The organism is Streptomyces diacarni, assembly GCF_003323715.1.
GTDB lineage: Bacteria > Actinomycetota > Actinomycetes > Streptomycetales > Streptomycetaceae > Streptomyces > Streptomyces diacarni.
Window position 1 is genome coordinate 1 of sequence record NZ_QOIN01000036.1, and the last position, 115,343, is coordinate 115,343.

The window sequence follows — 115,343 nt, forward strand, 5'->3', positions numbered from 1 at the left end:
GCCAGTAGGTGTGGTGGGTGAAGGGGTAGGTGGGGAGGGGGGTGGAGGTGTGTGGGTTGGGGTGGTGCCAGGTGAGGGGGTGGGTGGTGGTGTGGGTGTGGGCGAGGGTGTTGGTGAGGGCGTGGGTGTCGTGGTGGTCGGGGTGGAGGGTGGTGAGGACGGTGGGGGTGTCCGCGTCGCCGTCGCCGTCGGTGAGGGTGTGGTGGGCGAGTGGGGCGAGGGTGGGGGTCGGCCCGATGTCGAGGTAGCTGCGTGTGCCGGTGTTGGCGAGGGTGGTGAGCATGTCCGCGAACCGGACGGGTTGGCGGATGTGTGCGGTCCAGTAGGCGGGGGTGGTGAGTTGATCGGTTTCAGCGGGTCGGCCGGTGAGGTTGGAGAGCAGCGGGGTGTGGGGTGGGTGGTAGGTGACCTGCTCGGCCGCCTCCCGGAACGCGTCCAGGATGGTGTCGGTGTGAGGAGAGTGGAAGGCATGCTCGGTCGCGAGCGTCTTCACCCTCCGCCCCTCGGCGGTGAACGTCTCGACGATGGCTGCGACGGCGTCGGGGTCGCCGGAGATGACGGTGTGGCGGGGTGTGTTGTAGGCCGCGACACACACTTGGTCGTTGAGGTGGGGGGTGAGTTCGTCTGCGGTGGCTTGGATGCTGGCCATCGCGCCGGGCGGCAGCTGGCCCATCAGCTCCGCCCGCTTGACGATCAGGCGTGCGGCGTCGGGGAGAGAGAAGACTCCCGCGCAGTGGGCAGCGCTGATCTCCCCGACCGAGTGTCCGGCCAGGTAGTCGGGTTTGAGGCCGTGGTGTTCGAGGAGTCGGTGGAGGCCGAGGTGGAGGGCGAAGAGTGCGGGTTGGGTGTAGCGGGTGTGGTCCAGCAGGCGGGCCGGTTCACTGCCCGGCTCGGCGAACATGATCTCCGTCAGCGACCGGCCCAACAGCGGGTCCAGGTGCCGGCAGGCTTCATCGACCGCCGCCTGGAACACCGGCTCGACGGCATACAGCCCAGCACCGGCTCCGGCGCGCTGGGAGCCCTGCCCGGAGAACAGGAACGCCGTCCGCCCCGAAGCATCCGCAGCCTTCCCCGGACACACCACCCCCGGGTGGGTCTCGTCTCGGGCCAGTGCACGCAGGCCCTCGACCAGCTCACCACGATCCGCTCCGGTGACAACAGCGCGGTGGTCGAAGACGGTACGGGTGGTGGCCAACGCACCCGCAACAGCCGACGCCCCCAGCTCAGCATGGGCCTGTAGATGCTCCTCCAGCCGGGCGGCCTGGGCACGCAACGCCACCTGCGACTTCGCCGACAACGCGAACACCACCCGCCCGGCGGGCTCCGCAAAAGCGGGCGCATCCTCAGCCACGGCATCCGGGGCAGGCGGAGCCTCAAGCACCACATGCGCGTTCGTTCCGCTGATGCCGAACGAGGAGACCGCAGCCCGACGCGGACGCCCCGTCTCCGGCCACTCCGTCGCCTCCGTCAGCAGCCGCACCCCACCCGCCGACCAGTCCACATGCGGGGTGGGCTCATCCACATGCAGCGTGCGCGGCAGCACCCCGTGCCGCATCGCCTCCACCATCTTGATCACACCCGCCACACCCGCGGCAGCCTGCGTATGACCGATGTTCGACTTCACGGAGCCAAGCCACAGAGGCTGATCGCCGGACCGATCCTGCCCATACGTCGCCAGCAGCGCCTGCGCCTCGATCGGATCACCCAACGTGGTGCCCGTACCGTGCGCCTCCACCACATCCACACCACTCGCAGGCAGATCGGCATCCGCCAGCGCCGCACGAATCACCCGCTCCTGCGACGGACCATTCGGCGCCGTCAGCTGACTGCTCGTACCGTCCTGGTTGACCGCGCTGCCCCGGATGACGGCCAGCACCGGATGGCCGTTGCGCCGCGCGTCCGACAGACGTTCCAGCAGGAGCAGGCCGACGCCCTCGCCCCAGCCGACGCCGTCCGCCGAGGCGGCGAACGCGCGGCAGCGTCCGTCCGGAGACAGCCCGCGCTGGCGGCTGAACTCCACGAAGACGCCGGGTGTGGACATCACCGTGACGCCGCCCGCCAGGGCCAGCTCGCACTCGCCGTTGCGCAGGGCCTGGCCCGCCAGGTGCATGGCGGTCAGCGACGACGAGCACGCCGTGTCGATCGTGACGGCCGGGCCCTCGAACCCGAAGGTGTGGGAGATGCGTCCCGAGGCGACGCTGGGCGAGCTGCCCATGCCGATGAAGCCTTCGAATCCGTCCGGTGCGGGCTGCAGGCGTGCGCCGTAGTCGTTGTACATGACGCCGGTGAAGACGCCCGTGCGGCTTCCGCGGAGGGATGCGGGCGTCAGAGCCGCACGTTCGATCGTCTCCCAGGCCGTCTCCAGCAACAACCGCTGTTGCGGGTCGATCGCCAGTGCCTCGCGCGGACTGATGCCGAAGAACTCCGCGTCGAATCCGCTCGCGTCGTCGAGGAATCCTCCCGAGCGGGTCACGGTCTTTCCGACGCATTCCGGGTCGGGGTCGTACAGTCTGTTGACATCCCAGCCGCGGTCCGTGGGAAAATCGCCGACGGCATCTCCGTTTTCGGTGACCAGCCGCCACAGGTCTTCGGGGGAGCGTACTCCGCCGGGGTAGCGGCAGGCCGTGCCCACGATGGCGATCGGTTCGCCGGCTTCTTCCGTGAGTTGCTGCACGCGCTGCCGAAGTCGTCCGTTCTCCAGCAATGACGCCCGAAGCGCCTCGGCGACCTTGTCGGAGGAGATAGCCGTCATCAGTTCCCTGCTCCCAGAGATCTTCGGGGGCCGGCACACCGTACTCAGCACCGAGATTGCATTCCGCCGGGTATTCCCGGGGGCGGGTATTTTCGGCGGGGTCCATGCGGAGTCCGTGCGGTTCCATGCGTGGCCCATTGCGCTACGGGCATCCTTCACCGCGCGACTAAAGCGGCGCTAACTCTGCTCCTGTACTCGGCTGCGACCCGGGTGCGCCGCCTGCGCGGTAATCCGTGCGACTGGTCGCAGAAGCCCGGGATTAGCGCAGCTTTAGTGAATGCTCCGATGCTTGCCGGGGTTTTGAATACACGGATAAACGCCCGGGACAGGGCGGTCCGCCGTGAATGCGCCACCGCGTGGCGCGCGGCGACGCCTCGGACGCGGACGAGGGCTCGGAGGAGGGCTCGGACGCGGGTGACGTGTTCGGCAGCGAGCGGCGTGTCCGACGGCGGGCGTGAGCCCGATGACGAGTCTGGAGCCGGAGATGAACTACTACGCAACGAGGGATCGGGATTCGGGTGAGGACGCGAACCCGGGCGGCCCGGTGTCCGAGCGTGCGCTCAACGCCGGCACGCTCGCGTTCCAGGGCGACCTGGGGACGTCCAGCGAGTTGGAGCCCGGCCGGCTCGCCGTCGCGGCAGCGGTCGCCGGTGGGTTGTACAAGGCCCAGGACGGTCCGCTGGGGCAGGTCCTCGACGACGTCCTCGTCGTCGAGGGTCTGACGGAGCGGATCGAGAAGCTCGCGACGGTCGACGATGCCGCAGCCGGCGGCGTCGACTACGCGGAGTACGAGGACGGCTTCTACGACGAGGCCGGGGAGCGCGTGGGCACGGTGGAGGGCACCGCCGTGGTGCTCACGTACACCCCCCACATGTGGCAGTACCACAGCAGCGTCACCACCTTCGACGACGGCACCTTCGAGACCCGCGGTGTCATCGACTGCACGGCGATCCTCAGCGGCATGACGCAGGTGCTCCAGGTCCGCGGGACGTCGGGACGTTACGCGGGCAAGCAGGGCTTCATGACGTTGACGCTGCACGACCACGAACAGCGCCCGCCGTTGTACCGGACGACGTTCGTCATGGCCTGACCCGTACTCGCTCCGGTTCACCGATCGACAAGGACTCTTGACCATGGCCGAGGACTCCGGCGTCTCCACCGCGGAGCCGTACGTACTGCCCACCGCACGTCCCCGCCCCTTCGACCTGCCGCCGGACCTGGCGCGGGTGCGGGCCGAGCAGCCGCTCCAGCGGCTCGCCTACCCCGACGGCCACGTCGGATGGCTGGTCACCAGCTACGCCCTGGCCCGGACCGTGCTGGACGAGCCGCGGTTCAGCGCCCGGCTGGATCTCAAGCGCTCTCCCGTGGAACGCCCCGGCTCCACGGCGTTCATGGGGCGGACGGCCCCTCCGGGGATGTTCATCGGCATGGACCCGCCGGAGCACACCCGCTACCGCAGTCTGCTCACGCGGGTGTTCAGCGCGCGGCGGATGAAGGAGCTGAGCCCGCGGATCGAGCAGATCGTCGACCAGCGCCTCGACGCGATGGAGGCCGCGGGCCCTCCGGCCGACCTGGTCCCGGCGTTCTCGCTGCCGGTTCCCGTCGAGGTGATCAGCGAGTTGATGGGGGCGCCCGAGGTGCAGCGTGAGGCGCTGGAGCGCAACGCGGCCACCTTTGTCAGCCTCAACGCGACCCCCGAGCAGGTGGGAGCGGCCATCGGGGAGATCTCCGGATCGCTGATGGAGCTCGTGCGGCAGAAGCGCAAGGCGCCGGGGAACGATGTGCTGAGCGACCTGACCGAGAGCGACCTCACCGACGAGGAACTCGTCGGTATCGCGATGCTGCTGCTGGCCGCGGGCCACGAGACCACGGCGAACATGCTCGCGCTGGGCACCTATGCGCTGCTCAGGGAGGAGGACCAGCGCGCGGCGCTCACCGCCGATCCCTCGCTGCTGGACAACGCCGTCGAGGAGTTGATGCGCTACCTGACCGTCGTCCAGTACAGCCCGACGCGGGCGCCGCTGGAGGACACGGAGCTGGACGGGCAGCTCATCAAAGCCGGCGAGACCATCACGGTATCGCTGCCCGCGGCCAACAGGGACCCGGAGCGGTTCGACAACCCGGAGAAGCTGGATGTCACCGCGCCGCCGACGGCGCACCTGGCGTTCGGCCACGGACTGCACCTGTGCCTGGGCCAGCAGCTCGCACGCATCGAGATGCGCATCGGCTTCCAGAAGCTCTTCGCGCGCTTCCCCGGGCTGCGCCTCGCGGCCGCGCCGGAGGAGATCCCGATGCGGGAGGACATGAACACCTACGGCGTCCACCGGCTGCCCGTCGCCTGGTAGCGGACGGCGCCCTCACTACTGCGAAAGGCGAGCCAGCATGGTTTCCACCGGTGCGCTGCGGGACCCCCGGGTGCTCGAGGTCCTCGAAAGGCTCGACGCCGGCAACTCCGCGTCGTTCGAGACCGTCAACGACATGGGCAAGTCGACGGAGACGTGGAGCGACGACCCGTTGGACTTCGCGGAGCTGCCGCTGTCGGTCAGCTCCGAGATCGGCCAGCTCATCTATCTGACGGCGCGGGCCGCGAAGGTCACCCGCGCCGTCGACTTCGCCACCTCGGTCGGCACCTCGCTGATCTACCTGGCGGCGGCGGTGCGGGACAACGGGGGCGGGCTGGTGATCGGTTCCGAGGTCGTGCCCGCCAAGGTGAAGGCCGCTCAGCGCAACGTCGACGACGCCGGGCTCACCGACTACGTGGAGATCCGCGAGGGCGACGCGCGCGAGACACTGAAGGACCTGGGCGGCCCGGTGGGGTACGCCATCGTGGACGGGTTCCAGGAGTCGCGCGACGGCTGGGCGGGCGAGCGGGGTTCGTCGCTCGCGCTGGACGTGCTGAGGCTGCTCACCCCGCAGCTGGCTCCGGGTGCCGTCCTCGTCAACGACAACGCGGAGCCCGACTACCTGGAGCACGTGCGCAACCCCGCGAACGGCTTCCGCTCCAGCTGGATCCCGGTGACGCCTCAGCTCTCGGAAGCCGAGCGGCGCAGGCTCGGGGCGGCCATGAAGAGCCTGACCCCGCAGTCTCCGCTGGTGACGCTGATGCCCAGCGCCCCCGGGCTGGAGTTCTCGGTGCGCGACTGAACCGCGTCCCCCACTCCGCCGGCCGGAACCCGTCCGGCCCCGCCGTCCCCCGTCGGCCACTTCCCGGGGACGCGTCCAGTCATCCGAGAGAGGAGACGGCCGTGCAGACGCACGACATGTTCATCACGGGGGTCGGGTCCTACCTGCCCCAGACGGTCACCGTCGAGCAGGCCGTGGAGCAGGGGCTGTATCCGCCGGACGCCGTGGAGGAGCACCAGCTGGGCGGGGCCGCCGTCGCCGGGGACGTCTCGGCGCCGGAGATGGCGCTGATGGCGGCCGAGGAGGCGGTCAAACGCAGTGGCGGATCTCCGGAGGAGATCGATCTGCTGCTGTACGCGGACACCTGGCACCAGGGCCCCGACGGCTGGCAGCCGCAGTACTACGTGCAGCGCCACCTGCTGGGCGACAAGGCGCTCGGGCTGGAGATCCGCCAAGGCTGCAACGGCATGTTCAGCGCCATGGAGCTGGCGGCCGGGCACCTGCGTGCCGTGCCTGAGCGCCGCAGGGCCCTGCTGGTGGCCTCGGACAACTACGGGACTCCGCTGATGGACCGGTGGCGCTCGGGTCCCGGGTTCATCATCGGGGACGCCGCCAGCGCGCTCGTCCTCGACAAGGAGCACGGGTTCGCCCAGCTGCTCTCGGTGACCTCGGGCATCGTCTCCGAGTCCGAGGAGGTCCACAGGTACGGCGAGGAGCTGTTCCCGCCCGGCTGCACGTCCGGGCGCGAGGTGGACTTCGCGGCCCGTTCCGCCGCGTTCAACCGGCGCGCCCTGACGGAGGCCGGCGGCACCCGCGTGTGGCCGAAGGTGCACCAGCTGATCGGCGACATCGTCCGGCAGAGCCTCGACGAGGCGGGCATCGGGCTCGACGACGTCACACGGGTCGCGATGATGAACCACTCCAGGGAGATCACGGAGCAGCGCTTCCTCGCCGTGCTGGGGCTGCCGTTGTCCAGGTCGACGTGGGAGTTCGGGCGGATGGTCGGGCACATCGGGGCCAGCGACCAGATCGTCTCCCTCGACCACCTCGTGGCCACCGGAGGGCTGGGCCCCGGAGACCACATGCTGCTGTTCAGCGTCGGCCCCGGCATCACCGTCTCCAGCGCCGTCGTCAGGGTCCTGCACGACGCCCCGTGGCGGGCCTGACCGGCTATGACCGTCCACTCCTCCTCGCCGACGGGACACGCGTCCGCCGTCGGTGACCTTCCGGCGAAAGGTGAAGCGTCGATGGCCGGCGTCCCGGGATCCGAGCACAGCGAGCACCACTCCGCGGAACCCGTCGCCGTCATCGGCCTGGGATGCCGCTTCGCCGCCGACGCCACCTCGCCCGAGCGCTACTGGAACATGCTGCGCGAGGGCCGGGACGGGATCAGCGAGGTTCCCGACAAGCGCTGGGAGGTCTACCGGGGCCTGGGCTCCGAGACGACGGCCGCGCTGCGCCGGGCCACCCGCTGGGGCGGCTACCTCGCCGACATCGAGGGCTTCGACGCGGAGTTCTTCGGGCTGACCCCGCGCGAGGCGGAGTTGATGGACCCGCAGCAGCGCGTCCTGCTGGAGGTCGCGTGGGAGGCGCTGGAGGACGCGGGGCTTCCGCCGGGCCGGCTGGCCGGGACCGACGCGGGCGTGTTCGTCGGTGTCGGCTCCGACGACTACGGGCGCAGGCTGCTGGAGGATCTGCCGCGCATCGAGGCGTGGACGGGGATCGGCTCCGCGATGTGCGCGGCGGCCAACCGGATCTCCCACGCGCTGGACCTGCGCGGCCCGAGCCTCGCCGTGGACACCGCCTGCTCGGCCTCGCTGGTGGCGCTGCACCTGGCCTGCCAGAGCGTGCTGTCGGGGGAGAGCCCGGTGGCGCTGGCGGCAGGAGTCAACCTGATCATCTCGCCGGGGCTCACACTGACTCTCGACGCGGCCGGCGCGACGGCACCTGACGGGCGCTGCAAGCCCTTCGACGCCGCGGCAGACGGGTACGGCCGCGGGGAGGGCGCCGGGGTCCTCGTGCTCAAGCGGCTCAGCGACGCGCAGCGGGACGGCGACCGTGTCTGGGCGACCGTGCTGGGAAGCGCCGTCAACCAGGACGGCAGGACCAGCGGCATCATGGCCCCCGACGGCGACGCGCAGCGCCACGTCATGGAGAGGGCCTGCCGCCGGGCGGGTGTGGACCCGCTGTCGGTCGGCTACGTCGAGGCGCACGGCACCGGCACCCGCCGGGGCGACCCGCTGGAGGCCTCGGCCCTCAGCGCCGTCTACGGCGCCGGGCGCCCGGCGGACGGGCCGTGTCTCATCGGCTCGGTGAAGTCCAACATCGGCCATCTGGAGGCGGCGGCCGGGGTGGCCGGAGTGGTCAAGGCGATCCTGGCCCTGGACCGCTGCGAGATCCCGGCCAGCCTGCATCACACCACTCCCACGCCCGCGGTGGACTGGGAGAACGCCGGCCTGGAGGTCGTCACCGCACCGGCGCCGTGGCCCCGCTCCACCCGCCCCCGCCGCGCCGGTGTCTCCGGGTTCGGCTACGGGGGCACCATCGCGCACGTCGTCCTGGAGGAGGCGCCGGGTCAGGCCGAGCCGGCGGGGGAGAGCGACGAGAGCGCCGGTGCGGACGACAGCGCGGCGGGCACGTCGCTGTTCCCGGTGTCCGCGGCCTCGGCTGCGGGGCTCGGCCGGCAGGCGGACGCTCTGGCCGCGTGGCTGGAGGGCGCGGGTGCCGAGGTGCCGCTGCGGGACGTCGGGCACACGCTCGCGCACCGCCGTACGCATCTGGACCACCGCGCGGCGGTGCTCGCGGCCGACAGGGGCACGCTGATCGAGCGGCTGCGCAGGGTCGCCGCCGACGAGCAGGGCCCCGGCGTGGTCACGGGCAGGGTGCCGGGAGGGCAGGACCGCGGTCCAGTGTGGGTCCTGTCGGGGCACGGCTCGCAGTGGCCCGGAATGGGGCGTGGACTGCTGGCGGAAGAACCGGCGTTCGCCGACGTCATCGACGCGCTGGAGCCGGTGTTCGTGAAGGAGATCGGCTTCTCCCCACGGCAGGTCCTGCTGGACGGCGCTCTCGGAACGGTCGAGCGCGTCCAGACCATGATCTTCGCGATGCAGGTGGGTCTCGCCGCCGTGTGGCGGGCCCGCGGTGTCACCCCGGCCGCGGTGGTGGGACACTCCGTGGGAGAGATCGCCGCCGCCGTCGTGAGCGGCGCGCTCACCCTTCAAGACGGTGCGCGGCTGATCTGCCGCCGCTCGCGGCTGCTGCAACGCGTGGCAGGGCAGGGCGCCATGGCCCTGATCGCGCTGCCGTTCGAGGACGTGGCCGAGCGGCTGCACGGCCGTACGGACGTGGTCGCCGCGATCGCCTCGTCCCCGCTGTCCACGGTCGTCTCGGGTGAGCCGGGCGCGGTGGACGCCCTCGCCGCCGCCTGGCAGGCGGAGGACCTCACCGTGCGGCGCGTCGCCTCCGACGTGGCGTTCCACAGCCCCTCCATGGACCCGCTGCTGCCCGAACTGGCCGCCGCCGCAGCGGACCTGTCCCACCGGGAACCTCGAATCCCCATGTACAGCACGTCATCGGACGAGGTGTGTACCGACCCCGTGCTCGACGGCGCGTACTGGGCGGGAAACCTGCGCCGCCCGGTGCGGCTCGCGCAGGCGGTCGCGCGGGCCGCGCGCGACGGCCACCGCTCCTTCCTGGAGATCTCCGCGCACCCCGTGGTCGCGCACTCGATCCGGGAGACCCTCTCGGAACTGGACCAGGCGGACGTCTTCGTCGGCTCCACACTGCGGCGCGACCAGCCCGAGGCGGCCACTCTGGCGGCCGCTGTGGCGGCCGTGCACTGCCACGGCACGCCGGTCGACTGGTCCTCTCTTCAGCCGGAGGGCTCACAGGCCCCTCTGCCGACGGTGGCGTGGCAGCGCCGGCCGCTGTGGCGGGACGCGCGCAAGGGCACCGGCGACGGGCTCGAACACGACGTCGACACGCACACGCTGCTGGGTTCGCCCGTGCCGGTGGGCGGGCGCCCTCTGCGGCTGTGGCGGACCCTCCTGGACGAGACGTGCCGCCCCTACCCGGGGAGCCACACCATCAACGGCGTGGAGGTCATCCCGGCCGCGGTGCTGATCAACACGCTGCTGCGGGCCGGCTCCGACGGTGCCGAACCGCCGGTGCTGCGCGACCTGCGTCTGCTCCTGCCGCTCACCGACGCGGGACCACGCGAGGTGCAGGTCAGCCACGAGGACGGCGGCGTCCGCCTGACCTCGCGGATGCGGGACGAGGAGGGAGGCGACCGCCCGTGGCTCACCCACGCCACCGTGCTCGCGGCGCCCGCCACCCGGCCCGTGCCGCCCCAGCCGTCACCCGGCGCGGAAAGCGGGCCGCCGCTCGCCCCGGAGGACCCCGGTGCGGTGCGCGAGCTGTTGTCCTCGGTGGGCGTTCCCAGCATGGCGTTCGACTGGAGCGTCGAGGAACTGCTGCGCGGCGAGGGGCTGCTGCGCGCCCGGGTCCGCGCCGACCGGCCGCAGGCTTCCCCGTCGAGCTGGGCGCCGCTGCTGGACGCGGCCCTGTCCGTCGCCCCGGCAGGGTGCCGGGGGCCGCGCACCCTGCGCATGGTGGCCGGGCTCGACGAGTGCCACCTCACCGGTATGCCTCCGGACGGGGCCACCATCGAGGTGACCGCCGATCCCGCCCGCGAGAACACCGTCGACGTGCTGATCACCGACGACGGCGGTCACGTGCTGGCGCGCCTCGGCGGTCTGCGTTACGCCGCCATGGACGACTCGGCCTCCGGCGCGGCCGCGCCCGGCGAACTGGCCCACGCGACGGTGTGGCGCCCCTTCGAACCGCCGGCCCGGGGCACGGCTCCGGCGCCCGACGGCGACCGCCCGCTCGATCTCGTGCTGGTGTGCCCCGACCCGGCGCAGGCCAGGCTGTGGCGCAGCCGCTTCCAGCGCGCCGGCGCCGGACCCCGGGCCGTCGCGGCGCCCGGCGAGCTGGCGGCACTGGACCCCAAGCCGACCGAGGCGTCGCACGTGCTGGTGGTGCCGGGCGGCGCTCCGGGCCTCGCGGTTCCGGAGTCCTCCGCACGCGCGGCGTGGCTGCTGGCTCAGACGGCGCAACAGCTGGGAGGCGACGCCGAGGGCCCGTCGCCGCGGCTGTGGTGCCTGACGACGGGCGTGCGGGAGGCCTCGGGCGAGGCGCATCTCGCCCAGTCACCGCTGTGGGGCCTGGGCCGGGTCCTGCGTGCCGAACTGCCCGGAGTGTGGGGCGGAACGGTCGACGTCACCCCCGGCGACGACCGTGCCCCGGCGGCGGTGCTCGACGTGCTGCGCGCCGCGCCCGACGAGGACGTGGTGGCCGTGACCGCGGGCACCACCGAAGTCGCCCGGCTGGCGCCGCTGGAGCGCGCCGGGGGCGATGGACCCGTGCGGTGTCGCGCGGACTCCACGTACCTGGTCACCGGCGGCCTCGGCGTGCTCGGTCTCGAAGTGGCCCACTGGCTGGCCGAACGCGGCGCCAGGCGGCTGGTGCTCGCCGGGCGGCGCACGCTGCCGCCGCGCGGCACGTGGGACCGGCAGGACGACGAGGAGACGGCCTCCCGGATCCAGGCGGTACGTGCGCTGGAGGCGCTCGGCGTCACCGTGCGCACCGTGGCCGTGGACGTCGCCGACCCGCGGCAGGCCGCCGAGGCGCTGGCACCCGAGTCGCTGGGCATGCCCCCGATCCGCGGGGTGGTGCACGCCGCCGGCGTCCTGGACAACCGCCTGCTGCACGACGTGGACGAGGAGTCGCTGCGCTCCGTGCTGCGGCCCAAGGTGGACGGCGCGTGGACGCTGCACACGATGTTCCCCGCGGGCACGCTGGACTTCTTCGCGCTGTTCTCCTCGTGCGGCCAACTGCTCGGCCTGCCGGGACAGGTCACCTACGGGGCCGCCAACGCGTTCCTCGACGGGCTCGCCGCGCACCGGCGGGCAGCAGGGTGCGAGGGCACCGTCAGCTTCGGCTGGACCTCGTGGAAGGGCAAGGGCATGGCCGTCAACGAGGTGGTCGACCTGGAGCTGCGTGCCCGGGGGACGGCCCCCATCACTCCGGCCGAGGCCTTCGGCGCCTGGGACCTCGCGCACGGGCATCCGGCGCCGCAGGTGTCCGTCTTGCGGATACTTCCGCAGGAGCCCGGCATGGAACGGCCGGCCGTGCTCGCGGAGTTGGACGCGGCGGTGGAGGCCGACGCCCCGGACGGGACCGCCGGGCGGCAGGACGACTTCGCCGGCCTGCCGCCCGGCCTGCTCAGGGAGCGGCTGGTCGAGGAGGTCACCACTCAGGTGGCCGGGGAGATGAGGCTTTCGGCCAGGGACCTCGATCCGCGGCGCTCGCTCACCGAGCAGGGGCTCGACTCGGTCATGACGATCGTGGTCAGGCGCCGGCTGGAGAGGCGCTTCGGGCACGCCCTCCCGGCCACGCTGCTGTGGCACCAGCCCACGGTGGCGGCCATCGCCGACCACGTGGCGGAGCTGCTGGCGGCCGGCGCGGACCCCGGGGGGACCGGCGGGCCGGAGGAGCCCGGCGCCCCCGACCGGCCCGACGCACCCGACGAGGCGGGGGAGCCCCGTGAGTCCGAAGGTGCCCGTGGGTCCGAGGAGGCCCGTGAGGCGGACGAGGCCGACGGCACCGGCGGGGCGGTCCGTCCGCTCCGTCCCCGATGACAGACAAGGTGGTGGAGACATGCGCGTTCTGGTGACCGGGGCGGCCGGTTTCATCGGTTCACACTTCGTCAGGGAACTGCTGCGCGGCTCCTATCCGGCCTTCGAGGACGTCCGGCTCACCGTCCTGGACAAGCTCACCTACGCCGGTAACCGGGAGAACCTCGCCCCCGTCGCCGACGATCCGCGGTGGGAGCTCGTGCACGGCGACATCTGCGACCCGCAGCGGGTGCGGCAGGCCATGCGCGGCGCGGACCTGGTGGTGCACTTCGCCGCCGAGTCCCACGTCGACCGTTCCCTCACGGACTCCGCCACCTTCATCCGCACCAACGTGCTGGGCACGCACACCCTGTTGCAGGCCGCCGTGGCCGAGGGGGTGGGGCGCTTCGTGCACGTCTCCACGGACGAGGTGTACGGGTCGATCCCCGAGGGAGCCTGGGGTGAGGAGTGCATCCTGGCGCCCACCTCCCCGTACGCGGCGTCCAAGGCGTCCTCCGACCTGCTGGCGCTGGCCTTCCACCGCACCCACGGTCTGGACGTCCGTGTCACCCGCTGTTCCAACAACTACGGCCCGTACCAGTATCCGGAAAAGGTCATTCCACTCTTTGTCACCAACCTGCTGGACGGAGTCCCCGTACCGCTGTACGGGGACGGGATGAACAGCCGGGACTGGCTGCATGTCGACGACCACTGCCGCGCCCTCGCACTCGTCGCGACCAGGGGGAAGGCGGGCAACGTCTACAACATCGGAGGCGGCACGGAGCTGGTCAACACCGAGTTGACCAAGCGCATCCTGGACGGCTTCGGCAGGGACTGGACCGCCGTCGAGAGCGTCTCGGACCGGGTGGCGCACGATCGCCGTTACTGCGTGGACCCGCAGAAGATCACCGACGAGCTCGGGTGGGTCCCCCTCATCGCCTTCGAAGACGGTCTGGAGGAGACGATCCGCTGGTACAGGGAGAACCGGGACTGGTGGACGCCGCTGAAGGCGTGACGCGGCGCCGACTGGCGCGTTGCAAGGGAAGTCGAGGAGCGGAGAGGCACATACTTCATTTGCGGCAGTCATGTTTCAGCCAATCGTGTAGGGCGTCACATGCCGGATGTCCTGTCTTGACGGCGCGATATAATGAGGGGGACTGAGTTCCGGTTGTCGCAAGCGCCTCAGGCTGCGCGTGAAGTGGCGCAGAGGGGTCGACTTACCGGGGTTACTGATGCTCACGGGGGCTGACGATGCATAATGCAATAGTCCAAAAGGGATATGGCGCCGAGACGGGGCTCGGCGGGAGCGCAATCCGCCGGGCGCACCCCAACAGTCCGATTCCGCTCGAATGCGTCGAACGGTGTTCGGTCTAAAACCTTCGCTTAGCGGATAACCGGCTCGGTGGCACGGACCCATTGCAGCAGCGGAGCGCCCCACCATGACCGCACACCGGTAGCGCTGACGCCCGCATGCCGGCCTTCACGGGCCCGTGCGCCTCACCGTGCTGATCAACAGGATTCCCTGACGTTGACTTGTGACGGTGCCCGATGCGCTTTTCGAGCCCGCAAGCGGCTCTCAACTGCCGAAGCCCACAGCCGACAAGACTGATCGAACCGACAAGACTGATCGAACGGGACGTCGAACTGGAGACGCTCACCCGTGCCCTGTCCGACTGCGCGGCCGGAGAGGGCGGAGTGGTGGTCGTCCGCGGTGTCGTGGGCAGCGGCAAGACCACCCTGCTGCACGTGCTCACCCAGCGCGCCGAGCGATCCGGCGCTGTCGTCCTGCACGCCGCCGCCTCCCGCTCGGAACAGGACAGGCCGTTCGGCGTCATCTCACAACTCGTGCGGACGAGCGGCCTGCCCGCGGCCGACATCGACCCGCTGCTCAAGCGCGTCGAGCGCGAGACGCCCTCCGTAGGGCCGCACGCGGGGACGGCGGACCTCGACCCGGCGGTCACCATGGGCCTGGAACGGGAACTGTGGGAACTGATCCGCCGCCAGGCCGAGTCGCGCCCAGTGGTGATCGGCGTCGACGAGGTACACGACGCCGACCGCGCGTCCCTGGACAGCCTGCTCTACGTCGCACGGCGGATGCGCTCGGCGCGCGTCCTGCTGGTGCTCAACGAGGACAGCCGCGCCCACCAGACGTACCCCTGGTTCCACGCGGAGCTGTTCCGCCAGCCGAACGGCAGAAGGCTCAAGCTCCCCCTCCTGAGCGCCGACGGTGTCTCCCGGATGATCGCCGACGGCGCGGGCGCCCGCCCACCGGAGGAGTCCGCCGCCTGCCACCGCGTCAGCGGCGGCAACCCGCTGCTGCTGGCCGCCCTGCTGGAGGACGCCCGCCCGCCGGTGGGCGGGCGTCCTGCCGCCCTCGTACCCGGGGAGGCGTTTCGCCAGGCCGTCTCCAACTGCCTCTACCGCTGCGGGGAACCGCTCAGGGACTGTGCCCAGGTGAGGGCGGTCCTCGGCGACGAGCCGGCCTCTCCCGCCGTGCTCGCCGAAGTCCTCGGCCTCGACACGGACACCGCCCGGCAGGCGTCCGAGGCGCTGGTCGCCATGGGACTACTGGACAACGGCCGCTTCCGGCACGAGGCCGTCAGGGACGCCGTGCTGGACAGCATGACGCCCGACTGCCGCAGCCGGCTGCACGCCGAGGTGGCACGGGTGCTGCGCAACCACGGGCGCGGATCGATCGACCTGGCCAGACACCTGATCGCGGCGTCGCCCGTCGACGAGAGCTGGACCACGCCCGTTCTCCTGGACGCCGCCCGGCAGGCCCTTGCGGACAACGACGTGAGCCTGGCCATCGACAGCCTCCGCGCCGCCCACGAGGGCTGCTCCGACGAACGCCAGCGGATGACCGTCCTGTCCGCCCTGATGCGCGCGCAGTGGCGGGTCAACCCCGCGGCCGCCGTGCGGCACCTGCCGGAGCTGACCGCCGCGGCACGGCTGAACAAGCTGTCGGCGTACGAGGTCACCCAGCTCATCGCCCACCTGCTGTGGCACGGGAGGACCGGTGAGGCCGGGGAGGTCTTCACGGCCACCGAGGAAAGCCGCAAGCGGAACCCGCTCGGCGCGGACGGGTTCGACGACGCCCTGAACACCGCACGTCTGTGGCTGGGGTTCTCCTGCCCGGGCCCGCACAACACGCTCCCGGAGGAGTCGGCCGCCGACGCCGCCCGGCACAGCCTCCACAGGCGCGCGCTGAGCGCCATGTACGAGGCGCTGACGGGCAGCGGCTCCGGCAGCGAGTTCCTCGACGTCGACGAGGCGATCCAGCGGTTCTCCGTGGACAACGAAGGGTTCCTGCCCGCGACCGCGGCACTGGTCGTGCTCATCTACACCGACCGGCTGGACGAGGCCGCCCTCTCGTGCGACGCTCTCGTCGAGGACGCCCGCAAGTGGAACGCCCCCATGTGGTGCGCTCTTCTTCAGGCCATCCGGGCGCACATCCACCTGCGGACGGGCGACATGCGCCGGGCGGCGGACGCGGCCCGCGAGGCATTGCAGGCCCACCCGGTCAAGAGCTGGGGCATCTTCATCGGCTCGCCGCTGGCCAGCCTGGTGCTCTCCAGCGTCGCGGCGGGCCGCCACCAGGAGGCCGAGGAGTATCTGCGCGTGCCGGTCACCACCGGCATGTTCCGCACACCCTTCGGGCTGGACTACCTCCGCGCACGGGGACGCTACTTCGCGGCCAGGGGGCGCCCGCACGCCGCGCTGGGCGACTTCCGCCAGTGCGGCGAGCTGATGGGCAACTGGCGCATCGACCTGTCCGCCGTGGTGCCGTGGCGCACGGACGCGGCCGAGATGTGTCTGGCGCTGGGCCGCAAACAGGAGGCGCAGAAGTACGCCAGGGAGCAGCTGGCGCTGCTGCGCCCGGACGAGCGGTGGATCCGGGGCACCACCCTGCGCGTGCTGGCCGCCTCGGAGGAGTCCCGTGACGAACTGCCGCTGCTGCGCGAATCGCTGCGCCTGCTGGAGGGGTACGGCGACCGCTACGAGCAGGCGCGGACGCTCCTGGACCTGAGTCTGGTGCACCGGAGCCGCGGTGACGTGGAGACGGCGCACGCCGTGCGGATGTCCGCCGACCGGCTGGCCGACGCGTGCGGTTTCGAGCTCCCCGGGGACGAGCGCCGCCCCGGCAGACACCACTTCGCCGCCTCCGACCGGGTTCCCGAACCCAGGGAGTGCGAGGGCCACCTGGCGCTCAGCGACGCCGAACGCCGCGTGGCGTCCCTGGCCGTCGCGGGGCGGACCAACCGGCAGATCGCCCGGCAGCTGTTCCTCACCGTGAGTACGGTGGAGCAGCACCTGACCCGCGTCTACCGTAAGCTCCGGGTGCGCTCGCGCACCGATCTGACGGCGGAGATCCTCGACGGTGCGATCCCGCCGTCGGAGGACTGCGGGGCGGGACCGCACGCCCGCCGGAAGGCCACCGGCGACCACAACCCCACAACGGTACCGACCTGAGACGCCGGGCCGGCTCCTCAGTTTCGATCTGACGCCAACGCGAATTAAGGACAAGTATGGGCAACGGACCCGTGGAGAACGCCGGGACCGGGAACGACGCGGTGCAGACGTACCGGGAGCGAGAGCTGAAGGCCGAGCAGGAGTACGTCTCGACTCTCTACGACCGGCTCGACACACTGCGCGGTCAGGCCGATGAGCAGCTGCGGGAGGTTCACCGGCGGGGCGGCGACGGAGGTACCTACCAGTCGCGTGTGGAGCGGGAGTCGCTGGAGGAGCACTACACGGGGCGCCTGTCGCAGTTGTCGGCGGCCGAGCAGGGGCTGTGCTTCGGCCGGCTGGACATGAAGGACGGCGAGTCCCTCCACGTGGGCCGCATCAGCATGGCCGACGAGGACTACGAGCCGCTGCTCGTCGACTGGCGCGCACCCGCGGCCGAGGGCTTCTACCGCGCCACCCCCGCCACGCCGCGGGGTGTGCGGCGGCGGCGTCAGATCCGTACGAAGGACCGTACGGTGATCGGCGTCGACGACGACGTGTTCGAGCTCGACGAGCTCAGCGACGCCGAACGCAGCGCGCTGAACGGGGAGTCGGCGCTGTTCGCCGCCCTGACGGCCAGCAGGACCGGCCGCATGCACGACATTGTCTCGACCATCCAGGGCGAGCAGGACCGCATCATCCGCTCCGAGCTGTCCGGGATCCTCGTCGTCCAGGGCGGTCCCGGCACGGGCAAGACCGTCGTGGCGCTGCACCGCGCCGCGTACCTGCTCTACACGCACCGCGACCGCCTCGCCAAGCGCGGTGTCCTGGTGATCGGACCCAATCCCACGTTCATGCGCTACATCGACCAGGTGCTGCCCTCGCTCGGTGAGAACGACGTCCTGCTCAGCAGCGTCGGCCAGCTCTTCCCCGGGATCGAGGCGGCCGGGCAGGAGACGCCGGAGGCCGTCGCGGTCAAGGGCGACCCGCGCATGGCCGGCGTCCTGGCGCACGCCGTGCGGAACCTGCAGCGGCTGCCGGACGAGCCGATCACCCTGACCGTCAACCGGAACACGGTCCACCAGCAGGAGATCCGGCTGACCCGCGCGCTGTGCAGCCGTGCCCGCGACGCCGCCCGCGAGACGCGCCAGCCGCACAACCACGCGCGGCGGATCTTCATCAAGGAAATCATCGACGGCCTCACCAAGCGGCTGGCCTCCAAGCTCGGCCAGACCTTCAGGCCCGAGGACACCGAGGACCTGTCCGCCGAACTGCTCGCGGACGCCGACGTCCAGGCGGCCGTGAAGCGGCTGTGGCCCGAAGTGAGCCCGCAGCGGCTGCTCACCGCGCTGTACGCCGACCCCAAGCTGCTCGCCGACGCCTCTCCCGAGCTGACCGAGGCCGAGCGTGCGGCACTGCTGCGCCCGCAGCCGGAGAAGGACACGCCGGAGAACCTGCGGTGGACCCCCGCGGACGTGCCGCTGCTCGACGAGGCTGCCGAACAACTCGGCCACGTCAAGAGCGCCGAGGAGCGCCGCGCCGATCAGGTCGCCGCGCACGAGCGTCAGGAGGCGGTCGCCTACGCCAAGGAGGCGCTGGGCGAGATGGGCATCAAGATGGTCAGCTCGGAACAACTCGTCGCGCAGTACGAGGGCGGAACACGCTTCACGTCCACCGCCGACCGCGCGCGGGCCGACCGCACCTGGGCGTTCGGCCACGTCATCATCGACGAGGCGCAGGAGCTGTCGCCCATGGCCTGGCGGGTGCTGATGCGGTGCTGCCCCAGCAGGTCCATGACCGTCGTCGGCGACATCGCGCAGACCGGGTCGATGTCCGGCGCGCGCTCGTGGTCCCAGGTGCTCGACCCCTACGCGCGCGACCGGTGGCGCCAGGAACACCTCAGCATGAACTACCGGACACCCTCGGAGATCATGGAGGTCGCCTCCGACGTCCTGCGGGAGATCGACGAGAACCTGGTCGCGCCCACGGCCGTGCGCAGCAGCGGCGTGCCGCCGTGGAGCCTGCCGGTGGAGTCCGCCGCCCTCACGGACGTCGTGGCGCGTACCGTGCGGGAGGAGTTGGCCGGCCTCGGCGACGGAAGGCTCGCCGTCATCACGCCTCCCTCGTGTCTGGACGAGCTGAGCGCGCCCCTGCGAGCGCTGGGGTCGGTCACGTTCGCGGACGACCCCGAGGCCCTGGACACGCCGGCCGTCGTGCTGACCGTCGAGCAGGCGAAGGGCCTGGAGTTCGACTCCGTGCTGGTCGTCGAGCCGCAGGAGATCCTGTCCGTCTCGCCGAACGGCGCCAAGGACCTCTACGTCGCGCTCACCCGCGCCACCAAGCGGCTGGGCATCGTCCATACCGGGCAACTGCCGGACGCGCTGGCGCGGGCGAAGCCGCTGAGCCGCTGAGCCGCTGAGCTGCTGAGCTGCTGGGCTGCTGGGCCGCACGTGAGCGACCGCGGGGCGTGCCCGGCGCCGGCGGTGCGCGGGCACGCTTAGAGGCCCTTAAGAGGGACGGATCACGATGAGGGCGGCGGAGTGTGGGCGTGCGTGGCGCGTGGCCCCCGCGGGCGTGCGCGCCCGACCGCCCGCTCCACCCGGACACCGGCTCCGGGACAGCGCTCGTAGCAGAACCCCTGCGGAGGATGGCATGGAGTACCGCGAACTGAAGGTGAAGGGCGCGTTCGAGTTCGTACCGCGGGTGTTCCCCGACGCCCGAGGCCAGTTCACGGCCCCCTTGCAGAGGTCCGCTTTCGTCGCGGCCGTGGGCCACCCGCTGCCCGCCGTGGCGCAGACGAACTGCAGTACGTCGCGGCGCGGCACGCTGCGCGGCATCCACTTCACGCGGACGCCGCCCGGTGTGACCAAGTACGTCTCGTGCGCCTACGGGCGGGCGGTCGACCTGGTCGTCGATCTGCGCGTCGGCTCACCCACGTTCATGGAGTGGGACGCGGTCACCATGGGCGGCACGCAGCCGCGTGCCGTGTACTTCCCGATCGGGGTGGGCCATGCCTTCCTCGCGCTGGAGGACGACACGGTGATGTCCTACCTGGTCTCCGAGGAGTACGTGCCGGAGCACGAGTACTCGGTGTCCCCCTTCGACCCCGCGCTGGACCTGCCGGTGCCCGGGCGTGGGGAGGTCGTGGTCTCCGAGCGGGACGCGGGTGCTCCCACGGTCGCCGAGGCGGAGAAGGCGGGGATGCTCCCCGACTACCGCACGTGCCTGGAACTCGGCAGGGAAGCGCACCGCGAGGCGTAATATCCCGGAGTCTGCCCGCGCCCCGAAGGGGCGCGGGGGACTGCGCGGCCGGCCACTCCCCGCCCGCGGACCGCACACTACGACCAGTGGGCACCCCTCACCGGAACAGGACCCGCAGGAGCGGGCGCCGCGGCGCGCCCGGCAGCCGCACGCCCGGGAGCGGCGCGCCAGGCGCGCCGCTCCCGGGCGTGGAGGCCGGCCCGCTACCGGCCCGCGCGCTCGTTCTTGTAGATCACCTGCCAGAAGTAGCTCCATGGGAGCCCGCGCCCGTCGGCCACGCACGTCCAGCCGTCTCCGGGCGTGTAGGTGGTGATGTACCCGGGGACCGCCGCGTCGACGGCTTCACTGTCGTAGATGTCCAGCACCTGGCGGAGCGGCCCCGCCTCCAACGCCAGGTCCACGGCCTCCTGCCCCTCCGGGTGGCCGTCCAGGTTCTTGTCGAGGAACTTTCCGACCGGGTTCTTGACGAAGAACGCCGAGCATTTGGTGTCGATCAGCTTCAGATACGCGCGCACCGTTTCCTCGGGCATTTCAGCCATGGAGTGCACGTTGATGCACAGGTCGAAGTGTGCTGCGTCCATCGCGGAATACACGCTGTCCACGGAATCGTCCGCCTGTACGAAGGTGATCTTCTCGAACTGCTCCGGCGCGAGGACCGTCCTGAGGTACTTCCTGCTCAGTTGCAGGGTCTTTTCGAGATCGACGATGTAGTACGCAGCGAGGTCGTGATTGGACATGATCGTGTGGCACGTGCGCCCGTATCCCGCGCCGATCTCCATGACGCTTCCGCCCCGCAGATCGACCTCCTTCTCGATGAACCCGAGCTCCAGGACGCCCTGCAGGTAGTCCATGCACAGCATCTCGCCGTGGATGCGCACCGAGACCGGATTGCCCGTCTCCCGGTTCTCGATCTTCCTGATCCTGGCCCAGTCGTCCGGGCCCAGCTGCATGCCGTAGTTGTAGATCAGCGCTTTGAGGTACCTGACTCCGTTGACCCTCGGGTCCCACAGGGAGATCTTGTAGTTCCTCGTGTCGGACTTGAAGTCCGACAGATCGGCCGCGGCTTCCTCGCCCCAGAGGTCGTGGATGCGGTTCCACATCCGGCTGGCCGTGAAGCTCTGCGCCATCTCGTTCTCCTCTTCGTCTTTCGCCCGCGCCGAAACAGTCGGAACCGCAGGGAAATCACAGCATTCTCCCCATGCTTCCAGGCGCCCATGAGACACCCTTCCCCGCGGAAGCGCCAGACGACTTTCAGTGGACCTTCAGGAGCCCTTTAGCTGCTGAGAAAGCGCGAACCGCCCTGTACCGTACGGGAGAACCACACCAAGAGCCGCTTTAGCCGCGCGTTGGTATCGTTTCCTTCACTGGGACAGGAGGTACACGAATTGCGAGTCCTGTTCATCTCGATGGCCGCGGTGCCGCATGTGTTCCCGCTGGTGCCCCTCGCCTGGGCGCTCCGGGCCGCCGGGCACGACGTGCGGGTCGCGGGCCAGCCCCCCGCCGTCGCCACCGTCACCCGGGCAGGGCTGACCGCGGTGCCGATCGCCGGCGACTTCAACGTACGCGGTGACATCTCCGCGGGGCCCGGAGCGGCGGAAGCCGGCGACGGCACCTCCGCCCTCTCCCGTGACGAGGCGCTGCGGCGCTTCATGCGGCTCGGCCCCGACGCGATGGAGACGGCCCTCGTCCGGCTCGTCGACGCCATGGTCGGCGATCTGCGCACGGCGGTCGAGGACTGGCGGCCCGACCTCGTCCTGGCCGACCCGCTGCCCTTCGCCGCGCCGCTGATCGCCGAACTCACCGGTGCCCCCTTCGTCCGCTGCCTGTGGGGACCCGCGCTGCCGCCCGGCCGCGACCGCACCGCTGAGAGCGACCCGGCCACCGGCCGGCTCCCCGAGGCCCTGGCGGCACTGTGCGAGCGCTACGGCGTCCCGGTGCGTGAGGACTACGCAGTCCGCACGATCGACCCCTGCCCGCCCAGCATGCGGGTGCCGGACGTACCGGGCCGGCTGCCCGTGCGGTATGTGCCCTACAACGGTGCGACCGAGCTGCCGGACTGGCTGGCACGGGCCCCGAAGCGGCAGCGCGTGTGCGTCACCTGGGGCACCTCCACGACCCGCATCCTGGGCCAGGAGTCCTCTCCCGTGCCCATGGTCGTGGACGCCGTCGCCGACCTGGGCGCCGAGATCGTGGTGGCCGTCAGCAGCGCGGACCGCGGACAGCTGGCGGGCGTGCCGGACGGCGTACGGATCCTGGAGGACACCCCGCTGAGCTTGCTGCTGCCCAGCTGCGACGCGATGATCCACACGGCAGGGGCGGGAGCGCTGATGACGGCCACGGTCAACGGCGTGCCCCAGGTGACGGCGCCGAGCCACCTCGGCGAACAGCGGCTGAACGCGGAGCGCCTCGCCGCGGCGGGCGCCGGCGTCAACCTGTCGCTGGACGACTTCGACGCGCAGGCCGTGCGCAAGGCCACCACCGAGGTGCTGTCGAACCCGGGCTACCGCGAGGCGGCCGGGGCACTGCGCGAGGAGATGCTCGCCCAGCCCACCCCCGCCGAGGTGGCCGGCGTCCTCGAGAACCTGGCCCGGCAGTGACGGGCGCGCCGCGATGACGGTCCACGGGCAGGAGGCACAAGGCGCGATGCACACACCGCACGACCCGCACGGGGATCCCGGCTCCGGCGACGGTGCGAGCCTGACGGAGCTGGCACAGCTCCACGGCTCGGACAAGTGGGGCACGCACCGCTACACGACGCACTACGAAAGGCACTTCCACCCGCTGCGCCACCTGCCGCTGCGGGTGCTGGAGATCGGCGTGGGCGGGCACGACGACCCGGAGGCCGGCGGTGCGTCGCTGCGCATGTGGCGCGACTACTTCCCGCACGCGCGTGTCCACGGCATCGACGTGTTCGACAAGTCGCCGCTGGACGAGGCCCGGATCCGCACCTTCCAGGGCCACCAGGCCGACGAGGACTTCCTCGACCACGTGATCGCACAGACCGGGCCGCTGGACCTGGTGATCGACGACGGCAGCCACATCAACCGCGACGTCCTGGCGTCCTTCCGCAAACTCTTCCCCGTACTGCGGGAGGGCGGCTTCTACGTCGTGGAGGACACCCAGACCGCCTACTGGCCCGGCTACGGCGGCAGCAGCACCGAACTCGGCGACACCACGACGTCCATGGGCTTCCTCAAGACCCTCGTGGACGGCCTCAACCACGAGGAGTTCCTGCTGCCCGACTACACGCCCCGCTACACCGACAGCACCGTGGTGGCGGCGCACTTCTACCACAACCTCGCGCTCATCCAGAAGGGTGAGAACACCGAGGGCACGCTCCCGATGAGCCGCGCCCGTGTCCCCACGGTCGACCTCTCCGTGCCGCAGGCAAGGGCGCGGACACGAGAGCGGAGATCCGACGATCCGACCACGAATCACTGAGGGACCGAGCACGGGCGCCCGGCTCGCCGCCCGTGTTCTCCCGGCAGACCCAGAATGGCTCCCTCACATGGAAAAGCACGAGACAGTCCGACAGGTCGTCACGTGCCGGGTGTGCGAACGGGACGACTGGCAGGACGTCGTCTCCTTCGGCCCGGTACCGCTGGCCAACCAGTTCCTGCCGCAGGCCGACTCCTACGACGAGCGGTTCTATCCGCTGGGCGTGCGCTCCTGCCGCTCGTGCCGGCTGATGAGCCTCACGCACGTGGTCGACCCGCAGATCCTCTTCCGCGACTACCTGTACGTGACGCCCGACTCGGAGATGATCACGCGGCACATGCGCTACGTCGTCGACGTGTGCCGCGAACGCTTCGAGATGCCCCGCGACGGCCTCGTCGTGGAGTTCGGCAGCAACACCGGGCGGCAGCTCATGGCGTTCCGCGACACGGGCATGCGCACGGTGGGCGTCGACCCGGCACGGAATCTGGCCGCGGTCGCCATGGCCGACGGCATCGAGACCGTTCCCGAGTTCTTCTCCGCCGAGGCCGGCGCGTCCATCAAGGCCGATCACGGGCCCGCCAGGCTGGTGCTGGGGCGCCACGTCTTCGCGCACGTCGACGACATCGCCGAGATCGCGGCCGGCGCCAGGGAACTGCTGAGCCCCCAGGGCGTGCTCGCCATCGAGGTGCCATACGCCCTGGACCTCCTCGAGAAGACGTCGTTCGACACGATCTACCACGAGCACCTCTCGTATCTGACGGTCGGCACCCTCGTCACCTTCTTCGAGCGGCACGGGCTGCGCGTGGTGGACGTGGAGCGGCTGGCGGTGCACGGCGGCTCGATCCTGGTGTTCGTCGGACACGCGGACGGCCCGTGGCCCGTGCGCCCGATCGTCGACGAACTGCTCGAGACGGAGCAGCGCGCCGGAATGCACCTGGACGCCACCTACGAGGGCTTCGCCCGCAACGTCGCGGAGATCCGGGCGGAACTGCCCGCGCTCCTGCGCGGACTCGTCGCGCAGGGCAAGCGGATCGCCGGGTACGGCGCCCCCGCGAAGGGCAACACGATCCTCAACGTGTGCGGAATCGGCCTCGACGAGCTGGAGTTCTGCATCGACACCACCGACCTGAAGCAGGGCAAGGTGCTGCCGGGCACGCACGTACCTGTGCATCCGCCCGAGTACGCCAAGGAGCACGCCCCCGACTTCTACCTGCTCCTGGCCTGGAACTACGCCGAGGAGATCATCGGCAAGGAATCGGCGTTCCGGGACTCCGGCGGCCGGTTCATCCTGCCGATCCCCGAACCCGTGATCCTCTGAGCGCCCCTCGCCCCCGGCACGCGGAACGCCTGCCGGGGGCGCCGGGCGCCTACGCGGATCCGCGCGGCACCGCCCACAGGGGCAGCAGCTCCTCCAGCGCGCCGCCGAGCGCCCGGCGCCAGTCGCGGGGCGGATCGGCGCCGATGTCCCGCCACCGCCCGTGCCCCAGCACCGTGTACGCGGGGAGCTGTGCCGCCCTCCCGTACTCCGCGTCGCTGATCGGACGTACCAGCCCCGGATCGGCCCCGACCAGGCGGAAGACCTCGCGCGCGAGCTCGTACCAGGACGCCTCGCCTGAGTTGGTGGCGTGGAAGACCCCGTGCGCCCGGGGGGAGCGGCCCAGCGTGATCAACTGTGCCGCGACGTCCCCCGCCCAGGAGGGCTGCCCGTACTGGTCGTCGACGACATCGACGGTCTCGCCGGCCGCGGCCCGCTCGATCATCGTGCTGACGAAGCTGCGCCCCCGACGGCCGTAGAGCCAGGCCGTACGGGCCACGACCCCCGCCCCGGGCAGCCGGGCGAGGACGGCCTCCTCGCCCGCGAGCTTGCTGCGTCCGTACGCGGTGCCCGGCGCGGGCGGATGGTCCTCGTCGTACGGCGCCCGTGCGTCCCCGGGGAAGACGGCGTTGGTCGAGACGTGCACCAGCCTCGCCCCGTGCACGGCGCACGCCTCGGCCAGCCTGCGGGGCCCCTCGGCGTTGACCCGCAGCGCCCGGGCCCAGTCCGTCTCCGCGCCGTCGACGGCCGTGTACGCGGCGCAGTTGAGCACCACGTCGGGGCGGTGCTCGGCGAACACGGCGCGCAGCGCGTCCGGTTCGGCGATGTCCAGCGCCGCCCGGTCGAGGACGGCGACCTGGTCACCGCCCCGCTCGCTCTCCCGCGCCAGCGCCCCGGTCACATGGTGTCCGAGCCTCCCGCCCCCGCCGGTCACCATCCACCGCACCAACGGCCCCTTCCGCAGACACTCCGCCGTCGAAAGCGGCAGCGTACGCGGCGCCTCTAACCGTCTCCCAAAAGTCCACTTCCGTGCGGGTGAAGCCAACGAGGTGCGGCACCCCCGCCGTCGGTGCGCGGACGCAAGCGCACCCGCCGTCGCCTTGCGGGCGGGCGGCGCCCATGGGCCGGTCCGTGTACGGCGCCCTCGCGGTACGGTCTGCGCATGAAGGGGAGACGGGTGGCGGTGGGTGGTGCCGTGGCGGCGGTCGTGGCGGCCTGCGCCGGAGGGGTCCTGATCTCCCAGGCCTCGGACGACGGGGACGACGCCGGCCGCGCGGACCGGGAGTGCGCCCGGCTCCTGGACCGCGTGCAGCGCGGTGAACGCGAGTACGCCGACTACCTGGCGGCGGACACGCTACCGACCGCGTGCGTCCCCGAGGCGAAGAAGCGCGGCATCCTCGACGAGGCGCCGCGCTGAGGGACGCCGGGCCCGCGAGCCCGGCACGATCCGAACGAGCTAGTGGGAAGTCATCGCGCGCTCGGCCCGTGCGGCGGCGTCGCGGGCCGCTTCGAGGCGTGCCTGGTGCTCCACGACGGCGGTGAACGCGCTGCCCGACTCGCCGGGTATCTGGTTGCGCATCCGTACCACGGCCACGCCGGCCTGGATGGCCGTCTCCAGGTCGGGGATCTCCAGCCAGAGGGCGTGGGCGCAGTCCGCCACCGCTTCGGCCTGCTCGTCCGCCCCCTGGTAGTGCCAGCGTTCGGCGATGTCGCGGTAGAGCCGGACCGCGCCGCTGACGTCACCGGCCATGGAGGTGATGCGGGCACGGGCCTCACGGATGCGGAGGGCGTCGGGGTGGGAGAGGCCGAGCGCGTTGGCGGTCTGGTCGTCGAGCCGTGCGGCCAGCGTCAGTGCGTGGTCCACTCGGCCCGCCGCCGCGTGGGCGTTGAGGTGGGTCACGGCGTCGGCGAGGGACCCCGGCGTCACGGGCGGCCCGGCCGCCGGGGCCGGAGTCGGGGCCGGGGACGGATCCGCAGCCGGGGCGGGTGCGGGCTCGGGGGCGGGCGCCGGCTCGGGAACGGGTGTTGGCGCAGGGGCGGGCGCCGGCTCGGGCGCGGGGGTCTGCGCGGGGCGGGGCGTCGGCACCGTGCCCGCACCCGCGCCCGCGTCCGCCCCGGGGGCGGTGCTCGGAGCGGCGGGAGCGGGAGAGCCGGCGGCCCGTGCGGGGGCGCGCTTCTTCGGTGCCTTCCCCCGCTGGCCGCCGCCCGCGAGTTCACCCACCGCTCCGTCGGGAGAGATGACCAGGAGCCACACCGCGCCGTCCGGTTCGGTGGCCTGTGCCCGTACCGGTCGGCCGAGCCCGGCGGCCGCCGCGGCCACGGCGTCGATGGCCGAGGCGCGGTCGGGGTGTTCGGACGCGGGGAGGAGCGGCCCTGAGACGGTCACCCGGCCGTCGTCCGTGACGACGAAGGCGTACGCCGGCCAGGCGGGCACCTCGGCGGGCTCGTACGTGGTGGGCATGAAGCTCCTTTCTGGTCAGGTCCAAACGAAAGCCCCTAGCGCACGGTGACGTCGGCGACGTGCCACTCCGCGTCGGCCTTCTTGCGCACGAGGTGGACGAACGCCGCGGCGGTGGTGGGTTTCTGCGTCCAGCCGTCGCGCCCGTGCGGGGTGGTGGTGAGGGTCCACTGCCGCCAGGCCACGGTGTCGGTGTCGTCCGGTTTCGCCGCGTCCTCCGTCTTCGCCAGCTCCACGGTGGTGTAGGCGCGGTGCCGCTTCCACGTCGCCCACTGGGCACCGGGGGCGGAGCGGGGCCGGTGCTCGCTCAGTTGCCGTGCGTACGACGGTGTCAGCCAGCCCGCGTCCGCCGTGCGGGTGCCGGCGTCCTGCGGGCCCTGGTCGACCGTGGTGTCGAACGTCCACATCGCGGTGAGCGTTCCCTTGCCGACCGCGTCGGCGTCCGTCTGGTCGACGTCGCCGGGTTTCGGAACGCCGCCTTTGGGGGTGCCGCCCTGCGGGGCGGTCTCGGACTCGGTGGGGGAGGGGGGAGGCGTGTGCGTGTCGGGCGAGGCCGGGGCCGACGACGTGCCGGAGCCGGTCGGGTCGGGCGCCGGAGAGGAACCGGCCGCGTGTGCGCGCTGTTTGCCGCCGCCGTTGTCACCGCCGTCACCGTCACTGCCGCTGAGGCCGCATCCGGCGGCGGTGAGCGCGAGTGTGAGCGTGAGCGCGAGCGCCGTGGTGGCGGCGGTGGCGCGGGATCCGAGTGGCGTCATCCGAACCGCCTCACCTTCTGGGGCCTGCTGGTGTAGTAGCTGTCGCCGAGGTCGCTGATCTTCACCACGTCGCCTGTCTTGGGGGCGTGGATGAACTGGCCGTTTCCGAGGTAGATGCCGATGTGGTCGAAGCTGCCGTGCAGATTGAAGCCGATGACGTCACCGGGCCGCATGTCGTCGCGGGCGACCTCGCGGCCCTCGGTGACCTGCGTCTGCGAGGTGCGGGGAAGGAGGGTGCGGCCGCTGCTCGCGTGGTAGACCGCGTACTGCACGAGGCTGGAGCAGTCGAATCCGACCGTGCCCGCGCCCTGCGCGAACCCTCGTCCGGGCCCTTCGGGTCCGCCGCCGCCCCACGCGTACGGGGTGCCGAGCCACTTCTTGGCGTAGGCCACCACACGGTTGCCGAACGTGCCGCCGTCCTCGACCGCCATGTCCCCCGAGTAGTCGGCCATCGAGGTGACGATCTTCGACACGTAGTTCTGCGTCTCCGGATACGGCGGCAGGCCGCCGAACTTTTCGACCGCGCCGGGGCCCGCGTTGTAGGCGGCGAGTATCAGCCGCGTCGGGTCGCCGCCCAGCCCCAGCTTCGTGACCTTGCCCGCGAGCCAGCAGTCGTACCGTGCCTGGGTCATGATGGCGTCGCCCGGCGTGAACGGGTCGGCCTCGCCGTCCGGTTCCGAGCCGCCGTCCTTGCCCGCCGCGTCCACCCCCCACGTCTTCCAGGTACCGGGGAGGAACTGGCTGAGGCCCTGCGCCCCGGCGCCGCTCTCCGCCGACGGGTTCCAGTTCGACTCGGCCGCGATCTGTGCGGCGATCAACGGGGCGCTGACCTCCTTGCACTCCTTGCCGGCGCGCTCGATCCACTGGAGGTAATCGGGCGGTACGTGCTCGCCGTCGAGCGCGGTGACGAGTCCTCGGGGAGCGCGTGACTCCTCCTCGTCGGCGGCCGCCACCACGGACAGGCCGACCACCATGGTGAGCAGCACGGCGAGGAGACCCCCCGCCCATCTCACCGTGGTCGTGGTCATCCGCAACCCCCTTGAACCAGTTCGATCGAGAGTCCGTATGTGGGCCCGTAGTCGAAAAGCAGCGCTCGGAACGTGTGTCAACTCGTGCAGTGCGTTGCGGCGTCGTGTCCGCGTCGAAGGGAGATGCCATGGCCGGGGATGCGCCGGTTTCCAACCCCTGGCTGTCGCCGGCCCGCCCTTCGGGGGGCAACAACGGAGAGCCGCAGCGATCGGTTCAGGACGTACCCACAGCGCTGACGGGCCCCGCGGCACCCCAGGCGGGTGTGCCGCGGCCCGCGCACGTGCTGCCCGTCTCCGCACCGCAGGCGGCCGCGGGCCCCGCGTGGTGGTGGCTGGGTGTCCACGGCGGCGCGGGCGTCACCACGCTGGAGCAGGCCGTGCCCGGTGGCCGGGACGCGGGCCGCGCCTGGCCCGCGGGCGACGTGCCGCAGCCCGTGGTGCTCGTCGCGCGGTCCGGCGCGGTCGGCCTCAAGGCCGCCCAGAGCGCGGCGCAGCAGTGGGCCTCGCAGATGGTGACGGGTGTCGAACTGCTGGGTCTGGCCGTCGTCGCAGACGCCCCGGGCCGCCGCCCGCGCCCCCTGCGCGATCTGGTGCGCCTCGTCTCCGGTGCCGTGCCCCGCCTGTGGGAGATCCCGTGGGTGGAGCCGTGGCGGCTGGGCGAATCGCCGACGGCTCATGTGCCCAGCCAGTGCGCGCCGTTGGCACGCGACCTGTCCCGACTCACCCGACGCGCGTAAAGGGGAAGATCCGCATGTCCACTCTGTTGGCCGCCGTCTCGGCCGCCTCGCAGCACCTCGTCTCCGTCGCCGCCGACCCGGCGCCCTCCGGAGTGCCGGATGTCGGCGGCGGAGAGGCGCCGCCCGGAGCCGACGGTCTGCTCACGGTGCTCAAGTGGGTGGCCTGGTCCGTCACGGCCCTGTGCGTCGCGGGCATCTTCGGCGTCGCCGCGCGGATGGCCGTGGACCACTCCAAGGGGGGCGGCCGCGAACACGTCAAGGGCCTGGGTTTCGTCCTGGGCGCCTGTGTGCTCGTCGGCTCGGCCTCCGGCGTCGTCGGCGCGCTGGTGTGACGGTGCGCTGGTGTGACGGCGCGAGAGGCGTAGGGAGCTGACATGCGCGGCGCAAGAATGGGGAGGGACGACATGGCAGAGTCCGGCAATCGCGCGGAGCGCGACGAGCCGCAGAGCCCGTGGCTGCGGACCGGCTTCGTGCTGGCGGTCGCGTTCCTCGGCTTCGTGGCCGTCATCGGCGTGGTGGTGCTCACCTCCTCCGGGTCCTCCGAGGCAGGGGGCGGAGCCGCCAGGGCCGCGGCGTCGCGGAAGCCGGCCGCGCCGCAGCCGGGCGGCGAGGGCGCAGGGGGCGGGGGCGCGGACGGCGGCTCGTCCACGGCCTTGGACGAGAAGGCCGCGTGCCCGCGGCTGGGCGACACCGGCAAGGAGGCGCCCACAGCGGCGCCCGAGGGCGTGACGTGGAAGCTGTTCGGCACCGTCGCACTGCCGGCGTCCAAGGCCGCGGGCCCTGCCGTGGTCGGCGGGGACGTGGCGCGCTGCTACGCGCACACGCCCGTCGGAGCGCTGCTGGCGACCAGTCAGATCAGCGTGCGGTACCTGGCGGCCGACGACTGGCTGAAGGTGACGCGGGCCCAGGTGCGCGGCGCGGGCCGGGAGCCCTACATCACCGCGCGGACCAAGTCGGAGGACGAGGCGGAGTCCGAGAGCGGGGACGGCGCCGTGCAGGGCCAGATCGCCGGCTTCAAGTTCGTCACGTACACCGGCGACTCGGCGGTGATCCAGACAGTGTGGCGGTTCCCCGACGGACGGATGCAGGCCGCCACCACGACCGTGCTGTGGCAGGACGGGGACTGGCGCCTGGAGTACCCGGCCGATCCGCCGGCGCCCACCCCGGTCGACTCCCTGGCCGGATACGTCGAGTGGGGTGGTGTGTGATGGCCGGCTGCGACTTCGGCTGGGTGCGGCCCACGGTCGGCGGCTACTGCGTCGGCGACGGGAAGGGCACGGCCCCCAAGGACCTCGGCGACAGCGCGTTCGACAACATCGTCGACAGCGCCGCGAAGGCGGCGGGATCCACCGTCAAGGCCCTCGGCAGCGCGTGGACGCAGATCGAGAGCCCCCTGCTCAGTTACGACAGCGGGCCCGCGGCCTTCCTGCGCGGCTCCACCCTGTGGTTCACCTCGTTCACCGCCGTCCTGTGCCTGCTCGTCGCGGCGGGGCACCTGGCCTGGCAGCGCCGCAGCGAACCGGGGAAGCAGGCACTGCGGGGCCTGCTCAACCTGGTCGTCGTCTCCTCCGCCGGGGTGGCGGCCGTCAACCTGCTGACCGTGGCGGGCGACAGGTTCAGCGTCTGGATCATCGACAGGTCCACGGGCTGCGAGCGGATCAGCCCGGACGGCGAGCCGGTGCGGCAGTGCGTGAACGAGTTCGACGACCGCGTCTCGGCGATGCTCGCACTCGGGGACTCCGACTCGGCCTTCCTGGTACTGATCATGTCCCTGCTGGTGATCGTCGGCAGTCTGGTGCAGATCGCCCTCATGATCGTGCGGGTGGCCATGCTGGTGATCCTCACCGGAACGCTCCCGCTGTCCGCCGCCGCCAGCTCCACCCCGGGAGGCCGGGCCTGGTTCCGCAAGTCCACGGGCTGGCTACTGGCCTTCGTGCTGTACAAACCGACGGCCGCGGTCGTGTACGCGGCGGCGTTCTCGATGACCGGCACGGCGCCGGACGGCGAGGGCAAGGAGATCATCTCCATGGTCTCGGGCGTGGTCCTGCTCGTGCTGGCCTGCTGCACCCTGCCCGCGCTGCTGCGCCTCGCGGCGCCCGCCGTGCAGGCCACCGCCTCGGGCCTCGGACGCGGCGCCTCCGCAGGGCCCCGCAGCGCCCGGACGGTGGCCACCGGGGCGCAGGCGGTACCGCAACTGCGCGGACCCGCCGCGGGACGCTCGGTCTCCGGCGCGATGCTGCACCGGGACCGTAGCGAAGCCACCGGCGCACGCAGCGGCACAGGCCGGACGACCGGAGCCCGCAGGCCCGCGCAGGGCGCAGGCGGCACCCAGTCCTCGCCGGGCGCCACGGCGACCGCCACCACGGCAGGCGGCCCCGCGGGGCGGGGCCCCAAGGCCCCCAAGGACACGGACAAGCAGTCCCAGAAGCCGGCGCCGTCCGCGGCCCCCGGCGACCCGTCCGAGGGCGAACTCCTCTCCTCCGCGCTCTCGACGGCTCCTCGACACCACGACGACCAGCTGGGGGAATCCCGTGGCAGTGACTGAAGAATCCGGCCCGCGCACCTACGGCAACTTCCGCAAGCCGCGCGCCTCCGGACTGCGGGGCCTGTCCCTGGGCGCCACGCTGCTGCTGTTCGGCGGCCTGATCGCCGTCGTCCTCAGCACGCTGATCTCCCTGTGGGTCGCGCTGGCGCTGGCGGCCGTTCTCGCGCTCGCCATGGCTCCACTGGCCCTGCGCGACCGGCACGGCCGTACGCTGATGCAGCGCGGCGCGGTCCGCCTCGCCTGGTGGCGTACCACCTCCTCGGGCGGCAACCTCTACCGCTCGGGTCCGCTGGGCCGGGCAGGCGGCGGCAGCTGCCGGCTGCCGGGGCTCGCCGCCCAGTCGTCGCTGAGCGAGGCACGCGACGGTTACGGCCGCCCGTTCGCCATGATCACCGTGCCGGCGACCAACCACCACACCGTCGTCGTCGCCTGCGACGCGGACGGCGCCGCCCTGGTCGACGAGCGGCAGGTCGACATCTGGGTGGCCCACTGGGGCCAGTGGCTCTCCGCGCTCGGCACCGAGCCGGGCCTGGTCGCCGCCAGCGTCACCGTGGAGACCGCACCCGACCCCGGCGTCCGGCTCCAGCAGGAGATCGACGCCAACGCGGTCGACGACGGGCCCGAACTCGCGCGCAGGATGCTGCGGGACGTGGTCGCCGACTACCCCAGCGGCTCCGCGCAGATCAGCACCCGCATCGCGCTGACGTACTCGGGCGCGGCCCGGCCGGGCTCCCCCCGCCGCAACGTCGAGGAGATGGCGGTGCACATCGGCACCCGCCTGCCGGGGCTGACCGCCGGACTGTCCATGACCGGCGCGGGCACGGCCGTACCGATGACGGCGACCGAACTCACCGAGGCCGTGCGGGTCGCCTACGACCCCACCGTCGCCCAACTCGTGGAGGAGGCCCGCGCCGCCGGAGGCACGGGACTGACCTGGGACCAGGCGGGCCCCACCGCCGCGCAGGAGGCGTGGGACCACTACCGGCACGACGGCGTCCACAGCGTCACCTGGGCCATGACGGAGGCGCCGCAGGGCGAGGTGTTCGCCAACGTGCTGACCGGCCTGGTGCAGCCCAGCCGCGACATCGCCCGCAAGCGGGTCACCCTGCTCTACCGCCCGCACAGCCGCGCCGAAAGCGCCCGCGTCGTGCAACAGGACTACAAGAACGCCCTGTTCACCGCCCAGCAGTCGCCACTCGGCAGGGCGAGCGACGACGCGGAGGTCGTCGCCGCCAGGAAGGCCGCCGAGGAACAGGCACAGGGCCACGGCGTCATCCAGTTCGGGCTGCTGATCACCGCCACCGTCGACTCCGCCGAGGACCTGCCCAGCGCGAGCGCGGCCGTCGACAACCTGGCACCCGCCGCCCGGATCGCGGTCAGGCCCGTCTACGGCTCGCAGGCCGCCGCCTTCGCCGCAGCGCTGCCGCTGGGTCTCGTCCTGCCGCTGCACACCGCACTGCCGCAGACCGTGCGGGACGCGATGTAGCGCCTCGCGGACCCGTCGCCACCGCACGCCACCAGCACAGGAGGACCCCATGGCAGCCCGCACGAGCGGCAGCACCCGGGCGCGCAGGCCTGACACCCCCCGCACACCGCAGCCCACGCCGCGCGGCTGGCCGGGGCGGGGCGGCGGCACCGTCGGCTACGTCGATCCAGCGCCCGAATGGCGCGGCACCACCGTTCAGGTCTGCGGGATGTGGCCGTTCGGCGCGGGGGCCGGCACCCCGATGGTCGGGGTGCCCCTCGGCCGCGACCTCGACTCCGGGGCCACCGTGTGCTGCGACCCGGTCAGCTGGTTCATGCGCACGGGGCTGCTCGCCAACCCCTCGATGTTCGTGCTCGGCCGCCCAGGCCTCGGCAAGTCCACCGTCGTACGGCGGATGGCGCTGGGCCTGGCCGGCTACGGAGTGCACCCGCTCGTCTTCGGCGACCTCAAACCCGACTACGTCGACCTCATCAGGGCCATCGGCGGACAGGTCATCAGCCTCGGCAGGGGCCGCGGCCACCTCAACGTCCTCGACCCCGGCGAGTCCACCGCGGCCGCCGCCCGGCTCACCGGATCGGCGCGCCGCCAACTCCTGGCCGCCACCCACAGCCGGCGCCTGAACATGGTGTCCGCGCTGCTGACGATCCTGCGCTCCGAGCCGCCCGGCGACCGCGAGGAGACCGTACTCGCCGCGGCGCTCGACATCCTCGACGACCGGCACGGCCCCGGCCGCACACCGGTCCTCGCCGACCTGGTGCAGGTCATCAAGGACGCCCCGGAGCCGGTGCGGGCCGTCGCCCTCGACCGCGGAGACATCAACCGCTACCGCGACATCACCGAGAACCTGGAAGCCTCGCTGACGGCACTGCTCGGAGACGGCCTGCTGGGCGACTCCTTCGCCCGCCCGACCACGGAGCCCATGCAGCTCGACCGCCCCGTGTGCTTCGACATCAGCGACATCGACGACAGCGAGACCCTGCTCCAGGCGGCCGCCCTGCTGTCCTGCTGGTCGTACGGCTTCGGCGCGGTCTCGGCCGCCCACGCGCTCGCCGACGCGGGTCTCGAGCCGCGCCGCAACCACTTCCTGGTCATGGACGAGCTGTGGCGGGTACTGCAGGCGGGCCGGGGCCTGGTCGACCGGGTCAACGCCCTCACCCGCCTGGACCGGCAGCGCGGCGTGGGCCTCGCCATGGTCACCCACACCATCGGCGACCTGTTGGCCCTGCCCACCGAGGAGGACCGCATCAAGGCCAAGGGCTTCGTGGAACGCGCGGGCATGGTGGTGTGCGCGGGGCTGCCCCCGGCCGAGATGCCGCAACTGTCCCAGGTGGTGGAGCTGACGGAGGTCGAGAAGCGGCTCTTGGTCGACTGGTCCACGCCGCCCGCCTGGGACAGCTCCCGCAACCGCCAGGCCGACCCGCCAGGACTCGGCAACTTCCTCGTCAAGGTCGGCAGCAGGCCCGGCATCCCTGTCCACGTCGACCTGACCGAAGGGGAGTTGGAGGTGAACAACACCAACAAGAGGTGGAACAAACAGGGGTGACGAACCCGCCCCCGCGGTGAACCGATCCGGTCGCCGATCCGTGGAAGAGGTGGAGGCCGGGCCCCCACCGCGGTCTCCACCCGAACCGGGCCCGGGGCGCGTTCCCCGTTCGGCGCCCCGGGCCCGGTCTGCTGCGACGTGTGCGGCACGGCGAGGCGGTCGGCGATCGGCACAGCTGTGAACCGATACGCCCAACGCGCCGTTACCACGGCCGAGTTCTTCCCTCGCAAGCCGAAACGTCAGGGAGTGGTGCACATGAGCGAGGACGGAGAGGCCCGGGCGCCCGGCGCGCCGCCCGGGCAACCGGCCCCCTTCGAGGTGGTCATCGACGGTGCCGGTGCCGCCTCGATCGACGGCGAACAGGTGCCGATCATCGGCGACCAGCCGCTCGACACCGCCATCCTCGACACACTGCACGGGTACGCGCGGCTGCGGAACACCCCCGTCACCGCGGTCATCGCCAACCCCGCCACCGACTCGACGGTGCACGTCGAGGTCGACCCCGACGGCTCCAGCCGGCTCGCCGGACCACAGCCTGGCGACGCGGGCGGCGCCGGCGCGGGGGCCGACGCCGTGGCCGGCGGGGCCGACGCCGTGGATGGTGGGACCGACGCCGTGGCCGGCGGGGCCGCCCTCGCGGCCGATAGCGCGGCGGGGCGCGCCCCGGGGGCCGGCCCCGTGGCCGACGGCAGCGATCCGGTGCCCGGAGACGGCACGCCGGACCTGGGCGGTGGCTTGGGCGCCGAGGACGAGACGGCCACCGCGGTCATCCCGACGGTGGAAGCGGACCGATCTCCGGCAGCACCCGAGCCGGCTGCCGGGCCCGCGGCTGCGGGCCCAGGCGCGCCCGTGAACCCCCAGGTGGCCGAGGGCTCAGGGACGGTCGCGGGACCCGATCCCGTCCCGGGCGGCGGGTCGTTCGCAGCACCTGACGTGGCCGCCGCTGCCGGCACGGCGGCTGCCGGAGCCGGACCGGTCGCCGGAGCCGGACCGGTTGCCGGGGACGGTCCGGTCGTTTGCAACGGCCCGGTCGCTGGGAACGGCCCGGTCGTCGGGAACGGCCCGGTTGCCGGGGAAGGCCAGGTCGCCGACAACGGCCCGGCCTCCGGGGCCGGTTCGGCTGCGGGAGCCGGACCGGTTGCCGTCGGGGAGGGCCCGTCGGCCGTGCCGGGCGGGACGCCCGTCGGCGGCGGACAGCCGGGCCCTCCGCCCCAGGAGGGCCCGGCAAAGCGGCGCACCGCGCTGCCGTCGATCCCGCGCCCGTCGCTGCCTTCTCTGCCGTCGCTGCCGCGCCCCGCGCTGCGCGGACGCGCGTCCGGCCCCGGAGGCGGGAGCAACGGCGATGGTGGGGGCATGATCGCGCGCGGGTCCCGGGGTTCGGACGTCGAGTTCGTGCCCACCAGCCTGCTCAAGAAGCCTTGGGTGGTCGCGGCCTCGGCCGTCGCCGTGGTGGCGCTGGTCACCACGCCGCTGGCGCTGGCCGGTGCCAGCAGTGGTGAGGAAGAGAGCGGCAAGGGCGAGAAGACCCTGGCCGACGGACCGAAGGACGAGGTCACTCGTGGCCCGGGAGGCGCGGTGCGCCCCTCACCGCCGCCGTCACCTTCCGGCTCCCCCTCGGCGTCCGACAAGGACGACCCCAGCGACAAGCCGAAGTTCGGGGACTCGAAGCCCTCGAAGCCCAAGGACGAGAAGGATTCCGACGCGTCGGACGAGGAGTCCTCGGACGGGGACGACAAGAAGGACACGAAGAAGGCGTCCGGCGGCTCCGGTATCCCGTCGGGGGTCACCATGATCGTCAACCGGAAGACCGATATGTGTCTGGATCTGCCCGGTACCGGCAAGGGCAAGCCGGACGGCCGGGCCCAGCAGGGCGCGTGCGACACGACCCACGCGGCGCTCGGCGGCAACCAGCGGTGGAAGCTGGATCTCAAGGAGAAGGACGGGGGGCCGGGGAAGGCCGACCTCTACCTGATCCGCAACGTCAAGGACGACCTCTGCCTGGACCTGGCCGGCTTCGGCCCCAAGGCGGCCAGGTCGCCGGTGACGGAGTACCACTGCCGCGCCAAGAACGACAACCAGCTGTGGTGGTTCGACAAGCGGTCCAACGGCACGTACTGGATCCGCAACCACGAGAGCGGCCACCTGTGCCTCGACGTGGCGGGCAAGGGCGAGAAGCCGCACGCGCCTCTGCTGATCTTCGGCTGCGACGACGCCGACGACCACCAGTGGAGCTTCCGGAAGCCGTGAGGGGAACGGCACCGGTGGCAGCGGGCCGGTGCCGGTGCCCGGCCGGGCACCGGCACCCGGCCGGATGTGCGGCCGTGCGTCAGCCGAGCGCTCCATCGGCGGGACCTCCTTGGCCCGGTGTGCGCCGGGCTTGCAACCGGCGAAGGGCCCCCATCGGATCACGCAGGGCGCCCGTCACCGGCCCCAGGAAGGCGCGATGCCACACGGCCGGGCCCGTCAGATCGGAGTGGGGGCCGGTCAACTCGGCCCAGGCTGGCAAGAGCTCGTGTGCGTGGTCGTCGGCCTCGTCGTTCCGGGGACCCTCACGTGTGCGGGGTGTATCCGATGCATTCCGGCAGCCGCGCTGTGCGGTGAACCGATGGCCTCGCGGATCCGTGGTGTCAGCAGTGTCGGTCGCCCACCAGGCCGCTCATCGTGAGGAGGACGGCGCCATGCCCGAACCGACCGAGCAGGAACGCCGACAAGCCGACGCCACCCGGCAGGCTCGTGAGCTGATCGAGCGGGAACTGCGCTCGCAGGAGCGGGGTTGGGGAGGCGCCGCCCGGCAGGCTCGTGAGCTGCTCGAGCAGGAGCTGCGCTCGCAGGAGCGGGGGCAGGGGGGCGCCGAGTCGCCGCCGCACTCCGACGGGTCGGACGCACGGGGTGTCGCGGCGCAGCAGTCCTCACCTGGTGCCGGGCACAGCCAGGCAGAAGGCGCCTCCGGAGACGACGACGAGCTCGACCGCGCGGCCCAAGTGGCGTTGCAGGCGGTACGGAGGCTCTGGAACAGGTTGCGCACCGCCGTCGGGCTGCCGCCGAGGGCTCCTGAGAAGGTGCCGGAGCAGCAGCCTCACTTCGACCCGACGACGGCTCAGGCCTCCCCGGACTTCCAGCAGCAGGTTCCGCGGAGCCCGATGCAGGGCCAGGCGTGGGGCCAACAGGGCCCGATGCAGGGTCAGGTGCAGGGGTCGTGGCAGGCCCAAGGCCCGGCGCGGCAGCCGCCGGCGCAGACCTCCCGGCGTGGCCTGCCCGGTGTGGACGCCGACGTCGAAAAGGAGCTGCTGAGGCTGATCACCAGCGAGCCCCGGTACACCGATGCGTACGACAAGGGCCGGTTGCCCGAGACCGGGGCGTACGCGGGGAACGCCCACGTCCGGGAGCTGGAGAAGGAACGTGCGGGAGCCCAGCGCGCGGCCGCAGAGGAGGAGCGGGCCCGTATCGCGGCCTCGGCCCGGGCGTCCGTCGCCGCACTGAACCCCGAGCAGAGCAGGCAACGGGACTGGGATCCCGTGAAGCCGCGTGGGCCCAGGCCCAGCCCTGCGGTGACGCCGGACAGGGCGCCGAGCCGGCGAGGGATGAGCAAGTGAGTCCGGTGGTGCGGTGGCCGGCTGCCCGGCGCCGCGTGTGCTGTCGGCCACCGGGCCGGCTGCCCGCGCTTTCGGAGTCCAGTCAGGTGACAGCCGTGGGGCCCTGGTCCTCGTCGAGTGCGTCGAGTTTCTCGCGTAGGTGTGCTGCGTCCGGGTGGTTGAACTCCTCCAGGAGTTCCAGCGCGCGGCTCCAGTGCGTGCGGGCGGCATCGGGGTTGTCGCCCGCCAGGTGCACGTCGCCGAGGTGGTCGATGGTCTGGGCCTCGCCCCAGCGATTGCCGACGGCCTGATGCTTGGTGAGCGCCTGGCAGTAGTGGGAGATGGCCTCGTCATGGTGGTGGAGCTGGTGGTGCACGGTACCGAGGAAGTCCAGGGAGATGCCCTCGACCCAGGTGTTGTCGGTGGCGCGTTGGACGACCAGCGCCGCTTCCAGGTAGGTGCGGGCCTCGTCGAGCCGTCCGAGTCGCAGGTGTGCCTCGCCCAGGTTGTTCAGGCAGATGCCCTCGCCCCACCCGTGGCCGACGGCGCGGTCGATCTCCAGTGCCTGTTGCAGGTGTTCCAGCGCCTCCTCGTACCGGCCTGCTCGCAGGCAGACGTCCCCCAGGTTGCCGATGATGCGGGAGGCGCCCAGCTCGTCGCCGAGCTCTCTCCAGCGGGGCAGTGCCCGGTGGTAGTAGTCGATGGACTCGTCCAGGTTGCTGCTGATGGCGAGGGCGTTGGCCACGCCCGTGAGGCTTTCGGCCTCGCCTCTCCGGTCTCCGGCTCGGCGCGCGGCCGCCAGGCTCAGCCGGTTGCTGGTCAGCCAGTCGCTCGTATGGCTGCGCAGGTAGAAGAAGCCCCACAAAGCGGCGGTGAGCCGCCAGGCGACGTCTGTCCGTGTCCCGGCGGCGTGGGCGATGGCGGCGACGAGGTTGGCGCGTTCGGCCGAGCACCAGTTGAGTGCCTGATCGTAGGTGGTGAACTTCAGCGGCTCGTTGTCGGAGAGCAGCGGGATGAGCGGCACCGGTGGGCGGTGCGGGGTGAGGAACCGGGAGGCGGCGTCGGCGGTGTGCAGGTACCAGGTGAGGACGCGTTCGACCGCCTGCTCGCGATCCGGTGCCGTCTCCTCGCTGCCGGCCTGTTCGGCGGCGTAGACCCGCAGCAGGTCGTGGAAGGCGTAGCGGCCGGGGAAGTGCTCGGTGAGCAGGTGGGCGTGGGTGAGTTCGGCGAGCAGGCCGCGGGTCTCGCGGCGGCTGAGCCCCGCCAGGGTGGCCGCGGCGGGCGCGGAGATGTCGGGGCCGGGGGCGGCGGCCAGCAACTCGAACAGCCGCGCGGCCGGCGCCGAGAGGGCCTGGTACGACCAGGAGAAGACCGCGCGCACGTCGGAGCTGATGTCGCCGCCTGCGAAGGCGTCGAGGCTGCCGTGGCTGTCGCGCAGCTCCTCGGCGACGGCGTACAGCGGGAAGCTGGGATGGGTGGCGGCACGGGCTGCGACGATGGCCAGCGCCAGCGGCAGCCGTGCGCAACTGGAGATGATCTCGTCCGCCGCCTCGGGTTCCACCGCGAGCCGGGCGGTACCGATCCGGCGGGCCAGGAAGTCCCGCGCGTCCGCGAGTGGGAGCGGGGTGAGGGTCAACGGGCGCGCGCCGTCGTTGGCGATGAGGCCGGTGAGCTGGTTGCGGCTGGTGACGATGGCCAGGCAGCCGGGGCCCGCGGGCAGCAGGGGTCTGACCTGCTCGGTGTCGCGGGCGTTGTCCAGCAGCAGCAGGACGCGGCGGTCGGCGAGCAGACTGCGGTACAGCGCCGTGCGCGCCTCCGGGCGCCCGGGCATCTGTCCCGGAGGCACACCGAGCGCGTCGAGGAAGGTGTGGGTGGCCTCGTCCGGCGGCATGGCCGTGCCGGTCGGGTCGAAACCGCGCAGGTTGATGTAGAGCTGCCCGTCGGGGAAGCGGTGTGCGATCTCGTGTGCCCAGTGCACGGCCAGGGTGGTCTTGCCGACACCGGCCATACCGCCGATCGCGCTGATCACCACGGCGTTGGGGTGTTCGCCGCCGGCGGGCAGCAGGGCGTGCGTCTGGGCGAGTTCCGTCTCCCGCCCGGTGAAGACGGGCAGGTCGGCGGGGAGTTGAGCCGGGCGGGCCGCGGTCGGGGCGGGTGGGTCGGACGGCGTGAGCGCCGGCGTGGCCGACTCCGGTGCCGGAGGCGCGCCCAGTGACGGGTCGGCCGACAGTATCCGGGCGTGGATATCTCCCAGCGCCTCGCCGGGCTCGACACCCAGTTCCGTGACCAGGGTCTGCCGTATGGTGCGGAAGGCCGCCAGCGCCTCGGCCTGCCGCCCCGACCGGTAGAGCGCGAGCATGAGCAGGCCGTGCAGTTTTTCCCGTAGCGGATGCTCGGCCGTGAGCGAGGTCAGTTCGGCGGTGAGTTCCTCGTGGTGCCCCAGGCGCAGGTCGATGTCGAGACGGACCTCCACAGCGGCAAGCCGCTGTTCGTCGAGCCGGTGCCGTTCCGCCTCGGCCAGTGGCCCGGGAACACCGGTCAACGGTTTGCCGTCCCACAACTCCAGTGCGGCGCGCAGCAGCTCAGCCGCGGTGGACAGGTCCGTCGCACTGCGCGCCTTCTTCGCCTCCGCCACGCGGCGCTCGAAGACGGCCAAATCCAGGGCGTGAGGCGGGAGACGGACCAGGTAGCCGTCCGCGACCGAGACGATCACCTGCGGGCCTCCACCCGCGCCCCGCTCGTGCTCCAGTACCTTGCGCAGCCGTGACACGTAGGTACGCAGAACGGTCACGGCGCCCCGTGGTGGCTCGGCCCCCCAGACCGCGTCCACGAGCTCCCCGATCGTGGCGGGACGTCCGCGCCGTAGCAACAGCGCCACCAGCAGAGCACGTTGCTGTGGTGACCCGAGGGCCAGTTCCTGCTCCGCACGCCAGGCTCGAACGGGGCCTAAAACGGCTACACGCAGGGATTTCGCTTCACTCGCGTTCACGCGTTCGACTCTACAGAGCTCCCACGTAAACGGAAGCACCCGCTTGCGGTTTCGCCCGGTTGTTCTCGGTCCGACATCTGGAGTTAACACGCGGCGGGTGCGGGGCGGTCACGTGAGCGTCCGGCGGTTGAACCCCTTCGCCCGGCCCCCCGTGGTGCCCACGAAGGGCGCGCCGCGGCAGGCGCGCCACCGCGAGCCCCTGTGGGGGGAAGGCGAGGACGGCGTTGTCCGTGGAGGAGAAGGCCCACCCCGGGGCGGCGGCCGGCACAGACGCGGGCGCACTTTGCGCCACAAGCCCGGCGACGCCGCCACGCCTGAGCCACGTCGATGCCCTGCGGGGCTTCGCCCTGCTGGGAATCGTGCTGGTCAACGCCGCGACCATGGCGGGCCCTTACGGCGGCGCGGGGCCGAACGGTTCTCTGCCGGACGCGGTGGCCGCATGGCTCGTCACCGCCTTGGCGAGTACCAAGTTCTACCTGCTCTTCTCCTTCCTGTTCGGCTACAGCTTCACTCTGCAGATGCGCTCGGCCGAGCGGGAGGGCGCCGGGTTCGCGGCCCGGCACCTGCGTCGGCTGCTGGGCCTGTGGTGTCTCGGGCTCGCGCACGCCGTGTTGCTTTTCCCCGGCGACATCCTGATGACGTATGCGGGACTGGGGCTCGTTTTGTTCGCCGCCCGTAACGTGAAGCCGCGTACGGCGCTACGTGCCGCGGCCTGGCTGGCCGCGGCGTTCGGCACGCTGCTGCTGGCTCAGGGCCTGCTCGCTCTGGTGACCCCCGCTTCCCAGGAAGCCCCGGTCGTGGTGCGGGACACGGTGGCCGCGTACCGTGGCTCTCCGGCCTCCGTCGTTGACGCCAACCTCGACCAGTGGCGGACCCAGCTCGCCGGGGATCTTCTCTACGCACCGCACATGCTGGCGGCGTTCCTGACGGGCCTGGCCGCGGGCGGAACCGGGGTGTTCGACGCGCCTGTCCGGTACCGCGCGCGACTGCGGCAGTGCGTCGCCTACGGTCTGCCCGTCGGCCTGGCCGGGAGTGTGTTCATGGCGGTGTGCGGCAACGGGCCGCTGGAGCCGCGCTGGTCCGCTCTCGGCACGGCAGTCGGTGCGCTCACCGCACCGGCGCTCACCGCGGCATACGCCGCCGGGCTGGTGTTGTTGCTGCGTACCCGGGCGGGCGGGCGGCTCGGCCGGCTGCTGGCACCGGCAGGCCGGATGGCGCTCACCAACTACCTGTCGCAGTCGCTGCTGCTGGCGTTGGTCTTCACCGGCTACGGTCTCGCGCTGTACGCCCGTGTCGGAGCGGCCGCGGTGGTGGGCGGGTGCCTGGCCCTGTACGCGGCCCAATTGGCGCTGAGCGCCTGGCTGCTGCGCCGCTGGCGGTACGGGCCTGTCGAATGGCTCCTGCGTTCCGTCACGCGGGGCTGGACGGGCCGGCCGGTTGCCGTGCCGGGCAGCCGGGGCGCAGCGGGCTGACCGCTGCGCGGGTGCCGCACGCGCCGGCCTGCCGGCCGGTCGTCGGCGAGCCACCGGGCTGAGCCGTCCAGGTACCGGCCGACACCGCACGGGCCTGCCCGGCCGACACCGCATGGGCCTGCCCGGCCGACCGGTCGGCCGGGCAGGCCGTGACGTCAGTCGTTCCGCCTAACGGGCGTCCGGCAACGGGAACGGTTCCGGGGCGGAGGGCGCCTGTTCCGTGTGCAGCAGCGGGGCGGGTGGCACCTGCCCCTTGTGCAGGTGTACCAGGTTGCCGGGGTTGCCGGGCGCCGGTGCGGCGCCGGCCCACGCCCGTGCCGCCCGTGCGGTGATGGCCTCCGTCTCGGCCTTGGCGGCTGCCGAGATGACCGCCGCGTTGGGCTCCTTGTACCAGGGGCGGAGCCGGATGAGCGCGGGCTTCACGCCGGTGGCCAGCAGCAGGGCCCGGCCCTTGGGCAGGGCGCGGATCTTGTCCGGGGGCAGGATCGGGTCGAGCCGGTAGGAGACCGAGCGGGAGCCGCCGTCGCTGCTCTTGGAGTAGGAGGAGGTCTTCACGTCGTGCTGGCCGACGAGTTTGGAGACCTTGTCGACGAAGTCGGCGTCGTCGAGTCCGGCGCCCAGCAGCTTGATGGTGGCGGCGCTCCAGAGCGCGTCCATGCCGGCTTCTCCCCACACCCGTGCGCCCTGGCGGTAGCTCTGCAACAGCGTGACGACGTTGATGCCGCGGGAGCCCAGGTGGCTGTAGAGGTCGGGGAGGTCCGAGATGCGGCAGACGTTGGCGGCCTCGTCCAGCACGGCGGTCATCGGGGGGTCGAGGCGGCCGCCCATGCGCTCGGCGGCGATCACTCCGGCGCGCAGGGTGGCGTCGGCGAGTCCGGCGATGACGCCGGCGGCGGAGCCTCCGCCGTCCTTGGAGAGCAGGTAGAGGGTGTCGCGGCCGAGTACGTGCTCGTGCGGCCGGAACTCCGGCAGTGCGGGGTCGGGCGTGACCCAGGCGGCGATCTCGGGGTCGAGAAGGCAGGCGACGCACTGCCTGGCGGTCTCGTAGATGCTGTCCCGGGTTTCGGCCGCGCCGCGCACCGTGCCTTGGAGCTGGTCGGCCATGGCGGTCATCTCGGCGTCCCGCAGCAGGTCGATGGGGGTGCGGTCGGCCGGGTCCGCGAGCCAGCCGAGCAGTTCGGTGACCGAGGCCCCGCCCCGCGCCGCGGCGAGGAACAGCGCCGTGAGGGTGTTCTGGGCCGCCGAGATCCAGAAGTCCTTCTTGGAGGCGTCGTCGTTGACGGAGGCGACGAAGTGGCCTGCCAGCCTCCGGGCGCCCTCGATGGTGTCGCAGTCGGCCAGCATGTCCCACCACATGGCGCGTGGGACGTGGGCGATGCCCTGCGGGTCGAACGTCCACACGACGCCGGTCTGTTCGCGTGCGGCCCGGGTGACGGCGTAGACGTCCGACTTGTTGGATGTCAGCAGCACGGCGCCGCGCGCCCGCAGCACCCGGGGGACGGCGATCCCGGTGGACTTGCCGGCGCGCGGCGCCATCAGGTCGAGTTCCACGTCCTCGAAGGAGGAGCGCAGCTCGGGGCCTTTGGGCTCCAGGTCCCCGAGCAGGTTGCCCGTCTCGTCCGGGTGCAACTGGTCCTGGCCCTTGAGGGAGGGGCGCAGTTCGCGGGCGCGGGCCGCGATGCCCCGGGGGCACATCGCGGCCAGCTCCTTGGCCCCCGCCAGCCCCTTCGTCCGAGAGGTCCCCGTGGTGCCGCCCAGCACCTTCCGCACGGCGAGGGCCACCAGCACGGCGAACGTGCCGAACACCAGGCAGATCCCGGTCCACACCGCCCACGGCACCGCGTCGGGCCACAGATCCGTCGGGCCGTGGGTGAGGAGTGAGGCCAGCAGCACGGGGGAGAAGGCCGGCGGGTGCCAGCCCGCGCCGCTGAGCAGCGCGGCGCCCAGCGTCCCGCCGAACCAGACGCCTCCCGACGTCATCAGGGCCAGGGTCACGACCCCGACGATGGCCCAGGGCCAGTACTCGGTTCCGCCTCTTCCGCTCATGCGGTCCTCCTGTCGGGATCCGCTCCGCTGACGGGTGCAGGTCCGCCGGCCGGGGCCGGGCCGTTGACGATCGGCCCGTTGACCGGGGCCGCTCCGTTGACCGGGGCCGCTCCGCCCCCGGGAGCCGGACCGGCGGTCGGCACCTGCTCGACGCCGGCCCCGTCTTCGTATGCGACCCCGGCCTCGTATGCGGACTCGGCCTGCTGCTCGGGGACGGCGTCGTTCTGCACCCAGCGGATGTTGGTGTCGTGCAGTCGGCGTTCGGTGTCGGTGATGGCGACCTTGATGGGTAGTCCGGGCCGGCCGCCCACTTTGATCAGGAAGCGGCCGCGGCCCGGCGGCTCCTCCCGGTCGCCGGTCACGGCCCAGCCCGGCGGTGAGGACCAGGAGGAGACCAGTTCGATCTCCCGCTGGGAGAGCCCGACGATCTTGCCCAGCTCCTCCATCTCCGCCCGCGGCAGTCCCGCGCACACGACCATGCCGGCGCGCTCGACGAAGCCGCGCGCCTTGGCCCGGTCGGCGTCGGTGCCCAGCGCCTCCGCGTCCTTGAGCGTGTGCGTGATCTTGGCGTCGCCCATGCCGAGCGTGCGGTTGAGGCGGGTGAGCGCGTCGATGCGGTCGACGATGCCGGAGGCGGCGCGCAGCGGCCGCCACAGCTCGTCGAGCACGGTGAAGAACCAGCGCCGCGGGGTGAGGCCCTCGTCGGCCAGGGCGTGGGACGCCGCGACCGAACCGAGGCCGTCCGACCAGGCGGCCAGCATCGCCGCGGCGGTCAGTTGGGTGTCCGCCTCACCGATGCGGGAGATGTCGATGCACACCGCGGGTGCGTGCAGGTCGACCCTGGTCGAGGTCTCCGAGGCGAAGGTGTCGCCGAGGGGCCCGTCGAGAATGCCCAGCAGCGAACGGTGCAGCGGGTCGACCGCGTCGCGGTACCGCGCCTCGTCCCCCCGGTCCAGCGTCACGGCACGGATGCGGTCGGGGCCCTCGCTCAGCACCTTGAGCACGTCCGGCAGCAGCGGGGCACGGCCTGGGGGAAGGCGCTCGCGCAGATGGTGCAGCACGGCGGACACCACGGCCTGTTCGTGGTCGTCCATGGGACGGCCGCGGACGATGCCGATCAGCGCGGCGACCATGTTCAGCACCCGGCCGTGTGCCTCGGCCTTCAGCGCCTCACCGGCCTTGCCGCCGATCCTGGCGGCGACCGCGCCCATGGCGCCCGGGTCGAGCAGGTTGATGCCGCCCGTGCCCCGGCCGATGGAGATGACCTGACCGCCCAGGGCCCGCACGGTGTCCGCGTAGTCGGGCTTGAGGTCGCCGAGCACCAGCGGCACCACGCCCGTGGCGGACAGCCCGATCAGCATGCGGTTGACCAGCGTCGACTTGCCCAGGCCCGGCATGCCGAGCATGAACAGCGACGGGTTGGAGATGTAGCGCGCCCTGGTGAACCAGGAGAGCGGGTCGCCGCACACCGTGGCGCCGGTGTGCAGGTGCTGCCCGAGCGGGACTCCGGACATCGGGGCACCGGAGCCCGCCGCGAACGGCCACAGACCGCAGGCCTGAACGGTCGTCGCGCGCCACATCGTGGGCGGGTCCATGCCGCCGACCTGACCCCCACCGGGGCCCGGCCAGCCACGCGAGGGGGCTATCCGCTCCCGCGGCGGCGCCTTCTGCTGCTTCTTCCGGTTCTTTCCGCCCGGCCCCTGCGCACCGCGGGGTGCCTCGGCGCGCTGCTGGTTCCTCGCGCGCGGACTCACAGCATCTCCCGCAGGTCGCGCGGCACCAGGGTGAGCTCCCAGGGGAGGATCCCGGTGGGGAGGGTGCAGCTGAAGGCCGCGGCCTGCATGCGGTCGGCCGGGCGCATCGACAGCCGTGCCGCCCCCTGGAGGTTGCGCATGGACGCGCTGGCGTCGGCCATCTCCTCCTCGTCGTCGACGGTGACGGTCAGCATCAGCGAGAACTCCACCAGGCCCGCACCGGTCGCCTCCTCCTGCGCCGTCTGCTCTGCCGCGCGCACCTCGGTGGCGGCCCGCGCCTGGACCATGCCCCGGCCCGAGGTGGCCATGAACTGTGCCGCGCGCCGGTCGGCCTCCACGATCCGCGCCGAGGTGGCGGGGTCGATGGGCCGGTAGAGCAGCGCGACCCGCTTGCGCCGGGTGCCGGGCGAGGGCTCCAGCAGGCCCCGCAGTACGTTGGCGCGCACCGTGCCGCGGGGGGCGAGGGTGAGCATCCAGGTCCGGGAGACCCCCGAGTCGTGCTGGTAGGAGCCGACGTCCTCGTAGCAGGCCGCGGGGCCCGAGTCGTCCCACTCCAGACCGGTGCCGCCGTGTCGGGCGCGCAGGTCGAGGACCTCGCCCGCGACGGCCGGGTCGTAGGCCACCCGTACGACCTCGGCGATGCGCTCGGCCGACAGCGGGTAGGCGACGCCGCCGCCCGCACCGACCAGCCCGGACAGCAGCCCGGGGATGCGGGTGGCGATCTCGGTGATCAGCTCGTCGTGCTTGACCTTCTGTCCGGCCGGGACCCCGTAGGTGAGGGTGATGTAGGTGTGCATCTCGGAGGAGGCCTGCGGATACCGCTCGACGACCTCCTCCATCACGGCGCGGGCCGCGGGCGGGGCGTCGGGGGCCAGGCGGGGCAGTACCTCGTTCGCGAGCCGGGTGCCCGAGTCGGGCGCCGTCTCGACGATGACGGAGGCCCCGCGCAGACCTGTCTCGTGCGAGAGCCGGGAGAGCCAGCCGCCCCACGCGGCCACCCAGTTGTCCACCTGGTCCGCGTCGACCAGGGAACCGCCGTCGGGCTCACAGGCCAAAACGATGGTGTAGAAGTTGCGGCTGCGGTGGAAGAGGACACCGAAGTCGCGGTCGTAGGCGTCCCTGCCCTCGCGCATCTGCATCCGGCCCAGCAGCCCGGGCGGCTGGAACCGCCCGCCCGTACGGCGCGACAGCGGACCTGACACGTAGGTGGTCGCTCCCTTGGACTTGCGGCGCATCCAGCCGATGCGCAGGGCGAGCAACTGGTAGGCGTTGCGCCCGTCCTGCGTCCGGATCAGCAGCGGTACGAGCACGATGCTCATCGGGACCAGCACGACGGCCGCCGCCGCCAGTGAGATCAGCGAGGCCAGCAGCGTGACGACGAGCCCGCCGAAGAGGCCCGCGGTACCGATCATGCCGAAGGGGCCGAGTCCCGGCCTTCTCGGCCTGCGCCAGTTCCCGTACGTCGGGCTCGACGCGGCGTGGGTTGACATGCGTTGCTTCCTTCCGTGTCCCTCGGTCCGTGCCCCTCGCGAGAGGGGGAAGGAGACTGCGGGTTGCTGGCGGGGCGTGCGCGCCGGACACTGCCTGGCCCGGTGCGCACACCCCGAGGGGACTACTCGTTGTGGCCGGCTTTCCCGTCACCGTCGAGCGAGCCGGTGGCGAGGTTCGCGGTGCCCTTGGCGAGCCCCTTGGCGGCTTCCGCGGCCACCGCCGCGGCAGCGAGCGGCCCTGCCGCCGCGCCCGCACCTCGTGCGGCACCGCTGGGTCCGCCGCCGGAGCCCCGTCCGGCGCCTCCACTGCCCGAACCGCCGCCCGAGCCGCCGCCTTCGGAGCCGCCGCCCCGGGAGCCGCGGCTGCCGGTCGGGCCCGAGCCGTTCGAGCCGCCCCCACCGGACGAGCCGCCACCGCCACTGGAGGCAGCGGCCGCCCCGGCTCTGCCCGCGGGCCCTGCCCGGCCTCCGGAACCGGCCTGTCCACCGCCGCCGGACGACCCGGAGGGCCCGGATCCGCCTCCCGAGCCGCCGTCGCTCTTGCTGGAGAGCCCGGACGTGGCGATCGACTTGGCCCCGGAGGCGATGCCGCCCGCGGCGCCGGTGACCGCCCCGGTGTAGGCGCCGCCGCCGCCCAGCGCGGCCGTGGCGGGCACGATCAGTTTCAGCAGGGCCGGCAGGGCGATGGCCGCCAGCAGCATCACGCAGATACCGGCGATCTTGACGTGGATCCTGTCACCGGAATCTTTGAGATTCCCCGACATGTCGCCGCTGAGCATCTTGGTTCCCGCATACATGATGAGCGCGGCCGCCGGTTTGTAGAGCAGCCAGGCGATCATCCAGCCGATGTGCTTGCGCCACCAGCCGCCGCCCCAGTTGCTCATGGAGGCCGCGGCCGCCATCGGCAGCGTCCCGAACAGCACGATCATGACCGCGAGACGGATGTACAGCATGATCCCGTGGATGATGGCGGCGATGAGCATCAGGAACGCGAGAATCAGGTACAGGAAGGCGGGGATGCCGTCGGACGACGTGCACATCGAGCTCATCATCTGGTTTTCTATCGCCAACCCGTACAGGTGATTGGCGAAACCGTCGCCGACAACGGCGGCGGAGGTCACGATGGTCGTGCCACCGCCGGCCACGATGATCAGCCGAATCATGCCCCGCAGCGCGGTCTGCCCCGCTTCCCCCTGCCGCTCGGCGGCCATTCTGATGCAGGCGAAGATGAGTGAGCCGATGGCCACGTACACGACCAGCCAGTGCAACTCGCCCTGGACCGGCGACGACGCACCCGGCGCGAAGGTGGGAATGTTCGAGCTCAGCGCCTGGAAGGCGCTGAGAGCGGCCTTCATGACGAGGTCTCCGATGCCCTTCATGATGGTCCCGACGGGATCTCCCAGAAACTCGAAGAAACCCTTCAGGGCATCGAGGAACGGATTCCCCGAACTGCATGGACCAGCCATGTCAGGCAGCTCCCCACTTGATGAACCCGTTACTGTTCACGCCGGAGTCCGACGTGGCGAAAAGGCTTCCGTCCGTGCGCGGCTTCACTTTCCAGTCGCCGCCGCTCCACCGCATGGACACCGTCGCCGCCCCCAGACCACCACCGGCGCCCTTGATGAGGAGGTGCACCTGGGTCTTGTCCTTCGTGAAGGAACCGACGAAGAACCCCGAAGGAACACCGGCGTCGTCACCCGTCATCTGCGACTGCCCGAGGCGGGACCGCTGCGAGACGAAGGCGTCGTGCCCCTCTCCGTCCACGAGCTGCTGCTCGGCCACGGTCCGCCAGTCGGCTGTGCTCATGTGCGTGAGAATGCTGTGCGCCGCCATGACCGCACCCATCGGCGTGTGGGCGTAGCACCACCACACAGGACCGCTGTACCGGGTGGGACCCGCTGACGCCGAGGTCGGCACCGTGACGCCGTCCAGGTTCTTCCACTTCAGATCCTTCGGCGCGGAGGTCGGCCGGGTGACGTCCTCACCGCCCTGCGTACGACATCCCTGCGGACGCTCCCCCTTGGCCCGCCCGCCGTTCTTCGAACCGTCGGTGGACAGCGGGCCCTTCACAGCCTCGGAGGGGGTGGCGTCGGCCTCGCCGCCGGCTCCGCCCGTGATGAAGGAGACGGAGCCGATGACGAGTGCGGCACCCAGGAACACCGCCGAGGAGACCCAACTGCGCTGTTTCCAGAAATCCGTGGGCTCCTCAGCGTTGTTCTTCTTACGGCCGAACATATCGCTCAGTCTCCGAAGATCCAGCTGGCGAACGGGCCCGCGCTGGCGATGAGGCAGCAACCGGCGAGCACCATGCCCAGGCGGCTCATGTGCTCCGAGCTCTCACCGCGCTTGAGGGAGATGCCCATCATCGCGCCGGTGATCAGGATGCCCAGGACACCGGCCGCGGTACCGGCCCAGGCGGCCAGGTTGAGCATCTGCTGGACCTTGTCCCCGAGCCCGTCGGGAGCCTCCCCCTCCGGCTGGGGAACGTTGGCGAGGTGGTAGTAGAGCGTGGACGCCTTCATGGGTATTCCTTCACGTCGATGTGTGCTGACAGGGGACGGCGCCGGGGGTGACCGGCGGTTTTCAGAGGGTGCTCAGATGAACCACTGCACGAGCGGAGCGGCGGTCGTGGCGAGGACCGAGGCCAGCAGCACGATGAACAGCCCCCGGCCGTACGACGCGCCCTCGCCCATGTCCCCCCGGCGCAGCTGGAGGCTCAGTTGGGTGCCGACGATGATGATGCCGAGAACCCCGGCCGCCGAGGCCCCGTAGGCCAGCCAGCTGAGGATCTTCGACGCCTCCTCTACGGCTTCCGCCTTTCCCGGCGCATCCTCCTCGGCCAGCCGCATCAACGGTTCGGCTGACGCCGGATCAAGTACGTGGCTCACTAGGCTCATCGTTTTCCTTCATGCCTGAGGGGCTTGTCGATCGGGCTCCCCGCCAACGCGGCGAGGGAGCGGACGCCCTTCGGCAGCGCACCGGCCCGCTTCTCCCCGCGCCACGCCGGAACCCAGGGGACCTGGCGCACTTCCGCGACCGAACGCAGAACGCGTACCCGCTGGAGCAGGTGGAGCGGCAGGCGGCCCGGCGCGTCGGCCACGAGGACCACGGCGAGCAGTTCCACACCCTCCGGGTGCTGCCCGGTGTGCAGTGCTTCCAGGGCACGTGACGCCGCACGCAGACCCGATGCGTGCGTACGCGCCACCAGCAGCACCCGCCCGGGATCCCCTTGGGAGGGATCGGGCCAGTGGCGTCCCAGATCGCTGCCGCCCACGACCTCCGCGAGCGTGCTCGTCCCCGCTCCACCGTGCGCGCCGACCCAGCTGACCAGGGCACCGCCGGGTGCGGAGATGCCGCCGGGCGCGGAGACCTGGCGTGGAGCCGGATGCCCCGGCGCCTGTCCGGGGGCCGCCGACGGCGCCCCAGCCGGCGCGGCACTCGGCGACGACACCGGGGCGGGCTGCTGTGCGGTTGGTGCGGCCGGTGCGGGGGGTTGGGGTGCGGGGGTCGGTGCTGGTGCTGGTGCTGGTGCCGGTGCCGGTGCGGGCTGCTGGGCAACTGGCGTCGGCTCCGGGGCCGGTGCGGGTCGCTCGGTGGCCGGCGTCGGTTGTTGTGGTGCCGGCGTGGGCTGTTGGGTAGCCGCTGCCGACTGCTGCGGCGCTGGCGCGGGCTGCGGTGGTGCGGACTGCCGCGGAGCCGCCGGGTGTTGTTGCGGCGCCGCCGCGGCCGTTTGCGGGGTCGCCACGGGTGGCCGCGGTGCAGGTTCGGGCCGCTGCGGTGCCGGCGCGGAGTGCTGCGGCGTCGGCGCGCTCTGCTGCGGGGCCTGCGGGGCCTGCGGGGCCTGCGGGGCTGCTGCCTGGGCCTGCGGAGCCTGCGGCGTCGCCCGTGCCTGCGGGGCCGGTTGGGGAGCCTGCCCGGTCTGCTGTGCGACCGGTGCGGCCGTGGCAGCCGGAGGGGACTGCTCCGCGTTCGGGCGCGCGGACGACTCGTCCGCCCCGGCACGATCGGGGGCCTCCCCACCGGGTGGGGCTGCGGTCGGTCCGCGCACCCACATGTGCGGGCCGGCGGACGCTGATGGGGGGACGCTCATCGCGGGGCCAGCCTCCTCTCGTTGAAGAACTCCATGTGCTGCCACGCCCTCGTGACCCGGACGGAAGCGGTCGGCGCGAAGTCGATTGAACTGTTTCGGCATCGCGCCCGTTCGGTGTGCAGCGCGTTGTGCTCCGTCGGAGAGGCACAACGGGACTTCAGCGGAAGTGGTTCACCGTTCCTGGCAGTCCGCTTGGGATCGGTGCGGCGGAGAGGTGGGAAAGGAGGTGCACCCATGAGCGAGGACGGCGGAGGAGGTTCCAGCAAGGCGGCCATGATCGGTCTGGCGAGCCTGGGCTGCGGGTGCATGTCGTTGCCCGTGGCGGCGGCTGGACTCGTCGTCGTGCTGATCATCTTCGGGGGGCTCGGCGTCCTCTTCGCGCCGATCATCGCCATCATCCTGTTCTTCGGCGGGGGCGGAGACGGTCCGGATGACGGCTCGGGCGTCGACACCGACGAGGTCTCCGAGTCGGTGCAGGGCGACGGGAAGGGCGATCTGGACGAGAACACCGTTCCCGACGATCTGGCGGACACCATCCAGGAGGCGGGCGGGATCTGCGACGTCATCGGCCCGGTCGTCATCGCGGCGCAGATCGAGCGCGAGTCGTCCTTCAACAAGGACATGCTCGGGCCCAACGGCGAGGAGGGCATCTCGCAGCTTCCGCCGGACAAGTTCGAGGAGTTCGGCGAGGACGAGGACGACAACGACGAGACCCAGGCGACCGATCCCGAGGACTCGATCATGGCCCAGGGCAGGTACATGTGCGACCTCGCCGAGAAGGTCAAGCCGCTCGTCGACAGCGGCGAGGCCCTGGACGGTGAGAGCGTGCTCGACCTGACGCTGGCGGCGTACGCGGTCGGCCTGGACGCGGTACAGAAAGCCAAGGCGGTGCCCGCGACCACCGAGGCGCAGAGCTACGTGGCGGGGGTCCGTTCGAACTTCCCCCGGTTCGAGGGCATCGGCGGATCCGTCGCGCCGTCCGACTTCCCTTCGGAGAGCATCCCCTCGACCTCGAATCCCAGCGTGTCACCGCCGCCCGACCCGGACGGGTCGTCCTCGCCCGACCCCGAAGAGAGTGGAGAGTGAGCACCGCATGCTTTGCACCCCCGACGACACAGCGCTCGGGTACCGGCCGGCGCAGTCGGACGATGACGCGGCGCCACGGGACGGTGTAGCGGTGGCGGCGACGCGAGACGGTGCCGCATCCTCGGGCGACTGCCCCGAGGCAGTGCGGGAAGACACCGGCGAGACGCACACGTCGGCAGCCGCCGGACGTTTCGAGTTCCTCATCGCCCAGGACGGCGCCGTGTCCCTCAACGGCGCGCGCCTGCCGGTGGGGGAGGGGGAAGAGGTGCACGTCGCCGTGCTCGACGCCGCGCACCGCGCTGCCGAGGAACGCGGCGAGCCGGTCGACGCGACGATCCTCGACATGCGGGGTGAGGGCTACGCGACGTACGTCAGGGTCGCGCCGGACGGGTCGAGTCAACTCGTGGAGCCGGATGCCGAACCGGGGCCGCGGGAGGCGTCGCCGACGCCGCCCGGAGGTGCGGCCGAGGCCGCGCCTGTGCCCGAGTCCGCCGCCTCCGAGGCGGAGCCCGACGCCGCGCCCGCGCCCGTGTCCGCGCCCGCGCCCGTGTCCGAGCCCGAGGCCTCGGCCGAAGGGGACTCCGAACTCGCACACGTACCCGCATCCGTTCCCGAGGGCGCGTCAGAGCAGCGTGTGGAGTCGGCAGACCCCGCCCAGCCGCTGATTCCGGAGGAACTCCGGGACGCCGTGGCGCACATCAACCGGGCGGCGGCCGGAGGTGAGGCGCAACGCGCCATGGTGCTGGCGTTCCGGATGCGGGAGCACGCCGTGCGCACATACGGAGAGGCGCACCCCTACACGGTCGAGGCGCGCGACTTGGAGGCCTATGTCGCCTGCCTGGCCGGCGACTACACGAGTTCCACGGCCATTTACCTCGATCTCGCCCGCCTGTGTCACGAAGTGCGCGACCCCCGTGCACAGGGATATCTCGAGCGGGCGGTCGGAAACTGGCACATGCTCACCGATCCGCGACCGCTGCGTACTTACGGACGCGAATTGCTCGCCGCCTGGTCGCGGCTTTCCTCGGAGTCGGGTCCGACAGCTGAGGACATGGCTGTGTTGCGCCGCGTCCGGCGTCGACTGGAGGCGTTCGTCGGCACGGCGCGTGCCGTCAGGACGCAGGGGGGTGGCGCCTGACCAGGTCCGGTTTTCATCCGGCTGTTCTGCCCGGTGTACGCCGCTGACCAGCAGCATCAACATCGGATTGACGCCGATGGACGCCGCCGCCCGAAGCTTCTTTCAGAGGTCTATGTGACGGGCGTCACACAATGTGGCGCCGGTTGTCGTGAACTCCCCTCGCAGAGCCCGCATCTAAATCCCCGTAAGGCAGATTAAGCACCTGGTTTTGTGGGATGCGGCTTTTCATGTCTTTTGTGGGGCGCTGCCGTGCGCCGTCTTCGAGGCAATCGGTCGTCAAAGGCATGTGCATCTCCCCTCACCAAACTTTCGGTTCCGTGAGGGGGCCCGCCGCGCGAGTCCCGAGGCCAGTCCGCCGTGTCCGGCGGCTCGAATCGAGGGGATACATCCGGTGAGCTGGATCGTCTTGGGGTCGGACGGCGCGACCAGCGCCCAGGAACGGGCCACGCGCTCGCTCTACGAACAGCACGCACGTCCGTTACAGGGTTATGTGCTCCAGCTGCTGGGCGGTGACCACCAAAGGGCCGAGGACGTGGTGCAAGAGACGCTGCTGCGCTGCTGGCGCAACCAGCAACTCGTCGGCGGACGTGGTCAGGACCTCCGCCCATGGCTGTTCAGGGTGGCCCGCAACCTCGTCATCGACGACTACCGCCTGCGCAGTGCGCGCCCCAAGGAAGTCGACGGCACCGCCTGGCTGGAAGACGTGCTGGCCGACACCGATGATGTCGACCGCGTGCTCTCCTCCCTGGTGCTCGTGAAGGCGTTCCAGACGCTTTCGCCCGCGCACCGGGAGGTGCTGTACGAGACGTACTACACGGGACGCTCGACGCGTGAGGTGTCCCGTGTGCTCGGCATACCGCCCGGCACGGTGAAGTCGCGGCTCTACCACGCGGTGCGCAACCTGCGGCAGGCGCTGGGAGTGCCCGAGGCCGGCGTGCGGTAGGCCTCCATTCCCGTACCTCGCCCGTACCCCGTCTCCTCCCGGGAGGAGACGGGGTACGGGCGAGCGCGCGCACGTGTGGGGACCCGTGCGAGTGAAACCCTCCAGGAGTACACCGAGTTGGCCTGTCGCTCGGCGTACGGGTCCGTCACGATGGTGACGCCCCGCACATCCAGCGGGACACCCGGGTCCGCTCCCTCGGAGGTCCTCATGCGCCGCCGCTACGCCCTACCCGTCGCCGCCGCCGCACTGGCGCTCCCCGCCACCCTCGTTCCGGCAGGCTCCGCCTCGGCGGCTCCCGCCGACAAGCTCCAGGTTCTCAGCTCCTGGACGCAGACCAGTGTCTCCAGCTACAACGCCTGGACCTCGGCCCGTCAGAACCAGGGCCAGTGGTCGGCCTACGGCTTCGACTGGTCGACGGACTACTGCAGTTCCTCGCCCGACAACCCCTTCGGCTTCCCCTTCCAGACCGCCTGCGCCCGCCACGACTTCGGCTACCGCAACTACAAGGCGGCCGGCCTCTTCGACGCCAACAAGTCCCGCATCGACTCGGCCTTCTACGAGGACCTCAAACGCGTCTGCAGCGGCTACTCCGGCTCCTCGAAAACCGCCTGCAACTCGACCGCGTGGACGTACTACCACGCGGTCGACATCTTCGGCCTCAAGGGCGCGGACGAGGCCGCCTCGGACAAAGCCGCTTCGTAGGAGGCGACCCGGTAGAGGCCCCTGAACCGCCGCCCAGCGGTGCCATGAGGGGCACTCATATGCCGTCGCCTCGCGCACGCCTGCCGAGGAACCGTGCGGCGTGGGGCGGCGGTGTCGCCGATAACCCGCCTCTCTCCAGCCGACCGCGACTGCGGGCGTTGACCTCGGCGACGCGGGCGCTCAGCAACTCGGCGTGGGTGAGGAGCCGGACGCGGTCGGGGTCCGCGTCCCACTCGCGGCCGCCGCCGAGCGGACGCAACTGGAGGCGGGGCCCCTCTGCGGCCATGACGACTCCGACACGGTCGCGCGCCGGGTCGCGCACGGCGGAACCGACGGTGGGCACCGCGGGTCCGGTCGCCGGCGGCGGCGCCTCGGGGGCGTCGCCGTCGTCGTGCCCTGTCACCGTCCGGTGCCCCGAGCGATCACAGCGGCGAGGGCGAAGGCCACCGGCGCCGAACAGACGCCGAGGTGGATGAGGGCGTAGCGCGCGGCGGTCCGCGAGTCGGTGTCGAGGAGTGCGTCACCGTCGTCGTGGGCGGCGGGGTCCGAACTCCCGAGAGAGTCCGGGCCGGACGCGGCGTCGCGCCACGGAGTGCGCACGTCCATGGCCGGCAGCTGGATGCCCGCCTGGGTGAGGGCTTCGGCGAGGGCGTCCCTCGCCTCGACCGCCTCGCGGATCCTCGTCGGTTCGGCAGGGGTCCTGCCTTCCGTCCAGGCACTCAGCTCTGCTGACGCGCGGCGCGCGGCGTCAGGGCGGTCGTGCTCGACGTGGGGGTGGGGGACTCGCGGATCATCGGGCATCATGCGCTCCGTTTATCGCTCGATATGCGGATTCGCTCCCTTGCGTGCGCCCGGTGAACTACCGTGCGTGAGGGAGGCATTACCAGGATGCGTCCCCGGCTGAGCTGCGCACACCGTGGACCGGTGGTGGTTCCCCGGCAGGTCGGCACACGTTCCACACGTTCCACGGAGGTGCACGATGCCGACGAGGCGAGCGGTCACCGGGCGCAGTCGCGAACCCCGCGCCCGGTTCGCGGAAGAGCTACGGGCGCTGCGGACCCGGCGAGGTGAGAGCCTGCGCCAGTTGGGGGAGAAACTCGGCTGGGACTGGTCCCTGTTCGGGAAGATGGAGAACGGCGAGACGCTGGGCGGGCCCGAGGTCGTCGAAGCGCTCGACCAGTACTACGGCACGCCTGGTCTGCTGCTGGCTCTATGGGAGTTGGCCATCAACGACCAGACGCAGTTCCGCGAGCGCTATCGGCGGTACATGGCGCTGGAGGCCAAAGCCACCAGCCTGTGGCACTTCGCCGTGAGCGTGCTGCCCGGGCTGGTGCAGACCCCCGGCTACGCGAGGGAGGTTCTGGCCGCGGGCGGGCTGAAGGGCGAGGAGCTGGAGCAGCAGGTGCAGGCCCGGATGGGACGGCGTGCGTTGCTGGAAGGCGATGACGCGCCACCGTTCCGGACGATCCTGTCGGAGGCGGCGTTGCGGACGCCGCTGCGGGATGTGACGGAGTGGCGGGAACAGTTGGCTTACGTGGGGGAGGTGGCGGAGCGGGGGAATGTGATCGTTCAGGTCCTGCCTTTCCGTGCAGGCCTGTACGGACTGGACGGAACCGATGTGTGGTTCCTGCGCGTGCCGGGCGGGCGTACGGTGGCGTACACCGAGAACGTCTACCGGGGTGAACTCATCGAGGAAGACGGGGCGGTCGAACGACTGCAACGTGCTTACGATGCGGTACGTGACCTGGCCCTGACCCCGGCCGAGTCGCGGAAGTTCGTCCTGCGGATGTTGGAGGAAGTACCTTGCGATCCCTCGACCTGAGCGCCGTCTCTTGGCGCAAGAGCTCCTACAGCAATTCTGACGGTGGCGCGTGCGTCGAGGTCTGCGACGACTTCGCTGCCGTCGTGCCCGTACGAGACAGCAAGAGTCCGCACGGGCCCGTGCTCGCTTTCGAGTCTGCCGGGTGGGCGTCGTTCGTGTCCGCCGTGAAGGCCGGCGCGCTGGAGGTCTGACGCCGACGTGGTGACGCGAGGGGGTGCCGAGCTCGTGGTCGACGGCGGCCTCACCGCCCCTGTCCTTTCGACGCGTCACCCCCTTGGGTGGTGACGCGTCGAACTCACCCCCGCAGCCCCACCACTGCCCAGGGGCTCTCCGGCCGGCTCCCAGGGGCCGGACGAGTCCTCGTCGAAGTGGAGGCAGCGGCCGAGGACGAGCCACCTGCCGGTCGCCTCGCTCCACGCCTGCTCGGTGACCGGGACGTGCGGTGACCGCGCGAGGAGCGCCGCGCGGGCGCCCATGGCCGCGTCCCACGTCGGGGTGGAGACCTGTCCGTCGAGGAGTTCCTGCACCGTCTTGTGCCACGCGCCGCAGGCGAGTCCGCGCAGCCCCCCGTGCGGTACGAGATCCAGGAATGGCACGCGGGACCCTACCCCGGCGGCCGCCGCGCCGGTCAGCCCGTCAGCCGGCCGCCGTCCCGTCGGTGGCCTCGGACGACCCGGTGGCCTCGGAGGACCCGGGCCCCTCGTGCCGTGCCGCCAGCGCCGTCACCCGGTTCCGTACGGCGTACCAGCCCGCCCACAGCGCCAGCGCGATCAGCGGCATGCACACCACCGACCAGGTGCCGATGTCGCCGTCGCAGGCCATCAGGACGACGACCAGGAGGAGGAAGGCGAGCGTCAGGTACGACGTGAAGGGGGCGCCCGGCAGGTGGAAGCCGCCGTCCTCGGCACGGCCCTCGCGCACCCGGCGGCGCAGCGCCAACTGACACAGAATGATCATCGCCCAGGTGCCGATCATGGTGATCGCGGAGAAGTTCAACACGATCGAGAAGGCACGCTCGGGAACGACGTAGTTGAGCACGATGCCGAGCAGGTAGAAGGACGCGGTCAGCAGGATGCCGCCGAACGGGACGTGCCGGCGGTTCATCTTCGTGGTGAAGTGCGGCGCGGAGCCGGCCAGGCCCATCGAGCGCAGCGTGCGGCCCGTCGAGTAGAGGCCCGAGTTGCAGCTGGAGAGGGCCGCGGTCAGCACCACGAAGTTCATGATCTGGTCGGCGCCGGGGATGCCGACGCGGCTCATCAGCGTCACGAACGGCGACTCGTCACCGCTGTACGCGGTCCACGGCAGCAGCAGGACGAGCAGCAGCACGGAGCCGACGTAGAAGACGACGATGCGCCAGGAGACGGAGTTGATCGCCTTGGGGATGACCTTCCGGGGGTTCTCCGTCTCGCCGGCGGTGATGCCGACCATCTCGATCGCCGCGTAGGAGAAGACCACACCCTGGACGATGATCAGCGCGGCCAGGAAGCCGTGCGGCAGCAGACCGCCGTGGTCGGTGATCAGCTGGGGGCCGCCCGCCTCGCCGCCTTGGACGGGGTGGCGGCTGGCCAGCAGCCAGCAGCCGATGGCGAGGAACGCGATGATCGCGGCCACCTTGATCAGGGCGAACCAGAACTCGAACTCGCCGAACCACTTCACGGAGATCAGGTTGGCTCCCAGCACCACCAGCAGCGCGAACAGCGCGAGCGTCCACTGGGGGATCTCGCGCAGGGCGCTCCAGTAGTGCAGATAGACGGCGACGGCCGTGATCTCCGCGATGCCGCTGCATATCCAGTGCAGGAAGTACACCCAGCCGGCCACGAAGGCCGCCTTCTCGCCGCCCAGCAGCTCCCGGGAGTAGGAGACGAAGGATCCCGACGTCGGGCGGTGCATCACCAGCTCACCCATGGCACGGGCGATGAAGAAGGCGAACAGGCCGGTGATCGCGAAGACGATCACCAGCGAGGGCCCCGCGGAGTTCAGCCGCTCACCGGCGCCGAGGAACAGCCCTGTACCGATCGCGCCCCCCACGGCGATCATCTGGACCTGCCGGTTGCGCAGGCCCGACGCGTAGCCGTCCTCGCGCAGCAGCGTGCTTTTGGCGGGCGCGGTGCGTTCGGGGGACTCGGTGGTCACCCCGTCTCCGCGGGTCTCGGCTGCGTTCGCCATACGTCTTGGCTCTCCGTGGATCGGGGCACACCTGTGTCCCGGCACGCCGTTCGGCGCACTGGGTGTGCCTGTGTGGACAGGACCGGCGCCCTGGCGGACAGGGCGAGGACACCCTGACGGGCGGGGCGTCACCCTGCGGGCAGGGCGAGGCACCCTGCGGGCAGGGCGAAGCGCCCTGACGGGCAGGGCTGGGCGCCGGTCCGGGCAGAACCGGACCGGCTGTCCTGAGGACGTCAGAACCCGAGGATCCGAAGGTCAGGACGCGGACGAGGAGGCGAACCGGTGTGGCTCACCGGCCCGGCCGGCCGGTGCGTCCGCACGGCCGGACAGTGCCTCGGTCAGCGCGCCACTCTGCGCGGCACCGCTGTCCGCCAGCACCTCTTCGATCCGCTGCGCAGGACGCACCAGCGAGAAGCTGACGCGTCCGGCGCTGTCCCGCCGGAAACCGTGCACGGCCGGGCGGGGCAGGCTGTTGTACTGGAACGGGGTGGAGAAGTAGTAGGCGCCCGTGTCCCACAGCGCCACCACGTCTCCCGGCTCCAGCTCGGGCAGTGCCGTCTCGCGCGCCACCAGGTCACCCGCGAAGCAGCACGGCCCCGCTACATCCTGCACCATCTCGGACGTGCCCTTGGGCGCGCCCTCGGCGTCGAAGGCGCCCACCCGCAGCGGCCACGCCCCGGGCGCGAACGCCGTGCGGGTCGCCACGTGCGCACCCGCGTGCGTGACGGCGATCCGGCGGCCGCCCGCGGTCTTGGTGTACTCCACCAGCGCGGCGATGAACCCCTGCTTGGCGAGCAGGGACCGACCGAACTCCGTGACGATCGTATAGCGCCCGTCGAACAGTCCCGGCACCGTGTGCCGCAGCAGGTCCGCGTACGCGGCGAACGAGGGCTCCGTCTCGTCGCCCGCGAAGTTCACCGGGAGACCGCCGCCGATGTCCAGGGTGTCGATCTGCCGCCGGCCCGCCTGACGGTTGATCCGTTCGGCCAGCTCGAAGACGACCCGTACCGACTCGGCCATCAGCTCCAGCGGCACCCCCTGGGAGCCCGTGTGGGTGTGCAGCCGGGTCAGCCAGGGGCGCGCCAGGTAGCTGTCGACGATCCACTGCTCGGCACCCTCGTCCCGCAGCGCGACCCCGAACTTCGAAGTGGCTGTCGCGGTGCTCATCGCCCCGATGGAACCGGTGCCCACCTGCGGGTTGATGCGCATGCCCAGCGGTGCGCCGGGGCGCAGGCCCGCCGCCTCGCGTTCGGCGATCAGCGCGTCCAGCCGGGCGAGCTCCTGCGGGTTGTCGGCGTTGACGGCGACCCCGCTCGCCAGCGCGTCCCGCAGCTCGGGGACGGTCTTGGCGGGGGAGTCGAAGACGGTGCGGGCGGCGGGCACGCCCGCCGCCCGGGCCAGTTCCAGCTCGCCGGGGCTGGCCACCTCGCAGCCGATGCCCTCCGCGTGCAGCAGCTCCAGCACGGGCACGAGGGAGGCCGCTTTCACGGCGAAGGTGTGGAGCACGGGTGCGGGCCCGGCGAACGCGGCGTGCAGCTCCCTGGCGGTCTCACGGATGCCCTCGATATCCAGCAGGGCCGCCACCGGCGCGTCCGGGCCGAGCAGCCCCTCGCGGACCGCCGAGGCGATCGCTTCCTGTCTCCGTGTCACGGCCTCCAGTACCACGCGGGTGCTCCTCTCTTGCGCCGGTTCGGATGCCGTCCACTCTGCGCGGCGGCGCGGGGCCCTGTCTGCGGCGGATGGGCCGAAGCTGCGGACGGGACGGTGTGTGGGGCCACAACGGGTGCCCGGAAAGTGGACGAGGGATTGTCCGTGCGCACCACGGTGAGGACACTTCTTTGTGCGGCTGCACCACGCCGCGGTGTGGGCGCTCTCACGCGCGCGCACCGCGTCCTGTGCGAGTCGGCTCCCCTTTCCGGATCATGCCTCTGTCCCGGGGCCGCGTCCCGGGCTGCTTGTCGGTGCCGGGTGCAGGCCCGCCGCCCGCAGGCCCAGTTCGGCCAGCAGACGGACATCCGGGTCGTCCAGGTCGAGCGCGAAGTGGGTCCGGAGCCTGCGCAGACGGTAGCGCAGCGTGTTCGGGTGGATGCCCAGCTGCCGTGCGGTGCCCGCGACGTCGCCGAACCTGCTCAGGTACGCGGCGAGCGTTGGGGCCAGGTCCGTGCGGTGCTCTGCGTCGTGGGCCAGCAGCTCCCGTACGGGCCCGTCCACCGCGGGCGTCAGCGCCTCCACGGCCCGTACGACCCGCATCGCGTCCATGGCGGCCCGCACGTCCGACTCGTCGGCGACCTCCAGCTCCCCGGTGCGGGCCGGCCGCTCCAGCAGCACCCCGAGGACGAGATGAGCTCTTTCGAGGGAGTCGGGAGCCTGGGCGAGACCCGTCGGCGCGGGACCGAGCGCCACGAGGGGCCGTGCGCCGGCCTCCCGCACGGCGCCCGCGAGCTGGAGCGCCAGCCGCCGTGCCCGTACGTCGGCCCCCTGGGGCTTGTCACCGGCAGGTGCGGTGTCGGCGCGTGTCGTCGGGCCGGGGGACTGCTCGGGGCGCTCGCCGGGGAGGGGCAACAGGACGTCCAGCCGGCCCTGGGAACGATGCGCGTAACCGGCGGGCTGGTGCGCGGTCACCTGGAGCGAGGCCAGTCGCAGGGCCCGCTCGTGCGTAGCAACTTCTGTCGTGCCGTCCGCCGTGACGTCACCGTCCGCCGTGACGTCGCCGTCCGTCGTGACGTTGCCGTCCGTCGTGACGTCGGCAGCGGGACGGACGACCGTGCCGGCTGCCGTGGCGCCCCCGGTAGTGACCGACAGGACCGCGCAGGGCGTGCCAAGGTCCAGCCCGAGGGTCGCCGCCGCCGACCGTGCGTCTCCGGTGCCCTCCAGCAGCGCCCTGACCGCCTGCCGGCGCCGCGACGACCCGTTCCGCGCGCTCAGCCGGTGGTGCAGCAGGTGCGGGGCCGCCACGCGGGCCGCCTCGCGCAGTGCCTGACGGGCGTCGGACGGCAGCGGGCTGCCGTCGGCGGCCGCCCAGATGGAGCCCAGTACCTCCTCCCCGGCGCGTACCGCGATCGCCAGGCGTTCCGAGAAGCGTTCCTCCGCCGGACGGTGCACCACGTCGTCGGTCGACCACAGGGTGCGCAGAAACCCGCTGGCGGCCAGCTCGTCCAGCCGCCACCTGGGTACCTGCTGGCCGAGGATGGTGAGCCGCCGCAGCGGGTCGGCTCCGTTCTCCGTGGGGGAGAAGGCCAGCACCCGCGAGTCCGGATCCTCCAGGGTGACGGCTCCGCCCACCAGCTCGGCGAGGGCCCGTGCCAGCGCGGGAAGGTCGCCCAGCGGCACGTCGGAGAGGGACTCAGGGCCCGCAGGGCCGCCCCGGTGCGCGAGCCCGGCGCGCAGCATGCCGATCAGCTCGGTCCACTCGACCCACGGCGTCCTGGTGAGCAGGGCCGTGGACGTCTCGTCGGCCACCTCGAGCAGCCGCCGTGTCGGCCCACTCGCCCCGCGCCGCACCACGACGGCCACCGCACCGGCCCGGGCCGCCGACCGCAGCACCAGCGGGGCGACGTCGGACGAGTCGTCGACACCGGGCGCGATCAGCACCTGGCCCCGCGCGGCGAGGGTCTCCCCGGAGTCGAACACGCCCACTCCGTGCACCGGCACCCCACTGCCCAGCGGCGCCCGTACCAGTTCCAGCGCCTCGCCCGCACCGGTCGCCAACAGGCTCGCGAGAGTGGGGGAGCCGTGCGAAGACGCGGAGGGGGTGTGCTCGCCGTGCGGAGGGGTGGTGCCGGGCATGGCTCAAGTGTCGCGCATCGGCCACCAGCCGGACGGCGCGCTCCCAGCACGCCCCCGGCACGCTCACAGGGACCCGTCGTCCCACTGGTCGAGGAGGCTCTCCTCGTCCTCCTCGCCGCCCGTCCCCCCGTCGTGCAGACTTTGCTCGGTCCACATCACCTTGCCGTGCGGTGTGTAGCGGGTGCCCCAGCGCTCGGCGAGCTGGGCGACGAGGAAGAGTCCGCGCCCGCCCTCCTCCGTCGCGGCGGCGCGGCGCAGGTGCGGCGAGGTGCTGCTGCCGTCGGAGACCTCGCAGGTGAGGGACCGTTCGTACAGCAGGCGGGCGCGGATGGGTTCGCTGCCGTAGCGGATGGCGTTGGTGACCAGCTCGCTGAGAATCAGCTCCGTGGTGAACGCGACGTCCTCCAGGCCCCACTCGGTCAGTTTCCGTGTCACCTGCGCGCGCAGCGGGGCGACGGAGCCCGAGTCGGCGGGCACGTCCCACTGGGCGACCCGTTCCGGCGGCAGTACCTGGGTGCGGGCCACCAGGAGGGCGACGTCGTCGCTCGGGTCGGGGGGCAGCAGCGCGTCGAGCACCGCCCCGCAGGTCTCCTCCGGGGACCGCTCCGGGTGGCCCGCCAGTGCGTCGTGCAGCTGCGCGAGCCCGTCGTCGATGTCCCGGTCGCGGTCCTCGACCAGCCCGTCGGTGTAGAGCACCAGCCGGCTGTTCTCCGGCGGGTGCAACTCCGCCGTCTCGAAGGGCGCTCCGCCCAGCCCGAGGGGCAGTCCCACGGGGATCTCGGGAAACTCCACGGTGCCGTCGGGCAGCACCACGGCGGGGCCCAGGTGCCCGGCCCGCGCCAGGGTGCAGCGGCCCGACACGGAGTCGTAGATCGCGTACAGACAGGTGGCGCCGGTGACGGCCTCGCCGTTGCCCTCTGCCGACTGGTCCTGGTCGATCCGGTCGACCAACTCGTCCAGATGCGCGAGCAGTTCCTCGGGGGCCAGGTCGAGGGAGGAGAAGTTGAGCACCGCGGTGCGCAGCCGTCCCATGGTCGCGGCGGCGTGCAGACCGTGCCCCACCACGTCGCCGACCACCAGTGCGACGCGGGCGCCGGGCAGCGGGATGACGTCGAACCAGTCCCCGCCCACCCCCGCCCGGGTGGGCAGGTACCTGGTGGCGACCTCCAGCGCGTCCTGTTCGGGCAGCCCGCGCGGCAGCAGGCTGCGCTGCAGGGTGACCGCCATGGCGTTCTCCCTGGTGTAGCGCCGTGCGTTGTCGATGCTGACGGCGGCCCGTGCCGCCAGCTCCTCCGCGAAGGCCAGGTCGTCCTCGCCGTACGCCGTGCTCCTCTCCGCGCGCCAGAAGTCGACCACTCCCAGGAGCACCCCCCGGGCCCGCAGCGGCACGGTGATCAGCGAGTGGATACCGTCCGCGACGGCGGCACGCGCGCGCTCGGGGTTCTCCTCCTGCCAGGCGTGCGCCTCCCGCAGATCGGGCTCCAGCACGGCGCCGACACTGTCGGCCCCTGTTCCGTCCGCCGTCCCTTCGCCCGTGCCGGTGAGACCCACCGTCCTGGTGACCTCGCCCACCGGGTAGAGCGGCGACGGACTGCGGATGCCGCTGATCGCCACCCGGCGCATGTCGGTGGGGGCCTCTGTCGGTTCCTCGCCGCGCGGCACCGGGTCCAGCAGTTCGACGGTCGCGAAGTCGGCGAAGCGGTCCACGGCGACCTCGGTCAGCTCTTCCGCGGTACGCACCACGTCCAACGTCGTACCGACGCGCACGCCCGCCTCGTACAGCAGCCGCAGCCGCTCCCGCGCCACCTCGGCGCGGCCTTCGAGCGCGTGCAGTTCCGTGGTGTCCCGCAGCGTCGCGACCCTGCCGGGGGCGCCCTCCTCGGCACGGGTGGCGCGGACGTTGACGGCCAGCAGTCTTCCCCCGGCGAGGTGCACCTCGTCCGAGGCGGTACGGCCCGAGGCCAGCAGCCCGGCCATGCCCGCTTCGAGGCCGAGCTGGTCGACCCGCCGCCCCTCCGCGTTGCGGGGGAGCTCCAGCAGCCGGCGCGCCTCGCTGTTGGCGAGCCTCAGCCGGGCCTCCTCGTCGAGAATGAGCACTCCCTCGCGCACCGCGTGCAGTACCGCGTCGTGGTGTTCGTACATGCGGGTCATCTCGGTCGGCCCCAGCCCGTGGGTCTGGCGGCGCAGCCTTCTGCTGACCAGCGCGGAACTGCCCGAGGCGAGGATGAGCGCGCTGGCGGCCGACATCAGCAGCACGGGCAGCTGGTTCTTCACCCCCTGGTTCACCCGGGTGACCTTCACTCCTGCCGACACCAGTCCGGCCAGCGACCCGTCCGGGCGGGTGATCGGGGCGGCGGAGTTCACCGTCTTGCCGCCGGTGGCCGACTCGAGGGTCGTGGTGGTGGGCAGGCCGCGGTGGGCCCGTTCGACGATGTTCTTGTAGGGCCGCACGACTCGCTTGCCGATCAGGTCGGGATCCGACGAGGTGACCCTGATCCCGTCCGGTTTCCAGACGACGACGTAGTCCACGGTGGTGGCCTTGCGGACCGCCTGGGCGCGCGGCTGCAGCGCCGCGGTCGGGTCCGGGCTGTCCAGCCCTTCCAGCACACCAGGGGAGTGCGCGAAGGTTCTGGCGACGGCGAGGCCCTCCTGCCGCGCGTGCCGGGAGCTGTCCCACTGGGCGTGCAGGAGGAAGGCCACCACCACCGCGACCATGAGCAGCACGATGACCGCTACCTGGAGGATGAAGACCTCTCCGGCGACGCTCCGGGCTCCGAAGGGGAGGCGGGACCCCTTCCGGGGACGGGCGTGCCGTCCGGAGGACCCCGAGTCCCGCAGGTCCGGAGAACCGGGCGCGTCGGTTTTCGCCGTACCCGCCGTACCCGCCGAACCCGCCGAACCCGCCGAACCCGCCGAACCCGCCGAACCCGCCGAACCCGCCGAACCCGCCGTACCGGAGCCCGGCCTGCCGGGCCCCGGCTCCTTCTCGGAGTGCGCGGAGGCGGGCGACACCCGGCGGGGGCGTTCGCGCCGAGCCGTTCGGCGCCCGAAAAGACCGCGCATGACCCTTTTCTAGCAGCTTCTGATGGTATCGGCCCTGGGTGATCCGGTGAACGGGGTCGCGACGGCCTCGGTCCTGGGGTCCGCGACCGGCCGCGGGAGCCGCGGCGACTTCGGGCGAGAAGGGTCTTGTCAAGAATCCAGGATTCTGGTTACTGTTTCCTCGTGAACGATTACGACGAGCGGTTCCTGACCCGCAACGGCCTCGCGGCCCGCCAGCTCGCGCTCCTCCTGCTGGAGTACGAGCCGGAGACGCGGCTGCCCCGCGTGCGGGACTTCGCCGAGGAGCTGGGGTGCGGCAACGGCACGGTCCAGGCCGCACTGCGGCTGCTGGAGGAGGCCGGCGCCATCGAGACCGCCGCCCGCGGGCACCTGGGCACCTTCCTCGTCAGGTCGGACCGCGCGATCCTGTGGCGGCTGTCGGGGCTCGGCACCCTGCTCGCGGCCATGCCGCTGCCCTACTCGCGCCGCTACGAAGGACTGGCCACGGGTCTGCGCGCGGCGTTCGACGACGCCGGCACCCCGTTCGCCATCACGTTCATGCGGGGCGCGGGCAGCCGGGCCACCGCGCTGATGGAGGGCAAGGCCGACCTCGTCGTGCTCTCCCGCTTCGCCGCCGACCGGCTCATCGAGGAGTATCCCGAGGATCTGGCCATCGTGGTCGATCTCGGCCCCGCCACCTACGTCGGCGCCCACGGCGTGCTGCTGCGGGAGGGCGGCTCGCTGGACTCGCCGGGTCTCCGTGTGGCGATCGACCACGCCTCGGAGGACCAGCGCATGCTCGCCGAGCTGACCTTCGGCGGGCGGGGCGACGTCGAATGGGTGGAGTGCTCCTACATGCAGCTTCCCGATCTGCTCGGACACAACGAGGCGGACGCCACCGTCTGGAACCTGGACGAGGTGCAGGGCCGGATCGGCGAGGGGGTGGACGTACGCCCGCTCGGTGACGAGGTGACACGTGACCTGTCGCTGCGCAACTCGAGCGCGGTCGTCATCGGCAGAGCCGGAAGCGTCGCAGCCCTGCACGCGATACGGCAGGCCATCGACCCGGCCCGGGTCGCCGAGCTCCAGTCCGAGGTCCTGCGAGGAGACCGCATGCCCTCGTACTGACACACCCCACCTGCCGCGCCACCGCACCGCACGGCTCGATCCGTGCGGGCTCGCGCAGCCCAAGAGAATCCAGAATCCCGAGTTCTGTGGGATGTTGAGGAGGCAACACCGTGGACGACCAGCTCGCGCTGCGCATCCAGCTCTTCCGCGACAGCGGCCAAGTCCGCCCCCAGGTGGCCGCTTTCGTGACCGCCGAGCTGACGGCGCTCACCGACGAGGGCGCACCCGTCACCGAGGAGACGGCCGGGATGCTGACGAGCCATCTGATGATGGCGCTCACCCGGCTCCTCGACGGGGAGCCCATCGAGGAGTTCACCACCGATGAGCAGGTGGCCGCCGAACTCGCCGACCACCCGGCAGCCGTCGAACGGGCCCGCCGGATAGCCGAACGCGCGGAGAGTGAACTCGGCGCCGCTCTGCCCACCTCCGAGATCAACTTCCTGGCCATGCACCTGGCCGTCCTCGCCCAGCGCGTCACCGGCTGACAGCCGCCCGCGCCGGGCCCTCCCGACCGCCACCCCCTCCACCCCTTGCCCCCTACCCCCCTTTCCCTGCACGGCCCACCCCTCGGGCCGCGCAGCACAGATGAGAGGCACCAGCCATGACGAAGATCCTCACCGGCGGAGTCGGCAAGACCGAGGTCGCGAACGCCATCAAGGAACTCGGCCTCGACGGCGTGGACGTCGTCGTCTCCAGCGACATGGACGCCGCGATGAAGCTCCGCGCCGGACAGGCCGACTACTTCTTCGGCACCTGCCACACCGGCGCTGGCGCCTCCCTGGGCGTGCTCGTCGGCCTGATGGGGCAGTCCGCCTGCCACACCTTCGGCCGCTCCGTGCCCACCGAGGACGAGGTCGCCGCGCTGCTCACCGAGGGCAAGAAGGTCTTCGGTTTCTCCATGGACCAGATCGGCACCGTCGTCCCCCTGCTCACCCGCGCCGTCGCCGCGCGCGGCTGAGCGTCGCAGACAGCCCGGGCGTGAAGGAGCGATCCCGTGAGTGACCTCGCAAGCACGGTGGGCACCACCGGCACCCAACTGGCCGCAGGCGCCGGCCTGAACCTCTCGCTGCCCCAGCAGCTGACCGTCATCGTCCTGTGTGCGCTGACGGCGTTCATCTCACACATGGCGCTGGCCGTCTTCAACGACGGCGTGCGCCCGTTCATGCTGGACTTCATCCACGGCCGGACGACCCGCTCGGCCACCACGGCGGTCTCCTTCGGCCTCTCGGCCGGGTTCATCTTCGGACTCGGCGCGCCGATGGCGCTCTCCTCGGGTGTGCTCAACCCGTGGCTGCTCTTCCTGCCCACCGACATCCTGGGCCTGCTGTCCCCCAAGAAGTGGCTCGCGCCGCTGCTGGGCGCCGGCTGGGGGGCCGTCGTCGTCTTCGGGCTCAACGGGGCCAACGAGGTGGCGCACGACCTGCCCGTGGACTTCCTGACCGCCATGCAGCAGATGTCCACGCCGATCCTGTTCCTCTTCACGCTCTTCCCGGTGCTGGCCATCACCAAGCAGTTCGGGCGCGTGTGGGGAGCGGTGGCCGGTGTCGTCGAACTGGTCCTCGTGGTCGCGACGATGAAGCTGTGGCCGGACATGTTCGCCGGTGCGCTCGCCATGGCCGTCGGCGTGCTGATGCTGATCGGCCTCGCCGTCCGGCGGGACCTGGCACAGCGCAAGGCCGACCGCGCGGCCGAGGCGGCACGGGGCGAGACCGCCGCGGACCAGGACCCCGCCCAGGCGGAAGACGACCCGATGGCCTCCCTGTTCAGCGCGAGCGCGACGCGGCTGCGCCGCTACCTGCCGCTGTTCATGCTGCTGGGCGCCGGGGTCTGTCTGCTGGCCCAGATGCACATATTCGGCGGCGGGGAGGCCACCAGCTTCCTCATCGCCAAGGGCCACATCTCCGAGGCGGCTCAGGTCGACTTCTACCGCGTCTTCGGCTTCATTCCGCTGATCGCGACGACGGCGCTGGCATCCGGCGCCTATGGCATCGCCGGGTTCACGCTCGTCTACCCGATCGGCTACCTGATGCCGAACCCGGTGCTGGCGGTCGTCGTCGGAGCCGCCGTCTTCGCCATCGAGGTCCTGGCGCTGTCCTACATCGGCAAGGTCCTCGGCAAGCTGCCCAGCGTCCGCGACTCCTCCGAGCACCTGCGCAACGCCATCACCGACAGCCTCCATCTGGCCATCCTCTTCGGCTCCCTGATGGCGGCCAACGCGATGGGCGCCGGCCTGGGCATCCTCATCGTGGGCGGGCTCTACCTGCTCAACGAGGCGATGGGCCGCCCCGTGGTGAGGATGGCGGCCGCACCCGCCGCGGTGATCGTCGGCGGCATCCTGCTCAACGTCCTCTACTGGCTCGACCTGTTCACCCCCGTCAAGGGCTGAAGGCCGCGCCGTCACCAGGAAGACCCGCACCATGACCACCATCCCGCACACCCCAGAAGGCCTGCTGCGGACCGTCACCGGGCCGCTCGCCGCCGCGTCGCTGACGGGCCCCGTGCTCGCCCACGAACACCTGGCCCTCGACCTGGACCGCGAGGGCGACGCGGCGGCGGTCCTCGACGCACGGCGGCACGGCCCGGCCGTCAGCCGGGAACTGGCCGCGCTGCGGCAGGACTTCGGCCTCTCCCTCGTCGTCGAGCTGACCTGCCGGGGCATGGGCAGGGACCCGGACGCGCTGGTGCGGATCGCCCGCGAGAGCGGTGTCGCCGTCATCGCCGCCACCGGGTGGTATTACGAGCCGTTCCACCCGCAGGCGGACCTGGCAGGGGCCTCCGTCGAGCAGCTGACCTGCACGCTCGTACAGGAGATCGAACAGGGCATCGGCGCCACGGGCGTACGGCCCGGTGTGCTCGGCGAGGTGGGCAGCCACGGCGACACCCCCAGCGAAGCCGAGGCCAGGTCGCTGCGGGCCGCCGCCCGCGCCGCCCTCGCCACCGGGCTGTCCGTGTCCACCCACGCCCAACTGGGGCACGGCGGACTCGCCCAACTCGACCTGTTGACCGCGGAGGGCCTGGCCCCGCACCGGATCTGCATCGGCCACCAGGACCTGCTGGACGACCCCGCCGTGCACCGCCGGCTGGCCGAGGCGGGCGCGTACGTGGCCTTCGACACCGTCGGGAAGGAGAGCTACCAGAGCGACCAGGTGCGGCTGCGCCTCCTCCTCGCGCTGCTGGAGGCGGGCCACGCCGACCGGGCGCTGCTCAGCTGCGACATCTCGCGCCACGGCTACCTGCTGAGCGAGGGCGGGAAGGGCTACGGCCACCTCTTCCGCTCGTTCCTGCCCGCGCTCCGCGCCGCGGGCGTCGACGAGGACCTGATCGACCTGATGACGCGGCGCAACCCGACGCGCTTCCTGACCGGCGCGAGCCCGGAGGAGGACTGACATGACACCAGCAGCAGCACACACACCCCCCGGTGCACTCCCGCGGACGTATCCGCTGGCCACCGTCCCCGTGGAAGACGCCGTCAGGTGGCAGTTCCGGCTGCTGGAGGCCACCGCGGCGCACTTCCAGGGGCAGGAGTTGTTCACCGCGGACACCGGCGTGGTGCCCGGACTCGGCAGGCCGTGGACGACGGCCCGGGTCGAGGCGGTACTGGCCGACTACTTCGGCGCGCAGGACGCGGCACTGGTCCAGGGCGCGGGCACCGGAGCGATCCGCGCCGCCCTCAGCGCCGCCGTGAGCCCCGGCGAGCCGCTGCTCATCCACCGTGCGCCGGTGTACCGCACCACGGCGGTGACACTGCGCGGCCTGGGCGTGGAGGCGGTCGAGGTCGATTTCAACGACCCGGCGGCGCTGCGCGACGCGCTCGCCTCCGGCCGGTTCCGGTGGGCCTACGTCCAGCACACCCGGCAGCGCCTCGCCGACTCCTACGACCCCGGCGAGGTCCTGGCCGCCTGTGCCCACGCGGGTGTACGCAGCCTCGTCGACGACAATTACGCGGCCTTCCGGGTGCCCGCCTGCGGTGTCGAACTCGGCGCGGACGCCTCGTGCTTCTCGCTGTTCAAACTGCACGGCCCCGAGGGCGTCGGCGTGGTCGTTGGTGCCGGAGACCTGGTCGACGGGGTGCGCGCCGACAACTACTCGGGCGGTGGGCAGGTGCAGGGCCACCAGGCCCTCGAAGCGCTGCGCGCCCTCACGCACGTGCCGGTGATGTGGGCGGTGCAGTCCCGCGTCGGCGCCGAGGTCGCCGAACGCCTCGGCGCCGGCGAGGTGCCGGGCGTCACCGACGTGCGCCTGGCCAACGCGCAGGACAGATGCCTCATCATCCAACTCGATGCGCCCGTGGCGCGGCGGGTGCCCGAGGTCGCCGCCCGGTTCGGTGCCGCGCCCTACCCGGTGGGCTCCAACTCCCGCTACGAGGTGGCGCCGCTGTTCTACCGCATGTCCAGCTCCAGCCTGGACGACGCCCCGGAGCTGGCCGACTGGGCGATCCGCGTCAACCCGATGCGGGCGGGCGCCGACCTCGTTCTGTCCGTGCTGCGCCGCACCTTGTGGGAGCTGCGCGCCCAGGGCGCCCCCGCGTCGGAGCCGCCGGCCGCCGAAGCTGCCCAACCCGCCACGTCCGCCACGCCGCCCGCCACTTCCGCCACGCACCGAGCAAAGGACTGACGTGTTTCTCGACAGCCTTCTCGCCCGCAACCCGGGGCTCGCCGACGTCGCGGCAGACCTGCACCGGCGCGGCGAGATCCCGCCCGACACCTATGTCATGGACCTGGACGCCATCGAGGAGAACGCCGCCCTCCTGGCGGCCGAGGCCGAACGTCTCGGCTTGTCCCTGTGGTTCGTCGTCAAGCAGTTCGGCCGCAATCCCGAGCTGATCCGCGCTGTGGCCCGCGCCATCCCCCGGTTCGCCGCCATCGACCAGGACGAGGCCCGTACCCTGCACGCGGCGGGCGCCCGCGCCGGCAACCTGGGGCACCTCGTGCAGATCCCCCAGCGTGCACTGCCCGAACTGCTGGCCTGGCGGCCCGAGGCCGTCACCGTCTACGACCTGGCCAACGCGCGCGCCGTCTCCGAGCAGGCACAGCGTCTGGGCATGGTGCAGGACGTCCTCGTACGGCTGGAGGGCGCGGCCGGATCCGTCTACCCGGGGCAGGAGGGCGGCGTACCGCTGGCGGCGCTCGACAAGTTCGCCGAGGACGCGGAGCGGCTGCCGGGCATCAGGATCGCCGGGGTCACCGCGTTCCCCTGCGTCCTGTGCGACCCGGAAACCGGTGAGCCGGTGCCGACGCCCAACTTCGACCTCGCCGTCAGGGCACGCGAGCTGCTGGCCGCGCGCGGACACCAGGACCTCAAACTGAGCGCCCCCAGCGCCACGTGTGTCGCCAGCCTGCCGCTGCTCGCGCGCCTCGGCGCCACGCACGGTGAGCCGGGGCACGCGCTGACCGGCACGACCCCGCTGCACGCCCGCGACACCGCGCAGCCGGAGCGGCCCGCGTACGTGTACGTCACCGAGGTCGCCCACACCCTGGCCGACGGCCGTCCGGCGGTGTTCGGCGGCGGCTTCTACGCCCGCTCGCACATCAGCTCCGCCCTGCTGCCCCGCGCGGAACTGCGGCTGGCCGTCCAGGACGCGCCCGCCGAGAACATCGACTACTACCGCCTCCTGGCGGCCCCCGAGGCCGGAGCGGACGTACGGGCGGGTGACACGGCGCTGCTGGCGTTCCGCACGCAGATCTTCGTCACCCGCTCCACGGTCGCGGTGGTCGCCGGGCTCTCGTCCGGGGCGCCGAGGCTGACCGGTCTCTACGACGCACGAGGGAGGGCACTGTGACCACCCATGACGACCCGGCCGACCCGACCGGCCCCACCCATCGCACCGGCCCCTCTGGCTACCCCGACCCCTCCAGCCATTCCGGCCCCTCCAGCCACTCCGGCCGCACCGGCCACCGCGGCCGCACCGTCATCGTCGTCATCGACGGCTTCGGTGTCGGTGCCATGCCCGACGCGGGCGTGCTGCGTCCGGGGGACGCGGCAGCCGACACCTGCGGGCACGTCCTCGACCACGCGCGCGAGGCGTTCGGACGGCCCCTGCGGCTGCCCGCGCTCGGCGCGCTCGGACTCGGCCTGGTCCACCCGCATCCGGACCTCGCGCGCCGCACCCAGCTGCCCGTCGCGGCGGGCAGGGCCGCGCTCGGCTATCCTGGGGCCGACACGTTCGCCGGGCACCAGACGATGATGGGCGCGGACTTCAGCCGGGTGACGGTCGCCCGCCTCGGTGAGCACCTGGAGGAGGTCACCGCGGCTCTGCGCGCGGCAGGTCACCGGGTCGAGCCGCTCGACGGCGGACCGGTTCTGGTCGTCGACGGCGGTGTGCTCGTGCACGACAACCTCGAAGCGGACCCCGGCATCAACTGGAACGCCTCGGCACGGCTGGACGACCTGGACTTCGACGCCCTTCTCGCGGTCGCCCGCACCGTGCGTGCCGTCGCGCCCGTCGCCCGGGTCATCGCCGTGGGCGGTCACGCGGACGGGCCGCTGCCCGGATTCGTCCGGCCCGGCGACGGCGGCACCGTCGGCCTGGACACACCGGCGAGTGGCTTCTACCGCAACGGCGGACTCCAGGTGCGGCACCTGGGCGCGCAGCTCGACCACACCCGTCAGCTTCCCGAGCTGGCCGCCCGCGCCGGGGTCCCGGTGACGCTCGTCGGCAAGGCCGCGGACATCCTGGCGTGCGAGGCCGCCGTGCGGCGGCCGGCCGTGCCCACCGCCGACGTTCTCGCCCACACCCTGGAGGCGGTCCGCGCACCGGGGGAGGCGCTGGTCGTCGCCAACGTCCAGGAGAGCGACCTGGCGGGACACCAGCGCGACCCGGAGCGGTACGCACAGATACTCGAACAGGTCGACGCGGGTCTGGCCGCGCTGGTGGCGCTGCTGGACGAGCCCGGGGACCGTCTCGTGGTCACCGGTGACCACGGCAACGACCCGACGATCGGCCACGCCCACCACACCCGCGAGTACGTACCCGTGCTCATCCACCGCCCCGGCGCCCCGGGCGTGGAACTGCTCCCGGACGCGGGCAGTCTGGCCGACGTGGGCGCCACGGCCGCCGCCGCCCTCGGCCTCGACCCGGCAGCCCTGGCCAACGGCACCCGTATACCGGAGGCGGGCGCGGTCTGAGCCCGGAGCGCGGTCTGAGCCCGGAGCGCGGCATGGTCCGCGACACGTGCACCGATCGCTTCCCACCACGAGCTACGTGACGGCTCCCCTCACGAGCTGCGTGACGGCGCCGGGCCGTCCCCGCTGCGCGCCTGACACACGGGGCGTGTGCCAGGCTGAGCAGGCGTCCTGTGCGGCGCGGGCGGAGTGGGCACTCGGGCCGCGGAACGAGAACCGCACACGCATCCATCGAGGAGGATCACGTGTCGAAGCCACCACTGACCGACGCGGCAGTCGCCATGCTGTCCGAGCCCAACCCCTGCGTCATCACCACGCTGCGCTCCGACGGGCAGCCGGTGTCCACGGCCACCTGGTACCTGTGGGACGACGGCCGGGTGCTGGTCAACATGGACGAGGGGCGCAAGCGGCTGTCCCACATGCGCAACGACCCGCGCGTGACGCTCACCGTCCTCGGCAAGGACGACTGGTACACGCACATCAGCATCATCGGCCACGTCGAGGAGTTCAGGCCGGACGAGGGCCTCACCGACATCGACCGCCTCGCCCAGCACTACCTCGGCCAGCAGTACCCGGACCGGGAACGCCCCCGGGTCAGCGCCTGGGTCGCGGTGGAGCGCTGGCACGGCTGGGGCTCGATGAAGGACAGCAGCCAGCCTGGCTGACGGCCCCCGGTGGGCGGTTCGGAAGGGGAGCGGCGATCATGGGGGGGTACCCCTCAGCACCGTCGCACGGAAAGGACCACGATCCACGTGATACGTACAGTGACCCTTCCTTCCGGTGCACGGGTCCCGGCCCTCGGGCAGGGGACCTGGCACATGGGGGACGACCCCTCCCGCCGGGCGGAGGAGCTGGACGCGCTGCGCACGGGCCTCGATCTGGGCATGACGCTCATCGACACGGCCGAGATGTACGGCAGCGGGGCCAGCGAGGAGTTGGTGGGCGAGGCGATCCGGGGGCGCAGGGACGAGGCGTTCCTCGTCAGCAAGGTGCTGCCGTCGAACGCCGACCGGCGCGGCACGGTCGAGGCCTGCCGGGCGAGCCTGCGCCGCCTGGGAACGGACCGCATCGACCTCTACCTGCTGCACTGGCGCGGCGGCGTCCCGCTGGCTGAGACGGTCGAGGCGCTGGAGGAACTGGTGCGCCAGGGCAGCATCGGCTCCTGGGGCGTGAGCAACCTGGACACCGACGACCTCGCCGACCTCCCGCGGGGCGCCGTGCCCGACACCGACCAGATCCTCTACAACCTCACCCGGCGCGGCCCCGAGTACGCGCTGCTGCCCCGCTGCCGCGAGCTGTCCGTACCCGTCATGGCCTACTCGCCGGTCGAGCAGGGGCGGTTGCTGGGGCATGAGGCGCTGCGCGCGATCGCCGACGCGCACGGGGCGACGCCCGCGCAGGTGGCACTGGCCTGGGTGCTGCGCCACGAGGAGGTCATCGCGATCCCCAAGGCCTCCTCGCGCCGCCATGTCGAGGAGAACCGGGCGGCGGCCGACCTGGTCCTGGGCGAGGAGGACTTCGCCGCGCTCGACGAGGCGTTCCCACCGCCGGCCGGCAAGCGTCCGCTGGAGATCCTGTGACCGGCGGTCAGCTGCCGGATCCCGGCGGTCGGCGGGGAGCGAGGCAGGCCGCGCGGTCCCGTTCTCGGGCGGGGGCTGGGGAGAGGACAGGGTCTGCAGGCGTGACCGTGTTCTACCGGCGCCGCCGGGGCTAATTCGCTGGCACTCCGCGCCGTAACCGGAGACCGTGGACGCCGTGTCGGAACAACCCACCCACCAGATACGGGCCGCCTACACGGCGTCCACCGTCACCGTCTACCAGGCGTACGCGCCGCGACTGGGCCTGCCGGCGGTCCGCGACGGGCGCTTCCCGGCCTCCTGGAAACGCGACCGGATGACGTGGATCAAGCCGTCCTTCCTCTGGATGATGTACCGCTGCGGCTGGGCGGCGAAGGAGGACCAGGAGACGGTGCTCGCGGTCGAGATCGCCCGCGAGGGCTTCGAGTGGGCGCTGCGCAACGCGTGTCTTACGCACTACGACGCCGAGCGCCACGCCGACCACGCGGAGTGGAAGCGGCGACTGCGCCAGTCCCCGGCCCGCGTTCAGTGGGACCCCGAACGGGATCTGCACCTGCGTCCGCTGCCGCACCGCTCGCTGCAGCTCGGGCTGGCCGGCGAGGCGACGCGGCGCTACGCCGACGAGTGGATCGTCTCCCTCACGGACGTCACGCCGCTCGCCCACCGGGTGCACGCCGCCGTCCGTGACGGCGACCTGGCCGCCGCCCGCGGTCTCCTTCCACCCGAGCGTCCGTATCCCGCGGGCGCGGAACTCCTCGCCCACCTGGCTCCCTGACGCCCGTCGCCTCCTCGCGGTCCCGCCCGGATGTCAGCCGTGGCGCTGTCCCGTGCGGCCGCCGGCGGGGAAGCTGCGGGGGCCGCGGCCCTTGGGCGCGAGAACGTCGACCATCTCCGCCAGGTCGTCGCAGGCCGCGGCGATCCGCCGCTGGGTGTTGCGCCTCTCCGCAGTGACCGCGGCCAGCAGCAGGGCCGTCAGCGCGGCGGAACCGTTGAGGGCCTGGAGGGTGATCATGCCCTCGATCAGGTCCTGGCGCGCGAAGATCCCGGCGCGGTCGGTGGCCGCCCATGTCGCGGAGACCGACAGGATCGCCGTACACACCGCCGCGCCCGCCAGCTGGAACCGCAGTGCCGCCCACACCAGCAGCGGGTAGATGAGGAAGAGGAGGCTGATCGTGCTCCGGGTCACCAGGAGGGCCAGTGCCGCCGTCGCCGCCGCCAGGGCCACCGCCTCGGCGACCTGCGCGCGGTCGCCAGGCAGCTCCAGCTTGCGGAGCGCCAGCAGGAGCGGGGTGACGACGAGGACACCGACCGCGTCACCGGCCCACCAGGCCGACCAGACGGGCCAGAAGTCCGACAGCGTCAGGCCGTCGCCCGCGACCGTCATCAGCGTTCCGACGGTGGCGCTCACCAGCATGCCGAGGAGGGCGCCCAGGAAGACCAGGCACACCGCGTCCCGGAACCTGTTCAGGTCGGCGCGGAACCCAATGCGGCGCAGCAGGGCGCACGAGAACAGTGGGGCGAGTGTGTTGCCGGCGATGAAACCCACCGCGGTCAGGCTGAGCGGGCCCATGCCGCTGACCACGAGCAGGGCGCCGAGTGTCACGCCGGGCCACACGCCCGCGCCGAAGAGGAGCAGGCAGGCCACGGCGATGCCGGTCGGCGGCCAGAACGGGGTGACGGTGGCCCCCTCGACCGTCACGTGCCGCAGCAGCCCGACAAGGCCGCCTGCGTAGTAGCCGAGGGCGATCAGCACGACGCGCAGCACGTAACCGGCGACCAGCCGGCCACGGATCCTGCCCGTGCCGCGCTCCGGGCGGGCCCGTCCGTCCGGAGCGGGGGAGGGATCCGGCGCGCGGTCCGCCGTCGAGTGCGTGGGTGCCACGCCACTCATCTCACCCTCTCAGGCGCCGCGGCGTCCGTCTGACACGCCTCAGGGCCGTCATGGCGCAGTACGAGGACGGCGGCGTCGTCGGTGTGTCCGGTCCGCCCGGTGACCTCCATGACCCGGTCGGCGAGCGTCTCCGGGTCCTCGAAGACGCCGTCGCGCAACACCTGGGCGACCGCCGCCAGGCCCTCATCCAGGGGAAAGCGTGGCCCCTCGACCACTCCGTCGGTCAGCAGGGCGAGCGCTCCGGGCTGCGTGAAGCGGTACTCGGTGACCGCGTACGTCTCGCCCTCCATGACGGCCAGCGGCAGCCCGATCTCGTCCTCGGAGTGTTCCACGATGCCGCACACCCCGTCGGCCCGCGCCCACACGGCTCCGGTGTGCCCGGCGCGTGCGGTGCGTACGCTCCAGGTCCTCGTGTCGAAACAGAGGAAGAGGCAGGTGGCGAAGAGCGGGTTGTCCGTGGCGGCCAGCAGCTCGTTGGCGGTGGCCAGGATGTCGCCCGGATCGGTCGGGCCCATGGCGGCGACCGCACGCAGGACGATGCGCACCTGACCCATGTAGGCGGCGGCCTCGACGTCGTGGCCCTGCACGTCGCCGACGGAGAAGGCCAGAGTGCCGTCGGACAGCCGGCAGCCGTCGTACCAGTCGCCGCCGATGTCGAGCCCGTTGCCGGCCGGCGCGTAGCGGGCGGCGACGCGCAGCCCCGGTGCGGTCGGCAGGGTGGCGGGCAGCATGCCCCGTTGCAGGGCCTCGGCCAGCTCGACGCGGGCCCGCTGGACCTCGATCTCCTCCCGCACCCTCGCGGTGAGCCGGCCGAGCTGCGAGAGCAGATCGTCGGCGCTCGCCGGACGGGCGTGACGGCGGCCACCCATGGCACGAGCGTAGCCGCGGGCCGCTTCCGCCGCCCGGCGAGCGCCCCCGGACGGCCGGTCGGGCCACCCGCCCGTGGACCGGCCGCCGACCGCGTGGCGTCTCCGCCGGGGGCCGGACGCCCGCGCCGGGGAGCACCGGTGGCCTGGCGGGCGCGGATTCGGGCGGGGTCACGCGCTTCCGGCGAGGAAACCGGCTACGGCGGCAGCGACGGCGTCGGGTTGTTCGTCCGGGATGAAGTGGCCTGCGTCCGGCACGACGATCCCGGTGGTGTGGTCGGCCCACGGGCTGAGGGAAGCTGCCATGTCGGGGACGGAACCGTGGCTGCTGGAGATTCCGAGAACCGGCACCGTCAGGTGGTGCTGTGCGAGGGCCTCGTGGTTCTTCCGCGCCGATGCGGCGGCGTCCCGGTAGTAGGCCAGGGAAGCGCGGAGTCCGCCGTCAGCGGCGACGGCCGCGGCGTACTGGTCGATCTCGGCGTCGTCGAAGGTGTCGGAGGCGAGGGCCTTGACCTTCAGGAACCAGCCGACGTACGCGCGTTCACGGCCTGTGAGCAGTGTTTCGGGCAGGTCGGGCACGAGGTGGAACGCGAAGTGCCAGGTCTTCCACGCGACAGCGGGGTCGGCAGGGACGGCGTCGGGGAGGGTGATGCCCGGGATGCCGGCGTCGAGCAGGACGAGGCCGCGCAACCTGCTCTCGTACCTCAGCGCGAGGGAGAAGGCGACCCAGGCGCCGATGTCGTGGGCGGCCAGCGAGTATGCCGACACTCCGAGTGCTTCCACCGCGGCGTGGACGTACGCGGCGACCGTGTGCGTGTCGTAGCTGCCCTCCGGGCGTTCGGCCGACCGCCCTCGACCACGTGCAGCCGGACACCGCCCGCGTCGACCCACCGGTGGGTGAAGCCCGCCAGGTCGTGCAGTGGCGGGTCGTGCAGTGGTAGGGCGTGGCCCGGGTTGCCGGTGACGGGGGCGGTGGGTGCCGGATCAGCCATGGTGTTCCTCCATCGGTGCACTTCCGTAGCGGCCGGGGGCGGGGCCCGTGAGCGCGGGGGACACGACGGGAGCGGCGCCCGCCGGCCCACGTGTCGAGCACACGGTAAGCATCGTGGATCGATCGGTCAAAGATAGATTGACCGATCGATCCAAGATGCGGGTAGACTCCCGCCAGTGCCGTACAGGAGGAGGTGGAGGCCGTGTCAGGCCGGAAGCAGTTCGACATCGGCGCGGCCCTGGACCAGGCCATGCGGGTGTTCTGGCAGCGCGGCTACGCGGACGCCTCACTCGATGCCCTCGGTTCGGCCACAGGCCTCGGCCGCGGCTCCCTCTACGGCACCTTCGGCAACAAGGAGACCCTGTTCGGCGCGTGCCTGGAGCGCTACGCGTCGATCTACGGCGCGCAGTACGAGCAGGCGCTCGCGGCACACATCGGTGACCCGGCGCGGGCCGTCGAGGCGTTCTTCGACGTCGTCCTCGGCCGCATCGCCGACCCGTCGGTCCCCGTGGGGTGCCTCATCGCCCAGTCCGCCGCGCAGTCGCCGACGCTGAAGGAGGAGAACGGCGTACAGGTGCGCGGCCTGCTCGACACCCAGCGCCAACGGGTCCGTGCGGCGCTGGCGGACTCCTCGGCCGACAGCCGGACGCTCGACGAACTCGCCACATTCGTCGTCGCCGTCAACCAGTCGCTGGCCGTACTGAGCCGGGCCGGCACCTCGGACGCCGAACTGCGCTCCGTGGCCCGGCTCGCGTGCACAACGGTGGCGGACACCCTCGCCCGGGCGTCATCCGAGGACGCCGGCCAAGGCTGACGGGCACCGGCTGTGCCCGGGCGGCGGTGCGGCCGGCCCGGGCACGGCGGCGGGTCAGTTCTTCGGGGGCATCAGCACCGTGTCGATGATGTGGACGGTGGCGTTCGCGGTCTTCACGTTGCCGCAGGCGACGTTCGCCGAGTCGTTGACCTTGTAGGCGTCACCGGAGCCCTTCGTGGTGAGCTCCTGCTTCTCCAGCGTCGGGTAGGAGCCGTCGGCCAGCTTCGCCTTGTCCAGCGGCTCGCCCACGACGTGGTAGGTCAGGACCTTCTTCAGCATCTCCTTGTCGCTCATGACCTTGTCCAGGTCGGCCTTCGGGATCTTCTTGAAGGCGTCGTTGGTCGGCGCGAACACGGTGATGTCCTTCGCGCTGTTGAGGGTGTCGACCAGCCCGGCCTTCTTCACCGCGTCGACGAGCGTGGACAGCTGCGGGTTGTTGGAGGCGGCGGTGGCGACCGGGTCCTGGGCCATGCCCTTGAAGCTGCCCTTGCCCGACTTCGGCACGGTTTTACAGGCGTCGCCGAAGGTGCCCATGGCCGTGTCCTGCTTCTCGTCCGTCTCCTTGGGCGAGCTCTTGCTCTGCTCGCTCTTCTTGTCGGACGCCTTGTCGGAGCCCCCGTCGTCACCGCCGCACGCGGTCAGACCGAGCGGGAGGACGACGGCCGCGGTGGCGGCCAGCAGGACGCGACGGGCACGGGTGGTGGTGCTGGTCATTGCGATTACTCCTTGTTGTGACGGTCATGGTTTGGACGGTCATGCCGCTCATGTCGGGCACGAGGTGAGGCATGCGTGGGCTGCTACGGATGGTTCGGTGGTCGGAGAGTCGGGGCAGGCGGGCGGTTCGGTGGTCAGGGGGAGGTGGTCAGGTCACGTCGACCACCACCGAGTGACGTCCGGTGGCGCCATCGGGCACCGTGCCGACGCGGTCGGCGGTCTGGGTGCGCCCGGTCCTGTCGGTCGCGCGCACCTGGAGCCGGTGGGACCCCGGTGTCGCGTCCCACTCCCACACCCACTGGCGCCAGGTGTCGCGGGAGTCCTCCTCGGCGAGCCGCGCGGTGTGCCAGGAGCCGTCGTCGACGCGGACCTCGACCCGGTCGATGCCGCGGTGCTGCGCCCAGGCGACGCCCGCGACCGCGACCTTGCCGGCCTTCAGATCGGCGAGCGGCCCCGGCGTGTCGATCCGCGACTGGGTCTTGATCGGGGCCCGGCGTCCCCAGCCCCGTTCGACCCAGTACACGTCGAAGTCGTCGAACGAGGTGAGCTCCAGCTCCCGTATCCACTTGCACGCCGAGACGTAGCCGTACAGGCCGGGGACCACCATGCGCACGGGGAAGCCGTGTTCGAAGGGGAGCGGTTCGCCGTTCATGCCCACGGCCAGCATCGCGTCCCGGCCGTCCATGACGGTGTCCACCGGGCTGCCGAGCGTCATGCCGTCCTCGGAGCGGGCCACGAGCTGGTCGGCGGGCCCGCCCTTGGACGGAGGCCGCACGCCGGCTTCCCGCAGCAGCGGCGCCAGGGGCACCCCCAGCCAGCGTGCGTTGCCGACGTACTCGCCGCCCACCTGGTTGGAGACGCAGGTGAGGGTGATGTCCCGCTCGACGAGGCCCCGGTCGAGCAACTGGCCGTAGTCCAGGGTGAGCTCGTCGCGCACTCCCTTGCCGTGGATGCGCAGCGACCAGTCGGCTGCCGACAGCTTCGGCACGCGCAGCAGCGTGTCCACGCGGTAGAACCGGTTGTTCGACGTCACGAACCGGCTGAGTCCGTCGATGTCCAGCTCGGCGCCGCGCGGTACGGGTGCCGCCCGCGAGACGGGGGCGGGCAGGGTGAGGTCGGTGCGGGAGGCGACGGCCTCGGCGCCGCTGCGGGAGTTGAGACCCCGCCCGAGCGCTCCCACCCCGGCGGCCCCCACGGACGCCGCGCCCGCGCCCAGGACGAACCTGCGCCGATCGAAACCCGCCCCGCCCGGTCGCTTGTCCAGCAGCAGCCGCGGCTTGCCGGAGCCGGTGGGTGAGGGCGCCTCGCCGCCTGCTGTCGCCGGATCTTCGGGCGTCGCCTGACCACCGGCTGCCGACGAGTCGTCGGCCACCAGCCCGGCGTCGCCCTCGGTACCGGCGCCGTTCTCGGTACCGGCGCCGTCCTCGGTACCGGCACCCTCTGTCGGCGCGTCACCGGCTGAGGGGGTGACGCTCGCAGAAGGGGTCTTCTCCTCCGAGGGCGCCGAGGGCGTGGCCCCGGCCGAGGAGGTGGCCCCGACCGGGGACGTGTCGCCGGCCGCGACGGGCTCCGCGACCGCACCGGACGGCCTCAACAGACCCGCCAGCGCGTACAGCACGGCGCTGCCCGCCACGGCTCCCACCACGGAGGGCAGCGCGTCCACGAGCGAGCCGTCGGGGCGGCCCGCGGCGGCCCAGCCGCCCACGGCGCCGAAGAGCAGCACGCCCGCCGAGCCGGCCGGCCGGTGGCGCACCGCGAGGACGCCGAGGGCGACGGCGAAGAGCGCGAGCAGGACGACGATGCCCAACTGGAGGACCAGCTTGTCGTTGGTGCCGAACGTGCGGATGGCGAAGTCCTTGACCGGCGCGGGCACCCGGTCGATCACGGCACCGCCCACGGCGGTGACCGGACCGGCCTCGGGGCGCACGGGCACGGACGCCAACTCCGCGACGGCCAGGGCGCCGCACCCGGCGATCACGCCGCTCAGCGCTCCCAGCGCGCCGGTCACGGCGCCGATGCGGGGCTTCCTCTCGTTGCTCACACCCCACATTCGGCTCAGCCCGCCCGGCGGATTGGTCGATCCCTCGAGCGGATGACATCCGGCGGGACACGCGCCGCGGAGATGGCCTCACGCGGACGACCTCTCCCCGCCCGGGCCAAGCCGCGAGGCCCGCGGCTCCGAATGCAGAGCGAAAAGGCACGCACCCCGCTCAGCGGCGAGTGGCGAGCGACTCGCGGAAGACGGTCGCGGCCGGCCGTGGGGGCGTGCTCCGCAGTGGGAGGAGCAGCATGACGCAACAGCGGCGCAGGACGGCCGTGGTGGGCAGTGGAGTCGCCGGGCTGACGGCGGCACACGTCCTGCGGCACACGGACGCGGTGTCGCTCTACGAGGCCGACGACCGGCTCGGCGGCCACGCGCACACCCATGACGTCGTCTCCGCCGACGGCCGCGTCCTCCAGGTCGACTCCGGTTTCATCGTGCACAACCGCCGGACGTATCCGCTGCTGACGAGGCTCTTCGGCGAGCTGGGCGTGACGACCCAGGAGTCCGAGATGAGCATGTCGGTACGGTGCGAGGGCTGCGGCCTGGAGTACGCGGGCGCCAAGGGGCCGCGCGGGCTGGTGCCGCGCGCCGGGCATCTGCTGCGCGGCAGGTACCTGCGGATGCTCGCCCAGGTGCCCGTCTTCCACCGGCGTGCGCTGCGCCTGCTGGACCAGGAGGGCGTCGGCACGGCGGACGACCGGCAGTACGCGGTGACGCTCGAGGAGTTCCTGCGCAGGGGCGGGTTCTCGCCGTACTTCGTGAGCCACTTCGTGACGCCGGTGATCTCGGCCGTCTGGTCGTGCGCGCCCGACACGGCGCTGCGCTATCCGGCCCGCTACCTGTTCCGCTTCCTCGACAACCACGGCATGCTCGGCATCTCCGGCTCCCCGCCGTGGCGCACGGTGACCGGCGGTTCGCGTGAGTACGTCGAGCGCGTCGGCAAGCAACTCGGCGCCGTCCACACCGCCACGCCCGTACGGACGGTGCGCAGGCACGCTGACAGCGCTGACGGGGTCACGCTCGTCACCGAGGACGGCACGGCGCACGCCTACGACGCCGTCGTGCTGGCCACCCACCCCGACCAGGCGCTGCGGCTGCTGGCGGAGCCGACCGAGGCCGAGTGCGAGGTGCTGGGCGCCTTCCGCTACTCGCGCAACCCGGCGCTCCTGCACACCGACCCCGCCCCGCTGCCCCGCACACGCGGCGCACGCGCGTCGTGGAACTACCTGATGCCCGACTGCCGTACCCCGGCCGGGCGGGTGCGGGTCAGCTACGACATGAACCGGCTGCAGCGGCTGGACGCGCCCGAGGAACACGTCGTCACCCTGGGCGCCCACGACCGCGTGGACCCGGAGCGGGTGCTCGCGCGCATGGTCTACGAGCACCCCGTCTACACGCCCGAGTCGGTGGCGGCACAGCGGAGGCTGCCCGAACTGAACCGCGGCCCCGTGGTGTTCGCCGGCGCCTACCACGGCTGGGGCTTCCACGAGGACGGCTGCCGCTCCGGGGTGGAGGCCGCCCGGGCACTGGGGGTGCGCTGGTGAGCCCGCGCTCTCCCCTGGCCGGACCGTGGAAAACCGCGCGGCGGCCCCCGCGCCAAGGCCCCGGCTCCGACCACGAGTCCGGCTCCGACCACGAGTCCGGCTCCGACCCCGTCACGCCCGCCCTCTACCGCTGCGTCATCGCCCACGCCCGCACCAGCCCCGTCCGGCACGCCTTCCGTTTCCGCACGTACATGTGGCTGACCGACGTGGACGAACCGCCGCGGCTGCCGCGCCTGCTGCGGCCGCTGGCCCGGTTCGAGCCCCGCGACCACTTCGGCGGCACCGCGCCGACAGTCCGAGCGGGACTGGAGCGCTACCTGGCCGCACAGGGCGTGGACCTGGAGGGCGGCCGGGTGCTGATGCTCGCGCACGCCCGGGTGTTCGGGCACGTCTTCAACCCGCTGACCCTCTACTGGTGCCACGGCGCGGCAGGACAGTCGGTGTGCGTCGTCGCCGAGGTGCACAACACCTACGGCGAGCGCCACTGCTACCTGCTGCGCACCGACGCGGACGGCGTCGGCCGCACGGACAAGGAGTTCTACGTCTCGCCGTTCTTCCCCGTGGACGGCGGATACCGCATGCGGCTGCCCCGCCCGGGCGCCCGGCTGCGGCTGACCGTCCAGCTCGAACGCGGGGGCCACCGGGCACACGTCCCGTTCACCGCGTCCGTGCACGGCGAGCGCCGCCCGGCGACCGTACGGGAACTGCTGCGTGCGACCGCACGCCACCCCTGGCCCACGCTCGCCGTCACCGCGGGCATCCGTGCCCACGGCATCCGGTTGTGGCTGCGCGGACTGCCCGTACGCCCACGACCGCACCACCCTCCACAGAAAGGTCTGCACTGACCGTGCCCGCACCGCTGTCAGCGCCCTCGCGGACGGCCGCCACCGACCGTTCCCGCTGGCCCGACGTGGCTGTTCTGCCACGCTCCTCCCGGCTGCGTACCGCCGTGACCGCCCGCCTCGTCGGCCGGGCCCTCGACAAGCTGCCCCTGCGGGTGCGGCTGCCCGACGGGTCCAGCCTCGGGCAGGGCGGCCCGCTCCTGGAACTGCGCGACCCCGACGCCTTCCACCACCGCCTCGGCCGCAGCGGACTCATCGGCTTCGGCGAGTCCTACATGGCCGGCGAGTGGGAGGCGCCCGACCTGGTGGGTGTGCTCGCGGTCTTCGCCGAGCACGCCGCGTCCCTCTTCCCCGCCTGGATGCAGAAGCTGCGCCACCTGTGGGCACCCCGGCACCCGGCCGCGCAGCGCAACACCACCAGGGGCGCCCGCGAGAACATCCACCGCCACTACGACCTGTCCAACGACCTGTTCGCGCTCTTTCTCGACGAGACGCTGACCTACTCCTCCGCCGTCTTCCGCGGATTCCCCGCCACCTGGGAGGCGTTGCCCGACGCCCAGCGGCGCAAGACCGACCTGCTGCTCGACCTGGCCGGCGTCGGGCCGGGAACCCGGATGCTGGAGATCGGCACCGGCTGGGGCGATCTGGCGATACGAGCCGCCCAGCGGGGCGCCGAGGTGGTCACCGTCACGCTCTCCTCGGAACAGCTGGAGCTGGCCACGGCGCGGGTCCGCGAGGCGGGCTGCGGCGACCGGGTGACGCTGCTGCTGCGGGACTACCGGCAGGTGCGGGGGGAGTACGACGCGATCGTGAGCGTCGAGATGATCGAGGCGGTCGGCCACGAGTACTGGCCGGTCTACCTCGCGGCGCTCGACCGGCTGCTGGCGCCCGGCGGAAAGGCCGCCCTCCAGGCCATCACCATGGACCACCAGCGGATGCTCGCCACCCGGCACACCTACACCTGGATCCAGAAGTACATCTTCCCCGGCGGCCTGGTGCCCTCCCGCGAGGCGCTGCGGCGCCTGACCGAGGAGGACACGGCTCTGCGCCTCTCACGCCACGAGGGCTTCGGCGCGCACTACGCCGAGACGCTGCGGCTGTGGCGCGAGCGGTTCGCGGAGCGGGACGAGGACGTCACGGCCCTCGGGTTCGACGCCACGTTCCAGCGGATGTGGACCCTCTACCTCGCCTACTCCGAGGCCGGCTTCCGCACCGGCTACCTCGACGTCGAGCAACTGCTGTTCCTCAAGGAACCGGTGCGGAGCACGAAGACGACGACCCCGATCCCGAACCCCAGGGGAGAAGCACAGTGACGGCGGCACCCACGACGGACACGACGCGGACGAGCGCGGAAGGCGTGGCCGGGCGCCTCGCGGCCCTGGCCCAGCGGTTCCTCGGCGGCCCGCTGCCGGTGCGGCTGCGGGCCTGGGACGGCAGCGAGGCAGGCCCCGCGCAGGCGCCGCTCGTGGTGCTGCGCTCGCGCCGCGGCCTGCGCAGACTGCTGTGGCAGCCAGGGGAACTCGGGCTGGCCGAGGCCTACATCACCGGCGACGTGGACGTGCCGGGCGACGTGGGCGAGGGGCTGCGCACCGTGTGGCGGGCGGCGCGCGAGAGGGGACTGCGGCCGCCCCGGCTCAGCCTCTCCGACCGGGCCGAGGCCGCCGCGCTGCTGCTGCGGATCGGCGCGCTGGGCCCGCCGCCGCGGCCGCCCGCCGGCCGCGCCAGGCTCGGCGGCGTCCTGCACAGCGCCGCACGCGACCGCGCCGCCATCAGCCACCACTACGACCTGTCCAACGCGTTCTACGCACTGCTGCTGGACCCCTCGATGGCCTACTCGTGCGGCTACTGGGCCAAGGCGCCGGGCGCCGAGCCCGGCTACGGACTGCCCGAGGCGCAGCGCGACAAGCTCGACCTGGTCTGCCGCAAGCTGGGGCTCGGGCAGGAGGGAGTGGGCCGGGAACCGGGGCCCGCCGCGGGCCCGCGGCTGCTGGACGTCGGCTGCGGCTGGGGCTCACTGACCCTCCACGCGGCCGAGCACTACGGGGCGCGGGTGGTGGCCGTGACCCTCTCCGGCGAGCAGGCCGGGTTCGTCCGCGCCCGGGTACGCGAGCGCGGCCTGGAGGACCGTGTCGAGGTGCGGCACTGCCACTACCGCGACCTGCGGGACGGCGGGTTCGACGCCGCGGCCACCATCGAGATGGGCGAGCACGTCGGGCGTGCGGAGTACCCGCACTTCACCGCGGCTCTGCACGGCATGGTGCGGCCCGGCGGCCGGGTGCTGGTGCAGCAGATGTCGCGCGGCGCGAAGGCGCCGGGCGGGGGAGCGTTCATCGAGACCTACATCGCCCCCGACATGCACATGCGCCCGCTCGGCGAGACCGTCGGACTGCTGGAGGAGGCGGGGCTGGAGGTGCGGGCCACCGCCTCGCTGCGTGAGCACTACGTGCACACCATTGCCGCCTGGGCGCGCACCCTGGACGAGCGCTGGGAGGAGTTCACAGAGCTGGCCGGCGCCGAGACGGCACGGGTCTGGCGGCTGTACCTGGCCGGTGGCGGGCTCGCCTTCGCCGAGCGCCGGATGGGCGTCGACCAGATCCTCGCCGTGCGCCCCCTGGACGAGGGGGAGGCCGGGCTCGGCCCCGTACCGCACGGGGGCCACGACGGCGAGTGGCCGTGACCGTGTGACCACCACCGCGCGCTGTCGGGCGCCCCGTCACCTCCCCGCCCGGCACCGCGCGGTGCGACGGCGCCCGAGGCGCAGCCGGACCGCCGGCCGTCCAGCCGGAGCGCCCGGCCGCCGACCGCTCGTCCGGGACGCGGCTGCGCGGCTGCCCGGCCGGGAACGGGTGACCGCCCGGCCGGCGCGTGCCGGCACCCCGGCCGGAGACGGGCCGCCGACCGGCCCCGCCCGGCCAACCGCAAACGACCACCACTCAGCCGCATGGGACCCGCCCATCCGCAGAGGACCGGCCGAGCCGCAAACGGCCACTCAGGCCAGACGACCGGCCGAGCCGCAAAGGACCACTCAGGCCAGGCGCCCGGCCCAGCCGCAGAGGACCGGTACTCAGCCGGAACCGAGCGACCGGCTCAGCCGGTCGCTCGCCCGCCGCACAGCGCGGCCAGCGACAGCGCGCCCCAGCCCACCGACACGGCCACCGCTTTGCCGCGGGTCTCCGCCGGCAGGGTGGTGCCCAGCAGCGCCGCGTCGCCGAGGTCGGCGGCGACGCGCACCCAGGCGGCCGTCCGCAGCGCCGCGCCCTCGGGGGCGAGCGCCAGCGCGATGCCGCTGGCCGCGTCCCGCCAGGCCAGCGGGCGCAGCGAGGTGCGGGTGTGGGGCGCGGTGCGGCCCGCCTCGTCCACCAGCCCGGACGGCTTGGCCAGCAACTCGGGTCTGGCGGTGACGGCGATCCCGTAGGCGGCCGTGGCGACTCCGACGGCTCGTAGCAGACCGACCCGCATCCTTCTCCTCCGCTTCTCCGGCCACCGGCCGACTCGGCTCATCACCGTGCCGGCCCGCGTTTTCCTTCCGTACCCCGTAGCTCCCTCCCCTTGCTAGGCCTGCTGGGCGGGGAAGTTCACCAGGACCACCGGTTCGGATGTCGGCTTCGTCGAGCCACCGCTGGGCTCCACGGTGACGCCCATGCCCGAAGCGTCGCCCAGGGGGCCTTCCAGCAGCCAGGCGTCGTCGGAGGAGGCGTCCATCAGACCTGCCGAGCGCATCGTGCCGTGGTCGGCGTACCACAGCTGGTAGGTCTTGCCTTCGGGAGCCTGCGGCAGCCGGGAGGCGACGAACGCGGCACGGTCCTGGTCGCGGGAGACGACGACCGTTCCGCTGCCCCCGCCGGGGAGGTCCTTGGCGGGGACGGTCCGCGCGTCCGGCGCCGAGAGCACCTCGGCCAACCGCGCGGCCCGGTTCTGGGCGCTCTGGCCGCTCTCCTGCGCCTGTTCGGCCCGCTGGTACTGCCATACGGCCACGCCGCCGAAGCCGGCCGCGACCGCGAGGCAGGCCGCCAGCGCGAAGGTGGGCCACGTGCGTGCGGCGCGCCGCCGCACGCCGCGCGGGACGTCCGCGCGGGGTGTGTCGCTCGGTGGCTGCTGCCGTGGCGGCGGCTCTTGGCGGACCTCGCCGATCCGGTGCAGCACCTCGGCCCGCATCCGGGGCGTGGGCTGTTCGGCCAGCGCCAGCCCGACCCTGGCGGCGGTGGCCCGCAGTTCGGCGACCTCGACGCTGCACGCGGCGCAGTCGCCCAGGTGCCGCTCGAAGGCGGCCTCCTCGTCCGGCTGGAGCGCGTGCACCGCGTAGGCGCCGGTCAGCGTGTGCAGTTCCATCGTCGTCATCGTCATGCCCCCACCCCCAGGCAGTCCCGCAGGCGGATCAGTCCGTCCCGCAGCCGTGTCTTGACCGTGCCCAGCGGCTGGGCGAGCAGTTCGGCGACCTCGCGGTAGGTCAGCCCCTTGTAGTAGGCGAGCGTCACGGACTGGCGCTGGATCTCGGTCAGTGTGCGCAGACAGCGGCGCACCTGCTCGCGCTCCAGACGGGCCTCGACCTGTTCGACGACGTGGTCGTAGTCGGGTGTGCGGTCCAGCCGGGCGGCGCGCTCCTCGCGGTCGCTGGCGGCCTGGGCCGAGCGGGCGCGGTCCACGGCGCGGCGGTGGGCCAACGTCATGATCCAGGTCATCGCGCTGCCCTTGTCGGGGTTGAAGTGGGTGGCCAGCCGCCACACCTCGACCAGGACCTCCTGGGTGACCTCCTCGGACTGTGAGGGGTCGCGGAGTACCGAGCGTACGAGGCCCAGGACGGGCCCCGCGACCCGGTCGTAGAGCTCGGCGAAGGCGTCCTGGTCGCCCTTGGCGGCCTGGGTCAGGAGCGCGTCGGGGTCGGATTGCGCCTCGGCGCGGCTGGAGATGCGGACCGGCTCCTTCACCGGATGTCACCTCCGGCCCTGGCCGGGGGGCGGGGAATGGCGGCTGCTGTCATGCGCTCCTCCTGGAAGAACTGTCCACCTCGCATTCGTCGCCCGACGCGGCACGGATGGGTCCGTGCGGGATTCCGGGGGCCAGGGGAGACGTCCGTGCTGTGGGGAGCACGGTACCGGCCTGCCGGTGGTCTCCGGCGGTGGCGGGCCGCTCCGCCCGCGCGAGGGGAGGGGCGGGAACAGTGAGCGGCGGGGACGAGATGGTAGGGCGCTCGTACGCAGGTGCGATTCGGGGCGGATGGGGCAGTACATCCAACTCGCCCCGCACACACGGTAGTCATGAGCATACTGACGGCATGCATGGTGAGCGGGACAACGGCCCCGGCAACGACAGTGGCTGCGGCAGCGGCAGCGGCAGCGGCAGCGGCAGCGGCAGCGACAGGGGCAACGACAACGACAGGGGCGGTGGCGGCGGCAGGGGCGGTGACGACGTGCCGGCCTACCGGACGATCCGTGTGGCGCCCGTCGTGGAACCCGTCGCTGCGCTGGCGGACGAGGAGGCCTGGCTGGCCCGGGAGCGCTACCCGGTCCTGATGGGGTTCCGCCCGGTCTTCGGTGCGGCCCGGGAGCGGGAGGAGGGCGGCTGGCAGCTGCTGTCCTCCTTCGGGGCGCCCACTCCGCAGAGCGCACGGGACGGGCTGGCCTCGCACTTCAGGCGCCGCGCCCGCGAGGCTCAGGAGGCAGGCCGCCAGGAGAGCAGCGCCGCCTGCCAGGCTGCCGCCGAACGCCTCGACTGGGAAGTGCTGGACGAGCTGACGGTGCTGGAGGAGCGCTACCGCGTCGTGCGCGCCGAGAACGTCATCCGTGCCGGGCGCGACGGGCCCGAGCCGCCGCGCCCCTCCGACCCCGACCCGGCCGAACCGGGCGCCGCGAACCGGTTGTCCGACCGTACCGAGGGCTTCGTGCTCGACACCGTCATCCCCACCGGGCCCTCCGAGGGCATTCTCAAGGCGGAGCTTCTCGCCCTCGCCCACCGCGAGGGTGACCCGCCGCAGGTGCGGGAGGACGCGCGGAAGGCCGCCGTCAGCCATCCGGGCGGCGTGCTGCTGCCGCCCGTCTTCCTGTTCGCGGAGAAGGAGGGCGGCGCCTGGCGTTCGGAGACCGGCGACGGCGGCTCCCCGCAGGAGGCGCGGGACGCGCTCACCATGCTGCTGCGGGTGCTGGCCCCGGCCATGCAGGGGCTCGACGAGGCGACCCGCACCGTCTACCGGGAGGCCGCCGACCGGCTCGACGCGGAGCGCGGGAACGAGCTGAGCTTCGGCGGGCGCCACCTGCGCCTCGTCCGCGTCGAGCGGTTCGTCCGGATCGGCCCCGACGGGCCCGAGGGCCCTCGTCTCTCCGACTACGACCCGGACGAGCCGGTCATGGTCCAGGACATGCGACTGCGCGCCGAGGGCACGTCGGCGGAGGAGGATTCCGAGGACGAGGACCCGGAGTTCGCGGCGCGCGTCGAGATGCTGCAACGCCTCACCGAGGAGGAGATGGCCCGCAGAGACCGACGCGACGAGGGGTAGCCCGCCCCGGTGGCCCCGGGCGCCTCAGCGCGTCGCGCTGCCGCTCTCCTCGTCCGGCGCCGCCTGTGCCCGCGCCAGCCGGGAGCGACGCCGCCCGTAGCAGGAGTAGACCAGCGCGCCGACGGCCACGAAGACCGCGAACTGGATCCAGGTGACCAGCGGCAGTCCGTACATCAGATAGAGGCTGAAGCCCACCCCGAGCAGGGGCGCCACCGGGTAGAAGGGCACCCGGAAACGGCGCTGGAGCCCGGGGTGGGAGCGGCGCAGCGCGAGGACGCAGATGTTGACGACGGTCATGATCGCCAGCGTGCCGATCACCGTCATGTCCAGCACGACGTCCAGCGGTACGACGGCGGCGGGCACGGCGAAGACGGCGGCGACGATCCACGTGTTGGCCACCGGCGTCGAGGTCTTCGGCGAGACCCGCTCGAACACCTTGGGCATCAGTCCGTCGCGGGACATGGACATCAGGATGCGCGTCTGCCCGTACATCACCGCCAGCACCACGGAGGCGATGGCCACCACGGCACCCAGTGCGATGACGGTCGAGCCGAAGGTGGATCCCGTCGCGTGGTTGACGATGAGCGAGAGCGCCGCGGGCTTGCCGCCGACCTGCTCCCAGGGCATCGAGCCGAGGGCCGCGACCGAGACCAGGCAGTAGAGCAGTGCCACGCAGCCGATGGTCACCAGGATGGCGAGCGGCAGGTTCCTGCGCGGGTTCTTGACCTCCTCGCCGGCCGTGGAGATCGCGTCGAAGCCGATGAAGGAGAAGAACGCCAGCGACGCGCCCGCGCCGACGCCGCCGATGCCCTCGGGGGCGAACGGCGACAGGTTGCCCGACTGGAACGCGGTGAAGGCGATCGCGCAGAACAGGACGAGGATGCCGACCTTGATCACGGCCATCGCCGCCGTCGCCCGCGCGCTCTCCCGCACACCCCGCACCAGCAGGACGGCGGCGAGCAGCATCACGATCACCGCCGGCACGTTGACGACACCGCCGTGCCCCGGCGCGTCCGCGAGGGCGGCCGGGATGCGCCAGCCCACGGTGTGCTCCAGCAGCTCGTTCAGGTACTGCCCCCAGCCGATGGCCACCGCGGAGACGGAGACGCCGTACTCCAGCAGCAGGCACCAGCCCACCAGGAACGCGGCGCGCTCCCCGAGCGAGGCGTAGGTGTAGGAGTACGAGCTGCCGGAGACCGGCATGGCGCCGCCCAGCTCGGCGAACGAGAAGGCGGTGAAGACGCAGGTCAGTGCGGCCAGGACGAACGAGACGATGACGGCGGGTCCGGCCTCGGCCACGGTGTCGGACAGTCCGACGAAGATGCCGGTGCCGACGATCGCGCCGATGCCGAAGCACACCAGCTGGAACGGGCCGATGGTGCGCTTGAGGCCGTTCCCCTCCAGGTCGGCGCCGGATTCGGAGATCAGCTGTTCGGGGGATTTCAGGCGCAGGCCGGTGCGGGGCATGGAGCTTCCAGGGGCGGTGCGGGGTGTGCACGGGGTGGGTGCACGCGGGACGTTCACAGCAGAAGGGCCCGGGCGGGTGGCCCGGACCCTTCGAGCTGGTTCCATCGTAACGGCCGTTTATGCATGACCCCGCATTTATGCGTATGACTATGCACACAGGGCCGTGCGCGGCGGCGCCTCGGCCGCCTCACCCCAGGGTCGCCACCAGAACGGCCTTGATGGTGTGCATCCGGTTCTCGGCCTCGTCGAAGACGACCGAGTGCGCGGACTCGAACACCTCGTCGGTGACCTCCAGCGAGGTCAGCCCGTGGCGCTCGTGGATCTCCCGGGCCACCGCCGTCCCCAGGTCGTGGAAGGCGGGCAGGCAGTGCAGGAAACGCACGGCGGGGTTGCCCGTCGCCCGCAGTACGTCCATGGTCACCGCGTAGGGGCGCAGGAGCGCGATCCGCTCGTCCCACACCTGCGGGGGCTCGCCCATCGAGACCCACACGTCGGTGGTGAGGAAGTCCGCGCCCCGCACGCCCTCCTCGACCTCCTCGGTGAGCGTGATCCGGGCTCCGGTGCTCTCGGCGAGCGCCCGCGCCCGCGCCGTCACCGACTCCTCGGGCCACAGCGACCTGGGCGCGACGATCCGCACGTCCATGCCGAGCAGCGCGCCCGTGACCAGGTAGGAGTTGCCCATGTTGCTGCGGGCGTCGCCCAGGTAGGCGTACGACAGCTCGCCCAGGCCGCGGCCCCGCGGCGCGTGCTCGGTCATCGTCAGCGCGTCAGCGAGCATCTGGGTCGGATGCCACTGGTCGGTCAGCCCGTTGTAGACGGGCACCCCGGCGTGTGCGGCCAGCTCTTCGACGATCTCCTGACCGCTGCCGCGGTACTGGATCCCGTCGTACATCCGTCCGAGAACCCGCGCGGTGTCCTTGACCGACTCCTTCTTGCCCAGGTGGGAGCCGGACGGATCGAGGTAGGTGGTGTGCGCGCCCTGGTCCGCCGCGGCGACCTCGAACGAGCAACGCGTGCGGGTGGAGGACTTCTCGAAGATCAGCGCGATGTTGCGTCCGGTCAGCCGCTGGTCATCCCGCTCGGTTCCGGCCCGCTTGGCCTCCTTGAGCCGGGCCGCGAGCCCGATCAGGCTGCGGAACTCCTCCGGGGTGAAGTCCAGCTCCTTCAGGAAGTGGCGGCCTGCCAGATCTGCTGCCATGTCGCTCCTCGTTCGCGCTACTGCTGCCGCTGGAATTGTATACGGTATGTAGAATCCCTATGCGGCCTGCCCTGGGGTAGGCAGGCTCACACCGCGTCACGCTCCACCGGGCAGCTCATGCAGCGCGGCCCCCCGCGCCCACGCCCCAGCTCGCCGCCGGGAATCTCCACCACCTCGACCCCCTCCTGCCGCAGATGGGTGTTGGTGGTCACGTTCCGGTCGTACGCCAGGACGACACCGGGCTCCAGGGCCAGCACGTTGCACCCGTCGTCCCACTGCTCCCGCTCCGCCGCCCGCACGTCCTGCGTCGGGGTGAGCACCCGGATCCGCTCCAGCCCGAGCGCGGCCGCGATCGCGCGGTGCATGTGCTCCGGCGGGTGGTCGGTGACCTTCAGCTCCGGTCCGCCCGCGGGACCCGGCACCCCCGGCTCGATCGTGTACGAACGGAGCATGCCCAGCCCCTCGTACTGGGTGAAGGTCTCCCCGTCGACCATCGTCATCACCGTGTCCAGGTGCATGAACGCCCGCCGCTTGGGCATGTCGAGCGCCACGATGGACCGGGCCGAGCCCCGCGCGAACAGCCCGCGAGCCAGGGTCTCGACGGCCTGCGGAGTGGTCCGCTCGCTCATGCCGACGAGCACGGCGCCGTTTCCCAGCACGAGCACGTCGCCGCCCTCGATGGTCGAGGGGGAGGGGTGCCCCGACGCGCCGCCCGCCCAGGTGTGGAACCCGTCCTCCTCGGCGGCTGCCGCGGCGGCGAACAGCGGATGGTGCCGGTAGACGGCCTCGAAGTGGACCGTCTCCCGCTGCCGCGCCGGCCACCGCATCGCGTTGATGCAGACCCCGTCGTAGACCCATGCCGACGAGTCGCGGGTGAAGATGTGGTTGGGCAGCGGAGCGAGCAGGAAGTCGTCCTCTTCCATGACGTGGAAGCGGACCGAGGTCGGCTCGGCGTAGCGCTCCAGGTACTCCCGCTTGGTCATGCCCCCGATCAGCGCCTCGGTCAGCTCGGGCGTCGGCATCCGGTCGAAGGATCCCCGCAGGTGACCGGCGGCCAGTGGCCCGTACTCCTGTTCGTCGAAGACCCGGTCCAGCACCAGCGCGCGGGCCGCCGGCACGTCCATCGCCCCGGCGAGCAGGTCGCCGAAGAGGTGCACCTCGACGCCGCGTTCACGCAGCGTGCCGACGAACGCGTCGTGCTCCTGGCGGGCGCGGCGCACCCACAGCACGTCGTCGAAGAGGAGATCGTCCTTGTTCGTGGGGGTGAGCCTCTTCAGTTCGAGGCCAGGGCGGTGCACGATGACGCGGCGCAGCCGCCCGGTCTCGGAGTCGACATGGAATCCCATGCGCTCATCCTGGCGGAGTGCTCGTGCGCACGCGAGAATTCCCCGCAGCCGCCGCAGCCGCCGCAGCCGCCGCAGCCGCCGCAGCCGCCGCAGCCGCCGCAGCCGCCTCGAAGCCGGACCGGCCCACGGCACGCGTCCGCGCCGGCTCCGCAGCGGGCCGGGCTCAGGAACCGGACACGCGGCCCCGAGCGCGGTCGAGCACGCCGCCGACCTCGGCGATGTCCCGCGGCCCCACCCGGCAGCACCCGCCGACCAGCCGCGCTCCGAGCGTCACCCACTCCGCGGCGAGGGACGGCGCAAACGACGGTGCGCCCGTCCACGCGGCCCGCCCGGCGTCCCAGCCCTCACCGCTGTTGGGATACGCGACGAGCGGCACTCCGGGGCAGGCGCGAGCCGCGGCCTCCAGCGCCTGCCCCACCTCGTGCGCCGCACAGCAGTTGACGCCGACCGCGAGCACCTGCGCGTTCCCCGCGGCGACGGCGAAGGCCTCCTCCAGCGGCTGGCCCGCCCGCGTACGCCCGCCCGCCACGGTGTAGCTCAGCCACACCGGCACCCCGCAGCCGGCCGCCGCCCGCAGCAGGGCCTCGGCCTCGACCGCGTCGGGCACCGTCTCGGCGGCCAGCACATCGGGCGCCCCGGCCACCAGCGCCTCGATCCGCGGCCGGTGGAAGGCCGCGAGATCGGCGACGCCGAGCCCGTACCGGCCCCGGTACTCGCTCCCGTCGGCGAGGACCGCTCCGTACGGGCCGACGGACCCGGCGACCCATACCGCCTCGCCGGTGGTGCGCACCGCCGCCGCGCGGGCCAGCTCCACGCTGCGTCCGAAGAGCGCCCGCGCCTCCTCCGCGGTCCGCCCGTGCCGGGCGAAGCCCTCGAACGACGCCTGGTAGGCGGAGGTGATCAGCACCCGCGCCCCCGCCCGCACGTAGGCGGCGTGCGCCGCCTCGATCTCCTGCGGCGCCTCGGCCAGCAGCCTGGCCGACCACAGGTCGTCGTCCAGCTGGTGGCCCTGGGCTGCCAGCTGGTTGGAGAGCCCGCCGTCGAGGAGGACGGGGCCGGCGCGCAGGACTTCGGCGAGCGGGGGGCGGCGGGGCGTCATGCCAGCTTGGCCTGCACCTGGTCGGCGATCAGGGACAGGTGGTCCAGGTCGCTCAGGTCGAGGATCTGCAGGTAGATCCGGGTGCTGCCCAGCTCGCCGAAGCGGCCGATCTTGTCGATGACCTCCTCGGGCGAGCCGGCCAGGCCGTTCTCCTTCAACTCGGCCACGTCGCGGCCGATGGCGGCGGCGCGGCGCGCGACCTCGGCGTCGTCCTTGCCGACGCAGGCGACCAGCGCGTTGGAGTACACCAGTTCGGAGGCGTCGCGGCCGCGCTCCTGGGCCGCCGCCCGCACCCGCTCGAACTGCCGCTCACTGTCGGCCAGCGAGCCGAACGGCACGTTGAACTCGTCCGCGTACCGCGCCGCCAGCCGCGGGGTGCGCTTGGCGCCGAAGCCGCCGACCAGCACGGGGATCCGCTCCTGGTACGGCTTGGGCAGCGCGGGGGAGTCCTTGAGCTGGTAGTAGGTGCCGTCGTAGTCGAACTTCTCGCCGGCCGGGGTCTCCCACAGTCCCGTGATGATCGCCAGCTGCTCCTCCAGCCGGCCGAACTTCTCCTTCGGGAACGGGATGCCGTAGGCGGTGTGCTCGTCCTCGTACCACCCGGAACCGAGACCGAAGTCGACCCGGCCCCGCGACATGGCGTCCACCTGGGCGACCTGGATCGCCAGCGTGCCGGGCAGCCGGAAGGTGCCCGCCGTCATCAGCGTGCCCAGCCGGATGCGGCTGGTCTCCCGGGCGAGCCCCGCGAGGGTGATCCAGGCGTCCGTGGGCCCGGGCAGACCGTCGGAGTCCCCCATGGCCAGGTAGTGGTCGGAGCGGTAGAAGGCGTCGAAGCCGAGGTCCTCGGTGGCCTTCGCGACCTTCAGCAGTGTGTCGTAGTCGGCCCCCTGCTGGGGCTCGGTGAAGATTCGCAGTCGCATGCCCCCATCTTGCCCGGTGGACCTGCCGACCCGCCGCGCCCCCTCACCGGCGGGCCCCGCTCTTCGCCTGGTCGCACTGCCCGTCCTGCCCGTCCTTCCCGTCCTGCTCGTCCTGGACCTCCGCGTCGAGCAGCCGCAGCACGCTGGTGCGCAGGGTGCTGCGGGCCTCCTCGGCGGTAAGCCGTCCGGCGTCCGCCTCGCCGCTCGACGCGTGGGCCAGTGCGATCGTGGCGGCGACGAGCCAGTCGGGCGAGGCGTGTCCGTCGAACTCCCCGCTCGCCTGCCCGCGCCGCACGACCCGTCCCAGCAGGTCGGCGACGGGAGCGTGCCGGGCGCGGTCCTCTCCGGCGCTCGCGGGCACGGTGGCGGCCTGCCGCGCCAGCGCGGGGTAGTGCCCGGCGGTCCGCTCGGCGGCGTCGAGCAGCCGTAGCAGCGCTTCCGCGGCCGGCCCTTCGTCGGGGGCGGTCTCCTCCATCGCGGCGACGGTCCGCTCGGTGAGGTGGTCGACCACTCCGGCCAGCAGCCGTTCGCGGGAGGGGAAGTGGGCGTAGACGGTCTGCCGGGTCACCCCCGCGGCCCGGCCGACGGCTTCGATGCCCGCATCGGGACGCTCGTTGAGCAGCCCGAGTGCTGCGTCGAGGATCGCGGCCCGGCTGCGGCGGGCGTCGGCACGGCGGGGCGGGGTCGGCGAACGCGTCATCTCTTACACCTTGTCAAGAATCGAGGGCTCGTCATATCTTACAAGCTGTAAGAGATCGGGAGAAGGGATCCCATGAGACCGCTCGACAGCGCCGATCCGCACGGCTTCCTCGCCGCGTTCTTCGCCGCGTTCCACCACGACCTCGTACACGGCGACGAGGACGCCGAAACCGTCGTCGACCGCTACCACACCCCGGACGTCGTCCAGTTCGCCGACGGCCACCGCATGGACCGGGACAAGCTCATCGCGCACACCAGGCCCACCCGCAAGCACAAGCCCTCGCTCACGGTGGAGGTCCACGACGCACTGGCGGACGGCGACCGGATCGCCGCCCGCTACGCCCTCCACGTGCGCGACCGTGGACGGAACCTGGAGGTCGAGGTCTCCTTCTTCGGCCGGTTCGCACCCGAAGGGCGCCTGCGCAGCGCCCACATGCTCACGCGCACCCTTCCGCGAGAGCAGAAGGACACCGCATGACCACGCGGACCTACACCGTGCTCGGCATGGCCTGCGGCCACTGCGCCGGCTTCGTCACCGAGGAGCTGCGAGGCGTTCCCGGGGTGACCGCCGTGGTGGTCGACGTCGAGAGTGACGCCGTCACCGTGACCAGCACCCGCGCTCTCGCCCTCGGCGAGGTCCGTGCCGCCGTCGACGAGGCGGGTTACGAACTCGCCGCCGCGGAAGGAGAGGGAGGAGGGGAAGCGGGGGAGGGAGGGGAGCCGCCCCCGGCGCGGGTGCGGCGGCGCCAGTAGTGCGCGCGCGCCGTCACCGTGCCGACCGCAGCCGCACACGCGTGTACGACCCGGGGCGCACCCCGGTCCTGCGCGCCGCCGGGCGTTACGCGAGGCTGCCGCGCTCGCGCATCGACAGGGCGCGCAGGATGGCGGTGACGCGGTCACCGGACTCGTCGGCGGCGTCGATGGCCTCCATGCACTGCCAGTAGAGCGCCTCGTCCTCGGCGGTGACCGCGACACCCACCAGCGCGACCCCCGCCTCGCCGAGGAGGGCGCCCAGGTCGTCGAGGGTGCGGCGGGGATCGTCGATCGCCGACAACTGGGCCGCGCGGACGCCGCCCGCGCGCGCGACGGTGTGGTGTCTGGAGCCACCGGCCCTGGTGCCCACCTCGCTCAGCCCCAGCGCCTCCGACCGCACCGCCGGTGGACCGCTGACCGCGAGATGGCTGCCCACCGCCACGGCGAGGGCCTGGGCCTGCCAGGCTTCCGTCACGATCTGGGCGACGTCGGCGCTGAGCGCGAGCGCCTGCCGTGTGGCGGCGATGAGCCGTACAGCATCCATCTGCTTCCCCCTCACTGGTCGCTACCCAGCGTGACTGTCAATGGCCAGCTCCGCCAGGGGGTTTCGGGTTTTTGTGGATAAAAAGGCTCGTGTGGATAATTCCGTCACTCCATAGAGTGACCGGTTCCGGGCCTCGGGAAACGCGTTTCGTTCCTCTCGATCTTCGCTTCCAGTGCGGCGAGGGGATCGACCCCCACCACGTGGCAGAACTGGAGGAGGTAGGCGAGCACATCGGCGACCTCGTCCTCCACCCGTGCGGCCGATGCGCTCTCGGCCATCACGCGCGCTGACTGCTCCGGGGTCAACCACTGGAAGATCTCCACCAGTTCGGCCGCCTCGACGCTCAGCGCGGCCGCCAGGTTCTTCGGCGTGTGGTACTGCCCCCAGTCCCGTTCCGCCGCGAACCGCGCCAGGCGCTGCTGGAGCCCGGTCACGCTGCGGCCCCCCACCCCTGCGGGTGCGCCACCGTCTGGGGACACACCGTGCTCTCCGCCCGCACCGCGCTCTCCGTGTGAGCCCCCGCCTCCGTGTACGCCGCCATTCCGGGGCGCGCCGGAGTCACCGTGCGCCCCGCCCTCGCGATCCCCGTTGCCGTATGTGCCGTATGTGCCGTCGTGCGTCTCGTTCACGCTCCAAGGTCTACCAGGCACACGTCCTCCCTCCGCGCGGCCTCCCGTGCCAGGAGGCCGCCCTGTGTGCCCGTCGCCAGCAGCCGTACGTGGCCCCGCTCGCTCATCCGCTCCGCCAGCGTCAGCAGCGCGGCCGTCTGGCGCTCGTCCAGTCCGCCGTCGAGGCCGTCCGCCAGCACCGTCATCGCCCGCCGGGCGGCAGGCACCTCCTCCACCGTGTCCACCGACAGCACGCCGGGGCCCGTCAGCAGCACCAGTGCCAAGGCCAGGAAGCGCAGTTCGCCGTCGCCCAGCCATGCCACTGGTGTGACGGCGCCCGCGTGCTCGCGGTCCAGTACGGCCCGCACCAGGCCGGCCCCGCACTCCTCGGCGCGCAGTTCGGCCACCGTGCCCGTGCAGCCGTCGCGCACCGCAGCCAGGAGCGCGGCGTGCCGGGTGGCGCACTCCGCGCGCGTGCGGCGCAGTACGTCGGCGAGGTTGGCGCAGTCACCGTGCAGCATTCCGTCCCGCACCGCGACCGGGTCCCGCATCCGCGCCGGTACCGGAGCGCAGCCGAAGGCCGACCGCAGCGCGACGACGACCTGTTCGGCGGCCTGGAGCAGCGCCCGTTCGGCCCCCGTCGTGCCCGCCATGCGCAGCGGCAGCAGGGGAAGGGTCAGCCGGTCGTCGGGGAAGGGTGTGCGCAGCGCGCGGGCCGCTCCCGCCGCACGGCAGGTGGCCTCCACCGCGCGCCGTGCCGGGTCCCGGAGGGCGGTCGCCAGCAGTGTGGTGCCGTGTGCGTCGGTCAACCGCTCGCCGACCACGCGCAGTTCCGGTTCGGCCTGCACCGCGACGTCGAACCGCAACGGCCCCGCGGGCCCCGCCACGGCGCAACCGAGCCGGAAGCCGCGCCGGCCCTGCCGGTCCGGGTGCGCGGCCTGCGGTACGTAGGGGGACGGCTCGCCGCGGCCGGCCGTGAAGACGTCGTCCAACGCGGCTCCCGCCGCGAGCCGGGCCAGGGCCTCGTAGCCCTGGAGCACGCTGGTCCTCCCGCTCCCGCCGGGGCCCGTCACCACGGTCAGCGGCTCCAGCGGAACGGTCCGTGCGCGCAGGGTCCGGAACGCCGACAGGTGCAGCGCGGTGACCACCGGTGCCCGCACGGCTCGTGTGTCCGGCACGGCTCGTGTGTCCTGCCCGGCGCGCTGTGCCGCCGCCGTGGGCGCCGTGCGGCGCTCCGGTGCCGTGGTTGCCATACGGCAGACCGTACGCAGCCGGCCGCGTGGCGAACCGTTCCCGCGCAGCGGGCTTCGCCCGATCCGGTGAACTCCCGCTGTCCGCGGGGGCGTCCGGCAGCCGGCGTCTATCGCGCACTCGTGACGATGGTCACGCACAGGTGATACTTTCGGGCGCGTGGTGGCCCGGGTGCCCACCCGGGCGCGTTCGCCGACGGAGCGACGGAGGCCCGTATGAGCCCGTTCACCGGTTCCGCTCAACGCACCGCCCGCTGGCGGCATCTGGAAGTGCGCGAGGAGGACGGGGTCACCACCGTCACGCTGGCGCGGCCCGCGAAGCTGAACGCCCTGACGTTCGAGGCATACGCGGACCTGCGCGACCTGCTCGCGGAGCTCTCGCACCGGGAGCGTCCACGGGCGCTCGTGCTGGCGGGGGAGGGGCGAGGCTTCTGCTCGGGCGGTGACGTGGACGAGATCATCGGCGCCACCCTCGGTATGGACACCGCCAGGCTGCTGGACTTCAACCGGATGACGGGGCAGGTGGTGCGGGCGATCCGGGAGGCGCCGTTCCCCGTGGTGGCCGCCGTGCACGGTGTTGCCGCGGGCGCGGGCGCCGTGCTGGCGCTCGCCGCCGACTTCCGGGTCGCCGACCCGAGCGCGCGGTTCGCCTTCCTGTTCACCAAGGTCGGCCTCTCCGGCGGCGACATGGGCGCCGCCTATCTGCTGCCCCGCGTCGTCGGCCTCGGGCATGCGACGCGGATCCTGATGCTGGGCGAGCCCGTGCGGGCGCCGGAGGCCGAGCGCATCGGACTGCTGAGCCAGGTGGTGGACGAGGGCGAAACCCAGCGGGCCGCGGGGGAGCTCGCCCGGCGTCTGGCGGACGGCCCGGCACTGGCCCATGCGCAGACCAAGGCGCTGCTCACCGCCGAACTCGACCTTCCGCTCGCCGGCGCGGTCGAACTGGACGCCGCCACCCAGGCACTGCTGATGCACGGTGAGGACTACCAGGAGTTCCACGCCGCCTTCACCGCGAAGCGGCCGCCCGTCTGGCGGGGGCGGTGAACCGCCCGCCTGGTGGGGACGGCGGTCCGCCGGTGGCCGCGCGGGCCGCCCAGCCGGCCGGGGCCGGGGGCCTCCGGGTCGCCGTCATCGGCGGCGGGCCCGGCGGGCTCTACGCGGCGCTGCTGCTCAAGCGCCTCGACCCGGAGCGGGAGGTCACCGTCTACGAGCGGGGCGCGCCGCAGGACACGTACGGTTTCGGCGTCGTCCTGTCCGACGAGACCGTCGGGGGCATCGAGAACGCCGACCCTGACGTGTTCGCCACGCTGCGCGCCCACATGGTGCGCTGGGACGCCATCGAGGTCGCCCACCGCGGCCGCGTCCTCAGCTCCGGGGGGCACGGATTCGCCGCGCTGGGCCGCCGCACCCTGCTGTCCGTGCTGCACGAGCGGTGCCGCGAGCTGGGGGTCGGGCTGTGCTTCTCCACCGAGGCGCCACCGGCCGCCGAGCTGGCACGCTCCTGCGACCTCGTCGTCGCCGCCGACGGCGTGCACAGCGCCACCCGCACCGCGCACGCCGACGTGTTCGGGCCCACGGTCACCCCCCACCGCTGCCGCTACATATGGCTGGCCGCCGACTTCGCTCTCGACGCGTTCCGCTTCGAGAGCGCCGAGACGGAGCACGGGGTGGTGCAGCTGCACGCCTACCCCTACGCGGGGGACGCCTCCACGGCCGTCGTCGAGGCCCGGGAGGAGGTGTGGCGGGCCGCCGGGTTCGACGCGCTGGACGAGCACGCCTCGGCCGCCGCCTGCGCGCGGCTCTTCCCCGAGACCCTGGGCGGACGGCCGCTGCGCGGCAACAACTCGCAGTGGACCGCCTTCCGTACCGTCGTCAACGCGCACTGGTGGCACCACAGCGCCGCGGGCGGCCACATCGTGCTGCTCGGTGACGCGGCGCACACCGCGCACTTCTCCATCGGCTCGGGCACCAAGCTCGCGGTGGAGGACGCGTTGGCGCTCGCCGCCTGCCTGCGCGAGCAGCCCGACCTGCCGGCGGCGCTGGCCGCGTACGAGGCCGAGCGGCAACCGGTCGTGCGGTCCACGCAGCGGGCGGCGCGGGCGAGCCTGACCTGGTTCGAGGAACTGGCCGAGTACACCGGGCAGCCGCCGTACAGGTTCGCCTTCAACCTGCTCACGCGCAGCCGCCGGGTCACCCACGACAACCTGCGGCTGCGCGACGCCGCCTTCGTCGCGGCGGCCGAACGCGAGGCGGGCGTACCCGAGGGCACGCCACCGATGTTCACGCCCTTCAGGTTGCGCGGGCTGACCCTGCGCAACCGCGTCGTCGTCTCCCCGATGGACATGTACAGCTCCCAGGGCGGTGTGCCCGGCGACTTCCACCTCGTCCACCTGGGCGCGCGGGCGCTGGGCGGGGCCGGACTGGTCATGACGGAGATGGTGTGCGTCTCGGCGCGCGGGCGCATCACCCCCGGGTGCGCGGGGCTGTGGAACGACGCGCAGGAGGACGCCTGGCGCCGTGTCACCGCGTTCGTGCACGCCAGGTCGTCGACGGCCGCCATCGGCGTCCAGCTCGGCCACGCGGGCCGCAAGGGCTCCACGAAACTGATGTGGGAAGGGATCGACGAGCCGCTGCCCGAGGGCAACTGGCCGCTGGTCGCACCCTCTCCGCTGCCCTACCGTCCGGGTGTCAGCCAGGTCCCGCAGGCGCTCACACCGGTGCAGCTGGCAGCGGTGCGCGACCAGTTCGCCGCGGCGGCGGGCCGTGCCGCACGGGCGGGGTTCGACCTGCTGGAGCTGCACTGCGCGCACGGCTACCTGCTGTCCGGGTTCCTCTCCCCGCTGACCAACCGGCGCACCGATGCCTACGGCGGCGCACTGGCCGCCAGACTGCGCTACCCCCTGGAGGTGTTCGACGCGGTACGCGAGGCCTGGCCCGCCGACCGTCCCATGACGGTGCGGATCTCCGCGACCGACTGGGCCGAGGGCGGCACCACGGGCGACGACGCGGTCCGCATCGCCGCCGCCTTCGCCGAGCACGGCGCGGACGCCGTCGACGTGTCCACCGGGCAGGTCGTCGCCCACGAACGCCCCGACTTCGGCCGCTCCTACCAGACCCCGTACGCCGACCGCATCCGCAACGCGCTGGGCGTCCCCGTCATCGCCGTCGGCGCCGTCTCCTCGTGGGACGACGTCAACTCGCTCGTCCTGGCGGGCCGCGCCGACCTGTGCGCACTGGCCAGGCCGCACCTGTACGACCCCCACTGGACGCTGCACGCGGCGGCCGAGCAGGGCTACACCGGGCCGGGGGCGCCCTGGCCCGAGCCGTACCGTGCGGGCAGCCGCCGTCCCCCGACGGGCCGCACCGACGCACCCAAGCCCCGCCTCGCGCTGTGAACGACGCCTCCGGCGCCCCGGCCCCGGTCCGGGCCCGCGCACGTCCCCGCCTGACGGACGGCCGAGCCCGCCGTACCGTGGAGACATGTACGCACGAAGGCGGCGGCGCTACTTCGCGCTGATGGCGGTCTGCCTGGTGCTGTTCGTCAGCGCCTGGGCCTTCGTGCGGCTCTGGTCGGTGCCCGCGGCGATCGGGATGTGCGTGGTCGCCATGGTCATCCCGCCCGTCGCCGCGATCGTCGGCAACCGCAGGGAGCCCGACGACCGCTGGTGGGACGAGCCCCCCAAGGACGAGAACGAACCGCCCGCCGAGCGCCCAGGGCAGCGACACGGCGACGGCCGGCGTCGCCGGTAGGGGAGCGTCCCGGGATCTTGCTCCGGCGCCCGGGTGCCGCTGCTCGTCGCGTGCGGTCCGCGCCCGAGCGCCTCCTTATCCGGCGGCTCAGCGGTCGGGGGCGCCGGCGTAGGCCTCCCGTACGTACGCGAGGCCGGCGTCCCGCAGCGCGGCGTGCAGGGCGAAGAACACCTTCGCGGCGCGCTCACCGGGCCACCGCTTCGGCAGCAGGTCCTGCGGCAGTCCCGGGTCCGCGTACGGGAGGCGCCGCCAGGCGTCCAGGGCGGGAAGGTAGTCGCGGTAGGCGGCCTGCGCGGGCGTGTGGATCCGCCGCGACCAGCGCCTGAGCACCGGCTCGTGGACGGTGAGGAACGCCCGGTGACGCTCGGCGAGCCCCTCCAGGTCCCACCAGCGGGCCACGGAGCGCGCGGTCGGCGTGAACCCGGCGTGCTCCCCCCTGAACAGGTCGACGTAGGGCGCGAGGCCGAGGCGGTCGAGGGCGTGGCGGGTCTCCTCCTCCAGGTGGGAGGGGGCGATCCAGACGCCGGGGGCGGCGTTGCCGAAGCCCAGCCTGGCCAGCCGGGAGCGCAGCACGTGCCGCCTGTCGCGTTCGCTCTCCGGCACGGAGAAGACCGCCAGCAGCCAGGAGCCGTCAGGATCGGGGCGGGTGTGGATGCGCCGGTCGCCGTCGGCGAGGAGCTGCGTGGCGGCCGGGGAGGGCCGGTATCCGGCGGACTTGCTGCCGGGCCGGTCGGCGGTCAGCAGGCCGCGCCGTTTGAGGCGGGATACGGCCGAGCGCACCGAGGGCGCGTCCACGCCCACGGTCTGCAACACCCGGATGAGAGTGGCGACGGGTACCGTTCCCGACTCGTTCAGCTCGCGCCCGTAGGCGCCGTAGAAGGTGAGGATGAGGGAACCGGGGGACGGCCTGCTCGGCTGCGGGGTCTCCGGACCGCGAGGTGCCGTATCGAAGTGTTCGGACGCTTTCTGTACCACGCGGTCACTCTAGATCCGCAGCTGAGCCGCCCGAACGGGGCGCCTGATCCGGCTCGTGCGGCTGCTCGGACGCGCGGCGCGCCTCGGGCGGCCCGTGCCCCGCGGCGCCCTCCCCGCCCTCGCGCAGCCGGAAGCGCTGGAGCTTGCCCGTGGGCGTGCGCGGAAGGCCCGCGGTGAACACGAACGCGCGAGGACACTTGTACGGGGCCGCCCGCGCCAGCGCGTGCTGCCGCAGCCGCTCGGCCGTCGCCTCGTCCGCCGGCACGCCGTCAGCCAGGACCACGTGCGCCACCGCGATCTGCCCCCGCCGCGCGTCGGGGCGCCCCACCACGGCCGCCTCCCGCACGTCCGGATGGCCCAGCAGCACTTCCTCGACCTCGGGTCCCGCGATGTTGTACCCGGCCGAGATGATCATGTCGTCGGCGCGCGCGACGTAGCGGAAGTAGCCGTCCTGCTCCCGTACGTACGTGTCACCCGTCAGGTTCCAGCCCTCCCGCACGTACGCGCGCTGCCGCTCGTCCGCCAGGTAGCGGCAGCCGACCGGGCCGCGCACGGCCAGCAGCCCCGGGGTGCCGTCCGGCACGGGCACCAGCGCGCCGTCCGGGCCCTCCGCGACGATCCTGGCCTCGAAACCGGGCACCGGAACGCCCGTGCACCCGGGCCGGATCGCCTCGTCCGCGGCGGAGAGGAAGATGTGCAGCATCTCCGTGGCGCCGATGCCGTCGATGATCCGCAGGCCCGTGCGCGCGTGCCACGCCTGCCAGGTGGCGGCGGGCAGATGCTCCCCGGCGGAGACGCAGCGGCGCAGCGTCGAGAGGGCGCGCGCCGCGCCCCGGTCGCCCTCGGCCAGCCGCGCCAGTAGGGCACGGTAGGCGGTCGGTGCCGTGAACAGCACCGATATGCGGTGCTGTGCGATCACATCCAGCGTCTGCGCGGCGCCCTTGAACTCGTCCAGCAGCGTCGAGGCGCCCACTCGCAGCGGGAAGAGCACCAGGCCGCCGAGGCCGAAGGTGAAGCCCAGCGGCGGCGTCCCCGCGAAGACGTCGTCAGGGCGTGGGCGCAGCACCTGCGCGGCGAAGGTGTCGGCGACGGCCAGCACGTCGCGGTGGAAGTGCACACAGCCCTTGGGGACGCCGGTGGTGCCGGAGGTGAAGGCGATCAGCGCCACGTCGTCGGCGGCCGTGGCCACCGCGCCGAACAGGTCGGGCTTGCCGGCGGCGAGCCGCAGCACGTCGGCGGCGTCGCCCGTGCCGAACAGCCACGTGCGCAGGCCGGGAACCTCGGCCTGGGCCAACTCGTCCGCCGACCGCGCGTCGCACAGCGCGTGCGAGACGCGGGCGAGGCGGCAGAGGGTGGCCAGCTCCCGCGCCCGCTGCGCCGCCAGCACGGTGACGGCGACCGCCCCCGCCTTCATCACCGCGAGCCAGCAGGCGGCCAGATACGGGCTGGTCGGCCCGCGCAGCAGTACCCGGTTGCCGGGCACCACCCCCATCTCGTCCCGCAGTACGTGCGCCAACCGGTCGACGAGTACGCGCAGTTCGCCGTAGGTCCAGGTGCGGCGCGGGGATCTCTCACCGGAGGGGGAGGACACGCCGCCGGCGTGGACGGCGGGGCGGTCAGGCCCCAGCCGCGCGATGGTACGGTCCAGCAACTCCTCGCCGCAGTTGACGCGTTCGGGATAGTCGAGGGCCGGATCGTCCAGCAGGAGGTCGGGCCACTGGTCGGCTGGTGGCAGGTGGTCCCGGGCGAACGTGTCGACGTGGGCGGTGGCGACGGGCGTTGACGGAGTCGGACGCATGACCGATCTACCCCCTCGCGGGCGGCTCGGGAGGCGGCGGCGCCGACGCGGCACCGGCCGCGGCGCCGGTGGTGGCGAGTGGCGTTGAGCGTAACGCGATGGTGACGGCAGTCAATGGTCCGCGATAGACAAGAGGGCGGGCGGTGCGGGGAGAACAGCCCCGCACCGGGGCCCCACGCCGAGAGGAGCCGCCATGTCCGCCACCGAGCCGCCGCCGGGCCGGGCCACGCCGACGCCGCCCGCGCCTCCCACCTCGTCCGCGCCTCCGCCCGCACCTCTCTCCGCATCGCCGCCTCCCCCCGCTTCCGCCACTTCGGCCGACCCCGCTGCTCCGCCACCGCCCGCGGCCGCCTCCACCTCGGCGTTCGCCCTCAGCCGCGCACAACAGGAGTGGAGCGCGCGGTTGCGCGCCCTGGGCACCGAGCGGCTGCGCCCGCACGCCGACTCCCGCGACCCCGGGCGCGTCAACCGTCCCCTGCTGCGGGAGCTGGGCGAGATGGGGTTGCTCGGCCACGCCGTTCCTGGTGCGCGTCCCGGAGAGCGCGTCAGCGCGCTCGACCTGTGCCTGCTGCGCGAGGCGCTGGCCTACTCCTGCCCGCAGGCGGAGACCGCGCTCGCCCTCCAGGGGCTCGGTGCGGGACCCGTCGCCGACGGGGGCACGCCCGGGCAACGCGCGCGCTGGCTGCCCGAGGTGGCGGCAGGGCGCGCGGTCGCGGCGTTCGCACTGAGCGAGCCGGGTGCGGGCAGCGACGCGGCCGCCCTCGCCCTGCGTGCCGAGCCCGAGCCCGGGGCGGGGCCGAAAGGGGGCGGCGCCGGTGGGGAACACGCCGCGCGGCGGTGGCGGTTGAGCGGACGCAAGACGTGGATCTCCAACGCCCCCGAGGCCGACTTCTACACCGTCTTCGCCCGCACGGGAGAGGGCCCGGGCTCGCGCGGTGTGAGCGCCTTCCTCGTCCCCGCCGACCGGCCGGGCCTGACGGGCGCGCCCCTGGACATGCTCGCGCCGCACGCGCTGGGCACCCTCACCTTCGACGCCGTGCCCGTCACGGGCGACGACCTGCTCGGCGCGCCGGGGCAGGGCTTCCCCGTCGCCATGCGCACCCTCAACCTCTTCCGCCCCAGCGTCGGCGCGTTCGCCGTCGGCATGGCGCAGGCCGCGCTGGACGCCTCCCTCCAGCACGCCGCCGAGCGGCCCGCCTTCGGCGGCGTCCTGCGCGACCTGCAATCCGTCTCCCACCAGTTGGCCGAGATGGCGACCCGCACCGAGGCGGCACGGCTGCTGGTGTACGCCGCGGCGAGTGCGTACGACGCGAGCACCGGCACCGGCGGTGACGTCGCCCGGCGCGCGGCCATGGCCAAGCTGATGGCGACGGAGACCGCGCAGTACGTGGTGGACACCGCCGTCCAGATCCACGGCGCGGCAGCGCTCCAGCGCGGCCACCTCCTCGAACACCTCTACCGGGAGGTCCGCGCGCCCCGCATCTACGAGGGGGCCAGCGAGGTGCAGCGTTCGCTCATCGCCAAGGAGCTGTACAGGACACGCCCGCCGCGCACCGGCCGGCCGCACACGAAGGAGTCGCCCACATGAGCGGCAGCCAGGAGCCACCGGCCGGCAGCCAGGAGGTGCGGGGCGGTAACAGCGAGAGCGCCGTCTCCCGGACGGCGGTGACCCGCGTCAACCCGGCGGAGCTCTCCCCGCCCCGCGGGTTCTCCCACGCGGTGACGGCCCGCGCCGGCACCCGGCTGGTCTTCCTCGCGGGCCAGACGGCACTCAACGGGGAGGGCCGGGTCGCGGCCACCTCGCTCCCCGACCAGTTCAGGATCGCCCTCACCAACCTGCTGGCCGCACTGGACGCGTGCGGGGGCGAGCCGTCCGACCTGGCGCGGGTCACCGTCTACACCACCGACGTGGCCGCCTACCGCCACCACGCCGCACACCTGGGCCGGATCTGGCACGAGTTGGCCGGGCGCGACTACCCGGCGATGGCCGTCATCGGGGCGGTACGGCTGTGGGACGGGGACGCCGCGATCGAACTCGACGGCATCGCCGTGCTGCCCTGACCCCGCACCCAACGGTCCACCGCTCCGCTGTCCGTACTCCGTGCACCGTCACGGTGCTCGGCTGTCCGTCAGTGCGTCATGTGCGTCTCTCCGTACACCGTCACGGTTGCGCGTGGCGCCGTCGGTGGGCGGCCACGCGGGTGCGGGTCGCGCATGTGCGGGAGCAGTAGCGGCGCGGGGCTCCGGGACCGCCGCCGAGGAAGAGCCTGCGGCAGCCGGAGGCCGCGCACTCTCCCCACGCGATGCCACCCTGTTCGCTCAGCATCCTGGCCAGCGCGAGCGCGCCCGACGCGGTCAGCCACTCGGCCCAGCTGGCCTCGTCGTCCCGGTCGACGTGCAGGTGCCAGGTGTGACCGTCGTGTCTGCTCAGCCGCGGCCGGGCACCGCAGCGCTCCAGCAGGGAGTTGAGCGCGGTCGCGGCGCGGTCGGTGTCGGTCTCGGTGAGGACCAGGTCGGTCAGCTCCGCGACGGCGCCGCGCAGGGCTGTCGCCTCGCGAGCGGTGAGGCGCGCCAGGTCGCGCTCCGTCTCGCCGTGCCGGGCGAGCACGGCGGCCAGTACGTCCCGGGACGCCTCCGGCTCGTCCCGGACCGCGTTCGCCAGGTCGACCAGCCGCTCACCGGGCCTGAACCCGCCCGCGCGCCGACCGCCCCCGTGCACACTCGTACTCTCGCTCATGTAACGCATTATATAAGTAGGGCGTTACATTGGTGCCCGTCCGGGCATGAGCCCGTGCAGGCGTGAGCCGGTGAGGGGGAGCGGTGAAGGCGTATCTGGCGACGGCCTTCCTGGCGCGGCTCGCGGACGAAGGCGTCGCCGTCGCACTCGCCCTCCTCGCGCTCGAACGCACCGGCAGCCCCGCGCTGGGCGCCTACGTCCTCACCGCCTGGCTGGCACCGCACGCGGTGGCCGCTCCCGTGGCGGGCGCCCTGGCCGAGCGGGCCCGCAGGCCCCGGCTCTTCCACGGTGGCGCGCTCGCCGTCTTCGGCGCGGCCATCGCCGTACTGGGCCTGACGGTGGGACGCGCACCGGTGTGGCTCCCCGTGACCGCCGCGGTGCTCGGCGGTTGCGCCGGGCCCGTCGTCACCGGGGGTCTCTCCAGCCTCCTGGGCTCCCTGGTCCCCGAGGGCCGCGCCCGCTCCCGCGCCTACGCGCTCGACGCCGCGAGCTACAACGCCGCCGCCGTCACCGCCCCCGCCGCCGTGAGCACCACCGTCGCCGTCTCCTCCGCCGGGCCCGGCACAGCCCTGCTGGCCGTCTCCGCCGGCTGCGCGACCCTGCTGGCCGCCACCGCGCTGCCGCACCCCGCACGGTGCGCCGCGGTGGACGCGGGCCCTGCGCGCTCCGCCGGCGCACTGCGCGACCGGATCACCGCCGGGGTGCGCGCCCTCTGGTCGGTTCCGCAGCTGCGCGCGCTCACCGCGGCCACCTGCGTCGCTTTCCTCGGGATCGGCGGGCTGCCCGTCGCGGCCGTACTGCTCGCGGGGGCTGCTGGGGACGCCGGGGCCGCCGGGAACGCAGCGGCGAGTGGCCAGGCCGACGGGGGTGGTGTCCTGATGGCGGCGTTCGCGATGGGCGGGCTGGTGGGCTCGCTGGGCCTCGCCAGGTGGCGCGGAGCGCCCGAGGCCGGACGGCTCGCTCTGGGCAGCCTGTGCGCGACCGCGCTCGCGCTGGCGGGCGCCGCGCTGGCCCCCGCCTTTCCGCTGACCGTCGCGCTGTTCGCCCTCGCGGGTCTGGGCGACGGGCCGCTGCTGACGGCCACCTTGCGGCTGCGCGCGGAGCACGCGCCCGACGGCGCGCGCACCCAGGTCTTCACCCTGGGCGCGGGTCTGAAGCTGACGAGCGCGGCGGCGGGCTCCGCCCTCGTCGGCCTTCTCGCCCAGCTGCCGCCCGCAGCCCTCGTACTGGGCGTGGCCGCGTCGCAACTCGCCGCCGCGGCCGTGCTGCGCGCACTCGACCGGCCACCGCCCCGCGCCGAGGGACGGTCCCGCCACCGGTCGTCCTGACGGGCCGACGAGGGGCGAGGTCCCCTCCGCGCGCGGTGGCGTCCTCCTCGGTCGAGCGGTGGGAACCGTGCGCGGAGGGGGCGTTGACGGGCGTTCGGGAAGGGTGGTGAGCTGGGCCCGACCAGGGCCGAGTGCGGGGGCTGAGCAGGGCCGAGCAGGAACCTGAACAGGGCCGAGCGCGGGGCTGATCGGGGCCGAGCGGAGGAGGCGGCGTGCGGATCGTCGTTGTCGGAGCGGGGATCGTCGGTGCGGCCGCCGCCTACGAACTGGCACGCGCGGGCGTCGAGACCGTACTGGTGGACGCGGCGCACGAGGGACGCGCCACCTCGGCGGGCGCCGGCATCATCTGCCCGTGGTCGGGGCGCGTGGCGGAGCCGCTCGCCGTGGCCGGTGCCGGGTACTACCCGGACCTGCTCAAAGCCCTCGCCGAGGACGGGCAGGACGACGTCGGCCACCGCCGGGTCGGCGCGCTCGTCCTGCTGCCCGCAGACGGGACCGAGGCGGCGCGGGTGCGCGAGAGGGTGTCAGCGCGTGCCGCGGCGGACCCGCACGCGGGCGAGGTCAGCGTGGTGGGCGCGGTGGACGCCCACCGGATGTTTCCCGCCCTCGCACCCGCACGGACCCACGGTGACGAACCCGAGGACCATGCCCTCGGAGCCGGCCGCCACCGCCACGCCTTCGCGGAAGAAGCGCTGCACCTCTCCGGCGCGGCGCGGCTCGACGGCCGCCGGATGCGGAGCGCGCTGGTCGCGGCGGCCGAGCGGCGCGGGCTGCGCGTCGTCGGCGGTACCGCTGCCGTCGAGGTCCGCGGCGCCCGGGTGCGGGGAGTGCGGGTGGACGGCGACGTGCTGGAGGCCGACACGGTGGTGGCCGCCGCGGGCGCCTGGTCGCCCGCGCTGTTGGAGCCTTTCGGCGTGCGCGTGCCCGTCGTGCCGCAGCGCGGCCAGATCGTCCACCTGGGGCTGTCCGGCACCGACACCGCGCACTGGCCCGTCGTCCTGCCGGGAACCGGGCACTACCTGCTGACCTTCGACGACTCGCGTGTCGTCGTCGGCGCCACCCGGGAGAGCGGCACCGGCTTCGACCACCGTGTCACCGCCGCGGGCCTGGGGGAGGTGCTGGAACAGGCCATGGCCGTGGCGCCGGGACTCGCCAGGGCCACCCACCTGGAGACGCGGGTGGG

At 72.7% G+C, this 115,343-nt stretch carries 95 protein-coding genes and 1 pseudogene (1 of these 96 running past the window's edge); 54 read left to right on the forward strand and 42 right to left on the reverse strand.

The annotated features are described in order from the left end of the window. Positions 1-2,752: type I polyketide synthase (locus DTL70_RS08705; protein WP_245979150.1), on the reverse strand; the 2,752-nt coding region annotated here is incomplete at its 3' end. Positions 2,753-3,236: 484 nt separating this feature from the next. On the opposite strand from DTL70_RS08705, the gene DTL70_RS08710 reads away from it, so the two are divergent. The 9 genes from DTL70_RS08710 to DTL70_RS08750 all read left to right on the forward strand — a co-directional run bounded on the left by DTL70_RS08710 (position 3,237) and on the right by DTL70_RS08750 (position 20,262). Further along, complete coding sequence (locus DTL70_RS08710) at positions 3,237-3,842, forward strand: allene oxide cyclase barrel-like domain-containing protein (RefSeq protein WP_114021297.1); 606 nt, start codon at positions 3,237-3,239, stop codon at positions 3,840-3,842. Positions 3,843-3,885: 43 nt separating this feature from the next. Continuing rightward, positions 3,886-5,097: a cytochrome P450 gene (locus DTL70_RS08715; protein WP_114021298.1), complete on the forward strand. Its 1,212-nt coding sequence runs from the start codon at positions 3,886-3,888 to the stop codon at positions 5,095-5,097. 37 nt (positions 5,098-5,134) lie between these two features. Continuing rightward, on the forward strand, positions 5,135-5,896 hold the full coding sequence (locus DTL70_RS08720) for an O-methyltransferase (RefSeq protein WP_114021299.1): 762 nt from the start codon (positions 5,135-5,137) through the stop codon (positions 5,894-5,896). A gap of 101 nt (positions 5,897-5,997) precedes the next feature. Beyond that, positions 5,998-7,041: a ketoacyl-ACP synthase III family protein gene (locus tag DTL70_RS08725; RefSeq protein WP_114021300.1), complete on the forward strand. Its 1,044-nt coding sequence runs from the start codon at positions 5,998-6,000 to the stop codon at positions 7,039-7,041. A gap of 81 nt (positions 7,042-7,122) precedes the next feature. Further along, positions 7,123-12,576: a type I polyketide synthase gene (locus DTL70_RS08730; RefSeq protein ID WP_114021301.1), complete on the forward strand. Its 5,454-nt coding sequence runs from the start codon at positions 7,123-7,125 to the stop codon at positions 12,574-12,576. 19 nt (positions 12,577-12,595) lie between these two features. Continuing rightward, positions 12,596-13,567: a dTDP-glucose 4,6-dehydratase gene (gene rfbB, locus DTL70_RS08735; protein WP_114021302.1), complete on the forward strand. Its 972-nt coding sequence runs from the start codon at positions 12,596-12,598 to the stop codon at positions 13,565-13,567. Positions 13,568-14,100: 533 nt separating this feature from the next. Then, complete coding sequence (locus tag DTL70_RS08740) at positions 14,101-17,025, forward strand: ATP-binding protein (protein WP_114021303.1); 2,925 nt, start codon at positions 14,101-14,103, stop codon at positions 17,023-17,025. A 56-nt stretch (positions 17,026-17,081) separates the two neighbouring features. Then, positions 17,082-19,412: a HelD family protein gene (locus DTL70_RS08745; protein WP_114021304.1), complete on the forward strand. Its 2,331-nt coding sequence runs from the start codon at positions 17,082-17,084 to the stop codon at positions 19,410-19,412. A 241-nt stretch (positions 19,413-19,653) separates the two neighbouring features. After that, complete coding sequence (locus tag DTL70_RS08750) at positions 19,654-20,262, forward strand: dTDP-4-dehydrorhamnose 3,5-epimerase family protein (protein ID WP_114021305.1); 609 nt, start codon at positions 19,654-19,656, stop codon at positions 20,260-20,262. 203 nt (positions 20,263-20,465) lie between these two features. On the opposite strand, the gene DTL70_RS08755 is transcribed toward DTL70_RS08750, so the two are convergent. Then, positions 20,466-21,389: a putative sugar O-methyltransferase gene (locus tag DTL70_RS08755; protein ID WP_114021306.1), complete on the reverse strand. Its 924-nt coding sequence runs from the start codon at positions 21,387-21,389 to the stop codon at positions 20,466-20,468. Between the two features lie 258 nt (positions 21,390-21,647). Here DTL70_RS08755 and DTL70_RS08760 point away from each other — a divergent pair, with 258 nt between their 5' ends. The 3 genes from DTL70_RS08760 (at position 21,648) to DTL70_RS08770 (ending at position 25,018) form a co-directional block, all read left to right on the forward strand. After that, entirely contained in the window at positions 21,648-22,859 is a 1,212-nt protein-coding gene (locus DTL70_RS08760) for a nucleotide disphospho-sugar-binding domain-containing protein (protein ID WP_114021307.1), read from the forward strand. A 46-nt stretch (positions 22,860-22,905) separates the two neighbouring features. Continuing rightward, positions 22,906-23,703, forward strand: coding sequence for an O-methyltransferase (locus DTL70_RS08765; protein ID WP_114021308.1), 798 nt, complete (start codon positions 22,906-22,908; stop codon positions 23,701-23,703). Between the two features lie 67 nt (positions 23,704-23,770). Next, positions 23,771-25,018 (forward strand): class I SAM-dependent methyltransferase, encoded by a 1,248-nt coding sequence (locus tag DTL70_RS08770; protein ID WP_114021309.1) that lies wholly within the window; start codon positions 23,771-23,773, stop codon positions 25,016-25,018. A 49-nt stretch (positions 25,019-25,067) separates the two neighbouring features. Here DTL70_RS08770 and rfbD read toward each other — a convergent pair whose 3' ends face one another. Next, a complete protein-coding gene (gene rfbD, locus DTL70_RS08775) occupies positions 25,068-25,961 on the reverse strand; it encodes a dTDP-4-dehydrorhamnose reductase (protein WP_114021310.1) in 894 nt (297 codons plus the stop codon). Positions 25,962-26,177: 216 nt separating this feature from the next. Here rfbD and DTL70_RS08780 point away from each other — a divergent pair, with 216 nt between their 5' ends. Further along, on the forward strand, positions 26,178-26,432 hold the full coding sequence (locus tag DTL70_RS08780; RefSeq protein ID WP_147266752.1) for a hypothetical protein: 255 nt from the start codon (positions 26,178-26,180) through the stop codon (positions 26,430-26,432). 39 nt (positions 26,433-26,471) lie between these two features. Here the strand turns inward: DTL70_RS08780 and DTL70_RS08785 are convergent, their stop codons facing one another. The 3 genes from DTL70_RS08785 to DTL70_RS08795 are packed head-to-tail and all read right to left on the reverse strand — an operon-like array spanning position 26,472 to position 29,256. Next, positions 26,472-27,476, reverse strand: coding sequence for a hypothetical protein (locus DTL70_RS08785; RefSeq protein WP_114021312.1), 1,005 nt, complete (start codon positions 27,474-27,476; stop codon positions 26,472-26,474). Between the two features lie 35 nt (positions 27,477-27,511). Next, entirely contained in the window at positions 27,512-28,228 is a 717-nt protein-coding gene (locus DTL70_RS08790) for a hypothetical protein (RefSeq protein ID WP_114021313.1), read from the reverse strand. After that, positions 28,225-29,256, reverse strand: a complete 1,032-nt coding sequence (locus DTL70_RS08795) for a bifunctional lytic transglycosylase/C40 family peptidase (protein WP_114021314.1) — start codon at positions 29,254-29,256, stop codon at positions 28,225-28,227. The genes DTL70_RS08790 and DTL70_RS08795 overlap by 4 nt, the downstream gene beginning before the upstream one ends. Before the next feature lie 128 nt (positions 29,257-29,384). Here DTL70_RS08795 and DTL70_RS08800 point away from each other — a divergent pair, with 128 nt between their 5' ends. The 8 genes from DTL70_RS08800 to DTL70_RS08840 all read left to right on the forward strand — a co-directional run bounded on the left by DTL70_RS08800 (position 29,385) and on the right by DTL70_RS08840 (position 39,160). Then, on the forward strand, positions 29,385-29,993 hold the full coding sequence (locus DTL70_RS08800) for a DUF6668 family protein (RefSeq protein WP_114021315.1): 609 nt from the start codon (positions 29,385-29,387) through the stop codon (positions 29,991-29,993). 14 nt (positions 29,994-30,007) lie between these two features. Beyond that, on the forward strand, positions 30,008-30,325 hold the full coding sequence (locus tag DTL70_RS08805) for a hypothetical protein (RefSeq protein ID WP_114021316.1): 318 nt from the start codon (positions 30,008-30,010) through the stop codon (positions 30,323-30,325). A 72-nt stretch (positions 30,326-30,397) separates the two neighbouring features. Then, positions 30,398-31,201, forward strand: coding sequence for a DUF8175 domain-containg protein (locus DTL70_RS08810; RefSeq protein WP_114021317.1), 804 nt, complete (start codon positions 30,398-30,400; stop codon positions 31,199-31,201). After that, entirely contained in the window at positions 31,201-32,538 is a 1,338-nt protein-coding gene (locus tag DTL70_RS08815; RefSeq protein ID WP_114021318.1) for a hypothetical protein, read from the forward strand. The genes DTL70_RS08810 and DTL70_RS08815 overlap by 1 nt, the downstream gene beginning before the upstream one ends. Then, positions 32,531-34,024 carry an SCO6880 family protein gene (locus DTL70_RS08820; protein WP_114021319.1) on the forward strand — a complete coding sequence of 498 codons (1,494 nt, stop codon included), beginning with the start codon at positions 32,531-32,533 and terminating at the stop codon, positions 34,022-34,024. Before DTL70_RS08815 ends, DTL70_RS08820 begins: the two co-directional genes overlap by 8 nt. A 49-nt stretch (positions 34,025-34,073) precedes the next feature. Beyond that, positions 34,074-35,567 carry an ATP/GTP-binding protein gene (locus DTL70_RS08825; protein WP_114021320.1) on the forward strand — a complete coding sequence of 498 codons (1,494 nt, stop codon included), beginning with the start codon at positions 34,074-34,076 and terminating at the stop codon, positions 35,565-35,567. A 255-nt stretch (positions 35,568-35,822) separates the two neighbouring features. After that, positions 35,823-37,814, forward strand: a complete 1,992-nt coding sequence (locus DTL70_RS08830; protein ID WP_114021321.1) for an RICIN domain-containing protein — start codon at positions 35,823-35,825, stop codon at positions 37,812-37,814. Positions 37,815-38,245: 431 nt separating this feature from the next. Beyond that, a complete protein-coding gene (locus tag DTL70_RS08840) occupies positions 38,246-39,160 on the forward strand; it encodes a hypothetical protein (RefSeq protein WP_147266753.1) in 915 nt (304 codons plus the stop codon). Between the two features lie 82 nt (positions 39,161-39,242). On the opposite strand, the gene DTL70_RS08845 is transcribed toward DTL70_RS08840, so the two are convergent. Then, positions 39,243-42,167, reverse strand: coding sequence for an AfsR/SARP family transcriptional regulator (locus DTL70_RS08845; RefSeq protein ID WP_342776470.1), 2,925 nt, complete (start codon positions 42,165-42,167; stop codon positions 39,243-39,245). A gap of 191 nt (positions 42,168-42,358) precedes the next feature. Between DTL70_RS08845 and DTL70_RS08850 the strand changes: the two genes are divergently transcribed. Beyond that, entirely contained in the window at positions 42,359-43,600 is a 1,242-nt protein-coding gene (locus tag DTL70_RS08850) for a DUF418 domain-containing protein (protein ID WP_245979154.1), read from the forward strand. A 168-nt stretch (positions 43,601-43,768) separates the two neighbouring features. On the opposite strand, the gene DTL70_RS08855 is transcribed toward DTL70_RS08850, so the two are convergent. The 8 genes from DTL70_RS08855 to DTL70_RS08895 all read right to left on the reverse strand — a co-directional run bounded on the left by DTL70_RS08855 (position 43,769) and on the right by DTL70_RS08895 (position 52,341). Continuing rightward, the gene (locus DTL70_RS08855) at positions 43,769-45,646 is read right to left on the reverse strand and encodes a TraM recognition domain-containing protein (RefSeq protein WP_114021323.1); all 1,878 of its coding nucleotides are present in this window, start codon (positions 45,644-45,646) and stop codon (positions 43,769-43,771) included. Next, positions 45,643-47,241, reverse strand: coding sequence for an ATP/GTP-binding protein (locus DTL70_RS08860; RefSeq protein WP_245979180.1), 1,599 nt, complete (start codon positions 47,239-47,241; stop codon positions 45,643-45,645). Before DTL70_RS08860 ends, DTL70_RS08855 begins: the two co-directional genes overlap by 4 nt. 155 nt (positions 47,242-47,396) lie before the next feature. After that, complete coding sequence (locus tag DTL70_RS08865) at positions 47,397-48,890, reverse strand: SCO6880 family protein (protein ID WP_114021324.1); 1,494 nt, start codon at positions 48,888-48,890, stop codon at positions 47,397-47,399. A gap of 122 nt (positions 48,891-49,012) precedes the next feature. Continuing rightward, positions 49,013-50,356 carry a hypothetical protein gene (locus DTL70_RS33465; protein WP_181860843.1) on the reverse strand — a complete coding sequence of 448 codons (1,344 nt, stop codon included), beginning with the start codon at positions 50,354-50,356 and terminating at the stop codon, positions 49,013-49,015. A gap of 1 nt (position 50,357) precedes the next feature. Continuing rightward, on the reverse strand, positions 50,358-51,125 hold the full coding sequence (locus tag DTL70_RS08880) for a DUF8175 domain-containg protein (protein WP_114021326.1): 768 nt from the start codon (positions 51,123-51,125) through the stop codon (positions 50,358-50,360). Positions 51,126-51,130: 5 nt separating this feature from the next. Further along, positions 51,131-51,412, reverse strand: coding sequence for a hypothetical protein (locus DTL70_RS08885; protein WP_114021327.1), 282 nt, complete (start codon positions 51,410-51,412; stop codon positions 51,131-51,133). A gap of 72 nt (positions 51,413-51,484) precedes the next feature. Then, on the reverse strand, positions 51,485-51,778 hold the full coding sequence (locus DTL70_RS08890) for a hypothetical protein (protein ID WP_245979155.1): 294 nt from the start codon (positions 51,776-51,778) through the stop codon (positions 51,485-51,487). 5 nt (positions 51,779-51,783) lie between these two features. Then, a complete protein-coding gene (locus DTL70_RS08895) occupies positions 51,784-52,341 on the reverse strand; it encodes a DUF6668 family protein (RefSeq protein ID WP_181860844.1) in 558 nt (185 codons plus the stop codon). An 873-nt stretch (positions 52,342-53,214) separates the two neighbouring features. On the opposite strand from DTL70_RS08895, the gene DTL70_RS08900 reads away from it, so the two are divergent. The 4 genes from DTL70_RS08900 to DTL70_RS08920 all read left to right on the forward strand — a co-directional run bounded on the left by DTL70_RS08900 (position 53,215) and on the right by DTL70_RS08920 (position 56,849). Further along, positions 53,215-54,066: a lytic transglycosylase domain-containing protein gene (locus tag DTL70_RS08900; protein WP_114021329.1), complete on the forward strand. Its 852-nt coding sequence runs from the start codon at positions 53,215-53,217 to the stop codon at positions 54,064-54,066. Between the two features lie 91 nt (positions 54,067-54,157). Next, on the forward strand, positions 54,158-55,204 hold the full coding sequence (locus DTL70_RS33230; protein WP_147266754.1) for a hypothetical protein: 1,047 nt from the start codon (positions 54,158-54,160) through the stop codon (positions 55,202-55,204). Positions 55,205-55,595: 391 nt separating this feature from the next. Further along, positions 55,596-56,147, forward strand: coding sequence for a sigma-70 family RNA polymerase sigma factor (locus DTL70_RS08915; protein WP_114017438.1), 552 nt, complete (start codon positions 55,596-55,598; stop codon positions 56,145-56,147). A 207-nt stretch (positions 56,148-56,354) separates the two neighbouring features. Next, the gene (locus DTL70_RS08920) at positions 56,355-56,849 is read left to right on the forward strand and encodes a phospholipase (RefSeq protein ID WP_114021332.1); all 495 of its coding nucleotides are present in this window, start codon (positions 56,355-56,357) and stop codon (positions 56,847-56,849) included. Positions 56,850-56,904: 55 nt separating this feature from the next. Here the strand turns inward: DTL70_RS08920 and DTL70_RS34170 are convergent, their stop codons facing one another. Together DTL70_RS34170 and DTL70_RS08930 are read right to left on the reverse strand one after the other, a co-directional pair. Continuing rightward, complete coding sequence (locus DTL70_RS34170) at positions 56,905-57,252, reverse strand: hypothetical protein (RefSeq protein WP_114021333.1); 348 nt, start codon at positions 57,250-57,252, stop codon at positions 56,905-56,907. After that, on the reverse strand, positions 57,249-57,650 hold the full coding sequence (locus DTL70_RS08930) for a hypothetical protein (protein WP_342776471.1): 402 nt from the start codon (positions 57,648-57,650) through the stop codon (positions 57,249-57,251). The genes DTL70_RS34170 and DTL70_RS08930 overlap by 4 nt, the downstream gene beginning before the upstream one ends. Positions 57,651-57,828: 178 nt before the next feature. Here DTL70_RS08930 and DTL70_RS08935 point away from each other — a divergent pair, with 178 nt between their 5' ends. Both DTL70_RS08935 and DTL70_RS08940 read left to right on the forward strand, forming a co-directional pair. Beyond that, positions 57,829-58,671 (forward strand): helix-turn-helix domain-containing protein, encoded by an 843-nt coding sequence (locus DTL70_RS08935; RefSeq protein ID WP_114021334.1) that lies wholly within the window; start codon positions 57,829-57,831, stop codon positions 58,669-58,671. Further along, positions 58,653-58,862, forward strand: a complete 210-nt coding sequence (locus tag DTL70_RS08940) for a DUF397 domain-containing protein (RefSeq protein ID WP_114021335.1) — start codon at positions 58,653-58,655, stop codon at positions 58,860-58,862. The genes DTL70_RS08935 and DTL70_RS08940 overlap by 19 nt, the downstream gene beginning before the upstream one ends. A gap of 75 nt (positions 58,863-58,937) precedes the next feature. Here DTL70_RS08940 and DTL70_RS08945 read toward each other — a convergent pair whose 3' ends face one another. From DTL70_RS08945 to DTL70_RS08965, 5 genes are all read right to left on the reverse strand, one after another. Next, complete coding sequence (locus DTL70_RS08945) at positions 58,938-59,267, reverse strand: hypothetical protein (protein ID WP_114021336.1); 330 nt, start codon at positions 59,265-59,267, stop codon at positions 58,938-58,940. 40 nt (positions 59,268-59,307) lie between these two features. Beyond that, the gene (locus tag DTL70_RS08950) at positions 59,308-60,837 is read right to left on the reverse strand and encodes an amino acid permease (RefSeq protein ID WP_425470337.1); all 1,530 of its coding nucleotides are present in this window, start codon (positions 60,835-60,837) and stop codon (positions 59,308-59,310) included. Positions 60,838-61,092: 255 nt separating this feature from the next. After that, positions 61,093-62,502 (reverse strand): type III PLP-dependent enzyme domain-containing protein, encoded by a 1,410-nt coding sequence (locus DTL70_RS08955; protein ID WP_114021337.1) that lies wholly within the window; start codon positions 62,500-62,502, stop codon positions 61,093-61,095. A 255-nt stretch (positions 62,503-62,757) separates the two neighbouring features. Beyond that, positions 62,758-64,623 carry a PucR family transcriptional regulator gene (locus tag DTL70_RS08960; protein WP_114021338.1) on the reverse strand — a complete coding sequence of 622 codons (1,866 nt, stop codon included), beginning with the start codon at positions 64,621-64,623 and terminating at the stop codon, positions 62,758-62,760. Positions 64,624-64,686: 63 nt separating this feature from the next. Beyond that, positions 64,687-67,686, reverse strand: a complete 3,000-nt coding sequence (locus DTL70_RS08965) for a SpoIIE family protein phosphatase (protein WP_425470338.1) — start codon at positions 67,684-67,686, stop codon at positions 64,687-64,689. Positions 67,687-67,848: 162 nt separating this feature from the next. Between DTL70_RS08965 and yhfZ the strand changes: the two genes are divergently transcribed. The 11 genes from yhfZ (at position 67,849) to DTL70_RS09025 (ending at position 78,267) form a co-directional block, all read left to right on the forward strand. Further along, positions 67,849-68,793, forward strand: coding sequence for a GntR family transcriptional regulator YhfZ (gene yhfZ / locus DTL70_RS08970; protein WP_114021339.1), 945 nt, complete (start codon positions 67,849-67,851; stop codon positions 68,791-68,793). Positions 68,794-68,903: 110 nt separating this feature from the next. Continuing rightward, the gene (locus tag DTL70_RS08975) at positions 68,904-69,278 is read left to right on the forward strand and encodes a PRD domain-containing protein (RefSeq protein WP_114021340.1); all 375 of its coding nucleotides are present in this window, start codon (positions 68,904-68,906) and stop codon (positions 69,276-69,278) included. A 116-nt stretch (positions 69,279-69,394) separates the two neighbouring features. Beyond that, positions 69,395-69,751, forward strand: a complete 357-nt coding sequence (locus DTL70_RS08980) for a DUF2620 domain-containing protein (RefSeq protein ID WP_114021341.1) — start codon at positions 69,395-69,397, stop codon at positions 69,749-69,751. Positions 69,752-69,787: 36 nt separating this feature from the next. Further along, a complete protein-coding gene (locus DTL70_RS08985; protein ID WP_245979157.1) occupies positions 69,788-71,179 on the forward strand; it encodes a YhfT family protein in 1,392 nt (463 codons plus the stop codon). Between the two features lie 31 nt (positions 71,180-71,210). Further along, positions 71,211-72,179: a phosphotriesterase family protein gene (locus DTL70_RS08990; RefSeq protein WP_114021342.1), complete on the forward strand. Its 969-nt coding sequence runs from the start codon at positions 71,211-71,213 to the stop codon at positions 72,177-72,179. Position 72,180: 1 nt separating this feature from the next. Beyond that, on the forward strand, positions 72,181-73,407 hold the full coding sequence (locus DTL70_RS08995) for an aminotransferase class V-fold PLP-dependent enzyme (protein WP_114021343.1): 1,227 nt from the start codon (positions 72,181-72,183) through the stop codon (positions 73,405-73,407). Between the two features lies 1 nt (position 73,408). After that, the gene (locus DTL70_RS09000; protein ID WP_114021344.1) at positions 73,409-74,572 is read left to right on the forward strand and encodes an alanine racemase; all 1,164 of its coding nucleotides are present in this window, start codon (positions 73,409-73,411) and stop codon (positions 74,570-74,572) included. Positions 74,573-74,736: 164 nt separating this feature from the next. After that, a complete protein-coding gene (locus DTL70_RS09010) occupies positions 74,737-75,918 on the forward strand; it encodes a phosphopentomutase (RefSeq protein WP_245979188.1) in 1,182 nt (393 codons plus the stop codon). A gap of 242 nt (positions 75,919-76,160) precedes the next feature. Next, positions 76,161-76,580 carry a PPOX class F420-dependent oxidoreductase gene (locus tag DTL70_RS09015; RefSeq protein ID WP_114021345.1) on the forward strand — a complete coding sequence of 140 codons (420 nt, stop codon included), beginning with the start codon at positions 76,161-76,163 and terminating at the stop codon, positions 76,578-76,580. Between the two features lie 81 nt (positions 76,581-76,661). Next, entirely contained in the window at positions 76,662-77,495 is an 834-nt protein-coding gene (locus DTL70_RS09020; RefSeq protein ID WP_114021510.1) for an aldo/keto reductase, read from the forward strand. Between the two features lie 175 nt (positions 77,496-77,670). Further along, positions 77,671-78,267: a DUF4291 domain-containing protein gene (locus tag DTL70_RS09025; RefSeq protein ID WP_342776472.1), complete on the forward strand. Its 597-nt coding sequence runs from the start codon at positions 77,671-77,673 to the stop codon at positions 78,265-78,267. Positions 78,268-78,300: 33 nt separating this feature from the next. On the opposite strand, the gene DTL70_RS09030 is transcribed toward DTL70_RS09025, so the two are convergent. The 3 genes and pseudogenes from DTL70_RS09030 to DTL70_RS09040 all read right to left on the reverse strand — a co-directional run bounded on the left by DTL70_RS09030 (position 78,301) and on the right by DTL70_RS09040 (position 81,241). Further along, entirely contained in the window at positions 78,301-79,383 is a 1,083-nt protein-coding gene (locus tag DTL70_RS09030; RefSeq protein WP_114021347.1) for an MASE1 domain-containing protein, read from the reverse strand. After that, entirely contained in the window at positions 79,380-80,252 is an 873-nt protein-coding gene (locus tag DTL70_RS09035) for a PP2C family protein-serine/threonine phosphatase (protein ID WP_114021348.1), read from the reverse strand. Before DTL70_RS09035 ends, DTL70_RS09030 begins: the two co-directional genes overlap by 4 nt. Before the next feature lie 168 nt (positions 80,253-80,420). Continuing rightward, positions 80,421-81,241 (reverse strand): annotated as a pseudogene (locus DTL70_RS09040) (alpha/beta fold hydrolase). A 201-nt stretch (positions 81,242-81,442) separates the two neighbouring features. Here DTL70_RS09040 and DTL70_RS09045 point away from each other — a divergent pair. Further along, on the forward strand, positions 81,443-82,054 hold the full coding sequence (locus tag DTL70_RS09045; RefSeq protein ID WP_114021511.1) for a TetR/AcrR family transcriptional regulator: 612 nt from the start codon (positions 81,443-81,445) through the stop codon (positions 82,052-82,054). A 54-nt stretch (positions 82,055-82,108) separates the two neighbouring features. On the opposite strand, the gene DTL70_RS09050 is transcribed toward DTL70_RS09045, so the two are convergent. After that, positions 82,109-82,768, reverse strand: coding sequence for a fasciclin domain-containing protein (locus DTL70_RS09050; RefSeq protein ID WP_114021349.1), 660 nt, complete (start codon positions 82,766-82,768; stop codon positions 82,109-82,111). A gap of 148 nt (positions 82,769-82,916) precedes the next feature. Continuing rightward, a complete protein-coding gene (locus DTL70_RS09055) occupies positions 82,917-84,809 on the reverse strand; it encodes a molybdopterin-dependent oxidoreductase (protein ID WP_425470339.1) in 1,893 nt (630 codons plus the stop codon). Positions 84,810-85,057: 248 nt separating this feature from the next. Here DTL70_RS09055 and DTL70_RS09060 point away from each other — a divergent pair, with 248 nt between their 5' ends. The 4 genes from DTL70_RS09060 (at position 85,058) to DTL70_RS09075 (ending at position 89,875) form a co-directional block, all read left to right on the forward strand. Continuing rightward, positions 85,058-86,356: an NAD(P)/FAD-dependent oxidoreductase gene (locus DTL70_RS09060; protein ID WP_114021351.1), complete on the forward strand. Its 1,299-nt coding sequence runs from the start codon at positions 85,058-85,060 to the stop codon at positions 86,354-86,356. 137 nt (positions 86,357-86,493) lie between these two features. Then, positions 86,494-87,201, forward strand: coding sequence for a DUF1365 domain-containing protein (locus DTL70_RS09065; RefSeq protein WP_245979190.1), 708 nt, complete (start codon positions 86,494-86,496; stop codon positions 87,199-87,201). Next, entirely contained in the window at positions 87,198-88,511 is a 1,314-nt protein-coding gene (locus DTL70_RS09070) for an SAM-dependent methyltransferase (protein WP_245979191.1), read from the forward strand. The genes DTL70_RS09065 and DTL70_RS09070 overlap by 4 nt, the downstream gene beginning before the upstream one ends. Next, positions 88,508-89,875 (forward strand): SAM-dependent methyltransferase, encoded by a 1,368-nt coding sequence (locus tag DTL70_RS09075; protein ID WP_114021353.1) that lies wholly within the window; start codon positions 88,508-88,510, stop codon positions 89,873-89,875. The genes DTL70_RS09070 and DTL70_RS09075 overlap by 4 nt, the downstream gene beginning before the upstream one ends. A gap of 410 nt (positions 89,876-90,285) precedes the next feature. Here the strand turns inward: DTL70_RS09075 and DTL70_RS09080 are convergent, their stop codons facing one another. The 3 genes from DTL70_RS09080 to DTL70_RS09090 form a co-directional block, all read right to left on the reverse strand. Continuing rightward, complete coding sequence (locus DTL70_RS09080; RefSeq protein WP_114021354.1) at positions 90,286-90,657, reverse strand: hypothetical protein; 372 nt, start codon at positions 90,655-90,657, stop codon at positions 90,286-90,288. A 93-nt stretch (positions 90,658-90,750) separates the two neighbouring features. Further along, positions 90,751-91,536: an anti-sigma factor gene (locus tag DTL70_RS09085; protein ID WP_114021355.1), complete on the reverse strand. Its 786-nt coding sequence runs from the start codon at positions 91,534-91,536 to the stop codon at positions 90,751-90,753. 2 nt (positions 91,537-91,538) lie between these two features. Continuing rightward, positions 91,539-92,123, reverse strand: coding sequence for a sigma-70 family RNA polymerase sigma factor (locus DTL70_RS09090; protein ID WP_114021356.1), 585 nt, complete (start codon positions 92,121-92,123; stop codon positions 91,539-91,541). 347 nt (positions 92,124-92,470) lie between these two features. Between DTL70_RS09090 and DTL70_RS09095 the strand changes: the two genes are divergently transcribed. After that, on the forward strand, positions 92,471-93,688 hold the full coding sequence (locus DTL70_RS09095) for a DUF5954 family protein (RefSeq protein ID WP_220183598.1): 1,218 nt from the start codon (positions 92,471-92,473) through the stop codon (positions 93,686-93,688). A gap of 24 nt (positions 93,689-93,712) precedes the next feature. Here DTL70_RS09095 and DTL70_RS09100 read toward each other — a convergent pair whose 3' ends face one another. From DTL70_RS09100 to DTL70_RS09130, 6 genes are all read right to left on the reverse strand, one after another. Further along, positions 93,713-95,155, reverse strand: a complete 1,443-nt coding sequence (locus DTL70_RS09100; RefSeq protein ID WP_114021358.1) for an amino acid permease — start codon at positions 95,153-95,155, stop codon at positions 93,713-93,715. Positions 95,156-95,342: 187 nt separating this feature from the next. Continuing rightward, positions 95,343-96,353, reverse strand: coding sequence for an ornithine carbamoyltransferase (argF, locus tag DTL70_RS09105; protein ID WP_114021359.1), 1,011 nt, complete (start codon positions 96,351-96,353; stop codon positions 95,343-95,345). A gap of 86 nt (positions 96,354-96,439) precedes the next feature. Continuing rightward, positions 96,440-97,699, reverse strand: coding sequence for an arginine deiminase (locus tag DTL70_RS09110; protein WP_114021360.1), 1,260 nt, complete (start codon positions 97,697-97,699; stop codon positions 96,440-96,442). Positions 97,700-97,862: 163 nt separating this feature from the next. Then, on the reverse strand, positions 97,863-98,798 hold the full coding sequence (mmuM, locus tag DTL70_RS09120) for a homocysteine S-methyltransferase (RefSeq protein ID WP_114021361.1): 936 nt from the start codon (positions 98,796-98,798) through the stop codon (positions 97,863-97,865). Beyond that, positions 98,795-99,718, reverse strand: a complete 924-nt coding sequence (locus DTL70_RS09125; protein WP_114021362.1) for an LLM class F420-dependent oxidoreductase — start codon at positions 99,716-99,718, stop codon at positions 98,795-98,797. Before DTL70_RS09125 ends, mmuM begins: the two co-directional genes overlap by 4 nt. A 43-nt stretch (positions 99,719-99,761) precedes the next feature. Continuing rightward, the gene (locus tag DTL70_RS09130; protein WP_114021363.1) at positions 99,762-100,418 is read right to left on the reverse strand and encodes a TetR/AcrR family transcriptional regulator; all 657 of its coding nucleotides are present in this window, start codon (positions 100,416-100,418) and stop codon (positions 99,762-99,764) included. A 72-nt stretch (positions 100,419-100,490) separates the two neighbouring features. On the opposite strand from DTL70_RS09130, the gene DTL70_RS09135 reads away from it, so the two are divergent. After that, positions 100,491-100,895, forward strand: coding sequence for a nuclear transport factor 2 family protein (locus DTL70_RS09135; RefSeq protein ID WP_114021364.1), 405 nt, complete (start codon positions 100,491-100,493; stop codon positions 100,893-100,895). Then, complete coding sequence (locus DTL70_RS09140; protein WP_114021365.1) at positions 100,892-101,170, forward strand: heavy-metal-associated domain-containing protein; 279 nt, start codon at positions 100,892-100,894, stop codon at positions 101,168-101,170. Before DTL70_RS09135 ends, DTL70_RS09140 begins: the two co-directional genes overlap by 4 nt. 85 nt (positions 101,171-101,255) lie before the next feature. On the opposite strand, the gene DTL70_RS09145 is transcribed toward DTL70_RS09140, so the two are convergent. From DTL70_RS09145 to DTL70_RS09155, 3 genes are all read right to left on the reverse strand, one after another. Continuing rightward, positions 101,256-101,714, reverse strand: coding sequence for a DUF6099 family protein (locus DTL70_RS09145; protein WP_114021366.1), 459 nt, complete (start codon positions 101,712-101,714; stop codon positions 101,256-101,258). Between the two features lie 104 nt (positions 101,715-101,818). After that, positions 101,819-102,193: a nucleotide pyrophosphohydrolase gene (locus DTL70_RS09150; protein WP_245979158.1), complete on the reverse strand. Its 375-nt coding sequence runs from the start codon at positions 102,191-102,193 to the stop codon at positions 101,819-101,821. Positions 102,194-102,339: 146 nt separating this feature from the next. Beyond that, positions 102,340-103,575 (reverse strand): AAA family ATPase, encoded by a 1,236-nt coding sequence (locus DTL70_RS09155; protein WP_245979159.1) that lies wholly within the window; start codon positions 103,573-103,575, stop codon positions 102,340-102,342. Between the two features lie 213 nt (positions 103,576-103,788). Here DTL70_RS09155 and DTL70_RS09160 point away from each other — a divergent pair, with 213 nt between their 5' ends. The 3 genes from DTL70_RS09160 to DTL70_RS09170 all read left to right on the forward strand — a co-directional run bounded on the left by DTL70_RS09160 (position 103,789) and on the right by DTL70_RS09170 (position 107,322). Continuing rightward, entirely contained in the window at positions 103,789-104,616 is an 828-nt protein-coding gene (locus DTL70_RS09160; protein ID WP_114021367.1) for an enoyl-CoA hydratase family protein, read from the forward strand. Between the two features lie 32 nt (positions 104,617-104,648). Next, positions 104,649-106,967, forward strand: a complete 2,319-nt coding sequence (locus DTL70_RS09165) for a bifunctional salicylyl-CoA 5-hydroxylase/oxidoreductase (protein ID WP_114021368.1) — start codon at positions 104,649-104,651, stop codon at positions 106,965-106,967. Positions 106,968-107,052: 85 nt separating this feature from the next. Beyond that, complete coding sequence (locus DTL70_RS09170) at positions 107,053-107,322, forward strand: DUF3099 domain-containing protein (RefSeq protein ID WP_245979161.1); 270 nt, start codon at positions 107,053-107,055, stop codon at positions 107,320-107,322. 87 nt (positions 107,323-107,409) lie between these two features. Here DTL70_RS09170 and DTL70_RS09175 read toward each other — a convergent pair whose 3' ends face one another. Both DTL70_RS09175 and DTL70_RS09180 read right to left on the reverse strand, forming a co-directional pair. Then, positions 107,410-108,297: a PaaX family transcriptional regulator gene (locus tag DTL70_RS09175; RefSeq protein WP_114021369.1), complete on the reverse strand. Its 888-nt coding sequence runs from the start codon at positions 108,295-108,297 to the stop codon at positions 107,410-107,412. A 4-nt stretch (positions 108,298-108,301) separates the two neighbouring features. Further along, positions 108,302-110,095 (reverse strand): AMP-binding protein, encoded by a 1,794-nt coding sequence (locus DTL70_RS09180; protein ID WP_114021370.1) that lies wholly within the window; start codon positions 110,093-110,095, stop codon positions 108,302-108,304. Between the two features lie 193 nt (positions 110,096-110,288). Here DTL70_RS09180 and DTL70_RS09185 point away from each other — a divergent pair, with 193 nt between their 5' ends. Both DTL70_RS09185 and DTL70_RS09190 read left to right on the forward strand, forming a co-directional pair. After that, positions 110,289-111,683 carry an acyl-CoA dehydrogenase family protein gene (locus DTL70_RS09185; protein ID WP_114021371.1) on the forward strand — a complete coding sequence of 465 codons (1,395 nt, stop codon included), beginning with the start codon at positions 110,289-110,291 and terminating at the stop codon, positions 111,681-111,683. After that, positions 111,680-112,156: a RidA family protein gene (locus tag DTL70_RS09190; RefSeq protein WP_114021372.1), complete on the forward strand. Its 477-nt coding sequence runs from the start codon at positions 111,680-111,682 to the stop codon at positions 112,154-112,156. Before DTL70_RS09185 ends, DTL70_RS09190 begins: the two co-directional genes overlap by 4 nt. Before the next feature lie 100 nt (positions 112,157-112,256). On the opposite strand, the gene DTL70_RS09195 is transcribed toward DTL70_RS09190, so the two are convergent. Further along, on the reverse strand, positions 112,257-112,841 hold the full coding sequence (locus DTL70_RS09195; protein WP_181860845.1) for a CGNR zinc finger domain-containing protein: 585 nt from the start codon (positions 112,839-112,841) through the stop codon (positions 112,257-112,259). A gap of 74 nt (positions 112,842-112,915) precedes the next feature. Here DTL70_RS09195 and DTL70_RS09200 point away from each other — a divergent pair, with 74 nt between their 5' ends. Both DTL70_RS09200 and DTL70_RS09205 read left to right on the forward strand, forming a co-directional pair. Beyond that, complete coding sequence (locus DTL70_RS09200; RefSeq protein WP_114021374.1) at positions 112,916-114,160, forward strand: MFS transporter; 1,245 nt, start codon at positions 112,916-112,918, stop codon at positions 114,158-114,160. A 212-nt stretch (positions 114,161-114,372) separates the two neighbouring features. Further along, positions 114,373-115,343 carry the 5' portion of an NAD(P)/FAD-dependent oxidoreductase gene (locus DTL70_RS09205; protein WP_114021375.1) on the forward strand. It continues 214 nt past the right edge of the window, so only the first 971 of its 1,185 coding nucleotides appear in the window; it begins with the start codon at positions 114,373-114,375; the stop codon falls past the right edge of the window.

Excerpts from the sequence above, each read along its gene's own strand:
- DTL70_RS08710 (WP_114021297.1), top strand. The coding sequence starts at position 3,237 with ATGAACTACTACGCAACGAGGGATCGGGATTCGGGTGAGGACGCGAAC.
- DTL70_RS08715 (WP_114021298.1), top strand. The coding sequence starts at position 3,886 with ATGGCCGAGGACTCCGGCGTCTCCACCGCGGAGCCGTACGTACTGCCC.
- DTL70_RS08720 (WP_114021299.1), top strand. The coding sequence starts at position 5,135 with ATGGTTTCCACCGGTGCGCTGCGGGACCCCCGGGTGCTCGAGGTCCTC.
- DTL70_RS08730 (WP_114021301.1), top strand. The coding sequence starts at position 7,123 with ATGGCCGGCGTCCCGGGATCCGAGCACAGCGAGCACCACTCCGCGGAA.
- rfbB (WP_114021302.1), top strand. The coding sequence starts at position 12,596 with ATGCGCGTTCTGGTGACCGGGGCGGCCGGTTTCATCGGTTCACACTTC.
- DTL70_RS08740 (WP_114021303.1), top strand. The coding sequence starts at position 14,101 with ATGCGCTTTTCGAGCCCGCAAGCGGCTCTCAACTGCCGAAGCCCACAG.
- DTL70_RS08745 (WP_114021304.1), top strand. The coding sequence starts at position 17,082 with ATGGGCAACGGACCCGTGGAGAACGCCGGGACCGGGAACGACGCGGTG.
- DTL70_RS08750 (WP_114021305.1), top strand. The coding sequence starts at position 19,654 with ATGGAGTACCGCGAACTGAAGGTGAAGGGCGCGTTCGAGTTCGTACCG.
- DTL70_RS08755 (WP_114021306.1), bottom strand. The coding sequence starts at position 21,389 with ATGGCGCAGAGCTTCACGGCCAGCCGGATGTGGAACCGCATCCACGAC.
- DTL70_RS08765 (WP_114021308.1), top strand. The coding sequence starts at position 22,906 with ATGCACACACCGCACGACCCGCACGGGGATCCCGGCTCCGGCGACGGT.
- DTL70_RS08770 (WP_114021309.1), top strand. The coding sequence starts at position 23,771 with ATGGAAAAGCACGAGACAGTCCGACAGGTCGTCACGTGCCGGGTGTGC.
- DTL70_RS08780 (WP_147266752.1), top strand. The coding sequence starts at position 26,178 with ATGAAGGGGAGACGGGTGGCGGTGGGTGGTGCCGTGGCGGCGGTCGTG.
- DTL70_RS08785 (WP_114021312.1), bottom strand. The coding sequence starts at position 27,476 with ATGCCCACCACGTACGAGCCCGCCGAGGTGCCCGCCTGGCCGGCGTAC.
- DTL70_RS08790 (WP_114021313.1), bottom strand. The coding sequence starts at position 28,228 with ATGACGCCACTCGGATCCCGCGCCACCGCCGCCACCACGGCGCTCGCG.
- DTL70_RS08795 (WP_114021314.1), bottom strand. The coding sequence starts at position 29,256 with ATGACCACGACCACGGTGAGATGGGCGGGGGGTCTCCTCGCCGTGCTG.
- DTL70_RS08800 (WP_114021315.1), top strand. The coding sequence starts at position 29,385 with ATGGCCGGGGATGCGCCGGTTTCCAACCCCTGGCTGTCGCCGGCCCGC.
- DTL70_RS08805 (WP_114021316.1), top strand. The coding sequence starts at position 30,008 with ATGTCCACTCTGTTGGCCGCCGTCTCGGCCGCCTCGCAGCACCTCGTC.
- DTL70_RS08810 (WP_114021317.1), top strand. The coding sequence starts at position 30,398 with ATGGCAGAGTCCGGCAATCGCGCGGAGCGCGACGAGCCGCAGAGCCCG.
- DTL70_RS08815 (WP_114021318.1), top strand. The coding sequence starts at position 31,201 with ATGGCCGGCTGCGACTTCGGCTGGGTGCGGCCCACGGTCGGCGGCTAC.
- DTL70_RS08825 (WP_114021320.1), top strand. The coding sequence starts at position 34,074 with ATGGCAGCCCGCACGAGCGGCAGCACCCGGGCGCGCAGGCCTGACACC.
- DTL70_RS08830 (WP_114021321.1), top strand. The coding sequence starts at position 35,823 with ATGAGCGAGGACGGAGAGGCCCGGGCGCCCGGCGCGCCGCCCGGGCAA.
- DTL70_RS08840 (WP_147266753.1), top strand. The coding sequence starts at position 38,246 with ATGCCCGAACCGACCGAGCAGGAACGCCGACAAGCCGACGCCACCCGG.
- DTL70_RS08855 (WP_114021323.1), bottom strand. The coding sequence starts at position 45,646 with ATGAGCGGAAGAGGCGGAACCGAGTACTGGCCCTGGGCCATCGTCGGG.
- DTL70_RS08860 (WP_245979180.1), bottom strand. The coding sequence starts at position 47,241 with ATGGACCCGCCCACGATGTGGCGCGCGACGACCGTTCAGGCCTGCGGT.
- DTL70_RS08865 (WP_114021324.1), bottom strand. The coding sequence starts at position 48,890 with ATGTCAACCCACGCCGCGTCGAGCCCGACGTACGGGAACTGGCGCAGG.
- DTL70_RS33465 (WP_181860843.1), bottom strand. The coding sequence starts at position 50,356 with ATGGCTGGTCCATGCAGTTCGGGGAATCCGTTCCTCGATGCCCTGAAG.
- DTL70_RS08880 (WP_114021326.1), bottom strand. The coding sequence starts at position 51,125 with ATGTTCGGCCGTAAGAAGAACAACGCTGAGGAGCCCACGGATTTCTGG.
- DTL70_RS08885 (WP_114021327.1), bottom strand. The coding sequence starts at position 51,412 with ATGAAGGCGTCCACGCTCTACTACCACCTCGCCAACGTTCCCCAGCCG.
- DTL70_RS08900 (WP_114021329.1), top strand. The coding sequence starts at position 53,215 with ATGAGCGAGGACGGCGGAGGAGGTTCCAGCAAGGCGGCCATGATCGGT.
- DTL70_RS08920 (WP_114021332.1), top strand. The coding sequence starts at position 56,355 with ATGCGCCGCCGCTACGCCCTACCCGTCGCCGCCGCCGCACTGGCGCTC.
- DTL70_RS08930 (WP_342776471.1), bottom strand. The coding sequence starts at position 57,650 with ATGCCCGATGATCCGCGAGTCCCCCACCCCCACGTCGAGCACGACCGC.
- DTL70_RS08935 (WP_114021334.1), top strand. The coding sequence starts at position 57,829 with ATGCCGACGAGGCGAGCGGTCACCGGGCGCAGTCGCGAACCCCGCGCC.
- DTL70_RS08950 (WP_425470337.1), bottom strand. The coding sequence starts at position 60,837 with ATGGCGAACGCAGCCGAGACCCGCGGAGACGGGGTGACCACCGAGTCC.
- DTL70_RS08960 (WP_114021338.1), bottom strand. The coding sequence starts at position 64,623 with ATGCCCGGCACCACCCCTCCGCACGGCGAGCACACCCCCTCCGCGTCT.
- DTL70_RS08965 (WP_425470338.1), bottom strand. The coding sequence starts at position 67,686 with ATGCGCGGTCTTTTCGGGCGCCGAACGGCTCGGCGCGAACGCCCCCGC.
- DTL70_RS08980 (WP_114021341.1), top strand. The coding sequence starts at position 69,395 with ATGACGAAGATCCTCACCGGCGGAGTCGGCAAGACCGAGGTCGCGAAC.
- DTL70_RS08990 (WP_114021342.1), top strand. The coding sequence starts at position 71,211 with ATGACCACCATCCCGCACACCCCAGAAGGCCTGCTGCGGACCGTCACC.
- DTL70_RS08995 (WP_114021343.1), top strand. The coding sequence starts at position 72,181 with ATGACACCAGCAGCAGCACACACACCCCCCGGTGCACTCCCGCGGACG.
- DTL70_RS09010 (WP_245979188.1), top strand. The coding sequence starts at position 74,737 with ATGCCCGACGCGGGCGTGCTGCGTCCGGGGGACGCGGCAGCCGACACC.
- DTL70_RS09030 (WP_114021347.1), bottom strand. The coding sequence starts at position 79,383 with ATGAGTGGCGTGGCACCCACGCACTCGACGGCGGACCGCGCGCCGGAT.
- DTL70_RS09035 (WP_114021348.1), bottom strand. The coding sequence starts at position 80,252 with ATGGGTGGCCGCCGTCACGCCCGTCCGGCGAGCGCCGACGATCTGCTC.
- DTL70_RS09050 (WP_114021349.1), bottom strand. The coding sequence starts at position 82,768 with ATGACCAGCACCACCACCCGTGCCCGTCGCGTCCTGCTGGCCGCCACC.
- DTL70_RS09060 (WP_114021351.1), top strand. The coding sequence starts at position 85,058 with ATGACGCAACAGCGGCGCAGGACGGCCGTGGTGGGCAGTGGAGTCGCC.
- DTL70_RS09080 (WP_114021354.1), bottom strand. The coding sequence starts at position 90,657 with ATGCGGGTCGGTCTGCTACGAGCCGTCGGAGTCGCCACGGCCGCCTAC.
- DTL70_RS09085 (WP_114021355.1), bottom strand. The coding sequence starts at position 91,536 with ATGACGACGATGGAACTGCACACGCTGACCGGCGCCTACGCGGTGCAC.
- DTL70_RS09095 (WP_220183598.1), top strand. The coding sequence starts at position 92,471 with ATGCATGGTGAGCGGGACAACGGCCCCGGCAACGACAGTGGCTGCGGC.
- DTL70_RS09100 (WP_114021358.1), bottom strand. The coding sequence starts at position 95,155 with ATGCCCCGCACCGGCCTGCGCCTGAAATCCCCCGAACAGCTGATCTCC.
- argF (WP_114021359.1), bottom strand. The coding sequence starts at position 96,353 with ATGGCAGCAGATCTGGCAGGCCGCCACTTCCTGAAGGAGCTGGACTTC.
- DTL70_RS09110 (WP_114021360.1), bottom strand. The coding sequence starts at position 97,699 with ATGGGATTCCATGTCGACTCCGAGACCGGGCGGCTGCGCCGCGTCATC.
- mmuM (WP_114021361.1), bottom strand. The coding sequence starts at position 98,798 with ATGACGCCCCGCCGCCCCCCGCTCGCCGAAGTCCTGCGCGCCGGCCCC.
- DTL70_RS09125 (WP_114021362.1), bottom strand. The coding sequence starts at position 99,718 with ATGCGACTGCGAATCTTCACCGAGCCCCAGCAGGGGGCCGACTACGAC.
- DTL70_RS09130 (WP_114021363.1), bottom strand. The coding sequence starts at position 100,418 with ATGACGCGTTCGCCGACCCCGCCCCGCCGTGCCGACGCCCGCCGCAGC.
- DTL70_RS09135 (WP_114021364.1), top strand. The coding sequence starts at position 100,491 with ATGAGACCGCTCGACAGCGCCGATCCGCACGGCTTCCTCGCCGCGTTC.
- DTL70_RS09140 (WP_114021365.1), top strand. The coding sequence starts at position 100,892 with ATGACCACGCGGACCTACACCGTGCTCGGCATGGCCTGCGGCCACTGC.
- DTL70_RS09145 (WP_114021366.1), bottom strand. The coding sequence starts at position 101,714 with ATGGATGCTGTACGGCTCATCGCCGCCACACGGCAGGCGCTCGCGCTC.
- DTL70_RS09155 (WP_245979159.1), bottom strand. The coding sequence starts at position 103,575 with ATGGCAACCACGGCACCGGAGCGCCGCACGGCGCCCACGGCGGCGGCA.
- DTL70_RS09160 (WP_114021367.1), top strand. The coding sequence starts at position 103,789 with ATGAGCCCGTTCACCGGTTCCGCTCAACGCACCGCCCGCTGGCGGCAT.
- DTL70_RS09170 (WP_245979161.1), top strand. The coding sequence starts at position 107,053 with ATGTACGCACGAAGGCGGCGGCGCTACTTCGCGCTGATGGCGGTCTGC.
- DTL70_RS09180 (WP_114021370.1), bottom strand. The coding sequence starts at position 110,095 with ATGCGTCCGACTCCGTCAACGCCCGTCGCCACCGCCCACGTCGACACG.
- DTL70_RS09185 (WP_114021371.1), top strand. The coding sequence starts at position 110,289 with ATGTCCGCCACCGAGCCGCCGCCGGGCCGGGCCACGCCGACGCCGCCC.
- DTL70_RS09190 (WP_114021372.1), top strand. The coding sequence starts at position 111,680 with ATGAGCGGCAGCCAGGAGCCACCGGCCGGCAGCCAGGAGGTGCGGGGC.
- DTL70_RS09195 (WP_181860845.1), bottom strand. The coding sequence starts at position 112,841 with ATGCGTTACATGAGCGAGAGTACGAGTGTGCACGGGGGCGGTCGGCGC.